Genomic DNA, 102,767 nt, shown 5'->3' on the forward strand with positions numbered 1-102,767 from the left:
ATAGCGGTAACGGATTCAGCGGAATATGTCTCGGGTGTTATCAGCGGTAATGTGCTGGAAACAGACGGAAGCGGAGATGTCGGCGATACCGGCGATACAATAACGGTCACCCAGGTCGTGGCGAGTTCGGTCGCCGGAGCACAGCCGGTAGTCATGGTGGATGGCGGGATCGTCATTAATGGTGCCTACGGACAGCTGACTATCCATGCTGACGGCAGTTACTCGTATAAAGCGACGGGAGATGCTGATTCCATCGGCCAGACGGAGGTGTTTACCTACACGATCACGGATGCAGACGGAGATACGGCAACAGCAACGCTGACGATCAATGTTGTGGCGGCGGATGAAGGTGGTGGTTCGGACAGCGATGCGGATTCTGACAGCGATTCTGACTCTGACAGCGACTCGGATTCTGACAGCGATTCGGATTCTGACAGCGACTCGGATTCTGACAGCGACTCCGACTCTGACAGCGACTCGGATTCTGACAGTGACTCCGACTCTGACAGCGATTCGGACTCTGACAGTGACTCCGACTCGGACAGCGATTCGGATTCTGACAGCGACTCGGACTCTGACAGCGATTCGGACTCTGACAGCGATTCGGATTCTGACAGCGACTCGGACTCTGACAGCGATTCTGACTCTGACAGCGACTCGGACTCTGACAGCGACTCGGACTCTGACAGCGACTCTGATTCTGACAGCGACTCTGATATTGAGTTGATAGCAAATAATGATGTGCACACGACCTTGGTTACGGCCGACTACGACAATCTGAATGAGTCTGGTGTGGTTACGCAATTGGTTGGGTTGTCATTACTGAATACGGTTAACGTATCTCTGCTAAGTGGTAATACTTTCGACTTTACTGTGGCTGCGGGTACTACAGAAAATGTCACCTTGGGTATTTCGGGATCGTCGCCTGTATCGGCAGCAGGGCTGGTATCCTTGCTGGCACTCCTGGCCAGCGGTAGCTCTTTGACCGCAGATCTGTTGGTGGTTAATACCGCAACTGGTGAGGTCGCTGCGGTTGCGCAAAATGCCGTAACCCTGACGTCGACTCTTCTGGGTGTGAACTACAGTGGCAGCGTAGCGTTTGAAGATTTGCCATCCGGGAACTACACGGTGGTACTCTCATCGCCGACAACGACCAGTACGTTGGCTTCGGTTCTCAATCTGCTGGCCTCGTTGAATGTTGCGACAGCCGTAGATGTATCGATCACTGACTCCGTAGGATTTGCTGCGGGAGCGGTCAGCGGTAATGTGCTGGAAACCACGACGTCTGGTGATGTAGCGGATACTGGCGAAGGTATTGCGGTCAGCCAGGTGGTAGCGACTTCGGTAGCTGGATCCGCGCCGGTGGTGGTGACAGAAGCGGGCATTACTATCAATGGGGCGTATGGTCAGTTAACAATCCATTCCGATGGTAGCTACAGTTACCAAAGCTCGGGAAGTGCAGGGGATATGGGTAAGACAGACATATTCACCTACACAATCATCGATAGCCATGGTGCGACAGCGACAGCCACGCTCAGCGTCTCAACTGAAGCGTCTCCTTCTGTTGCTGTGAGTGATGAGGTCTCGTTAGATGTTGCGACGGTATACAGTGCGTCGGTAGCGCAAAGTTATAATGCTGCAGCGCTGTCGACGGCGACACCGGTAGCGGTGGGCGCTGCAGCGACTGTCCCTGTCAGCAAGACAATGAACTTTACCGTCAGTGCTGATCATGTGCTGGATAACGCGAAAATTGGTCTGAACTTTACTGGAGATCCAAATGCGACTCTGGGCGGGTTGACGATGAATGTCGTGAGTACATTGTCGCTCTACCATCTGGTCGATAATGGTGATGGTACAACCACGAGTGTCCTGGTATGGAGTGGTTCGGATGTGAAAGCGTTGTCTGCCATTCTTGGGGCAAATGATACTGACTCCATGGCTTTCACCCTGAGCAACGTTGATCTGGCGGCAGGAAATTATCAACTGACCGTGCTGACCAATGTGACCTCAACAACGGCAGCTACATTCAGCCTTACCGGAGACGTTTCGGGGACATTAATCAACACCGCAACTCATTACACCGTAGCGGGGAGCGTTAGCGGGAACATTCAGAGTGGCTTGAATTCAGCCGGAAGTGAAGATATTCATGGGCCACTGTACTCGTCCTTTAGCGTCTCGGGTCATACTCTTTCCGGCGGTGCTGAATCCTGGACCTTCCATAGTAATGGCAGCATTACAACCAGTAGCGGAGGGAGTGTAAGTGGAACTGCCGTCACAATTTACGGTGATTATGGCACCCTGGTAATGGCAAATGATGGTTCTTATACCTACAGTCTGAAAGCAGGCTTGGATGTGTCGACAATCACTGAGAAAGAAATCTTCTCGTACTCGGTGAATGACGCGAACAATGTTTCGTCAAACGCGACATTGACGATTGATCTGCATCCGCAAATCAACGGCAGTATCAATAGTGAAGACATTCATAGTACTGCTTACGACGATACCTTCACGATGAACATCGGAGCCGATACGTTGGTTTACAACCTGCTGGCTGATGACAATACCGGAGGTAATGGTAGCGATACCTGGAAGGATTTCTCGGTCGCGCAAGGAGATCATATTGATGTTTCTGCTCTGTTGGTGGGTTGGGATGGCTCAAGCGACACGTTAGGGAATTATATCTCCCTGTCGTATACAGCAGGGGGAGATACGATTGTATCAATCGACCGGGATGGTTCGGCTAGCGCAGATCATCAACAAGCGACGCTGATTACTCTGCAAGGGGTGCATATCAATACACTTGATGAGTTGATTGATACCAACAATTCACATTAATTAACATGATGCTGGTAGCACAGGGATGTGCTGCCTGAATGACACTATTAGAGAAGAGGGTATTCCAGAAGCCAACCCGGAGATGACAGGGATTGTTAAATAAAAATAAGGATGCGGAAATCATCATATCCGTTTTTTCAGTGTGCTTTCTGAAGGGTGAATTTGATGCGTCTGTTTAAACAAAAAAGGATGATCAGAATCTGCGGGTCTACCGCGATTTTTCTCTTTTCCTGTCCTGCATTTCTGGTTAATGCAGAAAGCTCGTATTTTATGCCGAATGATATTAGCAGTCAGCGTTTAACCGATAACCAACAGATAGCAGGCTATAGCGACGATGTAATTAATAACCAGAGTAGAATATCGGGCCCGCTCGATATTAAGACAGCGGTTAAAAATGCCGTCAATTGGCACCCATCTATTACTCAGGAGGTAAGTAAATTACAAGAACAGGCGCAAAAAGTGGATGTAGCGAAAGCAAAATATTACCCTCAGGTTAGTGCGGGTATGAATAATGGGTACAGTAATACCTATGACGATGCTGGGTATACGCCTTCATTAGTCGTATCGGTATCACAAATGTTGTATGACTTTGGCAAAGTGTCCAGTTCTGTCAGAGCAGCAGATTCAGGCGTCGCGCAACAACAGGCCACGGTTATGCTCAGTATTGATCAGGTCGCTCATGATACCGCCGGAGCGGTGGTACAGGTGCAGGGCTATCAAAAACTGGTAGACATTGCGAAATTACAGGTCGATTCGTTGAAAAAGATTGGGGACCTTATTCGTCAACGAAATGATGCCGGGGCGTCTTCTTTGTCAGATGTCGTGCAAACGGATACGCGTATTGAAGGTGCGCAGTCGACGCTGCTGCAATACCAGGCCGCTCTTCAACGTTGGAAAGCAACGTTGGCAACTTACATCGGTATCGGCAGTATTGCGACCGTGACGGATGATGTGCCGTCGGGGATGGATGCCGCATGCGCAGTAACAAAAATAGATTATCGCTCTGTGCCCGCGGTACTGGCGGCACTGGCTCAAGCGGGGCAGGCGCAGGCGCAGGTAGATAATGCTAACGCACAAATGCTACCAACCATCTCCCTGGAACCTGAAGTTACGCACTATCTTAATGATAATTATGTAAATAGTGCGGTACTTAACAAAACGCAATACTCTGCCTGGGTTCGGGTAGAAATGCCGATTTATCAGGGGGGCGCAATGACGGCTTCTCGTGATGCTGCCCAGCAAACTCTGGCGGCTGCAAATGCGGCGATAAAAACAGCGCAGTTGGATGCCAGCCAAAAACTGAATGCTTCCCGCGATGAGGCGGTCAATCTGGCGCAATCTTTGGGAATTCAGCGTCGTCAACAACTGCTGGGCGAGCAAACCCGGGAATTATATCAGGCTCAATATCTGGAACTGGGGTCGCGCCCGTTACTGGATTTACTCAACGTCGATCAGGAGATTTATCAGGCACGATTTAGCCAGGTTCTGACTGAATCTCAGTTACGTTCCCTTGAACTGGATTGCCTGTTCAGTACCGGTAAGATGCGTACCGTGTTCGCGTTAGAAAATCACAATATCCAGGGCGTGGAGATCCGCCCATGACGATCCAGAATGAACGAGAAGAGATCCCACATTTACTCGATTGGACGAATGCCATCGCTTTTATCGCCAATCATTACCGGCAAAGTTTTTCGCCCGGCACTTTGCATGCTGCTGCGGAATGGACGACCCAAAAAAAACTCCCCGCCGCGTTGAGGTATCTTGCTCGTCATGCCGGGCTGAACTGCCAGTTTTTATCGTCAACCGATCAGCGTATGTCGGCCTGGCGCTTGCCCTTAGTTATTCAACTTAGGGACGGTCAAATTGGTGTGATCGAAAGTTTTGACATGAACAACGCGGTCGGGGTGCGCTTTATCAAAGAGATATCTTTGCTTAGCCATTGTCCCCTGGAAAACCTGCTACCCGAGATTGAACATACGGTTGCTTTTCGTCCCGCTGCACCGGAAAAGGACATCCGTACAGAAAGCTATTTGACTCGCTTTCAGCCAGACTGGCTACGTAAAATTATCCTGAAAGATCTTCGTCCCTACATGCATGTGATGTTGGCATCCTTGGTGATTAATATCTTAGCGTTGGCAGGAATCCTTTTCTCGATGCAAGTTTATGATCGGGTTATTCCGGCACAATCCTTCCCAACATTATATGTGCTGTTCAGTGGAGTCGTCGTCGCGGCGGTATTTAGTTTCATTTTGAAGATAACCCGTGGTCATGTAACAGATTTACTGGGTAAGCGTAGCGATATACGCGTTTCGGACCGGGTGTTTGGTCACGCACTTCGTCTTAAAAACGCGGCAATACCACGTTCTACCGGGAGTTTTATCTCTCAAATTCGTGAGCTGGAACAGGTCCGCGAAATGATGACCTCCACCGTGATGACGATTATCTCTGATTTGCCATTTTTTATTTTGTTCCAGCTAGTGCTTTTTATTGTTTCACCATGGCTAAGTTGGATTGCCCCTGTTGCAACGATCATCATGATTCTCCCTGGGCTGTTGTTACAGCGAAAACTCTCTGCTTTAGCCAATAAAAACCAACATGAAAATACATTACGTAATGCGATTTTGGTTGAAAGTATCCAGGGTTTACAGGATATCAAAATGATGCAGGCGGAAAGCCGTTTTTTGCATCAGTGGAATAGTTATATCGCGATTACTGCAGAATCCGGAGTAAAAACACGCAAGCTAACGCATGGGTTAGTCAGTTGGGGAATGTCGGTACAAAATCTATTGTATGCCACAGTGGTGGTGATTGGCGCGCCGTTAGTGATTAGTGGAGATATCACGACCGGGGCGATGGTTGCTGCGTCAATGCTTTCTACCCGGATGGTTGCGCCAATGACGGCTCTGTGCGGTGTCCTTGCCCGCTGGCAGCAGGTGAAAGCGGCAAAAGCCAGCCTGGATAATCTGATGGCACTCCCCGTCGAAGGGGGGCAGGACGAGCCCAGAATTCATCGTGCCGTTCTTAACGGCAGTTATGAGTTTCGTCAGGCTGAATTTCGTTATGGACCCAATGATGGTGCTATTCCCTTACGCATTCATCAACTGTCAATTAAAGCTGGGGAGAAGATCGCTATTCTGGGTCGCATTGGTGCCGGAAAATCTACCCTGTTGCAGGCCATGATGGGAAATGTGGAACTGACCAGCGGTGAACTACGTCTGGACGATTTGAGCCTGCCGCAAATCGATCTGGCGGATATACGGCGTAATGCGAGTCTGCTTACCCAGGAGGCGCGATTATTTCATGGAACGCTGCGAGAAAATCTGACCCTTGGGCACCCAACAGCAACGGATGATGAAATCGTTTCGGTCCTGACGCTATGTGGAGCGCTGGACTTCGTTCGCAAGCTTCCCCTTGGGTTGGAGCACATTATTATGGAGGGCGGGGGAGGCCTGTCCGGGGGGCAGCGGCAATCGTTGTTGTTGGCGAGAACGCTGCTACGCGATCCTAATATCATCCTCCTTGATGAACCCACTTCGTTCTTTGATGAGCGCACAGAAAAAGCATTTGTTGAACAACTAGCGAAATGGGCCGGCGAAAGAACGATGGTTATCGCCACGCACAAAGCGGCCGTTCTAAACATTGTTGATAGGATCCTGGTCATCCAGGATGGACAGTTGGTGCTCGATAAGCCAAAAACGACCGTCTTTGAACAAGAAAAAGCGCGTGGTCAGGTGGTGAATATATGAATAAACCTGGCGAAGATGTTTTGCATCTTATGAAAGATGCCGATCCTGTCTTGCTGATGCAAGATAGTGAAGAGGATGAGGTGCAGATAGTCAAATCGCGCCGTCTGATTATTATGCTGGCAATTATGCTACTTATCAGCAGTATCTGGGCATGGTTTGCCGTCCTGGACGAAGTCTCTACCGGAAACGGAAAAGTTATCCCTGGTTCTCGTGAACAGGTAATACAGACGCTGGATGGCGGTATTCTGACGGAGCTGAACGTGCAGGAAGGAAGCAAGGTGACGGCAGGGCAAATCGTCGCCCGCCTGGATCCCACTCGCAGTGAGTCTAACGTTGGGGAAAGTCAGGCGAAATATCGGGCTTCATTAGCGGCAAGTATTCGTCTGACGGCTGAGGTCAATAATCAGCCTTTGGTCTTTCCTGACACCCTCAAACCCTGGCCTGCATTATTGGCTGAGGAGACTCGTCTCTATCATAGTCGTCGAGAACAGCTGACAAAATCATCTCGACAGCTTGAAGAGTCACTGGCGTTGGTCAACAGCGAGCTGGCTATCACCGAAAGGTTAGCTAAAACGGGGGCGGCAAGTAATGTTGAGGTTCTCCGTTTGCGTCAGCAAGCGGCTGATATTGGACTGAAAAAGATCGATCTCAATACCCGCTACTATGTCGATGCCCGTGAGCAACTTTCAAAAGCGAATGCGGATGTTGCCAGCCTTGCCGAAGTGATCAAAGGGCGTGCCGATTCGGTAACTCGCTTAACCGTACGTTCGCCAGTCCAGGGTATCGTCAAAAATATTAAGGTCAATACTATCGGTGGGGTTATTGCGCCAAACGGTGAATTGATGGAAATCGTTCCTGTCGATGGTCGTCTACTTATTGAAGCGCGTATTTCACCGCGTGATATTGCCTTCATTCATCCCGATCAGCCAGCGTTAGTAAAAATTACCGCTTACGACTATGCGATCTATGGTGCACTCGATGGGGTGGTAGAGACAATATCCCCGGACACCACCCAGGATGAAGCAAAACCTGATGTTTACTACTATCGTGTATTTATCAGGACTGACCATGATTATCTGGAGAATAAAAAGGGGAAACGTTTTTCAATCGGCCCGGGGATGATTGCAACGGTTGATATTAAAACGGGTCAAAAAACGGTAATGGATTATATGGTTAAACCATTTAACCGTGCGAAAGAAGCACTTAGGGAAAGATAAAATATTGGCAAACGTTAGTATGCCGTGTTTCGTCATACCGACCTTGATACCGAACAAGCATTCAAGGGTGGAAAGAACTGGTATTAATGTTTTTTAAAATTTTCAACGCATTTTAAGGCAAATGGAGATTTGAGATGGCATTAAGTGATTTGTTACAACAAGCCTGTTTCGAGGCGAGAAATTTAAAGTCTGCCGGACTGCCTTCTGATTATCCTGCGTGGGTTATCTTTTTTAGCGTCAGCGACAGTAAAGCGCGCGCGCATATTCATGTGGCAACGGGAAAGAGTTTCGACCTGGCATGGCTGGCTGGCGCGCGAGCCCTGCAGGAATGGCGTAAAAAGCAGGATAATGAGCCGCAATGGCTACGTATCGATCTGGTTGATAGCGTTGAAAAACTATCCTGGCAGACGATAAATGAAAAATTTATTATCACTAAACGAAATTATTTTCGCTTCGGCCTCTCTTTTGATCCACAGTTCACATGCTCAATGCTTGAACAAGAAATTGCGGCGAATGCATTACTTTATGATGGTGATAACGGTGTCGTTGCACCCAATGACGTTAATCTGGAAAACTACGGTCAGCGTCGTTTTAATCATTCCCTCTCCTGGCCCACCGAACCACAGCAGCCTCTTTGGCGCTTTAAAACCCGAGCGGTGTTTTGTGATCGCTCCGGGGCTCGGATTATTGAGCATGCCGGGCGTAATTCTGGATATCGTGCGATTAGTGAAAACTGGCAGGATGAATGTCTGGCAGACGTTATTAAGAAAGGAACTGACTATTTAGCGCGTCAGGTTAAGAAAGACGGCTTGTATCACTATGGCTGGTTTCCTTGTTTCGATCGGCCTGTGCGTTCATATAATGCGCTGCGTCACGCGAGTTCTACCTACGCGCTTATTGAAGGCTGGGAAGTCACTCGGCAGCCCACGGTTCGCCAATCGATAGACCGGGCGATTAATCTGCTGGTAACGCGCCTGATAGAAACCCGCACTTTGCCTGATGGGCAACAGGCGGCGTTTTTATGTGATGTTGATGATGAAATTAAACTTGGTGGTAACGCCGTAAGTATTCTCGCGTTGGTGAAATACACTGAAGTAACGGGAGATCGGCAATATCTGGAATTGATGAGGCAACTGGCTGTGGGGATCGCTTATATGCAGGATCCTAACAATGGCACCTTTGTCCATGTCCTGCATAGTAAAGATCTCGCTATTAAAACGAAATTCCGCATCATCTACTATGATGGTGAAGCGGCTTTTGCATTAATGCGCCTGTACAGTCTGACAAAAGAACCACAATGGCTTGAGATGGTGGAGAAAGCCTTTACTTATTTCATTAAAAATAAACACTGGCAGCACCATGATCATTGGTTGAGCTACTGTGTTAATGAATTAACCCGGTTCCGGCCGGAAGAAAAATACTTTCAGTTTGGCTTGAACAACGTTCGCGATCATCTGGATTTTGTTCTCCTCCGTGTGACGACCTATCCAACTTTACTGGAATTAATGATGGCGGCGTCTGAGATGGTTGCCCGATTGGACGGGTCGCCTGAGCATCGACATTTGCTAAATGATTTTGACATAGAAAAGTTTTATCAGGCGCTGGTACACCGAGCCCGTTACCTATTAAACGGCTTTTTCTGGCCTGAACTGGCGATGTTCTTTAAAAACCCGGGCCGGATAGTCAATAGCTTTTTCATTCGTCACCATAGTTACCGTGTGCGTATCGATGATGTCGAGCACTATCTCTCGGGTTACATTGCTTATCAGAAATACCACCTGGCGGCAAAAAAAATATCGACTGAAAAGGCAGTGAAACAGCCTGCGCGCAATGGTACTCCGGTTTTTTTACTGGAAAACTTACGTGATGTCGGAAATGGGATTGAAGTTGCTGCTGTACAGCGGGCAAAACTGTTTAGCGAAAGTTTACGCATCATACCATGGATTATCACATCATCATGGAATCGGGAACTGGCAAGTACCGTAGAAAAATTACGATTACGTGGAGCTTTGCCGAAAGATGTACCCGTTTATAACATCTACTATTGGTTGAAAGACTGCCTGCACGCGAAAATAATCACCTCGCTGGCTCCGCTCAGCGGCGATATTGCACTGAGACAGACAATAGAACCCGGTCCGAATGTCCCAATTGGTAAACACAATTATCTGGTTCGTCCAGGCGGGGGGATTGTTGAGGACTACATTGATAGTGATGGAAATATTGTTTTACGTAAGTTTTATGATGAGAAGAAAGCAAATCTGCAATTAAGTCATATAGAACTAGCACTCGGTGCTGGAGAGATAAAACGCTTCACCCAGGAGGAAGCATTTTTCTCCTGGATGCTGGAGACGATGCTAAAAGATTGTGGCTCATGGCATTTTATTGTAGATAAAAATAAAGCATGGAAAAATTTTGTGAGTTCCCGACCTGCGGAAAGAATGAACTGTTCCGTGAGCGCAATTGTTCATTCCCATCACAAACTACTTAACGGAATGACGAAGGGTTCGTATCGACATATCCTTGAGCAACCCGAACTCGTCGACAAACTGATTATTTTAACCCAGGAGCAGTGGCAGGATTTGCGTGAGGAGGGCTTCCCTGAATTACGGATGGCAGTGATTCCAAATCATATGGATGAAAGTAAAATACCAGCCAACCTGCAGAAGGTACCTTCGGAGACGGTTCTCTATCTGGCCCGTTATTCTGAAGAGAAGCAGCATGCATTGCTGCTACGTGCTTTTCGCAACGTCATTGCTGCAATACCTTCTGCTCAGCTGCATACCTACGGAGTGGGCCCTCTGAGAAGGAGCTTAACCACCAAGGTTAAAGAGTGGGGTCTTGAAAATTCGATAAAAATCAATGATTTTACTTCTGATGTGGCTGCTGCCCACAAGGCCGCCTGCTGCACTGTGCTGTGCTCTACCCAGGAGGGGCAGTCAATTTCTGCTGTAGAAGCGATGGCTTATGGCACTCCATTAATCAGCTTTGCCATAAAATATGGGCCACGCGATATTTTGCAGGATATGCAAGCTGGCATTCTGGTGCCATCCGGTGATGAGGGGGCACTGTCGGAAGCCTTAATAAAAGTTATCTCAGATAAGACTTTGCAACAAAAGATGCACAGAGCCGCGATTCATAATGCACAGCGCTTCTACGGTGCAGCTATTGCAAAACAGTGGGATATCTGGCTACAGAATTGCGAACAATTGATTGTCCCTGCGTCTGGAAAAGTAACAGGGCTGGAGCAGCTAAAGAAGTTAAATTTGGTGGTTAACGTTGAATAGTTAGTCTCTCACCTCTGCTGGATTACAGCAGAGGTGAGAGACCGTTCGGAGCAAATACTGATGAGACTTGCGAAATGGCCTAAAGGGGGTACTCCACCAGGAATCTATATATTAATGTTGTTACTATCCACTCCTGCTTATGCCAATGACATGCTACAAGTATCAGGTTGTGTGAAGGGATCATTGTTGTTGGAGCGTAGACTGGAAAAAGAGTTTGTTGCAGATGACTTTCATATTTTTTATAGCATGGATAGTAAGGATGCACTAATTTATCTACGCCATAGTAATGGCGACGGCGTTCCCGATACTATCAAAGATATCGCTGTTCAGTTGCAAGCCGCAAAATATCTCTACTCTTCAGTGTTAGGTCTTCAATTCCCTTTACAACAAAAAATATTTTCCCGGGCCCGACAGATAAATGTTTATTTACTTACGTTGCCGAAGGGCAATGGACTGGCTTTCGATCGTGTAGCAAGCGAGACCATGAGCGATGGCAAACAGATTCCTTGTGGTTTAAAAATAGTGCTTAATGCAGCCTTAAAACCCGCGCAAAATATTACTCCTGCACATGAGCTTTTTCATTTATATCAGTATGGCTATGCAGTATTTAAACAGCAATGGTATCTCGAAGGAATGGCCCGCTGGATGGAGGATGTGTTTAAACCCGGTGAGAAAAGAACAAAAAAACTGACTGTCCTGCCTACGTGCGAAAGTCAATACTCTCGTGGTTATGGCGCCGCAAACTATTGGGCAAGCTATGCTCAGTCCGCTTTTAATCCGAAGTGGATAGGGGAGATGCAGCAGAAGTATCATTATCAGGACGGCAGCCCTGTATTCAAAATCAACATGCTACCCGGCGGAGGAATGATGCGGCCATTTTTTCATCAGTTGTCCCTCACTAGCGTTAAGGTTTCACAAAAGGTGAATCTGGCTAATACCCGGTGGCCGGAAAAATCTCAGCGGGCCCCACAATTTAATTCGGTCATTTGCCAGGCACTGCAGGGGACAGATAGTGAAACGAAGTAAATAAAAACCCCGCCACGGCGGGGTTTTTTCATGTTAGCGACATCTTAGTTACGTAGCCGCGGCGCCTGCAGCTGCTGGCGAATTGTTCTGGCCAGTTCGTCCATGGACGGCTGCTCCGGATGTTCATCGCTGGTTTCGCTGCTCAACTGCGCTTCCGCAAGATAAGTGTGGATCGGCTGTCCGTCCTCATCTTCCATCACCACATGATACCAGGGAGATGCGCGCAGTTCGTCATTGGCGGCAATTTCGTCCTCTTCAGGCTCGGAGAGCGAGTATTGTGGATCGATATCAACCACCACGCCAAGATAGCCCAATAGCGTATGGCGGACCTGTTGCCCGATACCGAATTTGCTGGCAATCATAAGCACCTCCTGGGAAACGTCATTACCTGCTATATGCGGGCAAGGTTTCACTTTTCAAGTTACATGACGCGACAGGCAAACCCTTTCAGATACAGCCCTTCCGGGTAGGTTGCAATCACCGGGTGATCGGCAGCCTGACGGAACTGTTCTATAAATTGTACATCACGTCCGGCGTCAATTGCGGCATCGGCGATGATTTTCTGAAATAAATCGGTCGCCATCAAACCGGAACAGGAGAAGGTCAGCAGAATGCCGCCGGGATTCAACAGTTGAATCGCCAACATGTTGATATCTTTATAGCCACGGCAGGCGCCCATCAGCTGGTTTTTGTTCTCGACGAACTTTGGCGGGTCCATGACAATCACGTCAAACTTCTCACCCTGATCGCGATATTTACGCAGCAGTTTAAATACGTCGTCGCGGACAAATTCGGCTTTGGCAAGGTCCAGTTTGTTGAGCTCAACGTTTTGCTTCGCAACGTCCAGTGCCTCCTGGGAGGTGTCAACGCTAATCACTTGACGGCAGCCGCCCATCAGCGCGGAGACGGCGAAACCGCCGGTATAAGAGAAGCAGTTCAGCACGCGTTTATCGGCGACGTAGCGACGGGTTGCCAGTCGGCTGTCGCGTTGATCGAGGTAGTAGCCGGTTTTGTGGCCGCCCTGAATATCGACCAGCAGCTGCATGCCGTGCTCGGTGATCGGCAGTAACGCAGGTGGCAGATCACCGGTAACCAGGCCCTGTGCCAGTTCCAGACCTTCTTTTTTACGCACCGCGACATCGCTACGATCGTAAATCGAGCAGTCCGGGAACAGGGTCTGCAGTGCGCTAACGATGGCGGCGCGCTGATATTCGGCACCGGCACTTAACAGCTGCAGGACGAAAAAGTTACCGAAACGGTCAATTGTGACGCCCGGCAGTCCGTCAGACTCGCCGGCGATCAGGCGGTAGCTGTCGAGGCCGTCGCGGGCGGCCAGCCATTCGCGCCAGGTTTGCGCTTGCTGCAGGCGACGTTCGAAAAAGGCGGTATCAATCGTTTCCTGACGATCGAAACTCCAGACGCGCGCGCGAATCTGCGATGACGGCGACCAGGCGCCACGGGCCAGCCATTTTCCCTGCGAGTCGACGATGTCGATGGTTTCGCCGGAACGGGCTTTACCTTCCATACGGGCAATGGCGCCGGAGAACACCCAGGGATGGCGACGCAGCAGGGATTTTTCGCGTCCTTTGGATAACACTAAGCGGGGGAAAATGGAATCTGTCATGGGGCTACCTTTAAGCAACGGGAATGTCGGCACCGAAAAATGGCGCGTAGGTTAGCACAAGTGGCTGGCGCAAGCATCTTTCCAGCGGGGCGACAGCTGAGCGTTTCGGCACAAAATGCAGACGCTTCGGCACAATAAAAAACCGCGGTCGATCTTACAGTGTTTCCTCACCCAATGGAGGACAATACGATGAAAACAAGATCCCGGCTCGCAGCAATGTTGATAGTGGCTATTAGTACCAGCGCAGCGGCAGCCTCATTTCGCGTCACCAGCAGCGATATGCGGGAGGGCGATGGCCTGGCGGTAACGCAGTTGTTTCAGGGCTTTGGCTGTTCTGGTGGCAATATTTCGCCTCAACTGGCCTGGGAAAATGCGCCATCAGGCACCCGCAGTTTCGCGATAACCGCCTACGACCCGGATGCGCCAAGCGGCAGCGGCTGGTGGCACTGGACGGTGGTGAATATCCCCGCGACGGTTTCCCACCTGTCTGCTGGTGCCGGAGATAAAAATAACGCTAAACTGCCTGCTGGTGCGGTGCAGGGACGAAATGACTTTGGTTACGCCGGGTTTGGCGGCGCTTGTCCTCCGGCTGGTGATAAACCTCACCGTTACCGTTTTACGGTGTGGGCACTGGATACGCCAGCGTTACCCATTGATGCACAGGCCAGCGGCGCGTTAGTCGGGTTTATGGTTCGCAGCCATGTTATTGCCAGCGCGCAGCTGACGGCAATGTCGGGGCGCTAAACGACAGACAGCAGGATACAGAGAGTCCAGATGCGCAATATTCACTTTCAGCATAATGCATTGTCGGCGGCGGAAATTACCTCCCGTCGGCTCTATAAACTGCACCGCGTCAGGCTGTTCTCGCCGGCGCTGTGTCGGGTGAATCGTGGGAGCAAGATCATCGTGCAGGGCGCCAGCCAGATGCTGGCGACACCGCAGCAGCTGATCATCCTGCCCGCTGACATCGAGCTCGAAGTGATTAATCAGCCGGAGAATGGCTTATTTTGTTCCGATTTGCTCTCTTTGACGCCTGAGCTGTTGGCCGATTTTAAAGCGCGATATCTGAATGAGCCGCCGCCTGGTCGACTAACTTCCCTGTGCGCGCCGGTCACGCCGGAACTATCGTTTATGTGGCAGAACGTCCTGCAGGCGGTTCGCGGCGGATTATCGACGGAGCTGCAACATCACCAGGCGATGGGGGTGCTGCTGGCGTTGCAGCAGGCGGGGTACGCCGGGCCGTTACTGCATGAGCGGCAACAGGATCTGACGGGTCAGGTGCGGCAAATTATTATGCTGTCACCGGCGGACGAGTGGAGCGTGCCTCGGGTGGCGAAGATGCTGTTTCTCGGCGAATCGACGTTACGCCGCCGTTTACAACTGGAGTCGCAAAGCTTTCGCCTGATTGTTGAGGAGGTGCGTATGGCTTTCGCATTAGGCCAGCTGCAATCGACCTCGCTGCCCATCGGCGAGATCGCTCGCAACAGCGGCTATCAGTCCGGTTCTCGTTTTACCGCACGCTTTCGTCAGCATTACGGCCTGTTGCCGAAGCATGTGCGTTAGCAAAAGTTTGCTATTCTCAGCATCAAGGGTAGCCACAAAAGGAGAGTAATCATGGCGACAATCTGCACCATGGCGTGGGTCTATGGTTCCGTTCAGGGCGTGGGGTTTCGCTACTCGACGCAGCGGGAAGCGCTACGCTTAGGGCTGACGGGTTACGCGCGTAATCTTGACGATGGCAGTGTGGAAGTGCTGGCCTGCGGCGAAGAGGAGCAGGTGGCGGCGTTAATTACGTGGCTACAGGCGGGCGGACCGCGTAGTGCGCGGGTTGACAGGGTGAATACGGAACCTCATCAACCCACCAGAGAATGGCAAAAGTTTGCCATTCTGTATTAGATGCATTTCACCGGTTTAGGCAGGCCGGCAACTTTAGTCGCCTGTTTGGCCGGGCCTTTCGGGAACAGACGGTAGAGATAGCGGCTGTTGCCTTTCTCTTCGCCAAACTTATTGGCCATCGCCTTCACCAGCATGCGGATAGCGGGTGAGGTGTTGAATTCCAGATAAAAATCACGCACGAAGCGCACCACTTCCCAGTGTTCGACGGAGAGGGTAATGCCCTCTTTTTCTGCGATAACCACCGCCATTGCCTCGTTCCACTGCGTGGTATCTTTCAGATAGCCTTCGCTATCGGTCTCTATTTCATTGCCTTCAAAGATAAACATAATTCTTCACATACCGTTCAGACTGGCGGCAGTTTAGCAAAAAATAAGGCCCCGCATAAGCAGGGCCTGTGAACTACGGTAGGAGAGGTTAGTCTCTGCTTGCGAAGCCAAGGATGCTCAGCAGGCTGATGAAGATGTTGTACAGCGACACGTAAAGGCTCACGGTAGCGCGGATATAGTTGGTCTCGCCGCCGCGGATGATGTTGCTGGTTTCAAACAGGATTGCGCCTGAAGAAATCAGGATAAACACCGCGCTGATTGCCAGGTGCAGAGCCGGCAACTGCAGGAAGATGTTCGCCACCATCCCGATAAGCACCACCACCACGCCAGCCATCAGCATACCGCCGAGGAAGGACATGTCTTTACGCGTGGTCAGCACGTAGGCCGAGCAGCAGAAGAACACCAGTGCGGTACCGCCCAGCGCCAGGCCGATCAGATCGCCCATGCCCGCGGACAAATAGGCATTCAGCATCGGGCCAAGGATATATCCCAGGAAGCCGGTAAAGGCGAACGCCGCCAGAATCCCGGTCGGTTTGTTGGCCAGTTTATAGGTCAGGAACATCAGACCATACATCCCGACCAGCGTCAGAATCAGCCCCGGAGAGGGCAACATCAGTACCGTACTGGCCGTCGCTGTGATAGCGGAAAATGCCAGTGTCAGACTGAGGAGGAAATAGGTGTTCCGCAGAACTTTGTGCGTGCTGAGCAGCGATGAACGGTCACGCGACGACGTAATTATACGATCCATGAGTCACTCTCTTATGACAGATGTAATTAATAACGAAGCATAAAAAAACCACGCCAGAAGCCATAGTGCTTTTACCCATCTTTACTTTGCCTCACAGCGCAATGTCATAGCATTTTATTCTAATAAATGATGCTAAGGCGGTGCGTTTGTGCGTTTGGCATCAGGAACCAGATCGGAATCTGATAGGTTACTGAAAAATATTGCGTTATTGCCATTCTGTGGCTAAGTGTGGAGAGGGTACAAACGAAGCGTAATAAAGGCAAGGGATATGAAATCACAAAAATACAATCACATCACACAAGCATTACTGGCTATCGGTTTACTCTGCTCGACGGCAACGGCTTTCGCCGCCCAGGTGCCACCGGGTACGGTGCTGGCAGAAAAGCAGGAGCTGGTCAGAAATAACGGCAGCGAACCGGCATCACTGGACCCGCATAAAGTCGAAAGCGATGTTGAGTTTAATATCATCAGCGATCTGTTTGAGGGGCTGGTCAGCGTCTCGCCGCAAGGTGAGATCCAGCCGCGGCTGGCGGAGAAGTGGGATAATAAAGATAACACCGTCTGGACCTTCCATTTACGCCCAGGCATCACCTGGTCGGACGGCACCGCCATCACCGCGCAGGACATTGTCTGGAGCTGGCAACGCCTGGTATCGCCGCTGACCGCGTCGCCGTACGCCAGCTATCCCGGCAATATGCACATCGTGAATGCGCAGGAGATTGCCGAGGGGAAAAAAGCGCCGGAAACGCTGGGCGTGAAAGCGATTGATGATGCCACTTTTGAAGTGACGTTGACGCAGCCGAACGCCGCGTTTCTGGCGATGCTGGCGCACCCTTCGCTGGTGCCGATTGATAAAGTGCTGGTGAACCGTTTTGGCGAGCAGTGGACCAAACCGCAGCATATGGTGACCAGCGGTCCTTATAAGCTGTCCGCGTGGGTGGTCAACGAGCGCATCGTCGCTGAGCGCAACCCGCGCTATTGGGATAACGCGCATACCGTTATCAACAAAGTGACCTATCTGCCGATTCATTCGGAAGCGGCCGACGTTAACCGTTATAAAGCCGGTGAAATCGACATTGTCTATACGGTGCCGATCAACCAGTTTGCCCAGCTTAAAAAAACCATGGGCGATCAGCTGGACGTATCACCGCAGCTGGCGACCTATTACTACGAGTTCAATACGACCAAAGCGCCGTTTAACGATCCGCGTGTGCGCCTGGCGCTGAATATGGCGCTGGATAAAGACATCATCGCGGAAAAAGTGCTGGGGCAGGGGCAGCGCCCGGCCTGGGTGATCAGCCAGCCTGATATTGGTGGCGTAAAACTGCAAAACCCGGATTACGGCAGCTGGCCGCGGGATAAACGGATTGCCGAGGCTAAAAAGCTGCTGAGTGAGGCCGGGTACAACGATTCGCATCCGCTGGTGTTTAATCTGCTGTACAACACGTCTGAATCGCACCAGCGGGTGGCGATTGCCGCCAGTTCGATGTGGAAGAAAAACCTCGGCGTGGAAGCGAAGCTGCAAAACCAGGAGTGGAAGACCATGCTCGATACCATGCACACGCATACTTTTGATGCGGTGCGCTACGCGTGGATTGCCGATTACGATGATGCGGCTACCTTCCTGAATAACTTCCGCACCGGCGACAGTGAAAATACCAGCCAGTACAGCAATCCTGCCTATGATGAAGCGTTGAAGAACGCCGCCAAAGCGCCGGATGTTGTCGCCCGTGGCAAGTACTATCAGCAGGCAGAGGATTTGCTTGGGAAAGATGTGCCCGCAATCCCGGTCTATCACTATGTCAGAACGCACCTGGTGAAGCCGTGGGTGGGCGGATTTACACCGGATAAGCTGGGGTACTACTTCACGAAAGATATGTATATCAAAAAACATTGACCGTAGCTGGCCCGATTGACGTCGTTTTTTTATGCAATGTGCCTATATTTCAGACGAATAACGCATTTTTGTTTGTTTTTGCGGCAGTTGAACAAAATCGGGCTTTACAGCCTACGCAGAGGTGTTTATAGTGCGCCCCATACCGGAAGCGTGGCCGAGCGGTTGAAGGCACCGGTCTTGAAAACCGGCGACCCGAAAGGGTTCTAGAGTTCGAATCTCTACGCTTCCGCCAAATATAAAACCCCAGGATAGTTAATATCCTGGGGTTTTTTCATTTCTGCCGTTCCCCGCATGCCATTGCTTTCGGCTAAGTGTCCCATTAGGCTATTTTATTTGCCATTTTGGCCCTGGGCAGTGCTCACCATCCTCACGTACTGCGCGTCCACACCTGTTTTGCGTCTTTGGTTCGCAGAGTGTTTTGCGCCATGATCCCGGTCAGCGCATGCGGCTGGTAGCACGCTTCCAGATACTGGATATCCTCGGGACTCAGCTGCAGATCAACCGCGTCTGTCGCGCCGTCAATGTGCTGTTTTCGGGTCGCACCGACGACCGGCGCAGTCACTTTTGTCAGCAGCCATGCGAGAGAAACCGCGGTCATCGAAACCTGATATCGTTCGGCAAGTTCCGCCACACGGTCAATGATTTTGCGATCCAGATCCGCCGTTGCGTCGTACTTCCCTTTGGCATAATCATCCTCAGCGGCTCGTAGGGTTTGAGTCTCAGCCTGACGCGCAAGACGACCACTGGCCAGCGCACTGTAGGGCGTCATCGCAATTCTGTCCTCAGCGCATAATCCGAAAAGCTCCCGCTCATCTTCACGCATAATCAGGTTGTAGTGGCTCTGTACGGCAACAAACGGGGTCAGTCCATGGCGTGCGGCAAGGGCGTTTGCTTTAGCCAACTGCCATGCATAGCAGTTGGATATACCGATGGCGCGGATCTTACCGGCGCTAATGGCCTCATGCAGCGCTTCAAGCACCTCAATAACCGGCGTGTTGTAATCCCAGATGTGATAGATATAAAGATCGATATAGTCCATGCCGAGATTGCGCAGGCTCTGATTAAGCGACTGCGCAATGGCCTGTTTACCGCTGACGCCGTTAGCAATCTGTTCGGACGTACGGGGCAGGAACTTAGTGGCGACCACCACGTCTTGACGTTTTGCCATGTCACGCAGCGCCTTGCCAACGTACCTCTCGCTGGAACCGTTCTGATAGGCAATGGCGGTATCGTAGAAATTGATGCCTCGCTCAAGACCATAGCGAATAATGTCGCGGCTTTCTGCTTCGCCCAACGTCCAGCGATGCTGGCCCGTCGACGGGTCGCCAAACCCCATGCACCCCATACAAATACGGGATACCGTTAAGTCACTTTTACCAAGCCGGGTATATTGCATTGTCATTTACTCCGTCTTATCAGTTTCAGGAATGAGCTTATGATTGCTGAAGCTGATGCAGGTTTTCCGCAACCATTGCGGGCACAAACTCCCGGATGTCATACGTCGCCAGGTCGGGGTAATAGGGATCCTCTTCCAGGATCGCCATCAGGGCACCGCGACTCTCCGTGTTGGCCATAATGACCCCGGATCTTTCGCGGTCGATATAAGGCCCGACGACCACAAATGCACCGGTCGAGAAATGATGCTGGAACCACTGCACATGCCCGGGGAATAATGAATTATGCTGTTCTGGCGAGAGCGCATCGCTGACCGTTATGGTGATGATAAACATTGTCTTGTTCTCCTTAACCAGCCACATTCGTGTCAGCAGATAAGGTGCTCAGCATGGCGACCAGGCGAGAGGCGTGGTCTTGAGCAAGGGCTTTCTGTTGGGCGATTTTAGCTGTATCCCTGTCGGCATAGCTGATACCGCAGGTATAAACCGGTTGTTGCCATTGCAGATTGCAAAGCCTGGCCGTGGTTTCGAACGGGACGAGGTAATCTTCGATGTTGTGTTCAAAGAAGCCATCTGCTGAATACAGTGCCTGTGGCGCGCCTGTGGTGAATGACAGGATCAGTTTTTTACCACCCAGTTTTGCCGTTGAACCATGGGCGAAACCATGAACAAAAACCTCGTCCAGCCAGCATTTCATGAGCCCAGGGAGCCCATACCAGGAAAAAGGGAACTGCCAGACAATCACATCTGCCTTCAGCAGGCTTTCCTGCTCCGCGCTGATGTTGATTTTGCCGTCAGGATATAACCCGTCCAGCCGGCGTATTTCAGCGTCAGGCAGGGCAGTCGCCACTTCGTCCAGAATGGTGGCATTCGCCACGGAGTGGTTCAGGTCTGGATGCCCGGAAACAATCAGGATATTTTTCATTTTCAATGTGTTAATTAGCCGTTGTTGATCTTGGATCCAGTATAGGGCGACGACATTGTTTTTTTTTAGAGCAGTAATGCCTTAATCACTTTTAGCCTGTAGCTAATAATTGACCGGCCATTGCTTGAGGATGATCCTATGAATAACGCCATTTATAATCAGATACGTATCTTTCAAAGCATTGCGCGTGAAGGCAGTATCTCGGCGGCGGCCAGGAAACTTGAAATTACTCCGCCATCGGTCAGCAATGCCCTCAAGCTTTTAGAACAGCACATCGGGCATCCTCTTTTCCTGCGCACTACCCGGCGCATTGAGCTGACAGAAACCGGACAACAGCTGCTGGAGCAAACCACAGCGGCGGTGGATTCGCTGGAAAAGTCGCTGGAAAGTATCCGCGATCAGAATCAGGAACCGTCGGGCCTGGTGCGGATTACGCTCTCGCGTTTCGCCTATCTGTTGATTTTAAAGCCCGCGATGGCTGCATTCTGCCGTGAATACCCAGGTATTCAGCTTGAGGTATCGGTCTACGATGGCACCGTGAACATCATCGACGACCGTTTTGATCTGGGGATTCGCTTTGGCGATATTCTGGAGGGCGGGGTGGTGGCGCGTCCTTTAATGAAACCGTTTCGTGAAGGACTGTATGCTTCGGCAGCCTATCTTGCCGAATATGGCATGCCTGTGGTGCCGGCCGATCTCCGCCAGCACCGGCTTATCGGCTATCGCTTCATCACCAATAACCGCATCCTCCCTCTGATCCTGAATGACAACGGAGAACAACTGACCGTTGAAATGCCCGGCCAGATTATCAGCAACGATATTGACGTCATGGCCGACGGTATCCGCAACGGGCTGGGGATTGGTCGCTTATTTGAACCTATTCACCGATTACAGCCAGACAGGGAGACGTTTCTTCCCGTTATGGAGCGTTACTGGAGAACGTATCCGCCGGTTTATCTCTATTACCCGAAAAGCGCGGGCAAAATGAAAAGAGTGAAGGCCCTCATTGAATTTCTAATCGCTCATACAGAAGATCCGAAAGAATGAGTGGCTCTCTCGTTTCTGGATAACGTTGTATCGACCCGTTGAGCTAACAGCCAGAAGCGGACATTGCTCACCCCCAGGAACACGATACAAAGCGCCCGCGCTAAATGGCACTAACGGGAAGATGTTACCCCACCGCCCCATGCTATATATCCCTCGCAGATACCGATCGCGGAAAGGGAGCAAACCATGCTGAAGGGTAAAAGAGCCGTTATCACTGGTGGGGGCGGGGGATTTGGTCAGGCGCTGTGCGTGTGGTTAGCGCGAGAAGGGGTCGAGGTGGATTTTTGCGCCCGGCGCGTTGCTGATATTGAAAAAACCTGCAGCATCATCACTGCTGAAGGTGGTCACGCAAAAGGGTATATCTGTGATTTAACCCAGCCGGAATCTATTTCTCAATTTGCTTCCCGGCTCTTACATTCAGAGCAGCCCATCGATATTTTGATCCTTAATGCTGCTCAGTGGTTGTCAGGGTCAATAGACCAACAACCGGACACTGAAATCATCAATACCATCAGTTCAGGCCTGACAGGTTCAATTTTACTCACCCAGGCATTGCTTCCAGGATTAAGGCGCTCAGACAGTGCTGATATCGTTTCAATTATATCGGTATGCGGTATCGCGAATTTCACAGACTCCATTGCCCATCCTGCTTTTTTTGCCAGCAAAAACGGGCTTAGCGGTTTTACAACGACGTTGTCGAAACAATTATCCAAAGAAAATATCCGGGTAACCGGCTTGTATCCACCGGACTTTGAACTGACCGGACTGGATGCGCTTGTTGATGAGCAATGCAGAATGGGGGAGCGTTTAATGAATGGCCGTTCTGTCTGGGAAACGATTCGTTTTGTGCTGACGCAACCTCGAAGCTGCCACATTGGTACGATCTACTTCCAGGGGCCAACGCGCGAAGATTTGCAATAACAGGGTCTGAATCTGGCGGTGTTCAACCGAACGCTCCCTGACTATTGCCGGGGGCTATTTAGTGCCAGAGGCGGAAATCAGCGACAGGTGAAAAAAGCCGCCACGGGCGGCTTGTTGAAAAGGATATCAGCGGGGCGGCTATTCAACCGTTGAGATTTCATATTCCCGGGCGATCGCGCGGGTTTCTTTTCCCCAGACTGAAGCCCTGGTTCTTGTCTGATGAGCGTCAAAGGTCGTCTGGTTGCTAAAAAGCTCTTCGACTTTCCAGATCAAAGGATCCACCGTTTCCGTAACCTCGAATGACACGCATCCGCTTTCTTCCTTTGTCAGTTTCTTGTGTTGCGGAAGGTACTGGCGCACAAGCTCCGCCTCGTCGGCATCTTTACACACTAAACGACCCGTCAGCTTAATCATTAGCATCCCTTTATTTATTCAGTTTGAATAGCAAACCTGCTCCGGCTGGCGTTGCATAATGATGTTGCCGTGACGAATGGAGGTCAGCACTTTAGCCTGGCGGCATACCGCATCATAATCATTTTCTGCATCAAGGATCAGCAGGTTCGCCGGACGCCCCTCGGCAATACCGTAGTTATCGCCCAGGCACAGTGCCCGGGCGCTGTTATCGGTAATAAGGTCGAGACAGCGCTGCAAATCTTCATACCCCAGCATATGGCAGATATGCAGCCCGGCATCCAGGATGCGCATAATGTTGCCGTTGCCCAGCGGGTACCACGGATCCTGAACGGAGTCCTGCGCAAAGCAAACGTTGATCCCGGCGCGATCCAGTTCCGCCACCCGCGTCACGCCGCGGCGTTTTGGCCAGGTATCGAAGCGCCCCTGCAGGTGAATGCTTTCGGTCGGGCAGGAGATAAAGTTGATGCCCGACGCCTTTAACAGTCGGAACAGCTTCGAGCAGTAGGCATTATCGTAGGAGCCCATGGCGCAGGTATGGCTGGCGGTAACCTGCGCGCCCATGCCGCGAACCCGGGCCTCTTCTGCCAGGACTTCCAGGAAGCGCGACTGCGGGTCGTCGATTTCATCGCAGTGGACATCCACCAGACAGCCGTGGCGCTGGGCCAGGTCCATCAGAAAGACCAGCGAGCTGACTCCCTTATCGCGGGTGTTTTCGTAATGTGGAATACCGCCCACCACGTCGGCGCCCATCTCAATGGCGCGGGTCATCAGCTCGCGCCCGCCGGGGAAGGATTCGATGCCCTCCTGCGGGAAAGCCACGATTTGCAGGTCGATAAGATGGGCCGCCTCTTTTTTCACCTGCAGCATCGCTTCAAGGGCCGTCAGAGACGGATCGGTGACATCAATATGTGTGCGCACGTGCTGCACGCCGTTATCGCGCAGCATGCCGATCGTCTTCAGCGCGCGCTGGCGCGTATCTTCCACCGTGACGCTCGCTTTACGCTGGCTCCAGCGGGTAATGCCCTCAAACAGCGTACCGCTCATATTCCACTCCGGCTCGCCCGCCGTCAGGGTGGCATCAAGATGAATATGCGGCTCGACAAACGGCGGGATAACCAGTTTTTGCTGGGCGTCGATATCGCAGGCGTTGGTCGCCTGGGCTGCGGTTTGCGCCACGATGCTCTTAATCACACCATCCTGTAAATCAAGTGTATACAGTGCTGCTTTATGGCGCAGGCGCGCGTTGATAATTTTCATGGTTGTTCCCGTAAATGGTTTTGCGACATACGCCAGATCGCTAAGGCGACAGAGGCGTTGAGATGAAATTGCGAATGACTGACCGGATAGCGGGTCAGTTTTTCAATGCGTTGGATGCGCTGATGCAACGTGTTGCGGTGAATACCCAAGCGCTCAGCGGCCCTGACCACGTTGCCGTTCTCCTGAAGCAGCGTTTCCAGCGTCTCCAGTAGTAGCCACGGGCTTTTGCGGTCAGGTTCGATCAGGCAGCCGAGGGTGTCATGCATAAAATCGCTCAGCAGTGTAGGATCGCTGACGGCGGAAAGCAGTTTGATAAAGCCCAGTTGCTGATAGTCACTGATACGCTGGGCCGGGCGCAGGTTATCGCTGAGATCCAGCGCCTGACGCGCCTGCGAGAGCGCGCGCTGGTATCCCTGTAGCTGCTGCACCGGCGCGGAAAGGCCGCACAGCAGCGACAGCCCGTCGTTGCCTTGCGCCAGCGCGAGCAGCCACTGTTCTAACCATTTTTTCTGCTGATAAAACTCACCTTCCTCATCCGGCAGCAGGAACAGAAACATATTGCTGCGCTCCACCAGCGGGAAAGGGTTGCCCTGTTGGTTGAGCTGCTGCTGCAATCTCTGACGCACAGTGCGGCGGGCCTGCTGTAGCCAGGCTTCGGCCTGCTCAGGTGGCGACTGACGAAACAGCCGCTGTATTCCCTCCAGGCGCAGCGCCGCGACCCGCAGCGGACGGGTAAAATCCAGCTGCTGGTGGAGCGCGCGCTGATGCAGGATTTGCAGGTCGGGATAATCGCCAGTGAGCAGCTGCATCAGAATATCGCGCTGTGATTGCAGGGCATTCTCGCTACGTACCAACGCGGTGCCGATGCGTTCCGTCACAATCACCATCTTCAGCAGATAGGGTTGCTCGATCAGCGGTATGCCGAGTTCGTCGGCGAGGGCGATCAGCCGCGGCGGGATCGCCTGAATATAGGCGTCGCCGGTGAGGATCACCATCCCGGCGATCCCGCGCTGCTTGCCCTCCATCAGCAAATGGATCAGGTTGTCCTCATCGCGGGGATGGTTGATCCCGGTGATAAACACCAGTTCCCCGCCCATAATCCACTCGGCGATATTTTCATTTTCCGCCACGTAGTACCAGCGAACCGCCAGCTGTAGCCCCTGTTTGCCTGCCCGCAGGCGCATGGCGGAAAGGCCGTCAAGGGCGAGGATTTCGCTGACCGTCAGGCTCATGGTTACTGCTCCGCAACGGAATCAGCGGCGGGCTGACGTTTGCTCAGACGCGTCAGGGCGATGTAGACCAGCGCAGAAACGGTAATGCCCACCAGCGGCGCAATCCACGGCGACAGATAAGCCACCACCGCGCCCACGGCGTAGGCGCCAAGCCCCAGCCAGTTAAAACGCGGCAAACGGGCGGTTTGCAGCAGAGGGTAACGGCCGCCGCGATAAAACCAATAGTCGGCGAGGATCACGCCGCCGATAGGCGGAATAATGCTGCCCAGTAGCACCAGGAAAGGGATCAGCATTTCGTACATACCGCCAATTGCCAGCAGAATACCGACGCCAGCGGCGGCGACGGTCAGCGTACGGCGGCGCTCGCTGCGCAGCAGGTGGCAGGCGGCGGCAGAAACGTTATAGATTGTCGGGCCCTGAATCGTCAGCAGGTTGAGGCACAGCATCACCACCGCGGCGACGGAAAGCCCCTGCAAAATCAGTACCTCGACGATATCGGCCTGCTGATAGACGATGGCGCACCAGGCCCCGGCGACAATCATCAGCCCGTTACCGACGAGGAAGCTGCTCATGCTGGCGATGATGGCGGTGCGGCTGGAATTAGCCAGCCGGGTCCAGTTCGTCGCCTGGGTGGCGCCGCTGGCGAAGGTGCCGAACACCATGGTGATGGCGGCCGACCAGGTCATGGTTTCGCTCGGTTCTATTTGGGTCATCGCCTGCCAGCCACCGGCGTGATGGGCGGCAAGGTACATCGACACCACCAGCAGAATAAACATCAGCGGCACCGAAATACGCGACAGCGCGTCCAGCCCCTTATAGCCCACCAGCGCGGTCACGCAGAACAGGATCCCGAACAGGATCATCAGCGGAATGGTCGCAACCTCGGGCAGGGCGAGGATTTTGACCAGCGAGATAGCGACCGTTGCCGTCCCCCAGGCGTACCAGCCCAGTTCGGCGAAGCCGAGAATAAAATCAGCGAGCTTGCTGCCGATTTCTCCGAAGCAAAAACGCCCCATTAGCACGGTATTCAGCCCGCTCCGAGCGGCAATCCAGCCGAGCGATGCGGCGTACAGGGCCAGCAGAAAGTTACCGATAACCGCAATCCACAGCAGGTTTACGATGGAAAAAGAGACGCCAAGCTTGCCGCCTGCGAACATCGTGCCGGTAAAAAAGGTGAAGCTGAACAGAACCATGGAGATCGAAAATACGCCCTTGCGTCCGGTCGCAGGCGCTTCGACGAGCGGAAAATCATTGCTGTTTGACATAGTGGAACCTCTGAGTGGCTATCCGAATGGCGATGCAGAGGGGTAGCAAGAGGTATGCCAATAAAATCGGGGCAGGGTTAACACAATGCGATGTGCACTATGCACATAAAAAACCATTAACCCGCAGGCGTTTGCCAGAATAGTGTGCACAGTGCAAAGTTTTGCACTGCCGTGGAGCAGTGCCGAAGGGTATTTTCAGGACGACGCGCTTTTTTCCGCAGCCGCCCGGTAATGCGCTTCCATCTCATCCAGCGCGGCCTGATTTTCCAGTCCCCACTGATACATCTGTTCAATCGGCTGGGCGAAGGTTTTGCCCAACTCGGTCAGCGCATATTCCACCTTTGGCGGCACCACCGGATACACATGGCGACTAATCAAGCCGCGCATCTCCAGCTCGCGCAGGGTCTGGATCAGCATCTTTTTTGAAATCCCCTGCAGGCTGCGCTGCAGTTCAGCGGTGCGGCAGCGATGATTCGGCCAGTGCCACAGCGCGTGCAGCACCATGGAGGACCACTTTAGTGAAAAAAGATCCATCAACCTGCGCGGGGCTGAATCGGCATAGAAATAGAGTTTCCCCTCGACGATAACCGGCATTTTTGCTCCTCTCTTTTTATGGTCACCAAATGGTAACTACTACCAATATGGAAACCTCATGTCTATAGTGTGCGGCCTTTTTACAGCCAGACCTGAGGTAAAGATGAAGATTCGTGGAATGATGGCCACCGCTGCCGACCAGCCGCTGCGGGTGGGGGAAATGTCCCTGCGCGACGTTCAGGATAACGATGTGCTGATCGATATTCTCTACTGCGGCGTGTGCCACTCCGATCTGCATATGGCGCGCAATGAATGGGGCGTCAGCCAGTACCCGCTGGTCCCGGGTCACGAGATTGTGGGTCGGGTTCGCCAGAGCGGCAAGGCGGCAACGCGCTTTACGCCGGGCCAGCTGGTGGGGGTGGGCGTCATGGTCGACTCCTGCGGTCAGTGCGCCTTTTGCCAGCAGCATGAAGAGCAATATTGCGACAGCGGCTTTACGCCGACCTATAACGGCACTGACCGCTATACCGGCGAGCTGACTTGCGGCGGCTATGCGCAGAATATCGTCGTTGACCAGCGCTTTGTGGTGAGCGTGCCGGAGAATCTTGACCCGGCCGGTGTCGCGCCGCTGCTGTGTGCCGGCGTTACCGTGTGGTCGCCGCTGCGCTACTTCGACGTCAAGCCGGGAGACCGGGTCGGGGTGATCGGTCTGGGCGGCCTGGGGCATATGGCGGTCAAGCTGGCCAGCGCGCTGGGGGCGGAGGTCACGCTGTTTACCACTTCGCCGGAAAAAGGCGAAGACGCGCGGCGTCTGGGGGCAAGCCGGGTGGTGATTTCCCGCGATAGCGCACAGATGGCGGCCTGTGCCACCAGCCTCGACATCATTCTTGATTGCGTCGCCGCCCCGCACGACCTGGACCCCTATCTGGCGGCCCTGAAAACCAACGGCCGACTGGTGCTGGTGGGGATCCCCGACAGTCCTCACCCCGCGCCGGATGTCACGCCGCTGGTGTTCCGTCGCCTTAGCATCAGCGGCACCTCCATCGGCAGCATCCAGGAGACCCAGCAGATGCTGGATTTCTGCGGCCAGCACAACATTACCGCTGATATCGAGATGATTCGCGGCGAGGAGGTTGAAGCGGCGTTCAGCCGGATGCTGAAAGGGGAGGTGAAATACCGCTTTGTGATTGATATGGCCGCCACGGCGCTCTAACCGCCACTGCGCCCGATTTCTGCGGGCGCATCCTGTTTCTTTCTTGCAGAACGATCCTCCACGTTACCGGCAGCCTATAGCGGGTAATGTTGGTGTCATGAAAACACCTGGTTGTATCGTTGTTGAAATTGCTAATTTCATATGCATTTCTGATATAACCATTATCAATGTCGGTCTTTCCTGAAATATTGTTCGCGCCAGCGAGCGGTGTTAGTATCGGGTGAATAGCCATTTAGACGGCTAAAGAACCTTTCGTCAGGCTATTTCATTGGCCATTCTGGACCTGGGCTGAGTTCACGCTCCGCACGTACTCCCTGTACGTTCCGGGTGTTGCGCGCTGACCGCGACCACACTGCCTGCAACATAACGCCTGGCCGTAAAGGTTCTCAAATCAACATCGCTAAACTAAGGAACTGCTATGTGGCAAGAAAGACTCGCGCAACTGGTCACCACCTGTCATTGGATCGGCGCGAAAGGCTGGGCACCGGCCACCGGCGGCAATATGTCGGTGCGTCAGGATGAGACCTGGTGCTGGCTCAGCGAGTCAGGACGCGATAAGGGCAGCCTGACGACGGAAGATTTCCTCCAGGTTGAGATCGCCAGCAATACCGCGCCTTCCGGGCGCAAACCTTCCGCGGAAACCGGTCTGCACACCCTGGTGTATCGCCTGTTCCCGGAGGCCAACGTGGTGCTGCACGTACATACCGTCAACGCCACCGTACTGTCGCGCATTGAAAAAAGCGGCACCCTGGCGCTGCAGGGCTATGAAATGCAAAAAACCCTCACCGGCCAGCACAGCCATCTCGATACCGTACCGGTGGCAATTTTCGATAACGACCAGGATATCGATGCCCTGGCGGCGCGCATTGAAGATTACGCCCAGACCAACCCGCTGCGTTACGGTTTCCTGCTGCGCGGCCACGGTTTGACCTGCTGGGGTAAAGATATTAATGAGGCCCGTCGCCAGCTGGAAGGGCTGGAGTTTTTGTTCGAGTGCGAGCTGATGCGCCGCCGCTACGAGCCGTGACCAGAGCCAGCACGATTAGGTTCTAAATCTCTCTCCACCAACGGGTCAGTCATGGATTTTTATCTCGGAATCGATATCGGCACCTCGCGCGTCAAAGCGGTGCTGTTTGATGAATATTTTCAGGCGTGCGCCAGCGCGGCGCAGAATACCGGCCCGCGGCTGTCGGCCAACGGGTACGCCGAACAGGACATGGCCCAACTGTGGCAATCGGTGGTGACGATCCTGCGTGACATAGCCCAGCACCCGGCGCTGCAAAACGGGCGTTTACGCGCGATTGGCCTGGCCGGGCAGGGCGAAGGCGTCTGGCTCAGCGACGCCGAAGGTGAACCGGTCGGGCCGGGAATGTTGTGGAGCGATACCCGCAGCCGCGAGCTGATGAGCGAACTGCTCAGTCGCCCTGGTTTTGACCGCCGTTTCTTCGACGATACCGGTACCCACCTGCAGCCCTGCAATACCAGCATGCAGCTGTGCTGGCTGAAACATCATCAGCCGGAGCGGCTGGCGGCGGCCCGTTATCTGTTTTTCGCTAAAGACTGGATCCGCTTTCGCCTCACCGGCGTCGCGGCGCTGGATCTCACCGACGCCAGCACCTCTTTGCTCAATCAGCAGAGCGGGACGTTATCCACGGTGGTGCTGAATGACATGGGTCTCGCGGATTTAGCGCATCTGTTCCCGCCGCTGCTGGCGCCGGATGCCCAGGCCGGTACGCTGCGTGAAGAGGTCGCCTTGCTGACCGGGCTTCCCGTTGCCACCCCGGTGGCGGCTGGCGCGCTTGACGTGTGCAGCGCGGCCCTCGGCTGCGGCGCGGTGAACGACGGTGATATCTACACCATTCTTGGCACCACCTGCTGCACCGGGATCGTCTGCCACGGTCGTCAGACGGTCAACGAGGGGACGCGTTACGTCACCCATACCGAAGCGGGCCGCTTCATTAATCTGTTTCCGATGCAGGCCGGGACGCCGAACATCGACTGGCTCCAGCAGCAGATTTCGCTAAACCCGGATTTACAGCAGCTGGAGCAGAGCATCGCCAGCGTTGAGCCGGGCAGCGGCGGGGTGTTCTGGCAGCCCTATCTTAACGGCGAACGCGCACCGTTCTTTAGCCCCGAGGCGCGGGCCGGTTATTTCGGTATCAGCCAGCACACCACCCGCGCAGAGCTACAGCGGGCGGTGTTTGAAGGGCTGGCATACGCCATCGTCGACTCGCTTCAGGGCTACCCGCAGGGCGGTGAACTGTATCTGACCGGCGGCGGCGCGGCTTCAGCCACCTGGCTGCAAATCATTGCCGACTGTACCGGCAGAACGGTGGTCTCCAGCACGTTCAACGAGCTGAGCGCGCGCGGTGCGGCGATTCTGGCAGCGCGCAGCGTCGATGCCCTGAGCCATTACCCGGCGCTGGAGCAGACCCGCTATCAGCCCAATCCGCAGGCGCATCACCGTTACGCCGCACTCTACCCGGTTTATCGCCTGCTGCGCGAGCAGATGCTCCCGGTCTGGCAGGCCCGCCACGAGGCGCTTCACGCTCTTTCTCAGGAATAACGCACATGAAAATTGTTTTTACCGCCGAACACGCCGGCGATCTCAGCGCATTTCAGCAACTCGGTGAACTGCGGGTGGAAGGCTGGGCGCTGGGCAAGCCGAAGCTAAGCGCTGGCCAGCTGATCGATCTGGCCCACGACGCCGACGTGCTGGTGACCAGCTATGATGATGTGACGGAGGAGGTGATAGCCGCCTGTCCGCGTCTGAAGGTCATCGCCTGCACCCGCGCCAATCCGGTGAATATTGATACCAAAGCCGCCCAGGCGCGCAATATCCGGGTGCTCTATACGCCGGGCCGCAACGCCGACGCCGCCGCAGAACTGACGCTGGGGCTGATGCTGAGCCTGGCGCGACACATTCCGCAATCCTACGCCGCGCTAAAGCGTGGTGAATTCACTAACGCCGAGAACGCCGCGCACTCTACCCAGAGCGGGCTGCGCCGCGATGTCGTGTGGGACGTCAGCCCGGAAAGCCCTTATGAAGTGTTTAAAGGCAGCGAACTGCGTAATAAAACCCTGGGGCTGATCGGCTACGGCAATATTGGCCGCCGGGTGGCGCGTATTGCCCGTGCCTTTGGCATGGCGGTGCTGGTGGTGGATCCGTTTGTCGCCGCCGAGGATATCAACGAGCCGGGATTACAGAAAACGACGCTTGAGGCGCTGTTCCGTGAGGCCGACATCGTCAGCCTGCATTTGAGCAGCGGCCCGCACAGCGATGGCCTGGTTAACGCGCCATTGCTCAAGAGCATGAAGCCGGGGGCGCTGCTGATTAACACCTCCCGCGCCGCGGTGGTAGATGAAGAGGCGTTGATTCAGGCGCTGCGCCACGGCCCGCTGGGCGGCGCGGGGCTGGATGTGTACCATCGGGAACCGCTGTGGCGCGACCATCCGTTTGTCACCGAGTTTGATAACGTGATTATCACCCCGCATATTGCCGGGGCGACGCGGGAGAGCATCGCGAAGCATACCGCGATGATTGCCGCCGACCTCCAGCGCTATGTTGCCGGGGAGCCGCTGCTTTATCAGTGGCGCTAAGCCGTTTCTGCCGCCGCGAGATGCGGCGGCGATGCTGCTATCAGCGGCGGTTTGCCGCCATAAACGCCTGAGTCTGTTCCCAGTCAACCACCCCCGCATCCGAACCCATCCCGGTCGCCACCAGCGCGGCGACGGCAGAAGCCACCTCACACGCCGCTTTGACGCTTAACCCACGGGCCAGCGCGGCAATAAAGCCGCCGCAGTAGCTGTCGCCGCAGCCGGTGGTGTCGACAGCATCGACTCTGAATGGCGCAATATGCTCAACCGCGCCATCGCGGGTCAGCAGCCAGGAGCCGTTCTCGCCATCTTTCAGAATGCAGGTCCCGACGCCAAGCCCGAAGAAGAAACGGGCGATCGCTTCCGGCTGCGTCTGCCCGGAGAGATACGCGGCTTCCTCAAGGGAAGGCATAAAGTAGTCCACCGAAGGCAGCAGCGGGCGCAGCAGATCCAGGGTGTGCTCATCGGGGGCAATGAGATCGAAGCTGGTGGTCACGCCGCGGGCTTTCGCCGCCTGCAGCAGAAGCGCGCTTTGCCCGTTGTCCATCGCCGCCAGCAGGCCGGTGCCGCCGTGGTGCAGGAAGCGACAATCAAGAATATCGGCGAACTGCTCTTCACTGACGAAAAGGGCATCGGAAGCCCCCCGGCAGTGCAGCGCCGGGCGCTCGCCATTGGGACGAATGGGCAGGATCGTCGCTGACGTTTCCTTCAGCGTCGTGCGCTGGATCAGCGAGCAGTCGATACCCAGCCGGGCATAGCTGGCGAGGATAAAATCGGCTTTTTCGTCTTCGCCCAGGCAGGCCACCGCAGCGGTACGGATCCCCAGCCTGGCCGCGTTAATATTGGCCCCGGCGGCGGTGCCGGCGGGGTTCAGGCGGATCTGTTCGATAAAGGCCACCCCGCCGCGCGGCGGGATGTCGCTAACCGGGCGTCCGGCGATATCAAGAATAGTCAGGCCGACAAAGACGGCGTCAAAAGTTGCCATACGTGCTCCACTTAACGATGCGTTTGACGCAGACGCGCCTGCCAGAAGGAGAGGGCCAGCGCCACCACCAGAATCACGCCCACCAGCGCATCTTTCACCAGGTAGTTCAGCCCCATCAGGTTCAGGCCGTTATCAATAATCGCGAGGAACAGCACGCCGCCGAGGGTGCCGGCGATGCTGACCCGGCCTAGCCGGTTAAAGGCGGTGCCGATAAATACCGCGGCGATAGCGTCCATCAGATAGGCCTGGCCAGCCAGCGGCGTAAACTGGCGCAGGTTGGCGGAGAGGATCACGCCGCCGACGGCGCACAGCGCGGAGGCCGCCACCAGCACCCACAGCATGGTCCGGCGGTCGCGGATCCCGGCGATACGCGCCGCTTCGCCGTTCTGGCCGATCGCGCGAACGTATTTGCCGAACAGCGTTCGTTCGGTAATCAGCCAGGTCGCCAGCCACAGCACCAGCACAATCACCACCGGCGTGGGAATACCGGCGATAGTGCCGACCGCCAGATCGTGATACTCCGGCGCCATCCGGCGATAAGAGATGGAGCCGCCGCCGTCGGTATAGATGCGCTCGGCGCTGCTGGCGATAAACCAGGTGCCGAGGGTGGCGAGGAACGGACGGATCTGGCAGATAAGGATCAGGAAGGCGTTCAGCAGGCCGATAATCACCCCGCCGAGCAGCGCGCAGCCCACAGCTGCTTGCCACGGCAGGTGCCAGGTTTTGAGCGCCACCAGCGCAAAGGCCGCGCCGAAATCCAGCGCCACGCCGACGGAGAGGTCAATCGCCCCGGCGCTGACGATAAGGGTCATCGCCATCGCCACAATCAACAGAATGGCGCTGCCCTGCAGCAGGTTGGCCCAGTTATCGAAGGTCAAAAATACCGGGTTGGCCCAGCCGAACAGGGCAATCGCCAGCAGGGTAATGACGCCGAATCCTGCCCGCGACAGCCACGCCAGCGGGCTGCTGGCGGTTTGCCCCGTTGATGGGGTCTTGAGCGTCAACTGGCTCATCAGTTGCCTCCTTTATGTCTGACCGCCGACGCCGCCAGCACCACGAGGATCAGGCCGCCTTTGATAGCCCCCATCCAGAAAATATTCACCCCCAGCAGACCCAGCCCGTTGGAGAGGGCGTTGACCAGCACCGCACCGAGCAGCGCGCCCCAGATGGTGACCACCCGACGGCGCGAGAACGCCGCGCCGATAAAGGTGGCGAGGACGGTTTCCAGCAGCAATGGCGTCGCCGTGCCGCTGGAGCTGCCGGAGCCCTGGCTGAGCAGCGGCATGATCGCCAGTCCAGCGGCGATCCCCGCCAGCAGCCAGACAATAATGGTCAAACGGCGCACGTTGAGTCCGCTCATCTGCGCCATATCGCGGTTGCCGCCAACCGCCTGTAAATGCTGGCCGAAGCGGGAGTGATGCAGCAGAAACTGGAACAGCGCGAAGACCGCCAGCAGATAGATCAGCGGCCACGGGATGCCGAACAGGTCGTTATCGCGAAAGGCCACCATCAGCGGGTCATTGACCGCGATACGTCGCTGGCCGGTCAGCAGGTCGGTCAGCCCGGTGAAGGCCACCGAGGTCGACAGGGTCGCCAGCAGCGGCGGCAGACCCGCCACCAGCACCAGCGTGGCGTTGACCGCGCCGCAGGCCAGACTGACGGCAATCAGCAGTAACAACAGCAGCAGGTAAGGGGTGTTCCACTCCGCCATGCCGAGGCTCAGCAGCGCCACGCCAAGCACCGCAATGGCGGGCAGCGACAGGTCAATCCCGCCGGAAACCACATCATCGCCGCCGACGGCTATCACGCACACCAGACCGAAGCAGAGGATCGCCAGCGGCACGCTCTGCACCAGCATCATGCTGATATTCTGCCAGCTTAAAAAGAAGGGCGACTGGAGGCTGAGCCACACCAGCAGCGCAAAAAAGAGAATCAGGGGGAATTTTTCGATAAGCGTCGTGAGGCCCGGAAGGGGGCGACGCTGGATGCCTGCACTCATACCTGTTGTTCCTGTCCACCGTTAATCGTCACCAGTAACGCGTCCAGCGTTAGTCCCTGGGTCGGGAGATTGGCTACCAGCTCGCCGCGCCACATCACCAGGATGCGGTCGCACAGGCCCAATAATTCTGGTGCGTCGCTGGAAGAGACCAGCACGCCGCGACCGCGGTCCGCCAGCTCGCGGGTGCGCTGATAAATATCGCTACGCGCGCCGATATCCACCCCGAGGGTGGGTTCATCGAGAATGAACAGCCGCGCGTCGGTGCCCAGCCAGCGGGCGAGAATCGCCTTTTGCTGGTTGCCGCCGCTCATCAAGCGCACCGGCAGTTCCGGGCGGCCTGGGCGGATGGAGAGCTGGTCAATCCAGCTGCGCGCTTTTTCCAGCGCTCGGCCGCGACGTTCCCAGCCGAAGGTGGCGGTGTCCGGCAGCGAGGCAAGATTAATATTATCGGCGGTGGAGAAGGGGAGGATCAGCCCCTGATGGCGGCGGTCGCGCGGGACCAGCGCCAGCCCGGCGCGGGTGGCCTGATACGGCGTGCGCAGCCGTTTCAGCTGGCCGTCGATGCTGATTGTGCCGTTGCGGGGGCGGCGCAGTCCGTAAAGGAGATCGACCAGCACGTCGCGCCCTGCGCCCAGCAGCCCGGCGACGCCGACAATCTCGCCTGGCTGAATATCAAAGGTAATATCGTTTAATTGCTGGCCGTCGCTAAGGTGGCGCACGGAGAGCACCGGGGCAGCAGCATCGACTTCCTGAGCGCTGCTCTGGCGCGGGGTATACAGCTGCTCAATATCGCGACCGACCATCATTTTTATCAGTGCGTCGGTATTTTGCAGCAGCTCCCGGTCAGGGTAACCGACGACCTCGCCGTTGCGCAGCACCGTGCCGCGATCGCACAGGGCAGCGATTTCGTTGAGATAGTGAGAAATATAGAGAATCGCGATCCCCTGTTCCCGCAGACGCAGGATCGCCGAGGAGACCAGGCTGGCCTCCTGCGCTTCCAGCGGGGCGGTGGGCTCATCGAACACCACCAGCTTTGCGGCGCCATCGATCAATGCCCGGGCTATCTGCACCAGCTTGCGTTCGGCGAGGCTGAGGTCGCGGATCAGGCGACGTGGGTTGATGTCCAGCTGCCAGCTGTCGCGGAAAAACGCGGCGGTGGCGGCATTCATGCGCCGCCGGTCCAGCGCGCCCCAGCGGGTGCGGTACTCCTGACCCAGAAACACCGATTCCGCGACGGTAAAGTGCGGGATCAGGTTCAGCTCCTGGTGAATCACGCGGATGCCCAGGGCTTCGATCGCCGCAGGATTGCCGAGCGGCAGAGGCGCGCCGTCGAGGGTGGCGTTGCCGCTATCGGCCTGGTACACACCGGCGAGGATCTTTATGAGCGTGGATTTTCCCGCGCCGTTCTCGCCGATCAGGCCGTGAATTTCACCGGGGTTCAGAAGCAGCGTGACCGCATTTAATGCAGTCACGTTGGCAAAGGTTTTGCTGATCTGGTTCATCGCCAGACCAGCGGCGGGATGGACCCCGCCGGAGGATTGAGTTATCACTGCAGTTCGCCATATCCCAGCTGTTTGTAGACCGCTTTCGCCTCCTGCGGACCTTTCACCGGAACCACCGGAATAAAGGTCTGCACCGGCAGCTTCTGTTTGTCGAAGTAGCGGGCGACGTTATCGGCGGAGGTCTGGCCAATCAGATGCGGCTGCTGGGCGACGTTGGCAACGAACGGGCTGCCCGGTTCGGCCATGATTTCCAGCGTTTCCGGGCCGGCATCAATGGCGGTGACCTTAACGTCTTTATCGCGCCCGGTCTCTTCCAGCGCCTGGACGATACCGATAGCCGGCTGATCCCAGCAGGCAACGTGGATGGCGTCGAGTTTACCTTTCGGGTACTGGCTCAGCAGTTCGAGGGTTTTCTTACGCGCATCTTCCGGCGAGTTGGCAAATTGTTCCGCCAGCTCTGGCTGAATAATATGAATGTCCGGGTAATCCTTAAGGACATATTTCCACTGGTCGTAACGAATGCCGCAAATACGCAGGGAACTGGAGAATGCGTTAAATACCGCAACGTTACCTTTGCCGCCTAACTCATCGGCCATATAACGACCAATGGTTGACCCAAGGGTGTAGTTATCGGAGGTGGTGTTATTGACGGAGTATTTTGATACATGGTCAACGGTAAATACCGGAATGCCCGCATCGCGCAGCGCTTTGAATTTCGGCTCAACGGCGCTATCGCCCAGAATGCTAATTACCGCATCGACTTTACGCGACAGTAAAATATCGTGGTTGTTGGCATGAACCTGGTTATCACGGCCGCCGTCGACGCCGATCACTTTGCCACCCAGTTTCTCGACTTCTTCGGTGGCGCCTTTATAGGCTTCACGATCCCAGAAGTGCTGGGTGCCGACAACGGCGACGCCGATGGTTTTTCCCTGAAGTGATAAGGCCTCTGCCGCCAGGGCGTTTACGGAGGCGAGCGAGAGCAGACCCAGCGCGATGGGCAATAATTTCATTTTCTGCGACATTCTTATTATGGTCCTGTGATGGAGGAGGCAGCGGAGCAGTAGCATGACAATAATCGCCACTCAACCTCAAATACAAAAAATATATAAGCTATATCAACAATGTTATATCGAAGAAATGTCTGAGGAAAACTTAAATTTGTCACCTGCAACCTGAAAATATTTCATGATGCGGATTAATCCATCTTTAATTTGTGGATTTAAATCGCTTGCATGCCTTATTAATTCAAATAAAAATTGCGCTTTAATTATAATTATTCTGTCGCTGTAATATATCGCACCCAGGAATAATACAGAGTTGTTCTGCGTGAATAATCCTTCCTGTGTAGCAGATTATAGGGTGATGCATGGGTTATTCCCATGATTATCACCATTTATTATGGCGATGGTTATCGGGCGAGAAAAGAAAACAGGCGCTATGAGAAAACAACACAATCTGACCGTGATGCACTGGGGAACCTGGCAGGTCGAGGCCCGCGACGGCAAAATTGACGCAGTGACCCCGGTGCCGTGGGATAAAAACCCCTCCCGCATCGGTCAGTCGCTCCCCGATGCGGTCACCAGCAAGACGCGAATTCGCCGTCCGGCGGTGCGTGCTGGCTACTTACAGCATGGCCCGGCGTCGCGCGAGGGGCGCGGCAAAGAGCCGTTTGTTGAAGTGAGCTGGGAGGTGGCGCTCGACCTGCTGGCCCGCGAGCTGAACTCGGTCAAAACGCGTTGCGGCAACGAGGCGATTTTCGGCGGCTCCTACGGTTGGGCCAGCGCCGGGCGTTTTCACCATGCCCAAAGCCAGCTGCACCGTTTTCTCAAATCCTTTGGCGGCTACACCGCCAGCACCAACACCTACAGCAGCGCGGCGGGCGAGCGTATTCTTCCGCATGTCCTCGGGCCGCTGAGCCCGCTGCACCGTCAGCATACCCATTTCTCCGAGCTGGCGCGGGAGTGCCAGCTGTTTGTGGCGATTGGCGGCCTGCCGCTGCGTAATTCGCAGGTCAGCGGCGGCGGCGCCAACGACCATATGCTGAAGTACTGGCTGGAGAAGATGCAGGAGCAGGGGACGCGCTTTGTGAATATCAGCCCGGTGCGCAATGACCTGAGCGCCGTCGAGAGCGCCGAGTGGCTTGCCGTGCGGCCGGGGACGGATACCGCGCTGCTGCTGGCGCTCTGTTACGTTCTGATTAACGAATCCCTGTACGACAGCGGTTTTGTCGCCAGCCACACGGTGGGTTTTGCACCGTATCGCGCCTACCTGATGGGGGAGAGCGACGGTGTGGCAAAAACACCGGCATGGGCGGCAGCGATCACCGGCATTGATGCGCAGCAGATTACCGCGCTGGCGCGTGAGATGGCCAGCCAGCGCACGATGGTGAATATTTCGTGGTCGATACAGCGCGCGCGCCAGGGCGAGCAGGCCTACTGGGCGACGGTGGCGCTCACCGCGCTGCTGGGGCAAATCGGTACCCCGGGCGGCGGGCTGGGGTTTGGCTATGCCTGTACCAATCTGGCGGGGGCGGCGCGTAAAGCGTTTTCCGGGCCGCGACTGCCTGCCGGCAAAAATGCGGTGAACAGCGTGATCCCGGTGGCGAGGCTTTCCGATATGCTGCTGCATCCGGGGGAAGCCTATGAGTTTGATGGCCAGCATCTGCGCTATCCCGATATTCGCCTGGTCTACTGGGCCGGCGGCAATGCGTTTCATCACCATCAGGATATCAACCGTCTGTGTGAAGCCTGGCGGCGGCCGGAAACGGTGGTGGTGCACGAGCAGTACTGGACCGCGCAGGCCAAGTTTTCCGATATCGTTCTGCCGGTCACCACCTCGCTGGAGCGGGAAGATATCGGCAGCGGCGGCCACGACGGGTTTATGATTGCCATGAGCGCGCAAATCCCGCCGGTGGGCGAAGCGCGCGATGATTACGCTATCTTCTGTGACCTGGCCGAACGGCTGGGCTGCGGCGAGAGTTTTAGCGAAGGGCGCGATGCCGGGCAGTGGCTGCGGCAGATCTACGAAGAGTCGCGTCCGCGAGCGCAGGAAGAGGGGATTGAGCTGCCGTCGTTTGAGGCGTTCTGGCAGCAAGGGGTACTGGAGTACAGCGCGCCGGAGAAGCCGCAGATATTCCTGGCGGACTTCCGGGCCGATCCGCAGCGTTATCCGCTTTCCACACCGTCCGGCAAGATCGAGCTGTTCTCCGAAACGATTGCCGGTTTTGGCTATCGTGAATGCCCCGGCCACCCGTGGTGGGACGAGCAGGAGGCTGCCTGGCAACGGCAGGAAGCGGCGCGCTGGCCGCTGCATCTGCTCTCCAGCCAGCCGCGCACCCGCCTGCATAGCCAGTACGATCACGGCAGCGTCAGCCGGGCAACCAAAATCCAGGGCCGCGAGCCGCTGTGGATGCACCCGCAGGATGCGCAGGCGCGGGAGATCGGCGAAGGCAGCGTGGTGAAGGTGTATAACGCGCGCGGCGCGATCCTGGCCGGCGTGCACCTGAGCGAACAGATTTTGCCGGGGGTGGTGCAGATGTCGACCGGCGCCTGGTACGATCCTCTGGACCCCAATGAAAAGGGGTCGCTGGATAAACATGGCAACCCTAACGTATTAACCGAAGATCGCGGCAGTTCTCGGCTGGGTCAGGGCTGTAGCGCGCAAAGCTGCTGGGTGGAGATTGAACCGTGGCGCGAGGCGCTGCCGCCGGTGACCGCCTTCGATCCGCCTGTGTTTGTCAGGCCGTAGAGGGGAAGGACTGAGCGCTGATGAGAGGATTGCTCGTCGGCGCTTCGTATGTGCCAGGAGCGGAGATTGCTGACAGCAAACTTTGTTAAACTACGGTCAGAAGTTCAGCATGGATATACCCTAAATAATTCGAGTTACCGAAAAGCCAAAGTTCATGAAACTTGAAATATGAGGGGTATAATGCTTTTACTCTCCCCATATGGAACCCTAACATGAATCGTTTAACTGAGATTGGTTTTATCAAAGCAGGATTCTGGCAAATTATAGATGGCAGCCTGAAGTATCATCTCGATGGCAGATTTACAGATGTTAAGAACAACCTATATGCATTTGTTTGTGATGGTGAAGTAAAGTACGTTGGTAAAACCACTCGTTTACTACGCAACAGGATGTACCATTATTCACGTCCTGGTTCTTCCCAATCTACGAATATTAAAAATAACGCTAACATCATTGATATGCTGTCTAACAATATTGCCGTTGATATCTTAGTACTTCCAGATTCAGGACTGATGCACTACGGACAGTTTCACTTGAATCTTGCTGCTGGTCTTGAGGATTCAATTATTAGCGTCATTCGTCCTGAATGGAATGGCATCCAGAGGCCAGTACTGAATAGTGATGAGGTAGTATCAACTGAATCTGAAATCATCACACATAGTAGTAATAAAAAATTCACTTTCAACATGACCGATACGTACTGGCATAGAGGGTTCTTCAATGTGCCAGTGGTGAGTTCTCAAAACTTTGGTAAAGATGGTGAGAACATCATGATTGTTCTTAGTGATGGTGTGTCTACCATCACTGCAATGATTAACCGAACAGCCAATCAGTCTGGTTCACCCCGCATCATGGGGGGCGTTGAGCTGAAACAGTATTTTCAACGCAATTACGCAATTGGTGATGTTGTCCCTTTCGAGTTGATCACGCAAAACATGATGAAACTATAGTTTCATTTTTTGATGGCGAAATACCGTAAAGACGATATTAATGTATGGAAACCACTTAGCGTCTTTTCATTGCTAATAAATAATAAACAGAGGTGCGGAAAATAATATGCAGAATAAATATACAAAAATGAACATCCTACACGCAGAACTTCTCTCCCCAAGGTACTTATCCCAGAAATCCTTAGACATTATTTTAAACGCCATATTTTCTGAAGCATAATAAGCAAAAGGGTAGGTGATAGCGCTGAATACGAGATACGCAACCGCATACGGCATAAAAGGGATATATGGTGGGAAAATGTGCCCGTCATACATATCACGAACGATAAAATAGATCAGATAGCCCTGGCCACACCACCCCCATAAACAATGTCGTAGATAGTATCTTAAAGTCATCCTTGAGGAACCCGCCATAGATTGCTTTGTTTTTGTACGATAGCAAGATTATCATACAACGGCACTTAAAGGATGGGGAAAAGCACCCCGAAAAGAAGCAAAGGAGTCAGTATAGCGTGCCGGTTGTTATTAACTGATGGCCTATCACGGCGGAAACGAAATCCAATAGAGAAGAAATTCCGGCGATCTCTGAACGGAGGCGATAAGCTCGATGCGTTGAAGACATTGCAATCACGTTCGTTATTAACACAACGCTTTTGAGAAACAGACGGCTTCTTCTCTGCCGACGTACGGACCATAATTCTCAATACGGACATAGCCATTTTTCTCGTAAAACTGTACCGCCCGCAGGTTGATATGCCGGGTTTCCAGCCTCAGCTCGCGATATCCCATTTCTGTGGCGGCGGCTTCGAGGTAAGTGAGCAAGGCGTTCCCCACGCCCGGCACACTACGGTCGGAAAACATTCTTTTCACCTCGGCTATATTTTGCGCGAATGGCCGGATAGCACCGCATCCTATCGCATCGCCATGCGCATTCTTTGCCAGTATCCATAACGCGTTATCATCATTCATGGCATCAATGGTGAAATGACTTTTGCCGTTATCGCCCGTAATCGTGGCCAGCTCTGCCGATAGCATTTCAATTAAGCGATGGGATTCTGAAGAAAAGGGATCTGATTTCTCTACAGTTATCATGGTTATATCCTACAAAAAGGTGATGTTCGGCATAAATAGCCCTGCGGTTTCATCAGCAGTCCCGGCAGCAAAAGTATCACTGGTCCAGGGCCGTCGGGTTGTGTCGTCGTCGGTGAGCACATTGCGCTCGGGAAGTACATCATCTGGGAACCTCAGCGCCCCTCCGTTATGCCAGCCAGCACGCCTTCAATTACGTTGATAATGCTCCTGACTCGCTGGGGAATGAAGCGGGCGTCGGGATAGACCGCGTAGAGGAAGCGATCGGGAAGCCGGTAGGCGGGGAGAACCGGAACCAGTCTGCCGGTCTGCAACGCTCTGGCGGCGAGGGGCCGCTGCATGCCGCCGATACCGATGCCGGACTCAATCGCCTGTAGCAGCGCATCGCTGGTGTTGGCCCGAAACACGGTATTCACTTTTACCTCGAGGGTTTCATCGCCCGACACTAACCGCAGCGGCGCCTCCCGTGCGATGCCGCTGAAGCGCACGTGTGGATGTACCGCCAGTTCGCTGACCGAATGAAGCGGTTGACAACCGGGGGCAGCATAAAGCGGGGTTTCAATCCGTGCCAGCGCCCGTGCCGCATGCGTTTGTGGAGGCTCATGGCTGAGCCGCAGCGCGACATCGACCCCTTCGGTGACCAGATCGGCGATGCGGTCATCCAGTGACAGCGTCAGGTGTAAGTCCGGGTGCATCTGCTGCAGCGTCAGCAGGTGCGGCAGCATGAGCTGGCCGAGGCCGCTGGGGAGCTGCAGGTGCACCGTGCCTTGCCATTGTGGGTCGGCAGGGTTCAGGCGTCTTTCTGCTTCCCGCATGGCGTCCAGCAGCAGGGTCATATCGCGGCGATAGATTTCCCCTTGCGCCGTCAGCGCCATCGCCCGGGTGGTTCGGTGCAGCAGGACCACGCCCAGTTCCTCCTCAAGCGCGGCGATTTGCTGACTGACGGCAGACTGCTTGATACCGCTCTGGCGGGCGGCGGCGGAGAAGGAGCCCGCTTCGGCAACGCGTAAGAAAGTGGCAATGGCGTTGAGCTTATTATTCATTTAATGATTCTGCTTATAAGTACCATCAGTTTCATGGGATATGTGTAGAAAAAATAATAGATCACACTGTGTCTGTCACCCTTTCTGGAGAGTCACCATGAATAAGATGCTGCCACAAAACGTCGCGCTGGTTGCCGGTGCCAGCGGAATTGTCGGACGACAGTTGGTCACCACGCTGCTGCGCAATCGGTGGCAGGTTATTGGCCTGAGCCGCCAGGCGTCCTCCCATCGCGATAATATTCCGTTGGTTAACGTCGATTTGCTGGATGCGCAGCATAGCGCGCAGATGCTGCAACCGCTGAAGAATGTCAGCCATATTTTTTACAGTGCCTGGGTGAACGCCGCCAACTGGACCGAGATGGTGGAACCGAACGTCACCATGCTGCGCAATCTGGTCAGCAATATAGAGAAAACCTCGCCGCTGCAGACGGTAAGCTTAATGCAGGGCTACAAAGTCTATGGCGCCCATCTGGGGCCGTTCAAAACGCCGGCGCGTGAAAGCGATCCCGGCGTCCCCGGCGCGGAATTTAACGCCGCCCAGCTCAGCTGGCTCAGCAAGTTTCAGCGGGGAAAAACCTGGCACTGGAATGCCATCAGGCCGGGTGTCGTGGGCAGCGTGGTGCCGGGCAATACCATGAATCTCGCGCTGAGCATCGCCCTGTACGCCTCGCTGTGTAAAGCGCAGGGGCTACCGCTGCGCTTTCCCGGATCGGAACACACCTGGCACAGCATGGTTGATTATACGGATGGAGGGTTGCTGGCCGAGGCGACGCTATGGGCGGCAACCGCGCAGAGCGCTGAGAATCAGGCCTTTAACGTCAATAACGGCGATCTGTGGCGCTGGAGCGAGCTGTGGCCGCTCATCGCCCGCTGGTTTGATCTTGAGTGTGCGCCGCCGGTCAGGCTGTCATTTCAGCAGTTGTTTCGCGACTACCGGGCAGAATGGCGCGAGCTTGCCGGGGAAGGGGGGCTGGTGGAAGCGGATATCCTGCGGCTGAGCGACGGGACCTTTGCTGATTTTGTCTTTGGCTGGCATTACGACATGTTCGGCGACGGCAGCAAGCTGCGTCGGGCGGGTTTCACCCGAATGCAGGCCACCGACGAAATGTTCTTTGAGCTGTTTGCGCAGCTGAGGGCCGCGCGGGTTATTCCTTGACGGCGGGTGCCGGCGTGGCCCGGGATTTACTCCCCAATGAGCTCATCATAAAGCGTACGCAGGCGAGTGCGCAGGTAGAGCACGGCCTTGTGTTTACGCGACAGCAGCGCCTGAACGCTGACGCCGGTTTCCTCCGCCAGCGCTTTAAAGCTGTAGCCTTCAAGCTCGGTTTTCTCGAACACCTCGCGTTGGGCTGCGGGCAGTTCCGACAGCGCCTGATCCAGTTCTGCCCAAATCATTTCGCTCAGCCGGGCCTCTTCCGGCGACTGTGGGACCCCAAACAGGGTCTCCGCCAGTTCGTCTTCGGGAAACGACTCATCGTCTTCGCCATCGGTAAACCAGGTCGACAGCGGGAGTTCACGTTTTTTCCGCGACCGGTCGGTCATCTCATTGCGCGCGGCGCGGAACAGCCAGGCGGCGACGTTCTCCACCGGCTGTTCCACTTTCATCAGCTGATACGTGACCTCCTGCAGGATATCGTCCGCATCATCGCGCACCGCCGTGCGGCCGCGAATAAATGCCGATAACTTAACTCTGCAGGCTACAAGGGCCGAGACCAGCGGGGAGTCTTTCGCTTTTTCAGCGCTCATACCGCTTACTCGGTACCCGCGGGTTTCTGCGGATTTGTCTCGTCCGACTGCGGCTGGGCAGTGGTTTTAGCGTCCTGAGACTCGCGCTGGCCGTCCCGTGGCCACTCTCCGTCGCGATGACGGGCGAAGCCGTGCCAGCGGTGCTCATGATGACAGCCGCCAGCGCGACGATGCTGCATAAACTGCTCGCGCTGTTCCGGGGTCATTTGCATCCAGCGTTCATGCATCCGCCGACGGGCGCCAAACATTCCCGGGCGCATGCCCAGTCCGCCAAATAAGATCCGGCACAGCACCAGCAGACCCAGCGCCTGCCAGAAACCAATACTCTTTACGCCAATCAGGGCGGGAAGCACCGCGTTCCACAGGGACATCACCAGTAACCCCAGCGCCACCACCAGCACCACGCCAATCACGATCGGCTTCGCCATACTGCGCCCGCCAAACCCGCGACCGTGTCCCCAACCCTGTCTACGCATATCAAAATCTCTCATGGCTTTCACTCCTCAGCGAATCACTAAAAATAGCTTCTGCTGAGGTAGACGAATGAGGCGCGGAAATATTGTCGGGAAAATAATATTTTTTCGCCTGCCCCATTGAGAACCGCCGCTGGCGGTTCCCCCATTTTAATAATGACGATAAATTTTGATATGTTAATCCTGACGGTAAAAGTCAATGGTTGAATTAACCACGGGCTTAATAATACCCTGGCGAATGGTGAAGTCACCAAATGCTTCATGACCTTCACGATTGTTCGCCCATAGGGTAATCAATGATTCCAGCTCTGCAATGATACTTTCTGTTTGTTCATTTTCGAGATAAAGCCGGGGGATTCTCGTTCCTTCGCGATTGCCACCGATGTACACGTCATAGCGGTCCAGGGCTCTTCCCACCAACCCTATTTCTGCAAGCATGGCTCTGCCGCAGCCATTTGGACATCCGGTTACCCTGAATATTATGGATTCTGAAGACAGTTGATTGTGTAGCAGGATTGCATCGAGCTTATCAATCATGCCTGGCAAGACACGCTCAGCTTCAGCCATTGCCAACGGACAGGTCGGATATGAGACGCAGGCCATAGACTGTTTGCGTTGTAGCGAAATGTTATTATCAATTAATCCGTACTGGCGTGCGAGCGCATCTATTTTCTCTTTATCCTCTGCGGATACTCCGGCAATGATAATATTTTGATTGGGCGTGAGTCTGAAATCGCCGTCATGAATCTGTGCAATAGCGGCGAGGCCTGATTTTAACGGCTTTTCCGGCGTGTCGATCAATCGTCCGCTGGGCACAAAAAGTGTCAGATGGAATTTATTATCCGTCCCATTTACCCAACCAATTCGATCGCCACGCTCGGTGAACTGGTATGGCCTTATTGTCTGAAACGTAAATCCGACTCGTCGTTCTACTTCTGTTTTGAATACATCTACACCGACCCGGTCGAGCGTATATTTTGTTTTGGCATTGCGACGATTTTTCCTGTCACCCCAATCACGTTGAGTAGAGACGATCGCCTCTGCAACAGATAATGTCTTTTCCAGCGGTATAAACCCTAACTCACTTGCAAGGCGAGGGTAGGTGCTTTTGTCGCCATGCGTCATGGCCAGGCCACCACCGACCAGGACATTAAATCCTTGCAATTCACCGTCGGCACCAATTGCGATAAAGTTCAGATCATTGGCATGCAGATCAACATCATTTTGTGGGGGAATGACAACGGCCGTTTTGAATTTTCTCGGCAGGTAACTATTACCAAGTATTGTTTCTTCTTCCGGGTGTTTCACTTTTTCGCCATCAAGCCAAACTTCGGCATAGGCATTGGTTTTCGGTAACAGGTGTTCAGATATTTTCTTTGCCCACTCATATGCTTGAATATGAATAGCGGACTCTACCGGATTCGAGGTACACAGTACGTTGCGGTTGACATCACCAGCAGTTGCTCGGGAATCGAGACCTAAATGATGGAGCAGTTTGTGCACGGGTTTGATGTTTTTTTTCAATACACCGTGAAGCTGCAAAGCCTGCCTGTTGGTAATTCGAATGCTGCCATATTGCGTGTGTTTTGAGGCAAAATCATCGATCCCGGACCACTGCTGCGGCGTAATAATCCCCCCAGGAAGGCGGACTCGCAACATCACGGTATGCAGAGGTTCAAGCATCTGCGCAACACGTTCTGAACGGATATCCCGATCGTCCTGCTGATACATGCCATGGAAACGGATTAATTGAAAATTATCGCCAATAAATCCACCGGTGATATCATTGGATAAATCTTCGGTTAATGTTCCTCTTAGTAACTGACTTTTCGATTTTAGACGCTCATTATCTGATAATTTATCATTGCTCATATTATTTATTCCTGGGGCGAAATTTCTTATTTGAAGTTGAAATTTAAGCGTTTAAAGGAAATGTTGATATGAACAGTTATTCGTTATTTGTTAATAGCAGTCAGATATGTCATTTAAATATATAAAATAACCAAATCGTATTGTGATGGGTTTGAAGAGTACGGTGCGCTATGTAGATATTCATTTTTATAGTGATAAAAACAGACTCTGAGATTTCCACATGGAATAGCGTAGTTTCACCCGAAAGGAAAAAGGGGGTAAGCATGCGCGGGTGGAGCAATAATTCTTTCTCATCAGTACCTACATGCTTCTGGCAGAAAATCCACCTGGATCCGATTCACATCCAGATACATCATTGCCTGTCCACAGGTCACACTCCGGGCTCCCGAACGGGGCATTTAACGCCCCGGCATGGCATAATAAACCCATACTGTACGGTGTAGTTATGTTTAAGCATCGCTTTAAAACCAGCTAAGGGTTCAACATGAAGGTACTGACGCAAGCGCGCCGCCAGGGGATCGTGGCCGCCGCCGCGGAGGTGTTTATGGAGATAGGCTACGAACGCGCTTCCATGGATGAAGTAGCCAGACGTGCCGGTGGCTCCAAGGCCACGCTCTATAAATACTTCGCTTCAAAAGAGGCGCTGTTTGAAACGGTCGTGCGCAACTGTAGCGCCCGCTTTCTTACCGAAGCGGCAAACGGGCTCGCTCAACCGGAAAACCAGCACTTATCTCTGGAACAGAAACTCATCCGCTTTGGTCAGGATATGCTGCGGGTAGTGACGTGCGATAATCAGGCCCTGCAAATCTATCGCGTCGTGCTGGGCGAAGCCGCGCATTCCGATATCGGTCAGCTGTTTCTGGAATCCGGCATCCGCCAAAGCATGGAGGCGCTGGCTCAGGAAATGAAAGCGGCAATGGAACGTGGTGAACTGGCGCCATCGGACCCGATGCTGCGCGCCATCCAGTTTACTTCACTGATCAAAGCGGAAAGCGAGATCCTGTTTTTCATGCGTCAGATGCCTGATTTCACGCAGGAAAAAGTCAATGATATGGTCATGAATGGCGTGAGGATGTTTCTTGATGGCGCCGTTAAAAAGCCGGCGTGACCGGCATATGCCGACCGGATTCGCGGCCGCGAACCCGGTTTACGCCCGCTAGCCCCGGCGACACGCGGCGCTGCCGGTTGCCATCCACTGGGCTGCGGTCTCTGCGGTCTGGGTTGCCAGGCGCTCAACCACGTCTTGCCAGGCGGCAAACATCTGTGCCGGATCGCCGGAGACGCTTTGCGAAAGGTGGCTTCGGCACACCAGCCGGCGATTCTCATTTCCTTGCGATGTCGATAAGCTCCAGTCAGCATCCAGACTGACGGCATTGCCGGGCCAGCTGTCAAAACGGCGAATCTGCAACAGCACCCGCACCACTGGTTTGCTGTCATCGCGCGCGAGCCCTGCCACATCCTCGGTGTTGAGCTGCTGCGTCATCGCGAGGGACAGCGCCGTCTGTAGCTCATCGCCCAACGGACTTAACCAGCGATCGTTGTCCAGAACCACCATGCGACTGTCGCTCTGGCGGACCACCACTTGTTGGCTATCCAGCTGGGCCGGAACCCCGACGGGCAGCAGCGCAATCACAAACCCTGGCGGGTCGACGACCCGGGAAACGGGATCAGGGCTGACCAGGGTGTGGTAACGCACCTGGGGAGATGAGCAGCCAGCCAGCGTGCAGATGATGCCGATCACCAGACACAAAACCGTTCTCATGGCTGCTCTCCTGCTTTACGTGAACGGGGTTCGTCCAGCGACGCGTCTGCCGCGCGGCCTTGCAATAACGACTCCGGGCGGCGGTCCAGCTGGTTTGTCAGGCCACGCACCGCCCGTAGCGTTCGGGTGGTTTCCTGTAAAGACTGCAACAGGTTAATCATCAGGGGTGAATCTTCCGCCAGCAGGTTGTGCACGTCTTGCGTCGTTCGCTGCGTTTGTTGCATCAGGTGGTTGGCGGCTGGCAGAGACTGGCTGTTTACCATGCGCAACGTTTTATTCAGTTCTAGCAGCGTGTTGTTCATGTTATTTCCGATTTGATCCAGCGGCATTTTGTTGATTTTTCTGGCGATATCGGTGAGCTGATCCTGCAGGATGGTCAGCCCGCCATTGACGGTCGGCAGTTCAACCGGGCGCTTTGTTGCGTCAAATTTCACTTTCGGCGCATCCGGTATGAAATCAAGTGAGATATAAAGTTGCCCCGTCAGCAGGCTGCTGGAGGTGGCCTGCGCCCGCAGTCCATGCGCGATCATTTCGCGGGTGAAAATGACCGTATTGAGGTCGGTGTCGCCCGTCGGTTCGGGGAGTTTTTCGAGCACGTGGCCCATCCGCGAGGGATAGACCTCAATATCCACGATGGTCGGAAAGCGGTATCCCTCGGGGTTATAGTCGAGCTCAACGGAGGCGACACGTCCAATCCGCACGCTGGAAAACTCAACCGGGGCGCCCACGTTCAGGCCATGCAAGGTGTGTTCAAAACGCAGCTGAAAACGCACCGGCGGCCCGTCCGCAGGCGCCATCGCGGTTTCTTCATCCGCTGCCAGTTTGTAACGGGTTTGCTTGTGGATCACGCCCTGGGTGGGGTTCTCCGGGCTGGAGAAGGCGATGCCCCCGGCCATAATGGCGGCAACGGTCTGGGTTTTAAGCTGAAAACCATCGCTGCCGACCGACAGATCCACGCCGCTGGCATTCCAGAATCGCGAATCGGCGGTGACCAGGCGGTCATAGGGGGCATCAATAAAGACGTTGAGATCGATCCCTTTGCCGTCTTTACGCAGTTGGTAAGAGGTTATCCGCCCGACCGGAATGCGGCGATAGTAAACCGGCGCGTTAATATCCAGCGAGCCAAGGTCGTCGGCTTCCAGCATAAACTGGCTGCCGGCCATGTCGTTGACGATAGCCGGCGGCGTTTCCATACCGGTGAACCGGTATCTGTTCTCCTCGGATTTCCCCCGGTCCGCGCCGATGTAAGCCCCTGACAACAGGGTATCAATGCCGCTCACGCCGCTTATTCCGACCCGTGGCCTCACCACCCAGAATCGGGTGTCGGCGCGCGCCAGATTCTGCGCGTTTCGGGCAAGAGTGACCCGCACCAGCACCTGGCTGTTATCGGGGCTGAGGGTTATCTCCTTAACGATGCCGACGGTGACATCTTTATATTTCACCGCGGTTTTACCGGCTTCGAGGCCGGCGGCGCTACGAAAGGCAATCACAACTTCAGGGCCGATGGTTAAGCGCGCCTGGATAACCATCGACATCGCGACAACAAACGCAATAACGGGGAGCAACCAGATCAGGGCATTGCGCCAGCGCCCGTAATAAAAAAGAGGGGTACCCGAAACAGGACGCTTCATTGCTTGTCTTCCCATAGCGTTTTTGGTTCAACACTCAGCGCACACAGCATGGTCAGGACGACCACCAGGGCGAAAAACAGGATCCCGATACGAGGTTCGGCTTCACTCAGCGGACGAAACCGCAGCAGGCAACACACCACGGCAACGACAACCACATCCAGCATTGACCAGCAACCAATCCACTCGGTCAGCCGGTACAGCCGGGTCCGTTCGCGTCTGGCCCAATAACTCTGGCGGGACGCGGAGATCAGCAGGACACCCAATGACAAAAATTTCAGACACGGCACCATGACGCTGGCAATAAAGATGATCGCCGCGATGCCCCATGAGCCGCTGTGCCAGAAGGCCACAATGCCGGAAAGGATGGTGCTTTCGCTGCCATGGCCGAGCAGCGTGGTGTACATCACCGGCAAAATATTGGCGGGCAGATACAGGATCACAGAGGTTAACAGCAGCGCCCAGCTGAGATGTCGGCGTCCAGGCTGGCGGTGGGGCAGCGTCGTCTGACAGCGCGGACATTTCCGGTCATCGCCGGACGCCGTGTCGTCAGCACACACCAGCCCGCAGAGCATGCAGCGACACAGTAGCATCTGGCGGGCAAAAGGGGCCTTATTGGTCATGGTTTTGCTCCTCGTACGACAGCAGATCCAACAGCGGATGCAGATCGTGACTGTTGATGAAGACCACCAGCACGCAGGAGAGGGCCAGCGCCCAACCGCCAGGGCCTATGGAGACATCCAGCAGTGACGACAGCTTGATCCCGGCAATCAGAAATCCCAGCATGCCAACTTCCACCATGCTCCAGGGATGCAGCCATTTGAGCACCCGCATGGTGCTGATAAACGCCGGTGCCGGACGGGCGAAATGGGCAAAGCTCAGCAGCCATGCCATTAGCATGACCTGTAAGAAGGGCGCGATCAGCAGCAGAAAAACGCTACCGATAGCCATCGCGGGAGAACTGTCGCCGGCAGTCAGTGCCCAGGCCACATTCCACAACGTGGCATCGTTCACCATCCCGTGAAACCCAACCGAGAGCACCGGAAAAAGCGCGGCGATCGCTAAAGCCACGGCCGCTGTTATCATCAGCGGCAGCAGATGGCCAGGCACACGCCGGTGACCACGCCATAGCACGGCGTGACAACGCTGGCAGAGGGCAATTTCGCCCGACACGCAGGGCAATGTCTGGTAGACACTATCGCAATGCGGGCAGATAGTCAGATGCGGGAATGTCTTCATAGCACCGGGTCGCCAGGAGATAACTGATAGGGAAAATGACAGCCGGTTTTGCCTGAGCGTTTCCAGCTGCATGTGTTGTCTGGGAGGCTACCTGAGCAACTCCGCCAGCTCTTCTGCGCCTTTTTCAATACCCACTTCAGCGGCGCTCAGGGAGCCGATGCTGGCAGAGACGTTCATGGCATTCGGATACTGCCGGGCGACGTACGCTTTCAACAGATCGTGGCTGTTGGCGTCATAAATTTCGACGGCATAATCCACCGAACCGCTCATCAGTCCCTGGCCTCCGCGTATCGATTGCACGATGTTGTAAGGCCCGCCCGCCAGATCGAATTTAGTAAAGGTACCCACCACCTGAGGCGTGGTGTCCGCGCCCGTCAGGGTCAACTTCAGCCGTAGGGTGTTGGCAGCAGGGGCGGAGACCTCTTTAAAGCGAGGGCTTAATGCTTTGCTGAACTGTTCCTGCATGTGGTTGGCGAGCAGCTGGCGATCGGCCTGCGCCATATCATCAAACTGCCCATCGTGGCCCTGATAAATTTTTACCGGGTCAATAATAATGCTGTCGTACTTGCGCCAGTCGACGAGAGGCGAATAACGATAGGGCATGCGATCGGCATTATCATCGGTATTCGCGGTCAGCTTTGACGATGAATCGATACCGCTGTAACGCACCGGTTCTTTTCCAGCACACCCCACCAACAGCAGCGGAACAGCGATAGCCGCCAGCCCACCGATTTGCCTTAACGTCTTCATGTGCAGATCCTTTCGTTGTGGTTAAGGGCCGCGTACCGGCAAGCCCGCAATAGACACCCTGATGTTCACTGTTATGTGAACTGTACGGTTTAGTTTTGATCGCATGCATAAGCGTGTCAACTTAATTGTTTGCTGAAACTATTCCGTCTGGAATGAACGCGGGGGAGGGCAATCGTGGGCGTTCAGGGTGAAGAGTCATCCGCAGAGGGGTTTACAGTAGACAGAACGTCAGCGGAATTAGCTAAAATGGACCACCTGCTGGCTATTTCAGTGAAAAGCACTTTCTTAAGCGTTAACATCAATGGATATTCCGCGATGCTCATTTCATCGCCGGTGACAGACAGGAAAGGATGCAAAACATGGCCTTTGAAGAGAAGAAACAAAAAGCGATTGCGTTGATGCAAGAGAAAAATATGTGGCGCAGCAACTATGCGCCGCCGCTATTGCGTCTGCTGTGGAATGCCGGATGGAAAATGCCGCCGCCGCCGTTTGCGCCGTTCTGGCTGAACATGGTTTTTTTTGCTGGCTGGTTTGGCCCGGTATGGGGACTTCTGATGTGGTTTAGCGACTGGCGAGATCAGGGGCATAGCGTGACTTATGCCCTGTACCTCAGCGCCTGTTCCGGGATGTTATTCGGCTTTTTTATGGCGCTATTCCACGCCTGGCGTAAACGCGCGAACAACCTGCCGGACTGGAAGCAGCTTTAGCGCGCCACCGCGGCTAAGGAATACCCTGAGTGGTCACAAATATGGCACGGAAAGCTTGTTTTACGCCGCATCCCCGCAGTAGATAGCTTCAAAATAATGACCATGTTTGTTATATTGTTGCTTATTGATTATTCACCTCTGCGGTGCCAAAAAGAACAAGATTCACCGCGACCCAGGAAGACAACATGTTAGATTACCGCTTCCCGACAGCTTTGCAGATGGTTCTTAGCGTAGCGATGGCGGAGGAGATGGGTGAACGTTCGACGAGTTCGATTCTGGCCTACGGCCTGGAAGCCAACCCGAGCTTAATCCGCAAACTCATGGTACCGCTGACCCGTGACGGAATTATTGTCTCCACGCTGGGCCGTAACGGTTCTATCCATCTTGGCCGCCCGGCAGAAAGCATCACCCTGCGTGATATCTACATCTCGGTTATCGAAGATAAAAAACTGTGGGCATCCCGGCCCGATGTGCCGGCACGTTGCGTGGTGAGCGCTAACGCCTGCTGGTATTTCAAATCTATTGCCGATGAAGCAGAGCAGGCCTCGCTGGATGTGCTGGCTCGTCATACCGTGGCCAGCGCGCTGGCCAAAGTCAAAAAGGGCGATACCAGCGGATGCGTCGCGGTGCCTGAACTGGATACCCGCGATAAAAAAGCCCGCTAGCGTGGCTTTAGCGTAAAAAAAACCGCCTTCAGCACATGCCTGAAGGCGGTTTTTTATTGCCTGCGGGATTTAACCCGGCAAAATCCCGGCCTCTGGTTTTCTACGCGCGACGAGCTTGCGCAGCGCGACGTAAAACACCGGGGTCAGGAACAGACCAAACAGCGTGACCCCAAGCATCCCGGAGAACACCGTAATCCCGGTCACGCCGCGCACTTCGGCTCCGGCGCCGTGGCCGAGGATCAGCGGAATGGTCCCGGCAATAAAGGCGATAGAGGTCATTACAATCGGGCGCAAACGCAGGCGACAGGCCTCCAGCGCCGACTCCATAATGCCTTTCCCCTGGATTTCCAGCTCACGCGCAAACTCAACGATCAGAATCGCGTTTTTACAGGCCAGCCCCATCAACACCACCAGCCCGACCTGCACGAAGACGTTATTATCGCCCCCGGTTAGCCACACGCCAAACAGGGCGGAGAGCAGGGTCATCGGCACGATGAGGATCACCGCCAGCGGCAGGGTCCAGCTCTCATACAGCGCCGCCAGCACCAGGAAGGCCAGCAGTACCGCCACCGGGAAGACAATCAGCGCGGTATTCCCCTGGGTCGCCTGCTGGAAACTCAGGTCGGTCCATTCAATATTCATCCCGTTTGGCAGCAGCTGTTTCGACATCTCGGCTACCTGCGTCATCGCCTGGGCTGATGAGAGCACGCGAGGGTCGGCATCGCCAATCAGGTCCGCCGCCGGATAGCCGTTATAACGGATCACCGGGTCCGGCCCGTAGGTGGTGCTGATATTGACCATACTGCCAATCGGCACCATTTCGCCCTGGCTATTGCGCGTGCGCAGATTCGCAATATCCTCCACGCTGTCGCGGAACGGCCCGTCGGCCTGCGCCATCACGCGCCAGGTGCGGCCAAACTGGTTAAAGTCGTTCACATAGGACGATCCCAGATAGGTTTGCAGCGTGCCGAACAGATCGGTCAGCGACACCCCCTGGGCTTTGGCCTTATCGCGATCGACCTGCACCTCCAGCTGCGGCACGTTGGCCTGATAGGTCGAAATCGGGAAATGCATTCCCGGCGTCTGCATGATCGCCCCGGACAGAGTATTTACCGCCGTTTGCAGGGTGCCGTAGCCTAATCCGCCGCGGTCCTGAATATACAGCGAGTAGCCGGACCCCTGGCCTAACCCGAGAATCGGCGGCGGCAGGATCGAGAAGCCGAAGCCCTGCTGGATCTGCGCGATTTTGGCGTTGATCTCGGCGTTAATCTCCGCCGCCGTATGCTTGCGCTGATCGAACGGTTTCAGGCCAAAAAATACCGTGCCGGTGTTCGGGGTGTTGGTGAACTGCAGCGCGTTCAGCCCGGGAAACGCCACCGCGTAATCCACGCCTTCGGTATTCATCCCGATTTCGCTCATCTGGCGGATCACCGCATCGGTACGCGACAGCGACGAGCCTTCCGGCATTTTGACACCGCCGATCAGGTAGAGCTTATCCTGGGTCGGAATAAACCCGCCGGGGACGGCTTTAAACATCACGCCGGCGGCGCACAGCAGCAGCACATACACGACAAACACCGCGCCACGACGTCCCAGAGTTTTACCCACCAGCGCCTGGTAGCCGTGCGAACTGCGCAGGAAGAAGCGGTTGAACGGGCGGAACAGCCAGCCGAGCAGACGGTCGATCAGCCGGGTAGGGAGGTCCTTCGGCGCCCCGTGCGGTTTCAGCAGCAGGGCGGCCAGCGCCGGGGAGAGCGTCAGCGAGTTAATGGCGGAGATCACCGTCGAAATGGCGATGGTCACCGCAAACTGCTTATAGAACTGCCCGGTAACGCCGGAGAGAAACGCCATCGGCACGAACACCGCGCACAGCACCAGCGCGATAGCGATAATCGGCCCGGAGACTTCACGCATCGCCTGGTGCGCCGCCTGCAGCGGGGCCAGCCCCTCTTCGATATTACGCTCGACGTTTTCCACCACCACAATCGCATCGTCCACCACGATCCCAATGGCGAGGACCAGGCCAAACAGGCTCAGGGTATTCAGCGAGAAGCCAAGCAGATAGAGCACGCTGAACGTCCCGACCACCGACACCGGTACCGCAATCAGCGGGATGATCGAGGCGCGCCAGGTCTGCAGGAACAGGATAACTACCAGCACCACCAGCACCACCGCTTCGAGCAGGGTTTGCACCACCGCGCGAATCGAGTCGCGGACAAATACCGTAGGGTCATACGGGGCGGCCCATTTCATATCTTCCGGGAAGCGCGTGGACAGCTCGTCCATTTTGGCGCGTACCGCATTAGATAAGTCGATGGCGTTGGCCCCCGGCGACTGGAAGATACCGATCCCGACCGCGTCTTTATTATTCAGCTGGGAGCGCAGGGCGTAGCTGCCCGATCCCATTTCGATGCGCGCGACATCGCGCAGACGCACCAGCGAACCGTCCTGGGCCGTTTTAAGAATAATGTTGCCGAACTCTTCTTCGGTATGCAGACGGCCCTGGGCGTTAATCGAGATCAGGAAATCGCTCTCTTTCGGCAGCGGTTCGGCGCCCAGTTGCCCGGCGGATACCTGAACGTTTTGTTCCTGCATCGCGGTGACCACGTCCGAGGCGGTCAGCCCGCGCGCCGCTACTTTATTGGGATCTAACCACACGCGCATGGCGTATTCGCCGGAGCCGAAAATCTGGATCTGCCCGACGCCCGGCAGGCGCGCCAGCTCATCTTTCACCTTCAGCGTGGCGTAGTTGCGCATATACAGCGAGTCGTACTTGCCGTTTGGCGAGAACAGATGGACCACCAGGGTCAACGTCGGCGACTGCTTCTGGGTGGTGATCCCCAGACGACGAACGTCTTCCGGCAGGCGCGCTTCGGCCTGCGAAACCCGGTTCTGCACCTGAACCTGCGCCTGGTCAGGGTCGGTACCCGGACGGAAGGTCACGGTGGTGACCAGCACGCCATCGGAGCCGGCGACGGATTTCATGTACATCATGTTTTCAACGCCGTTGATTGCTTCTTCCAGCGGCGTCGCCACGGTTTCGGCGATCACTTTCGGATTGGCGCCGGGGTATTCGGCGCGCACCTGCACGCTGGGCGGCACGACGTCAGGGTATTCACTGACCGGCAGCAGTGGAATCGCAATGAGCCCGGTAATAAAAATCAAAATCGACAGCACCGCGGCAAAAATCGGCCTGTCGATAAAAAAGCGGGAAAAGTCCATGCGTTGGATTCTCTGGTAAGGGATCAGTTAAGGGCAGGGCTGGTGGTCATTGCGACGGTTTTCGCGTCTACCGGCATGCCCGGCATAAACACTTTTTGTAAACCGTCGACGATGACTTTATCGCCCGGGTTCAGCCCCTGCTGGACGATGCGTAACCCGGCAGCCAGGCGGCCCGGCTTGATATCGCGGCGCTGTGCTTTGCCCTCTTTATCCACGATGTAAACGTATTTGCGGTCCTGATCGGTAAGCACCGCTTTGTCGTCTATCAGCGTGGCTTTGAATTCGGCGCTGCCCGGCAGACGCACGCGGGCAAATAATCCCGGCGTAAACAGCCGCTGGGCGTTATCCAACAGCGCGCGCATGCGGATCGTGCCGGTGCTCGGCGTTAACTGATTATCGAGAAAGTCGACTTTTCCCTGATGGGGGTAACCGTCCTCGCCAACCAGGCCAATCTCCACCGGCAGCGCCAGATGGTTACTGGCGGCACCCTGGCCGCTGCGGGCAAGGTTTTGATAGTGAAGATAGGTCGACTCGTCCACGTCAAAGTAGACGTAGACCGTCTTCTGCGAGACCACGGTGGTGAGTACGCTGGCGCTGTCGCCCGCCGTCACGAGGTTGCCGCTGGTGATCAGCGCCCGGCTGGCCCGGCCATCGATGGGGGCGGTCACCTTGGTAAAGTCCTGGTTCAGCTGGGCAGCATCTACCGCTGCCTGCGCGGCGCGAATATCGGCCTGGGCCTGGGTGGCGGCGGAACGGCGCTGTTCCCACTCTTCACGGGATACCACGTTGGTATTGATGAGTTTATCGGTGCGATTGGCCTCGCTGCGCGCCAGGCTGGCCTGGGTTTTGGCTCTGGCCAGCGTGGCCTGCGCCTGCTCCAGCGCGGCGCGATAGGTGCGGTCATCGATAGTGAACAGCACTTCGCCTTTTTTCACTTCCTGGCCGTCGGTGTAGTTCACTTTCTCGATGTAACCGGAGACGCGCGGGCGGAGCTGCACGCTCTCCACCGCTTCAATCCGCCCGTTAAAACTATCCCACTGGCTAATGGATTTCACCACCACGTCAGCGGCGCTGACCACAGGGGCCGCGGGGGCGGCGTTCTGCGCGACGCTGTTGTCGCAGCTGGCAAGCAGCAGTGCGATGAGTGCGCCCCCTGTTAAGCGCAGAGGAAAGTTAACCCAGTATTTTTGCAGGCTCATTATTTTTATTCCGGTGATTATTGCCGCCGGGCAAGACATAGCGAAGCACGCTACGCCACTTCCTGTGTCCGGTCGGCCTGAGGTCATTTGTGCCGTTCATCGCCACAAAACTGTAACAGTTACGAATACACTATCACGGCGATTGTAGGAAGGTGACAGACTAAGTGCAATAATAATTGTTTCACTTTAAGTGCTGTTTTTTTGCCGACGCTGTCAGGTTTGTCACACATCGGCAGACTGGGGATTTTAGTGCAACAATAAAACTTGCAATTAACACAAAAAACAGCCACTTTTAAATGCAATAAATAGAAATACTTTTATGCTGTGCACAAGGGGACCCAACATGAGCACCGGCACTTTTATGCATGATTTACTCGACTGGATTGATAACCACCTTGAAAGCCGCCTCGATATTGACACGGTCTCCAGGCGGGCAGGGTACTCAAAATGGCACCTGCAGCGGATCTTCAAAGCGCATACCGGCCACGCCATTGCCGAATACATCCGCGCCCGCAAGCTGCAAAAATCACTGGAGCGCTTAACCGACAGCGACGAGCCGATCCTGAACGTGGCCATCGCGCTGGGCTTTGATTCCCAGCAGTCCTTCAACCGCAGCTTCAAGCGCCAGTACGGCCAGGCCCCGGGCGTCTGGCGCCGTAATCTGGCCGCCGCCGCGACGAACCCGGCCTGCCAGCACCGCTGATATCCGTGCATTCAGGGGATCAAAAGCGCTCGGGGTGAAGGCCGTGCGCGCTTTCTGGAGGCATTGATCCGATCCTCGCCGGCGGCTTAGACCTGTGCAACTGCACCGTTAGCGTGCAGCCTCAGCATTGAATGTGTGCAGGGCGTTGCTTTGCGCCCGTTTTTTCATTCCTGCCCATCCTCATTTTTATTGTTGATTATCAAACTGTTATTTTTTTAACCGACCAATGTCCCTCATTGGCATGTTTCATGCTCTTATCATTCTGTTCAAGTTACTTGACTAACGTTCAAACAACTTTCAGAGAGCGAACCATGAAACCGACCCGTTTTTCCGTATCTGCCTGTGGGGCAATGTTGCTATCCGCCAGCCTGTTTTCGTCTGCCGCCTTTAGCGCCGATCTTCTGCAACGCGTGAAGGAGGCGAAAGTCATCACCGTGGCGACCGAAGCGCGATATGCCCCGTTTGAATATGTTGATAACGGCAAAATCGTCGGCTACGACGTGGACTTGATGAACCATATCCTCGAAAAGTCGCTGCCTGGGGTGAAGGTTAAACAGCTGGATCTGCCTTTCCAGGGCATTCTCCCGGGGCTGGATGCCGGGAAGTTCGATTTTGTCGTCACGGCGGTGACCGTGAACAAGCAGCGGATGGGGCATTTTGCCTTTACGGCCCCGATTGCGGAATCCACGGTTGCGCTGCTGAAACGGGCCGATGATAGCGCCATTAAGACCCCGGCAGACCTCAGCGGCAAAGTGATTGGCTCCCAGGCCGGTTCGGGCCAGCTCCAGGTATTGCAGTCCTTCGACAGCGCGCTGCGGGCGGAAGGTAAACCAGGCATTAAAGAGATCAAACAGTACGTCGCTTTCGATGAAGCCTACGCTGACCTGGCGTCTCATCGTCTGGACGGCGTCGCCCAGTCCCTCTCAAACCTTGGGCCGCTGATCAAAACGCGCCCTGGGGTCTTCGCCACCTTACCGGAGATGATCGGTCCACAGACCTACTTCGGCTGGGTAGGGCGCAAAGACGCGGATAGCGCCTCGCTGGTGAAAGTGATCAGCGACGGGATCGTCGAGGCCAACCGCGACGGCACGATGAAAGCGCTGCAACAAAAATGGTTCGGCTTCACCATGACCATTCCGGCAAGCGACATGCCTGCCCCGGCGCTGTGAGTCGTTGACGATGACGGATTTCATCACCAGCTTTGTCCGCTGGCTCCCGGTTCTGCTGGAGGGGGCATTAACGACGGCAACGCTGTGCCTGACGGCGATGGCGGCCGGATTTTTAGTGGGGACGGGCGTCTGGCGCCTGTCGATAAGTTCGTCACGGCTGTATCGCTGTGTGGCCCATGGCTGGGTCAGCCTGTTTCGCGGCACGCCGGTGCTGGCTCAGCTGTTGCTGTGCTTTTATCTGCCCTCCTGGTTCGGGCTGGATATTCCCGGTTTTGTGGCGGCGGCGCTTGCCCTGACGCTCAATACGGCTGCCTACCAGTCGCAGATCCTGAAAAGCGGCTTTGCCAGCCTGGCCCAAGGCCAGCTGGAGGCGGCGGCTATCTGCGGCCTCACGCCGGCGCAAATTCTATGGCGCATTCAGATACCGCAGGTGGTGCGCGCCACGTTGCCTTCATTGATCTCTGAACTGATTGATGTGGTGAAGGCCTCGGCGGTGGTGTCGGTGATTGCCTTGACTGACCTGATGCGCGTGGGGCAGCAGCTGGCTTCTTCGACCTACCAGCCGCTGCAGGTGTACCTCGCCGTCGCGCTGGTCTATCTGCTGCTTACCAGCTTGCTGGCCCTGCTCGGGCGTCAGGCGGAGCGTCACTGGCAGAGGGAACAACGATGAGTGAATTGATGCAGTATCTGCCCGAGTATCTACAGGCCCTCGGCGTCACGTTATGGCTGAGCCTGTGCGCCGCCTGCGGCGGCATGGTGGTCGGATTTATGATGCACAGCTTGTGCCGTCACCACGCGGTGGCCTTTCGTCTGTGGCGCACCTACGTCTGGGTCATTCGCGGCACGCCGTTCCTGGCGCAGCTGGCGGTTATCTATTTTGGACTGCCGTCGGTCGGCATCATGCTCAGCGCCGTCGAGGCGACGATCCTCTCGCTGATGCTCTATAGCGCAGCCTACTTTAGCGAAATCTTTCGGGCGGCGTGGAACAGCATCCCGTCCGGACAGCGGGAAGCGGCGCTGGCGAACAATATCTCTTCGTTCCGCTGCTTCTGGCATATCCAGACGCCGCAGGCCCTGCGCTTTGCCCTGCCGCTGCTCGGTAACCAGTTTATTTTGACCATCAAAGAGAGCGCGATCGCCTCGGTCATAACGGTTCCGGAATTGACCATGACCACGAGTCAGATTGTCGCCAATACCTATAGCTACGTTCTGCCTTACACCCTGCTGATTATCAGCTACTGGCTGCTGGCCCAGGGAGTAAGCCTGAGCGTCAAAACGCTAAGCCACGTCCTGAGAACCGGAGAATAACGTGAGCAATACATCCGCACCTGTACTTGAAATGCGACATGTAGGCAAGTCATTCGCCGACCATGTGGTTCTGCATGATTTCAATCTGAGCGTCCACCACGGGGAGATCGTCACGCTGATCGGACCCTCGGGGTCCGGGAAGACGACCGCCCTGCGCTGCATGAATTTTCTGGAAGCCTACGATCGCGGGGAGGTGCTGATCAAAGGGCAGCTCCTTGGCTATTCCGGCACCCAGCGAGGCCCGTCCTGCATTGACAGCGCCAGCCTGATTGCGGAAGTCCGTAAGCCGCTGGCCATGGTCTTTCAGCAGTTCAATCTCTGGCCGCATATGACGGTGCTGGAGAACGTCACCGCGCCGTTGGTACTGGGGAAAAAAATGCCCCGCCATGAGGCAAAGCAGGCAGCCCTGGCCGCGCTTGCCCGGGTGGGGATGGCGCAAAAAGCCGGCGACTGGCCGGTACGCCTGTCCGGCGGGCAGCAGCAGCGGGTCGGCATTGCCCGCGCGCTGGCGCTGAACCCGGAACTGCTGCTGCTGGATGAGCCCACCTCGGCGCTTGACCCGGAACGTGTCGAAGAGGTGCTCGACGTCATCCGCGACCTGGCCGGGCAGGGGATGACCATGGTGATGGTGACCCATGAAATGGCCTTCGCCGCCCATATCTCTTCGCGGCTGGTATTTATGGCCGACGGACAGATTATCGAAAGCGGGACGCCGCGGCAGATGTTCACCCGTCCCCAGAGCGAGCGGTTGCGTAGCTTCCTTGCGCCGCTGTTTCGCCGTCCCTTACAAACCGAAGAGCTGGAGAAATTAGCATGATGGAAGCCAGCTTACAGGTTGCTCAGCATCTCGATGACGCGTGGCTGCAACAGCAGCTGGCGGAGCTCGCCGGGTTTGGCAGACTGGCCAACGGCGGCGTGGATCGCCAGGCGCTGAGCGACGTGGAACTTGATGCGCGGGCCTGGCTTATCGGCCTCGCGCGTGAACTCGGCTGCGAGATCTACGGCGACGCGGCGGCAAACCTGTTTTTCCGCCGCCCCGGACGCAGGGCTTTACCACCGGTCGGCACCGGCAGCCATATCGATACCCAACCCTGCGGCGGCAACTACGATGGTTGCTACGGGGTGATCGCCGGGCTGGCATGCCTGAAAGCGCTCAATGACGCCCAGGTAGTCACCGAACGTTCGGTCGAGGTGGTTATCTGGACCAACGAAGAGGGAACCCGCTTCGCGCCCGGCGCGATGGGATCCAGTGCTTTTGTCGAACCCGCGCGGCTGGTCGGCTATCTGGCGGCTATTGGGGAAGATGGCGTGCCCTTTAACGAGGCGTTAGCGCGCCACCAGCAGCGTTTCCCGGAGATAGCGCCGCGGCCAGATCGTGAGCTGGCCTGCTTTGTCGAACTGCATATCGAACAGGGACCGGTTCTGGAGGCTCAGGATTTATCGCTGGCGGTGGTGCAGGGTATCCAGGGCGTGCGCTGGTATCAGGTGACCTGTCAGGGGGTATCGGCCCATGCGGGAACCACGCCGATGGGCCTGCGTCAGGATGCGATGAGCCTCGCACGGGAGCTGGTGAGCCACATTGAACGGACGATGGGCGATACCGACGATGCGCAGCTGCGCATGACCTTCGGCCGCTGGCAGGTCACTCCTAACGCCATCAACACCATTCCCTCGCAGGTGAGCTTTACCCTGGATTTCCGCCATCCCGCGGATGAGACCCTGCGCCGGCTCGATGCCCTGATGGCCGGGCTGACCAGCGAACGGGTGACCGTCGATACGCTGTTAGCCAAAGCGCCGGTGGCTTTTGACGCGTCAATGAATCAGGTGTTAACCAACGCCGCAAATGCGCTGGATACAGCCCATATGGCGCTGCTGTCCGGAGCCTTTCATGACGCGATGTATCTGGCGGAGCACTGTCCCACCAGCATGTTATTTGTCCCCAGCCATCAAGGCATTAGCCATAACCCGGCTGAATTTACCGAACCACGCTCGTTGGCCGCAGGCGCTCGTACATTAGCCTGCGCCCTGACCGAGCTTTCCGCTACTTTTGAAGGAGTTTAACCATGACCACGACGACCCATTATCCCGCTTGCTGTGACCACGACAATGGCGACGCCCTCGGCGTGAACCCGACGGCGACCACTCCGATCTCGCCGGATGGCGCGCCGGTGATTAACGAACTCTACACCATCCCACCGCGCTGCGGTCGTGCGGTGCTGCTGAAAAAAGGTCAGGTGATCCGCATCATCAACACCCCGGGGAGCCAGGTGTGCGATACCTGGTTTTTCAATCACGCCGATCTGAGCGAGTTTGCCTCGATGGAGCACACCCGTGCGTTCATCGACAAAATCATCCCCCAGCCGGGCGATGTGCTGGCAACCAACCACCGCCGGGCCATCGCCACGCTGCTGACCGATACCTCGCCGGGCGTGCATGACACGATGATCGCCGCCTGCGACCTCTACCGTTACAGTAATATGGGGATCACGGAGTACCACGATAGCTGCGCCGACAACCTGCGGATGGCGCTGCAGGCGATTGGGCTGCGCGCCCGCGAAGTGCCCCAGCCGCTGAACCTGTGGATGAATACGCCGGTCAATCCGGACTACACCATTTCCTGGTTGCCTACGGTCAGTAAAGCGGGTGATTATGTAGAGATTCGTGCTGAACTGGACTGCGTGGCGGTGATGTCCGCGTGCCCTCAGGATATCGTGCCGATCAACGGCTGTTCGCCACAAGAGGTCCAGTTCATCGTGATGGCGTGATGGATAATGTCCGGGCCCGCCGCAAGCGGGCCTGTTGCGGGATTGAATGAAACTCATACATGAAAAATACGACTGAACTGAAATCTTCGGGAACGCGTCTCGGCATGCGCTTGCGCCATGCCAGGCTGGTGCAGGAAATGACGCTTAAGCAGCTGGCGCAGAAGGTGGGGTGCTCGGAAAGTTTGCTGTCGAAGCTTGAGAATGAAGCGGCAAGTCCGTCGCTGGCGATGCTGCATCGGTTAGCCAAAGCGCTGGACACCAGCATTGCTGACCTGATGGCGGAGGACTGGGTGGCTGATGCGCCGATCCTGAAGCCCGAACAGCGCCAGCGTAAGCGCTTCCTGCAACGTAACAAAAAGGGCGGCATTGAGCTGGAGAACCTCACCTGGCACCACAAAGGCGGGCTGCTGCAGGGCAATATTCATATTATTGAGCCCGGCGTGGAGAGCGATGGCCTGATTGAACACCATGGCGAAGAAATGGGCTATGTGCTGGAAGGCGAAGTGGAGCTGCGGCTCGGCGACGACGTATGGCGCCTGACGCAGGGGGATTCCTTCTATTTTCCAAGCCAGGTTCCCCACGGGTACCGTAATGTGGGCAGCGTGGTGGCGAAAGTTCTGTGGGTAAACACCCCCGTCACCTTCTGATATGCCCCGGTTGTCATTCGAAGCACGCCACCCGCTCCCAACACTCGTCGCAGCTTTAGCGCGTCAGCCAGAACTCGCGTTGTAAGGCCAGAGTTTCTTCTTCGATCTCCGCCACCGGCCCGAGCAGCGAAATCGCTTTCTGCCCGTGGCTGAAGATCCAGGAGGCCGGAACGCTCATCGTCGGGTTTTCCTGATGGCTGCCGGTGCAGGCCAGCAGCTGTTCTTCACTCATGCCGTAAACCACTCTGCCAATATTGGCCCAGTAAATGGTACCCGCGCACATGCAGCAGGGCTCAACCGCCGTGTAGAGCGTGCATTGCCAGAGATACTCCGCCGGGTAGTTGCTGGCGGCGATGCGCGCCAGCGTCGACTCCGCATGGTTAACGGTATCAATGTTGCACTGGGTAAGCAGCACAGTGTGGCCATCCGGCGCCACCAGTACCGCGCCGAAAGGGTGTTTGCCGAGGGCAATTGCCCGGCGGCCCACCTCGTTGGAAAGTCTGAGAAACTGAATATCACCAGGGGTAATCAAAGTGCTGTCTCCGTGTCAGATGGGCGGCGATGAAGTAAGGCATTCAGCAGGACGGCGGTGAAGCCGCCGATAAAAATCCCGCTGTCCATAAACAGTTTTACCGAGGGCGGAAGGTGCTGGAACAGGGCCGGGAAGGCTACAGGCAGCACGCCGACCGCAATGGATACCGAGACGATCAGGACATTTTTCTCATCGTTAAAATCGACGGCTTTTAACTCCCGCACGCCGGCTGCCAGGGTCATCCCAAACATCAGTACCGCCACGCCGCCGAGCACCGGGCTGGGAATGATCGCCACGATGGCGCCGAGCTTGGGAAACAGACCCAGGGCCACCAGAATCAGCCCCGCGGCGATCAGGACGCTGCGGCTGGTGACCCTGGTCAGCATCAACAGACCGGCATTTTGAGAAAAGGCGTTGTAGGGGAAGCTGTTCAGGCACCCGCCGACCAGGGTCGATAGCCCGTCGGCGCGGATCGCGTCAGCCAGACGCCGGGAGGTGGTGGGTTGGCCAATCAGCTTATCGATCAGCAGAATATTGCCCGTGGTCTCGGTCATTACGATCAACATCGACAGGCACAGCACCACAATCGGCGCGAGCGAAAACTGCGGCATCCCAAAGGCGAACGGCAGGCTGAAGCCGACCCAGGAGGCCTGCGTCACGGCGTCGAAATGGCTTAAGCCGCACAGCCAGGCTCCCAGCGTGCCGATCAGCAGCCCGAACAGGATACTGAAGTTACGCATCACGCCGCGGGTATTGCAATAAAACAGCAGGGTCACGACGAGGGTGGCAAAGCCGAGCAGCAAATTACGCGGCTGGGCAAAATCGGGCGCATCCGGGATCCCGCCTCCCAACCAGATTGCCGCGGCCGGCATCAGTGAAATACCAATCAGCGCGATGACGCAGCCAATCACCAGCGGCGGGAAAAAGCGCACCAGGCGGCTAAATATCGGGGCCACCAGCAGCGTGAACAGGCCGCAGGCGATCACCGAACCGAAGATAGTGGCGATGCCGTACTGCTGCCCGATCATCAACATCGGCGCCAGCACGATAAAAGAACATCCCTGGATCAGCGGCAAGCGACTGCCGAAACGGCCAATCCCGATCGCCTGTAAAAGCGTGGCCAGCCCCGAAGTCAGCAGGCAGGCATTGATCAGGGTAATCGTTTCGCTACTGCTCAGCTTCAACACGGCCGCCAGAATCAGCGGGACGGTGACGGTGCCGGCATACATCACCAGGACGTGCTGGAGTCCAAGAGAGGCAATGCGTTTTACGCTAAGCGAGTGGGTGGTGCTGTGGTTTTCTAAAACGGTAGCCATGGTAATCCCCTGAAAATACGCGAAGGAAGAGGCCGCCACTATATGTGGGGAAACGTGATATAAGTTAGTCAGCTGTTTTCAGTTTTATTGAAATCTGGGGAGCAAAATGCGCTATTCATTGGAGCAACTTATGGTCTTCGAGCAGGTTGCCCGCTCCGGCTCGTTTTCTGCTGCCGCACGGGTACTGAAGCGATCGCAGTCGTCGGTGAATATGGCGATGAGCAATCTTGAAGACGAATTTAATGTCCGCTTATTCGAGCGCTCGCCGCGCCAGGTCACGCTGACCGGGGAGGGCGCGGTGCTACGCGAATACATCAAAACCGTGCTCGAACAGTGCAACGTGCTGGAGCAGCGGGTCGGTGCCTACAATGTGCAGACCGAAGCCAGCCTGACCCTGGCGATCGAAGTGCCTTACCCGACTATCGCCCCGGTTTTATATGAATTTGCTATGACTTTTCCTCAGGTTGATATCCATATCCGCGAGCCGCATCAGGGGGATGTGACGGGGCTGGTGAGCAGAGGCGAGGTGGACGCCGGGATCGTGATTTCCCGCAGAATTGACGGCGATCGGCTGCAGTTCGTCCAGTTAGGCAAGGTTATTATGGTGCACGTGGTCAGCGCCTCACACCCGCTGGCGAGCCAGGGCCCGGTCTCTTTCGCCGATCTGCATCGCTGGCGCCATATTACCTTTGGTCCCCAGCAACAGCACATTGCCACCACCGAATACCTCGGCAGCCCGATGCTGTGGCGCGTCGAAAGCTATAACGCGATGATCGCCGCCGCCAGCGCGGGACTCGGCTGGGCCTCCCTCCCGCGGTTGTTTGTCGAAAAAGAGCTTAACGAAGGCCAGCTGGTTGAGCTGCGACAGCAGGAGTATCCCCACACCGACTGGGTGGTCGGGGTCGATTTGCTGTGGTCGAAGCACCAACGGTTGGGAAAATCGCTGCACTGGCTACGGGATCGGCTTATCCAGCATAAAATCTTCGAGCAGGATAATAGCGGCAACCGCACCACGTTATAGCCCCGCGCGCGCTAACCCCAGCGACAGTCTCTGTCACATCGCATGTGCATCATTTTTGCTGTTTAGCCGTTTTTGTTGGCGGACAGCTGTCGGTGCCCTGCATGATGACTTTTTCATTTTGCGTGTCGGTTCCATAGATGCAAATTTTACCCTCATCGGTCTGGACTTCTTCCTTGAGTGGCAAAATAACGTCCTGAGCAATGGCATCGCATGACATCGCCGCAATGAAAGCGAGGGTTGGCACGGCTAACGTTCGTTTCATCGGTTTTCTCCTGAGGTCAATCTCATCTTGAGATCTTCTGCATAATCATCGTGTAAGGGGATATCTGCTTTTATGGTGGTGTGACGACTTCTGACCAGAACGTGTGACCACGCTCTGCAACAACAACGCCTTTCTCTTTCTGGTCTGGACTATAGCTATTACCCGATGCAACGGAAAGCGCTTTCCGTTTGTGGGGGGAGTAATTGTGATTAGGATCACCAGAAATCATCAATTGCCGACAATCTGATGTGGATGTTCTGGAGGGATGGCGGCAATCTCATCATTGGATACATCGTTTCCGTTGCCATCCGCTTTGTGCCATCTCTGGCCTCGTGAATATGCTATTTCGCTGCTATCCATAACCTCTTTAAGCATTTTTGTGTGACTTAAATCACTAAAAAATCCTTTTTTATCTCGGGTTTGTGATTTGATCCGGTAAATATGGAAAGCGCTTTCCGTTAAGGGATGTACATTTCCTTTTTTGATCCGTACATTTCCACTGCAACGTTAAGCAGTGCAAATAATAAACAAAGGGATCATATGAGAAAGCTAATTAAATCAATACCTCTGTCCTTGATCGCCGTAACGGTAATGAGCAGCTACGCCAGCGCAGATGATAAATACGACTTTCAGCTGCATGGTTACATGCGTTCCGGGATTCTGGCTAACAGCGACGGAAACCGTTCCAACTCTGTGGGGTTAATGCCGGATGGCAAATGGCGTCTTGGTAACGAAGAAGACACCAAAATTGAACTGATTCCGACGGTGACGCTGAAATCAGATACCGGCGCGGTGGCCCGTATTCAGGCCAACCTGACGCACCAGACCAAATGTACCGCCGACTGGAACTGTCGCGATGACGACGGGCATGACGTTCAGTTCCGTGAAGGGTTTGCTGAACTCAGCAACCTCGATTTTGCTCCGGATATCACCTTCTGGGCCGGTAAGCGCTACAGCAGCTCTAACACCTCCAGCCACCAGTTTGACTGGGAGTACATCCAGTACAACGGAACCGGCGGTGGTTTCGACAATATGGACCTCGGGTTCGCCCGTTTTGATGCCGGGGTTTATGCCTTCTCGCCAACGGATGAAACCGATGCCTATCCGGTTGATCAGGGCGACAAGGGTTACCCGGATGATTACTCCCTCAACCTGTGGTTCAAGAAAATTGGGGGCACCGGTCTGGACCTCGAATTTATCGGTCACCATATGAACCGCAACGAAAACCATCCGACGTCGGCAGAAAAGGGCTACGGCTTTACCGGGGTATACAACTTTGATGGTTTCTATGGCCTGACCGGCGGGTATTCCCGCATTGCCTTCCAGTACGGTAAAGGGCTTGCGGCGGCTGACTCGCTGGGTAAAAACGGCTGGGGCTGGGCGAACCTTGAAGATACCCAATCCTGGCGGGTGGTGCTCGATAACCTGGCGACGATGGGCGATCTGGAAATCTCCACCTTCGCGTTCTACCAGAAAGACAAGAATTACCGCTGGTGGACCAGCGATGAAAATGGCTGGGGGCGCTCCATGTGGGTCGCCGGGATTCGACCTTATCACCAGATCACCAGGAACTTCGCCATGCAGTACGAGCTGGGTTATGAGTATCTCGACGACAAAAACTACATGGGGGTTGATGGCAAAGGTAAGGGCGGGCTGACCAAAGTGACCATCGCGCCAACGCTGACCTTTGATTCCGGGTTCTGGGCCCGTCCGCAGCTGCGCTTCTTCGTCACTTATGCCAAGTGGGATAAGGGCGTATCTGATGCGCTTGATGGTAGCTACAACTGGAGCACCGGCAGCATCACCTCGGGCAGTTATACCCGCTCGGGTAGTTCTGACACCCTGAATTTTGGTATTCAGGCTGAAGTCTGGTTCTAAGGAGAAGAACGATGTTTATCCCCGTAAAAAAAATCCTGTTGGTTTCACTGCTGTCAGCGCTGGGATGCGCTGGCGCAATGGCGGCGGAACAGTCCCATTTTGAGCACTTCATCACCCGTGATGGGGCGCAACTGAAGGATGGCAATCACGTCTTCCGCTTTGCCGGGATCCATGCCCCGGAACTGCACCGCATCGAAGATGATGCACGCGGAACCTGTAAAGCCGACCCCCGAGGATGGGGGCAGTACTTCAAGTGGCCCACCGCTGAAGAGCAGGAAAACTGGATCAAGGCGATGGTGAAAACGGGCGCGAAGGCACAGCGGGTTTATGTGCTCTCCGTGCAGCAGGAAAATGACAAAGCCTGCGGTCGCGAAACGCATATCCTTGCGCCCGAAACGCCTGACGGCATGCCACGGCTGAACGAAACGGCGATGAAAGTGTACGACAACATGATCGCCGAAGCGGACAAGCAGGGCTTAAGGCTGATTCTGCCGTTTATCGACCACTGGTGGTGGTGGGGCGGGCGTGAACAGCTGGCGGCGTTTTACCATGAAAAACCAGAAGATTTTTACCGTACAGACAGCAAAACGTATCAAGCATATCAGGACATCATCCGTCAGGTGATCACGCGCGTTAACAGCATTACGGGCCGTCACTATTACGATGAAAAAGCCATTATGGCCTGGGAAACGGGTAACGAGCTGGAAGATACCAATGCGAGCTTCCTTAAAGAGACCGCAGCCTGGATCCGTAAATGGGCTCCGCATCAGCTGATTGTCGACGGGACCTATAAAAAGATTAATGATTTTTCCATCAACGATCCCAACGTCGACATTGTCAGTAACCACTATTACACCAACGCGGGCAACAACCATCCCGACCAGGTACGCAAAGATCTGGAGGCCATCGGCGGTAAAAAGGTTTACCTGGTTGGCGAGTTTGGTCTGCTGGACCACAACGAGCTGAACAACATCATGCAGTCTATCGTGCATACCGATGTTAACGGGGCGCAGGCGGCTGGCGGCTTTATCTGGGGGTTCCGCGGCCATCGTCATGACGGCGGGTTCTACTGGCACAAAGAGTATACCGGCCACTATAGCTACCATCTGCCGGGCTTCCCGGTAGAAGGCAAAGCTAACCAGGAAATGGAGGTGGTCAATCTGGTTCGCAATGCGTCCGCGCAGATGGCCGGCCTGAGCGCAGCGCCTGCGCTTCCCATTCCGGAAGCTCCGAAGCTGAGAGCGACGGATTCGCCTTTTGCCATCAACTGGATGGGGGCGCCGGTCGGTCGTTATTACGATATTGAACGAGCCACCAGCGCGAAAGGGCCGTGGAAGATCGTCGGCAAGGATGTCTCTGACGGCGTCAATGAGTGGGACCCGTCAAAAATGGCGCTCTTCCGTGATGATTACAGCAGCCTGCAATTAGGGAAAACCTACTACTACCGCGTCATTGCGAAGAACGAAAGCGGTGCATCAGCGCCTTCTAACGTCATCAGCGTTAAGCATACTCAGGAAAACCTGGCGCCGGTGGTGACGCTGGGCGCTGCCCTGACCACCACGCAGGATAAAGGGGTGCCGCTCGTTGCCACATGGCGTGATGACGAGCTCCCCGCGCGTCACGTCACGGTGGCGTGGAGTACCGGCGGCAACGACAAGGCACACGTGTGTGACAGCAGCAAAGCAGAAACCCGGGCCTGGTTCTCAGCCCCAGGCGAGTATGACCTGACCTTTACCGCCAACGATGGCCTGCTGAAAGCGAGTAAAACCGTGAAGGTGTCGGTCACCGAGCCTGCCGGCAAGCTGCCTGCCGATTATTGCAAATTCAGCGGCGAGGTGCTGGATGTTAAGCAGGGTGAACTAAACGTCGTGAAAAGCAGTGAAAACCAGCTGGCTATTGCTGACGATGGCTTCCTGGGTCCTTTTGCCAATGATGGCGATAAGGTGACGTGGAAGGTGAATGCCCCCTGGGAAGGCAAATATGTCCTGCATGTGAAGTTCAATGGGAAGTGGGGCGGTAAGAAAAACTCCTTCGTGGTTAACGATGGGTCGCCGATTGGTATTGAATTCCCGCAGACGGATGAAAAAGGCCAGCAGATCGTCGTGCCTGTCACCCTGAAGGCCGGTGAAAACGTGGTGAGCTTCGGTAAGTTTTCTGGCGACTGGGGCTATATGTTTATTCAATCTATTGCCGTGACCGCTGAGTAATGGCTTTGGCTGCGCCCATTGGGCGCAGCATTTTTTACAGGAGGGGTTATGACCCGGTACCCATTGCAAGATAACGCCCCGCTCTGGTTTTCAGAACGGGCATGCCGTTCTCACTTCACTCCCGATGTATTGATTAAGGTCACCCTATGACTCAGGTATTTTATCGTCTGCGTAATAACATCAAGAATTATGCCTGGGGCAGCCGGACCGCCCTGAACACGTTATTTCATGTGCCAAACCCTGACGATCAGCCACAGGCCGAGATGTGGATGGGAACGCATCCGGCGGGATGTTCCGAGGTGGAGTGTGGGCAAAGCGCCCGGTCGTTGCAGACCTTAATTGCAGAAGATTTGACCGCTATGCTGGGCGAACGCGCCGCCACGCGCTTCGGGCAGCTCCCGTTTTTGCTGAAGTTTCTTGCCGCCGACAGCGCGCTGTCTATTCAGGTACATCCCAATAAAATGCAGGCGGAAGAAGGGTTTTCCCGGCAGGGGAACCAACCGGGAGAGGCCTATAACGACGACAATCATAAGCCTGAGCTGGTGTATGCCCTGACGCCATTTATGGCCATGAATGGCTTTCGCCCGTATCAGGAGATTGTGAATCATTTCCTGCGGCTCAATGCGCCCGAGCTGACCGGCGCGCTGACCGAACTGCGCAGCAATATGACCGCCGACGGGCTGATGCCCTTTTTCCTCAGCCTGATGCAGTTGGATCCGGCGCAGCGCGAAAGCGTGCTGGCCCGCTTGTCCGCATGCATTGATAGCGGGGGACTCAGCCATCTGAACCCGTTTATTAGCCGGCTTCAGCGCGACTATCCGGGCGATATCGGCATCCTGGCGCCGCTGTTTTTGCACTGCATTACGCTTAACCCCGGTGAAGCGATGTTCCTGTGGGCCGGCACGTTGCACGCCTACGTGAGCGGCACCGCGGTTGAAGTGATGGCCTGCTCCGATAATGTGCTCCGGGCCGGGCTGACGCCAAAAAATATCAATCTGGCGGAGCTGGTAAAATGCACGGTATTTACGCAGACGCAGGCCGAGAGTCTTAAAATGTGCGCCGGGAACGTCGATGTGACGCATCGCTACCCGATCCCTGTGGAGGATTTTCAGTTCAGCGTTATCGACCGCTGTCAGCAGAAAATCATCCCCGTCACCAGCGCGCAAATACTGCTGGTATTACAAGGTTCGGCGACTCTGTGCCACCCTTGCGGTGAAACGCTTTCGCTCTCTGCCGGACAGTCCGCTTTTATCCCGTTTTCGGCGCAGGGATATCAACTGACTCAGGAGGGGAAATGCTGCCTCGTGAGTTATTAACGACGGCGTGAATCTGCCAGTATTTATTTTAGCCCTCAGCCTTCATTCTTAACTCTCCATCGTTATCCCTCATTCCGGGCAGGCTTGCCCGGCTTTGGCCACACTGCCGTAGGCGGTGCTGGCCTGTTTTTAATCGTGTTATATCAATAACCGCGAATAGCGATCGTGGCGGTGATTAATAATAGGCTGCATTTAATTAGCGTGGTAAATACCTTGAGCTTATAGGATTCGTCTTAAATAAATGCGGTGAAAAGCTTTTTTAGTGGGGATTATTAAGAAAATGTAATGATTCCTACGACCAGCGTCAAAAGATATTTAAAGCATTAAAATAAAAATAACAAAATAAGCGATGGAATATTATAAAGTTAATAACAAAAATGCGTCATCCACTTTAAGTGGATTTAAAACAATGAGTTAAAACAGAGCTTTCAGCCAGGTCTGACCTCTTTTCTTGTTTTGCTATGTCAAATAAGATGCGGTTGTCCAACACAGTCTGTTGAATAAATTTGCCGGGTTTGCAACGGCATCGGTCAGGTTAAAAATAAAATAAGACAGGGTTAAAAATGAAAAAGAGAGCAATCGCAGTGATGGGGGTGATGGTCAGTTCATTATTTCTTTCGGGGTGTGTCATCGCACCGGCGAAGGAGGGGCATCATCACCATCATGCCGACAAGATGATTACACGCGACGGGGTTTCTTTGCCGGATTGCGAAACCTTACCTGATGCCAGTCAGGCCGATAATGGCTCACGTTGTTGGTACCGTTGAAAGGGTCAGTAGATGAAAGCGAAATATATTATCGGTGTGGCGCTGGTCGCCGGTTCATTGTTTCAGCCGGTATTTGCGATCAGCGAAGCTTATCGCGCACAGCTGGAACGTTCAGGATGTACTCAAGTCAGTGAAGCGAACGGGACATGCCATGTCGGGCATGCCTCTCACCAGTATCAGGACGCGGATAACCATAAGCGCAACGCCAGACGCGAGGCCGCGGAGGATATTGCGCACGATCTCGATGCTAATATTGCCGGGATGTATCAGGGGCAGGCCGTAGATTTTATGCAAGAAGAAGGCTGGCATTCCATCAATGATGAACATACCCGTTGGAAAAAATCAGGCTTCACGGTGGCGTTTGATATGACCACCTCCGGGAGACTGGCCGGGGTTACGGTGCAATAAAAACGACACAGTCGTGAATGATGGCACAGGGATGTGATATCCCGACAGTGTATCTAACGTGAGTATTTATACCCGAACGATCACCAGTATATTGAGAAAATATCATGTCTGAGGAAGTGAAGATAAAAAGAACGCTTCTCGGGAAAATATTTCTATGGCTGTTTATTGCATTTTGTATCTGGTTTATCTATTTCACCCTGGATGAAGGGGTATTCCTTTTTAGTGAAATGAATAATGGTGTGTCAATTGAAATGTTTTCAACAGAGCTTTCTATCGTGCTAGTGATTACGGTGGTGCTATTTATTTTGGGGGCGGCGATCGGTTTTCTGGCGTGGCTGACGCGACCGACGGCAGATCAGGAATCCCGGGATCATTTCTGGTCGTGAACCATACTGGCGCTGTTTAAGGGGATGGCGCAGCGTGAATACAGGGCGCGGATCGATCCCGCGCCGTGATGATGAGGCGATACCATAACGATAATCCTGCTAACCCGGTTAGCAGGATGATTCGGGTTGGCGGCCCCGTCGCTTACTTCCTCAGCAGTCAGTCAGACCCCCGTGCAGCATTAAGAATTTTCTCGCCAATAGCATCAATATGTTACGTCTGTCTGGGAAATTGATAGCCGCAGCCTATATTGACCTGCCGACCTGATAAAACTACTGTATATATAATCAGTATTTATGTGGTGGGTTTATCATGAAGTTTTACACGCCAGCCGAGTTACACCAGATGGCTCCGCTCCCCTTATTCAGTGACGTTGTACAGTGCGGCTTTCCCAGCCCGGCGCAGGATTATGTCGAAAAACGCATCGACTTAAACGATCTGTTGATTAGCCACCCCAGCGCGACCTATTTCGTGAAAGCCGCCGGGGACAGCATGATCGACGGGGGCATCGGGGAGGGCGATCTGCTGATCGTCGACAGTTCACGCAAGGCCGCGCACGGTGACATTGTGATCGCCGCGGTCGACGGAGAGTTTACGGTCAAAAAGCTGCAATTGTGGCCGCTGGTACAGCTTAACCCGATGAACAGCGCCTATTCCCCGATCCTCGTTGGCAGCGAAGAGACCCTCAATGTCTTTGGCGTCGTCACCTACATCATTAAATCTGCAGGCTGAATATGTTTGCGCTCTGTGATGTTAACGCGTTTTATGCCAGTTGCGAGACGGCCTTCAGGCCGGACTTAAGCGGCCGACCGGTGGTGGTATTGTCAAATAACGATGGCTGCGTGATCGCCCGATCGGCCGAAGCGAAGCCGTTTGTGAAGATGGGCGAGCCGTACTTTAAACAAAAAGAGCAGCTTCGTCGGCACGGCGTGATCTGCTTTAGCAGCAATTACGAGCTCTACGCGGACATGTCGAATCGGGTCATGACGACGCTGGAAGAGCTGTCTCCGCGCTGTGAAATTTACAGCATCGATGAGGCTTTTTGCGATCTGACCGGGGTGCGCAACTGCCGCGATCTCAGTGACTTTGGCCGGGAAATTCGCGAAACGATAGGGCGCAGAACTCATCTCACCATCGGCGTCGGTATTGCCCAGACCAAAACTCTGGCCAAGCTGGCCAACCATGCAGCAAAACAGTGGCAGCAGCAAACGGGCGGCGTGGTGGATTTATCGAACCGGGAGCGGCAGAGAAAATTGATGGCTCGCCTGCCCGTCGGGGAAGTGTGGGGCGTCGGCCGCCGCATCAGCACAAAGCTCGAGACCATGGGCATAAAAACCGTCCTGCAGCTCGCGGATACCGATATTCGTTTTATCCGCAAACATTTCAACGTGATCCTGGAGCGGACGGTGAGAGAGCTGCGCGGCGAGCCTTGTCTGGCACTGGAAGAGTTTGTGCCGCTGAAACAGGAGATTATCTGCAGCCGATCGTTTGGCAGCTATATTACGGCGTATCCCGATATGCACCAGGCGATATGCAGCTACGCCGCGCGTGCCGCCGAGAAGCTGCGCGCCGAGCATCAGTACTGCCGGTTTATTTCGGTGTTTATCAAAACCAGCCCCTTTGCGCATAACAGCCCCTATTACAGCAACAGCGCGTCGGTGAAGCTGCTCACGCCGACGCAGGACAGCCGGGATATTATTGCGGCGGCCATCCGCTCGCTGGATGCGGTCTGGAAAGAGGGGCATCGCTACCAGAAAGCCGGGGTTATGCTGGGGGATTTTTACAGCCAGGGGATTGCCCAGCTCAATCTTTTCGACGACAACGCACCGCGCAAGAACAGCGAGAAACTAATGGCGGTGCTGGACGATCTGAATGCGAAGAACGGAAGAGGCGCGCTCTATTTTGCCGGGCAGGGGATACAGACCGGATGGCAGATGAAACGCGATATGCTTTCTCCGCGCTACACTACCCGCTACAGCGATCTGCTGCGGGTGCGCTGATAAGGCTGTGCTGTGATGGTGGTGGAGAGGGGGTGCGGTGTCTGAAGGCTCGTTATGTCGCCATCCGGCGCAGGACGCGCCCGGGATGGCGGCACAGAAACCATTAACGGTTTCTGTTTTTGAGCAGCTTGACGGTCTCTTCGATGTCAATCTCATCTTCCGAGAAGATAAGAGTCGTGCCCTGGAAGGTGGTGATCGCCAGCTTTTTCAGCGAGCGCATCTCCCCCGGTTTCGCGGCGGATTTCGGTCTGATATTGCCCATCAGCATCCCTACCGACAGCACCGCATTCTCTTTATCAACGGAGGCATCGGCCGGAACTTCTTCGCTGTACACGAGGTAAGATTTGATCGAGGTGATCTTCAGGCGCTCGCCGGCAATATAGAGATTTTTGCTCTCCGGGACGACCTTCACCGCATAAGCGGACAGGCCTTTATTATTGGTGGTGGGTTCAAAGGTCACCGCCGCATCTTTCTTAATCAGGTCAGGGTTGGCGACCTTAATCACATGAAAATAACGGTTATCACCGTTTTCATCTTTGATAAATCCAAAACCTTTATCTTTAAACCAGGTTGTGATCGTGCCATTCATCGCCATTATCGCCTACTTAATCGTTTATCTACTCAGTTTTTGCAGCGCGCAGTGTAAAGCACAATGCCTGCGCAGACCACGCCTTTGGCTTAAGTCTGGACGATAAATTTGTGCTGCGCGAGTGGCTAACGGCGAAGAGAGGTGCCGTCAGCCGTTGTATCGTGGATTTTGACCCGCCGGGCGCGATGCCAGGCAGCCCCATCCCGGCGTCAGACGGCGGATTAATCGCTGACCGTATGGGTCTTATGGGGATTAAAGGACAAATCGCAGAGAATCTCGCGGCTGGGGCGCTTCTCTAATGATTCCAGCACCAGCTCCGCCATGGATTTACCCACCAGCGCATAGGGGACGTCATAACCTTCCGGGCGCGGATCGAGGAACGCCGGAATATCGCTGCTAAAAACGGCCGCGCACAAAGGACGCCGGAAACCGGATGTGCCGGCATACAGGCTGGCCCCGACCGTTTGTAGATCCGATATACAGAGAATATAGTCGGGGGCATCGCTCCCCAGCGCCTGAAAATAGTGCATGGCTTCAAACCCGGACTTTTCGCTGATGTCACCCCAGAACACCAGGGCCGGATCGCTGGAGATATTCAGCCGGGTGGTCTCTTTGCGCCAGGCGTCATAAACAATTTTCCCCTGCATGCTGTCATTACCCAGCGTGACTAACCCCACCCGCGAATGTCCGTTCTGACAGGCGCGCAAAACCGTATCGGTGACCACCCGGTCAAAGTTAAAATCGACCGCGCTATAATTATCATGCTGTATTTCACTGCGCCCAAAAGTAATAAACGGAAAACCGGTGCTATTTAAGAATGCTATCCGCCGGTCATTTATTTGGGTCCCGGTTAATATTAATGCATCTGCTTTTTGACGGGTGATAGCGTTATTTATCCAGTCGAGTTCTTCTTCTTGCGTTGCGAATAAATGAATAAAGCTGTCTATTCCGGTAATATTCAGTTGATGCTGCATTTTTGCTGCAATGCGCATAAAGAAAGAGGCGGTATAAAAATTATCAGCATCGCCTGGCGGCAGCAGGAGCACGGTGGAATAAGATCTGCCGCTGCGCAGGTTACGTCCTGCGGCATTGGGATTGTAATCGTACTTTTTGGCAGCATGCCTGACCCGTTCCCGCGTTTTGGCGCTGACCTCGGGATGGTCATTCAGCGCGCGTGATACTGTGGCAATTGAAATCCCTAGAATTTTTGCCAACTCAGTGATGTTCATCTGCTCCCCTGCATGGACAGTTATGCTGAATATATTAACAAAATAATGTTAATTCACGAAATTATATCAGACCAGCTTCTTAAATTGAAACCTCTATGTTAGCCACATCAAAAAACGGATCGTAGATCACGGATCGGCAAAATTATTGTCATTTGATCTGTTCAAAATAAAACAACTCGTTATTTTTAATGAAAACCGTAAACGTTTACGGAATCATCGCGAAAAGGTACCCATATGCGTTATATCGACTCACTTAAAATTGAAGATAACAAACTCAAGTGGCACTACAACGGCATGGTGTTGAGCATTGTACCGTGGGGTGAAAACGGCTTTCGGGTATTATCAGGGTATGCCGGAGATATTGAAAATGCGGCGTTGTCGGCGTTACTTGACGTCGGTTCGCCGACGGCAACGTTTCTGGAGTCGGATAATGACATGACTATCACCAATGGCAATATCACGGCGCGTGTCGACATTCAGGGACGGCTTGAATTCAGAAACAGCACAGGGAAATTATTACTCAAGGAGATGTGGCGACAGCGCGACAACGGAGAGCATTTCTGGGGCGCGGGCAATGCCCATCCGGAAAATATCAGCGCCCTGAAGATCTCCGGTCGTGAGTTTAAACCGCTCTCCGGCAATGCCTCCCGGATCGCGGTATCGTTTGAATCCGATCCCGATGAGCATATCTGCGGGATGGGACAATATCAGCAGCCTTTCTTAAACCTGAAAGGGTGCTGTGTTGAGCTGGCACAGCGCAACTCTCAGGCCTCAGTCCCTTTTATGATCTCCAGCCTGGGCTACGGTTTTCTGTGGAATAACCCGGCGATTGGTGAAGCCAGTTTTGCCCGCAACGTCACCCGATGGACTTCTCAGGCGGCCACCTGCATCGACTACTGGATAACCGCTGGCCCGTCACCCGCGGATATCCTGCGCAGCTACACCCGCGTGACGGGGACGCCGCCGGAAATGCCGGAATATGCGCTGGGCTTATGGCAATCAAAACTGCGTTACCGCACGCAGGAAGAACTGCTCAATGTCGCGCGGGAATATCAGCGAAGAGGGATCCCGTTATCGGTTATTGTCGCGGATTTTTTCCACTGGCCGGTACAGGGCGACTGGAAATTTGACAGCCGCGAGTGGCCCGACCCGCAGGCCATGACCGAAGAGCTGAAGGCGATGGGGACCGAGCTGATGGTATCGGTCTGGCCGACGGTAGATTACCGCTCGGAAAATTATGCCGAAATGAACGAAAAAGGCTATCTGGTCAATACCCTGAAGGGGTTGAATATCAACTTTGATTTCCTCGGTAATTCACGTTTTATCGACGTGACGCATCCGGGAGCCAGAAAATTCATCTGGGAAAAATGCCGGGAAAATTATTTCCGTAAGGGTGTCCGCCTGTTCTGGCTCGACGAAGCGGAGCCAGAGTACGGCGTTTACGACTTCGATAATTTTCGCTACCACATCGGCAATACCCTCGAAAAAGGGAATATTTACCCGCTGCACTACACCCAGGCCTTCTATGACGGCCTGATCGAAGAAAACGAAGCTCATCCCGTTAGTCTGGTGCGCTGCGCCTGGGCGGGAAGCCAGCGCTACGGCGCGCTGGTGTGGTCAGGTGATATTCATTCGTCGTGGGAATCGATGCGCAACCAGCTTTGCGCCGGCCTGAGTATGGGCATGGCCGGGATCGCCTGGTGGACCACCGACATTGGCGGGTTCCATGGCGGAAATGTCGATGACCCGGATTTTCATGAGCTTCTCATTCGTTGGTTCCAGTGGGCGGTATTCAGCCCGGTCTTACGCATGCACGGGCATCGCGATCCGATCGCCGAGCCAGAAATCCCATATCGTGACGGCATTCCTCAATGCAACACCGGAGCTGGTAATGAACTCTGGAGCTTCGGTGAAAAAACCTGCGAAATCCTCACTCGTTTTAGTCAGTTACGCCTGGCATTGCAGCCATATATCAAAACCCTGATGCATCAGGCGCATCTCACGGGGGAGCCGCTTATGCGTCCGATGTTCTATCACTACAGCGCGCAGCCTCAGAGCTGGGAGTTGGACGATCAGTATCTGTTTGGTGCCGACATCCTGGTGGCGCCGGTGATGTCAGCAAAACAGCAACATCGCCGGGTGTGGCTCCCAGAAGGAGAGATGTGGATGGATATGAACACCAAAGAGGCCGTGGCGGGAGGCCGTTTTATCTCGGTGCCGACGCCGCTGAACAGTATTCCGGTGTTCATCAAAATGAACAGCCCGGTTCAGGAATGCCTTCACTCACTTGTCTGATCTTTGAGGTGCAATATGGCTCATATTACTGATAGTCCGACCGCCGATACGGTAACTCGTGGCGGGGTGTTATTGACCGCCCGTGAAAAAATCAGTTACGGGTTTGGCGACGCTGGTGGAACCATTATCACAGGGTTAATTTCGAATTTTTTGACCTTCTTCTACACCGATATTTTTGGTCTGACGCCAGCCATCGTCGGGACACTGTTTCTGGTCCTTCGCGTGATTGACGCCATTTCCGACCCGTTAATCGGGATGCTTGCAGACCGCAACCGTTCAGCAAAAGGGCAGTTCCGACCCTTTATTTTGTGGACGGCGATACCGCTTGGGCTGATTTTATTTTTAACCTTCACGGTGCCGGATATCGGCATGGGCTGGAAGATACTGTACGCCACTGTGACCTACTTTGGCCTGTCATTGATGTATTCGTTGAACAACGTGCCCTATTGCGCGCTGATTACCAAACTGACCACCAACCCGCAGGAGCTGATCTCCTGTCAGTCTTACCGGTTTGTCCTGTGCGGTATTGCCGGGTTTGCCGTTTCGGTTGGCCTGCCGATCATGGTGTCGTGGTTTGGTCAGGGCGATCAGGCGAAAGGGTATCAGCTGGGGGTAGGGGTACTGGCATTTGCCGCCATTGTGATGTTTTTGCTGTGCTACGGTGGGGTCAAGGAGCGAGTCAATAATCTGAGCGCCCATGCATTTAACCTCAAAGAGAGCCTGCGCAGTATCCGCAAAAATGACCAGCTAATACTGACATTTTTCATGTCCCTGCTGCTGATCAGTATCTTTAATACCAAAGGCGGCGCCGCACTCTATTTTATTACCTATGTACTGCACGGGAATGCGACCTATATCTCTCTGTTTTTTGGTCTGGCGACGCTGGGGGGCGTCACCGGCTCTGTCCTGGTGACCTGTTTTACGCGCCATTTCGAAATCCGCAGTATCTACTTCGCGGTAAACGTTGTGCTCGCGGTGGCGCATTTTTGCGTATGGTTTGTTCCCGCCGGTTATACCACGCTGTGGCTGGTGCTCGTGTTTATTTGCTGTGTGGTGCTGGGCTTTTTGCTGCCGATGCATTTCACGCTGGTGGCCTTCGCGGATAGCTACGGCGAGTGGAAATCAGGAACCCGCACCTCGGGGATGAGTTTTGCGTTTAACCTGTTTTTTGTGAAACTCGCCTGGGCCGTTGCCGGCGTTATTATCAGCGTTACGCTAAGCGTGATTGCCTATCAGGCGGGTCCAGAAAACCAGACACCACTTACCCTGGGCGGGATCACGCTGCTTTCCACCGTGATTCCGGGGATACTGCATCTGCTGCTGGCTGTGGTGGTCTATTTTTTCCGGATTGATAATGCCATGGAAGCCAAAATGCGCCGTGAAATAACCGCCAGAGTCTGATGCGGGGGACAAACCGCAAAGAAGGAAAAAATACGTTTTTTCCTTCTTTGCCAGCCATCACCTGTTACCACATCAAATCATCAGGAATTTTAAAATCAGCGTACGGATCGTCTTCGTCCTGCGCTTCCTGAGTCAGGTCGCTATTGAACACAATGCTGCTGGCGTCACGCTGGGCAATCTTATCGGCCACGCTGGCAGGGATAATCGCGTATACGTTATCGCCATTGGCGTCAGTGGTCAGGCGCGCGATAGCAAGCCGGCCATTGGTGAGCTGCGCCTGGGTCAGCTTGTCCACCGTCATCTGCTTGATTAAGTTACCGTCGGTGAAGTTAAACGTAATATTGCCCTTTGAAATGGTGATGCGGTTCATTTCAATAAGCTGTTTTACCTGCGCTTTATACTCTTTTGATAACGTCGCCTGCTTTTGTTGTTCACTCAGCAGCTTGTCGCGTTCCTGCTGCGACTGCTTATTTTCAGCGACCGCCGCACGGGCCTCACGGGCCTGAACGCGTGATTTCTTCGCCGTTCTCTGGACCTTAGCCGCCTTCTTACTGGTGACTAATCCCGCTTTGAGCATCTGTTCTTGTAAAGTAAGTTTTGTCATCGTCGTTTCTGAACCCGTTGAATAATGCAGGGGATTATACCTGCAATTTTGACGACTGTAACAGGTTCCAGCCCACGAACCTGCATGGTGGCTGCCTGCCAGGCCTGTCGATCGCGTCCATATCCCTGGAGGACAGGATGGTGCAAAATTGCGCATGCACAGCGATAATTGTTATCGCGATCATATTTTTCCATTTTGGCGAGCATAAATAAGAAGGCCTTAAGGTTATTTTAATCTTTCCTTTTTCTTATTTTGAAATAAAGCATTTTCAGATAATCAAATTATTAAGCGCGGTATATTTAACTGTTTTCTTTTTATGGGAATTGTTTTCATTATCATTCCCATTTCGCTGTGTTTTAATCCTTTTCGGCCAGGCTATCGGCGGCCATTTATTCAAACATACTAAGGATTAGCATATGAATTTTCGCCTGTCGTCCTACTGTTCCGTCGCGCTTGTCGCCTCATCGTTATACCTTGCCCCTCAGGCCATGGCGGCTGACAACGCTGAAGGCATCGTGGTGTATAACGCCCAGCATGAAAACCTGGTCAAGTCGTGGGTGGATGGTTTCACCAAAGAAACCGGCATCAAAGTGACCCTGCGTAACGGTGGCGACAGCGAGCTTGGGAATCAGCTGGTGCAGGAAGGGAGCGCGTCGCCAGCCGATGTTTTCCTGACGGAAAACTCCCCGTCGATGGTGCTGGTCGATAACGCGAAATTGTTTGCTCCACTTGATGCCGACACCTTAAAACAGGTCGCGCCAGAATATCGTCCTGCCCACGGCCGCTGGATTGGTATCGCGGCACGCAGTACCGTTTTTGTCTATAACCCGGAAAAAATCAGCGAGTCTCAGCTGCCTCATTCGCTGATGGATCTGGCGAAACCGGAATGGAAAGGGCGCTGGGCTGCATCCCCGTCAGGTGCCGACTTCCAGGCTATCGTCAGCGCGATGCTCGCGCTGAAAGGCGAGCAAGCCACGCTCGACTGGCTCAAAGCGATGAAAGCGAATTTCGTGGCCTATAAAGGCAACAGCACGGTCATGAAAGCCGTCAACGCCGGGCAGATTGATGGTGGCGTGATCTACCACTATTACCGCTTTGTCGATCAGGCAAAAACCGGTGAAAACAGCAAAAACACCAAGCTGTATTACTTCAAACATCAGGATCCGGGCGCCTTTGTCAGCATCTCCGGCGGTGGTGTCCTGGCGTCCAGTAAACATAAAGAGCAGGCGCAGGCCTTTATTAAATGGATCACCGGTAAGCAGGGTCAGGATGAGCTGAGAACCAACAACGCATTTGAATATGCCGTGGGCGTAAATGCCGCATCGAATCCGAAACTGACGCCGCTGAACGAACTGGATGCGCCGAAAGTTGAACCTTCTTCGCTGAACAGTAAAAAAGTTATCGACCTGATGACGCAAGCTGGCCTGCTGTGATCCCCCGGTGAAGTGAATACCTTATGTCTGGTCTGAGTCTTACACTCGGAAATAAAGTTCGACGCCTGCCTGAGCGCAGGCGTCCTGCGTTTCCGATGGTTGCATTAGCGATCCTGATTTCATTGTTGTCGCTCCTGCCGTTAGGTTTTGTTATCGCCGTGGGCATGGATACCGGCTGGGACACCATCAAGGCGCTGGTCTTTCGCCCGCGCGTGGGGGAGCTGCTCGGCAATACGCTGTGGCTGAGTGTCTTAACCGTCCCGACCTGCATTGCGCTTGGCGTCACGCTGGCCTGGCTGACCGAACGCACGACCCTGGCAGGGCGGCAGATATGGTCGGCGCTGGCGGTGGCTCCGCTGGCGATCCCGGCGTTTGTCCAGAGCTACGCCTGGATCAGCGCGGTGCCGTCACTGCATGGTCTTTCCTCCGGCGTGTTCCTCTCGGTGCTGGCCTACTACCCATTTATCTATATGCCGGTGGCGGCGGTGCTTCGCCGTCTGGACCCGACGCTGGAAGATGTCGCGGCCTCGCTGGGCACGCCGCCGTGGAAGGTCTTTTTCCGGGTGGTATTACCCCAGCTTAAACTGGCGATTTGCGGCGGCGCGCTGCTGGTGGCGCTGCATCTGCTGGCGGAATACGGCCTCTACGCAATGATCCGCTTCGATACCTTTACGACCGCGATTTATGACCAGTTCCAGTCCACCTTCAGCGGTCCGGCGGCGAATATGCTGGCCGGCGTGCTGGCGCTGTGCTGCCTGGCTTTTTTAATGCTGGAGAGTGCCGCCAGAGGAAAAGCGCGTTATGCCCGGATTGGCGCCGGGGCAGCGCGGGAGCAGAAACGCAAAAAACTGAACCTGGCGACCGCCGTTGCCGCCCAGGCGCTGCTGCTGGCACTGGTCCTGCTGGCGCTCGGCGTACCGCTGATCGTGCTGGGGCGCTGGCTGTGGCTGGGAGGCATGGCTAACTGGATGAACGCCGACCTGTGGTCTTCCTTCCGCCAGACGCTGATGCTCGGCGCCAGCGGGGCGCTCCTGACCACCGCCTGCGGGATCCCGATTGCCTGGCTGGGGATCCGCTATCCACGCCGGATATTTCGTCTGCTGGAAGGCTGCAATTACCTGACCAGCTCGCTACCCGGCATTGTCACCGCCCTGGCGCTGGTGACCATCACTATCCACTACGCGCGGCCGATCTATCAAACCGAAGTCACGCTGTTTCTGGCCTACCTGCTGATGTTCATGCCCCGGGCGCTGATTAACCTCCGTGCCGGGATCGCCCAGGCGCCGGTGGAGCTGGAAAATGTGGCGCGCAGCCTTGGAAGAAGTCCCGCCCGGGCGCTATGGAGCATCACGCTGCGTCTCGCCGCGCCGGGAGCGACGGCCGGGGCGGCGTTGGTATTCCTCGGGGTCAGTAACGAACTGACCGCCACGCTGCTGCTTTCCCCGCTGGGAACCCGCACGCTCTCCACCGGGTTTTGGGCGTTAACCAGCGAGATCGATTATGTCGCGGCGGCACCCTATGCCCTGCTGATGATTGCGATTTCGCTGCCGTTGACCGCTCTCCTTTATCACCAGTCGAAAAAAATGGCAGGTCTGTAACATGCTGGAATTAACCGCTGTCTCAAAATCTTTTGCCGATGCGCAAGTGCTGGATAACCTTTTCCTGACGGTGGCCGGCGGAAGCCGCACCGCCATCGTGGGCCCTTCGGGATCTGGAAAAACCACGCTACTGCGGATCCTGGCTGGGTTTGAAACACCTGATTCCGGGCGCATCGTGATGCAGGGGCGAACGCTCTCTGGCGACGGGGTCTTTGTTCCCGCTCATCAGCGCGGGATCGGGTTTGTGCCGCAGGAAGGGGCGCTGTTTCCTCATCTTAATGTCGCGGACAACATTGCCTGGGGACTGGACTGCAGCCGGCAGGAAAAACGCCGTCGGGTGGCGGCCCTGATGGAGATGGTGTCGTTGGACGCCCAGCTGGCAACCCACTGGCCGCATCACATCTCCGGCGGTCAGCAGCAGCGCGTTGCGTTGGCCCGGGCGCTGGCGCAGCAGCCATCGCTGATGTTGTTGGATGAACCTTTTTCCGCGCTGGATACCGGACTGCGCGCCACCACCCGTAAGGCGACGGCGGATTTACTCGCCGAGGCGGGCGTCGCCGCGATCCTGGTGACGCACGATCAGAATGAAGCCCTGTCGTTTGCCAGCCAGGTTGCGGTGATGCGCCAGGGGCGCTTTACCCAGGTTGGCAGCCCGTTTGAGGTCTATTCCCGGCCCGCCGATGAAGCCACCGCGCTGTTTCTCGGCGATGCGGTGATCCTGCCGGCGGCGCTTTACAACGGGCGGGCGCAGTGCGTCATTGGTGAACTGCGTACCGATAATGAGATGGCCAGAGGGGCGGGGCGAGTCATGCTACGTCCGGAACAGCTGGTGATGACGCCTTGCCAGATGAATGAAAGCGACATCCGCATTCTCGACGTCGATTTTTCCGGACAGCTGTCGATCCTGACGCTGGCGGTTGCGCAGCAGTCTGAGACGCTACAGTTGAAAACCGTCAGTCGTGCCGAATGGATACCGGGCTGCCGGGTACGAATCGAGGTCACCGGTAAAGGACGGGTATTCATAAACGAATAGCGTTAGGATTTTTCTTAGGTTAATTATTCTGCCGATGCTCATCGGGTAAATGATTGATATTGTTTTATGTCGCAATAGCGCCGAAAGGCGCTATTTATGAATTAAAAAGCGCGATTCTCATCCTGTGGCAGGGCGTCTGTGACAGGCGCCACCGCTTGAGTTCCCTGAGGGGATAGATTATCGTGAGGAACCGGCCATTCATTCGCCGCCCAGTCCGTCCGGACTGCTGAATATACCCTAAATAATTCGTCAGATAAGTGACCGGGGGAAACGGGAGTAGCCAACACCCAGGCAACTTGAAGTATGACGGGTATAACAACAAAACCAATAAGACAATACTCATTTGCCCTCATAACTGAGGGGCGTGATGCTATGACACACAATAAATAGTCTAATGGAACAGGCTCTACTGTAGAGGTTTATATGTGGACTGTAATTGGCATTTTTTTAGTCCTCGCGTTTATCGGTAATTTAATCAAGAAAAAAGAACCGCCAGCTACTAAATCAGGTAGCCGGACGGCAGAACCGATCGTTGATGTTGAAAAGAGAAAAGCCCATAGTCGCCAGCTTGAACGCGTCATACCGCCGGTCGCGCCGCCGTCACTGTTTGATAATCGCCCCCGGGAACCGCAGTCGTCACGCCCGTTAATCAGCGGCGTTAATCATGCCGCCCCCTGTATTACGATGACCGACGCGTTGAATATGATTATGCATATCAACGGCTTTAAAGAATATATGCTCACGCGCTATGCAATAACCGGCGATACCCATCTGGCGCCAGCCTATACCTCGGATCTGCATAATGAATTTATGCAGCAGGTGGCGAATAAACCATTTTATGCGATTCAGGCGTTTAACTGGGCGAGGGCGATTGATTTCAGCGGGGTGAAACGGCGGAATATTGCCGCGCTTTATCACTTTAGTCATCTGACGAATCTGAAAAATATATTTCAGTCAGGAATAATGACCCGACAGCAGCTTGATGAAGGGCAAAATAGTTTTCATTATAACGACGAATTACGGCTGGAAGGGATGCGCAATTCTATTTCCCTGTCGTTAGGTCAGGTGAATAAAAAAATGCTCTACAAATATTCCCAGGCGCTGCGGGATCATGACTGGGTTATCCTGAAAATCAAAAAAGAGTTAATTAGCGGACCAACCCAACCCTCTTTCGATCATCAGACATTGCTTAACCAAACCGTTTTTTGCCACAGTAATGCGGCTTCAAGCGGGGTGAGGTCGATAAGCGTGGAGCAGCGTCAGAAACATCAGGCCTTTCAGGCGATGTTTAGCAGCAACACTAATGAAGATTCTGGCGATCGGCCCTATGATATTCAGGCGGAAATTTTGTATTGTGGGGCGATCCCGGTGTGGTTTATTAGCGAGGTTATTTTCTACTCTGCTGAGAATGTTCCCTCATGGTTACGCGATTGTCCGGTGAAGATCGTGGTTGACCCTTCCCATTTTGCTTTTTAGGTGACTTTATGGCCGTGCGCCCCGTATTTATCCCGACCTCAACAGGGGCGGCTCTGGTGGAGATCGTCAATGTGGATTTCAGCTGGTCGCCAGGCCTTGCGGTCAGCCAAAAACAAAAGTCCATCGCCGCGCTGCATGAAGGCTATCGCGTGGACCACCCGGAGGCCAGAATCCTTGAGGTCTCCAGCAAATCGCCAGAGACGCTGGGCGTGCAGCTCAGCGCCTTTAACATGGGTGTCCAAAGCAACGGCGGGCAGTTTATCAGCGTCGAATCGCTGTTCCAGTCATCAAAAGTGTTTACCGATAACGGGCCGTTTCGCGAGCTGATGCGCCTGTCGCCGAAAGAGGCCAAGCGCGCGGAAGTGCTAAAAACATCGGGCCGGCTGGACCACTTTTCATTTCAGCCGAATGAAGCGCGCGAGGCTATCATCTGGCCGTTAGAGCCGAAAACTGCTTTTTACGACTGGCTGTATCTCAACGCGCTACAGCATTCCCCCTGCAAAGAACAGGTGCTGGACTACACGGCTTTTACCGATATCGAATTTAATCCCGAGAAGTCGGTGAACTGCCAGGCCTATTCCGTCGCGCTCTGGTGTGCGCTGCGTCAACGCAAGATGTTGGCCACCACGATCCCGGCGCGCGATGCGTTTATCGAACTGCTCGAACAGTTCACGATCTACAACACCAGCGACGGCGATCTGCGCAATATGCGTCTTTTCTAAGACCGGGAGAGATTATGGTAAGGCGACTACCCGCCGGCGACAGCAACCTGCCGGCACCGACCGCGACGGATACCTTTGCCGACATCCCCGATGAACGCAAACGGGCGATCCGTGACGAGGTGATGCAGGACTACTTTGAACGCATGGCGGCGGTGAAAAAACAGCTGGATGCCATGACCGTGGCGCAGCGCGAGATGTTCAACCGCAGCCTGGCGGAAAACCTGGCGTTAGTGGTGAAAGGAGATGCCGCCAATGAGTGAAAATAAAATTCTGGCCGCCGTGGCCGAATCACTTAAGCAGACGCACAACGCGGTCAATCAGGCTAACAATGCCCTCGGGGTCATCGCCCGGGAGTTTCTGTATCGCTCGATGCTGGAACGAGAACTGTCGTCCGAGCTGATTGCGATGGAAGCGGCCATGAAAGGGGTGCAGGAGAGCATTCGCCGTCAGCAGGAACTGGATGCGACCCTGGCGAAAATGGACCCCAAAAGCCGCATTGATTATAAAGCCCTCCTCGAAGAGAACCGGGCCAGAATCGAAGCGCTGCTGAATGATAAACTGCCCCGCAGGTGAGCTGCGCGATGAACCAAAAAAAAGCCAGCCAATTCCTGGCTGGCAAATACTCGGATATACCCGTCATAGTTCAAGCTGCATATGCGTTGGCTACACCCGCTCACCCCAGTCACTTACTTCAGTAAGCTCCTGGGGACTCACGGCTTTGCCGCCTTTATGCAACCTGAATTATTTAGGGTGCAGATACACATTTATGTTTGATGTTCAGCGTTGTGCCTGAACACCTTTCTGGATACTGCGGCACGCACGGCAATATCCAGAAAGCTGGTCAGTGTGGCGGCATTGCCGCCGTTATTCTTCGGGCAGCAGCTTTTTACAGTGGTAAATAAAGGCGCTGGAACGCTGAGTCAGTGCCTCAATCTCCCGCGGTTTCATGCCATTGCGTAAATAGGCAATGATCAATTCCCGGTCGGCCGCAACATGAGCCCGGCAGTTATAGCGCGAGGCCGCTTGCTGGTCTTTTTTCCGCTGCAATAAGGCGACGATCTCCTGCTGCTTTTGCCTGGCCTGGCGGGCGACCTCGTGGTCATCGCATCGCGCCATGTCGGCCCACAACGCCAGCGCGCGCCGTAATAATCCCTGTTCCTGCAGGCGCTGAGCCTGAACCTGCATCTCTTGTGCTCTACTTATCATCATGATGACACCGGCCTGTGTAGTGAGGGTTAATTTGTCATACAAATATGATGGTAACAGAATTAGAAATGAAATGAATAATTTTTATGTTAATCATGAATAGATGGAATGTTTTTGCAGGGCGTTGATTTTACGTGGGTTGATACGCAGGTCGGGCGCTGCCTGGCGCACATTCTGCGGTGTCATCAGGCAGCGGGGGAGCAGGGGCGGTAACGTCGGTTATAAATCAATCACTAAATTTGCCGAGCGGCTGCGGGAGCAGCACAGGGCGATATGCTGCGCGCTGGCGGATTTCTCCGCGTCTGACTGCACCGTATCGCGATGATCGGCCTGGCCCGCCACCACCGGCGTCAGGCAGGCGCCGCACAGGCCCATCTCGCACGAAAGCGGGACGGCCACGCCGTTGTCCTGCAATACCTGGGCGATAGTTTTATGGCCCGGCACTGGCCATGTTTCCCCGGAGGAGGCCAGAGTGATGGTGAAAGTATCGTCGCCGTCGGCTCCGGTGACGGGCGTTGGCGGCTGGAAGGCTTCGCTGTGGATCTGCGCCTCGGGCCAGTTTTTTTCCGTCGCACACTGGCGGGCGGCTGCCATAAAGCCCGCCGGGCCACAGAGATACAGATGGTGGTCGGCGTGGCCTTCGCCGAGGGTACAGCTGAGTCCGGTGCGCGGGCTGCCTCCCTCGTCTGAGCAGTGGATCGTGCAGCGTTCATCGCCGAAAGTCGCCATCATTTCCGTCGTAAATGCCGCATGATCGCGACTTTTCACAAAGTAATGCAGTGCAAAAGGGATACCCGCCGCGTGCAGATGCAGCGCCATGGTATACAGCGGGGTGATGCCAATCCCCGCCGCCAGCAGCGTCACCCGGCCCGCGGGCTGCAGGGCAAACAGGTTACGCGGCGGCGAGATCAGCAGCGTCTGGCCCGGACGCAGCGTCTCATGGATATAGCGCGACCCACCGCGAGAGGCGCGATCCTGCGCCACGCAGATCAGATAGCTGTCGCATACGCCATCGTTATGCGCACCGGTCAGCGAGTACTGGCGGATTATCCCGCAGGGCAGATGCACATCGATATGCGCCCCAGGCTGCCAGCCGGGAAGCGGCTGGCGGTTCTGCGCCACCAGCCTGATGGCGAGGCTTTTATCCCCCTGGCGCCACAGGCCATCCACCACCATCTTCAGGACGTCACTCATGATGCTCCTCCACTTACACCAGGAAAAACTCACCAAAGCCCATTTTCTTCAGGCCGCGGCGATAGGCGATGGAACTGCGATCGGCAGGAATATGCGCCTCCAGCGTCAGGTCCAGCGGCAGCCTTTCCGGGCGCTGGGTTTCGACCATCAGTCGGTCTTCCTCGAACACCCGCAGGTTGAAGGCATGGACATCGGCGACCGGCACGTGCAGGTCAAAATTGCGCGCAATCGGCGCAAACATCCGGGTTACCCGCGACGATACCGGCGAGGCGGCATTCATGATCACCAGCCGGGCATCGCCGGGGAAGTGGATCGTCAGGGTGGCGGTAAACGGCAGGTGCATTTCGAAATGGCGTAGCCACTGGAAGCCATCCGGTGCGCGAAACTCAGAGCTGGCCGGGTAGTTACCGACGGAACTCCAGTAATCGGCAATAAAGCCAAACGGCGTCTCCTGCGGGTTGTAGGTCGGCACCACCTGATTATCCGGGTCCGCAAAGGTGTCGGTGTGGATCCAGGCGAAGTGGGCGACGTCAAGAAACCCCTCGACCTGACGCCCGGCGAAGCCATTGACCTCAAAAGCCGGGCAGGTGATCTGCTGAAAGCCTTCGTCGTGCCAGTGGGGCATCGTCGGCAGCGGCATCGGGTTTTCCGGGTCGAAGGCCAGGCAGGTCCAGATAAGGCCGTAGCGCTCTTCCACCGCGTAGCTGGTGAGATGGAGCTTGGCCGGGATCGGCTGGTCGGGGCTGGAAGGAATGCGGTTGCAGCGCCCGTCTTCGCCAAAGCGCAGACCGTGGTAGGGGCAGACAATCCCTTCCTCATCATGGAAGCCGAGGGTCAGCGGCACGCCGCGGTGCGGACAGACGTCGCGAGCCACCACGACCTGGCCCTTGATGCGATAGATAACCAACTGTTCGTCCAGCAGGATGGCTTTTACCGGCGCGGCGCCAATATCCTCGGCGCGGGCCACCGGATGCCAGCAGCGGGCGAGGCGCAGCCAGTCTTGCGGGTCAAACGTGCAATGGGCGGGTGGGGTCGGCGTGGGTCTGTTCATGGTTGTCCTTCCTGCTCACAAAAATAGAATTGTTTAATTGTTGTGAGTTAATTGTTGTCATATTAGGGTGTTGACATCCATCAGCATTAATTCACTAATGCGTTGCAAAAAAGTGTACAGGTGAGGCATGAGTCCATTTTCGCGGTTTGCACTCTATTTTGCCGAGGTGGCCCGCAGCGGTAGCCTGCGGCGGGCGGCTGAAAAATTGCACATCTCGGCATCGGCGATTAATCGCCAGATCCTGCAGGCGGAGGAGGCCTTCGGCACCCCGTTATTTGAGCGCCTGCCGGAAGGGCTGCGGATGACCACCGCCGGCGAACTGCTGTATGACAACCTGCTGCGCTGGCAAAAAGAGTTTCGCCTGACCCGGCAAAAGTTTGATGAACTACAGGGGCTGAAGCGCGGCACCGTCAGCGTCGGCATGGTACAGGCGCTGGCCGAGGGGAGCTTTGCCGCGGCGCTGGCCGATATCATCAGCAACTGGGAGTGGCTGGAGCTGGTGCTGCAGGTGGCCGACAGCCATACGGTCAGCGAGAAGGTGCGCCAGGCCGACCTCGATTTTGGCCTGATTCTGGATCCGGAAGGGCAGGCGGGGCTCAGCGTTCTGGCGTTTGTTGAACTGGAGATGGGGGTTGTGATGCGCCCGGACCATCCGCTGGCCGGGGCGGAGGCGCTGTCGTTAGGCGAGCTCAGCCAGGAGCGCCATATCGTGCCCGGCGCGCCGCTGATCGTGCACGAACGCGTCGGGATGCTGTATCGCCACTACGATTTTATTCCGGCGAACGGCATCAGCTGTAACGACATCCGGTTGATCAAGTCGCTGGTGCTTAAAGGCAGCGGGGTGACGGTGCTGAGCCGGCTGGATGTGCTGGACGAGGTGAGAAACGGCCAGCTGACGTTTATTCCGCTGCGCAATAAGCTGCTGCGTCCCCTGACGCTGGCGCTGTGTTCGGCGCCATCGCGCCAGCTGTCGCGTCCGGCACAAATGGCGATTCAAAAATTGACGGCGGTGATGGAGGAGATGCAGAGCGTCTAGCCCAGCGGGCCGCCCTGAATGGTGTCGCACAGACCGTTGATGATCCGCTCGCCGGTCTCCTCTTTCAGCTCCTGATACCACGCCTGGGTCAGGGCCATATCTTTGCCGTGGGTGATATCGCAGCGTTTGCGTGCTTTCAGCACCAGGTCGCGCACCCGCTCGCAGCGCAGGGCTTCGTACTGCTGAAGCGCCACGGTAATATCCTGGTGCGTGCGGAACATGTCGCCAAGCACCACCGCGTCCTCCATCGCCGCGCAGCCGCCCTGACCAATATCCGGCGTGGTGCTGTGAGCGGCATCGCCGAGCAGCGCCACCTTGCCGTGCACCAGGCGGTCGAAAGGCTCAATATCATGGATTTCAATGCGGTTGGTGGTGTGCGGATCCAGCGCCGCAATCAGCCGCTGCACCGGCGGCGCCCAGCCGTCGAAGTAGCGGGAGAGATCGCCGCGCAGGGTGTCGCGATCTTCCGCCAGACCCAGCGGCAGCGGCACATCAAAGAAGAAATAGAAGCGGCCGTTTGCCACCGGCATCAACGACACGCGTTTGCCTTCGCCGACGAAGGTGGTCCACTGGTTGGCCGGGGCAATCTGCTCATCGATCGTCACCAGGCCATTCCAGTTCACATAGCCGGCATAGCGGCGCTCGGGGGTATAGCCCAGTACGTACGGACGCAGCGCCGAGTGGCTGCCATCGGCGGCAATAAGGAAATCGCCGTGGGCTGTGGTGCCGTCGGTAAACCAGACCGTCACCCCGCTGGCGTCTTCCTCAGCCCGGACAACCCGTTTCCCGAACTGCACGGCGTCGCGCCCCCAGAAGTCGAGCATCTCCCCTTGCAGTTCGCTGCGGGCGATCGGGCTGGGGCGACCGCCGGTGCGCTCCACCAGCGGCGCAAGGCTAAAGCGCGTCAGGGTTTCGCCGTCGCGACTGGCGTTATAGGCTAAATAGTGCATCGGACCGCCGTAGGTATCGATGATGCCCCCCATGCCCAGGCTTTGCATACACTTCACGCCGTTGGGCCAGATAGAGATCGCCGCCCCGACCGGTTTAATCTCTTTGACCGCTTCAAACACCTCGCACTCAATTCCCGCGTTCTTCAGCGCGACGGCCGCGCTCAGGCCGCCAATACCGGCGCCGATGACTAATGCTTTCATGCTCTTCTCCATTTATTGCGTCGTAAAGGAGGTGAGCAAATTGCGTACCAGCTTGACGAACCCGCGCGGGCGGGGGCAGAGAAGGGATTGACCCAGCCAGTGCACTTCGCTGGTGCGTTCTTGCGTGGCAATTGCCATTTTATGAATCAAAAATTTCTGATTGTCGCTGACGGTATCGAATGTTTCATTGTCAGCCACGGTTGCGCGAACGAATATTGCGCTATATTTATCGCTATGGTGTTGATAATTTGAATGTAATGCCGTGCAGGAAGCTGAGCGGCGGCGAGGGCGCGACTCTGGCCTGCTTTGTGCACTGTGCAGACGGCGTTTTAAACAATCCGCTGGAATGGTCATGTCCGATAATAATAATGACCGCTCGCTGTGGCGGCGGTTAAGGAGTCACGATGATTGCGCTTCACCATTTTAATCAACTTTCGCCGCAGGACGCCGGGAGCCTGCTGGCGCCCTGCGTCGCACTCGACGCCTGGGTGACGGCGCTGGTACAGGCCCGACCCTATGCCGATCTCCCGGCGCTGCTGGCGATGGCCGAACAGCAGGCCGCGCAGTGGGGGGAAGCGGAACTGGACCAGGCGCTGAGCGCCCATCCGCGCATCGGCGAGAAGCCTGCCGGGGAGCGCGCACATGCCGCGCTGTCCCGCCAGGAGCAGGCGGCGGTGAACGACAAGGACGCCACGCTGGCCGAGGCCTTGAAAGCCGGAAATGCCCGCTATGAAGCGCGCTTCGGTCGGGTCTTCCTGATCCGCGCGAAGGGCCGCAGCGGCGAGGCGATCCTGCAGGCGCTCACGCAGCGCCTGACCCACAGCGAGGCAGAGGAAGTGCAGGTTGCGCTGGCGCAGCTGCGTGAGATTACGCTCTTAAGACTGACGGGAGTCATCGGCGAATGAATACGTTAAGTACCCATATTCTGGATATTTCTACCGGACAACCGGCCCAAGGGGTGGCGGTGCATCTGATGCTCGGCGGGCAATCTATTGCCAGCGGGATAACCGACGAAAATGGCCGCATTGCGACGCTGGCCCCCGGCATGCTGGTGGCCGGGCGTTATCGGCTGGTGGCGGAAATCGGCGACTGGTTTACCCACAGCGGTCGGGAAACGTTGTATCTGCGGGCGCAGATTGACTTTGCGATTAGCGCCGGGTCGGACACGCATTTCCATTTACCGTTCGTGATTGCCCCGGGCGGTTGGTCCACCTACCGGGGAAGTTAAACCCGCGCGGCCCGGCAGCGCTGCCGGGCTGGCTATCTCCTTACGTCTCGCTGCGCCAGACGCACTCGCCATTGACCCAGGTCTGGCGAATATTGCGTTCATCGCCCAGCGTCATCAGCACGAACAGCCGTTCGTAAATATCCTGGCAGCGGGACATTCGCAGCCGCTGCAGCGGGGTCACCGTCAGGTCGATCGCCACAAAATCCGCCTCTTTGCCCGGCTGGAAGTTGCCAATCTTGTCGTCGAGACGCAGCGCCCGGGCGCCTCCCAGCGTCGCGTGGTAAAAGGCTTCACACGAACGCAGGCGATAGCTTTGCAGCTGCGCCACTTTGTAGGCCTCGCCCAGGGTACGCAGCATGCTGAAGGTGGTGCCGGCGCCCACGTCGCTGCCGATGCCGATACGCACCTTGTGCTGCCAGCTGGCGGGTAAGCGGAACAGGCCGCTGCCGAGAAACAGGTTGGAGGTCGGGCAAAAGGCCACCGCCGAGCCGGTGTCGTGCAGGCACTGCCACTCTTTTTCCGCCAGATGGATCCCGTGAGCAAAGACGCTGCGCTCACCGGTCAGGCCGTAGTGATGGTAGACGTCCAGATAGTGCTCGTGCTCCGGCCACAGGCTGTTCACCCATGCCACTTCCGTGAGGTTTTCGCTGAGGTGGGTATGCAGCCAGGTATCCGGGAACTCCTCGCGCAGCTGCTGAACCGCCGCCAGCAGCTCCGGGGTTGAGGTTGGCGCAAAGCGCGGGGTGATGGCGTAACCGAGGCGGCCGCGATGGTGCCAGCGCTGGATCAGCTCGCGGGTTTGCCGGTAGCTCTGCTCTGCCGTTTCGCTCAGATAATCTGGCGTATGGCGGTCCATCATCACTTTCCCGGCCAGCAGGCGCATATTCAGCCGCAGGGCTTCAGTAAACAGCGCATCGACCGATTCAGGATGCAGCGTACAAAACACCAGCGCGGTGGTGGTGCCGTGGCTCAGCAGCTGGTTGATAAAAAACTGCGCGATGTCGGCGGCGTACTCCTCGTCGCTGAACTGGCTCTCGACCGGGAAGGTGTAGGTGGTCAGCCACTCCAGCAGCTGTTCGCCAAACGCGCCAATCATCTCGGTTTGCGGGTAGTGCACGTGGGCATCGACAAAGCCGGGCAGCAGCAGCTGTCCGCGCAGGTCGAGGTAGCCTTTTTGCCCGTCGAGGTGAGCTTCCCCCTCCTGCCAGGGCAGCAGCGCCTGAATTTTGCCCTCGTGGATAAACAGGACACCGTCATCAAGGTAACGCCCATGGCGCGCGATATCGTCGGCGCTGTCGGCGGGGTGGGCGATGTCGAAAAAAGCGCCGCGCACGGCGGAGTGGTATTCAATCATAAAGACAACTTTTCCTTTATCCACAATAGAGGGGCAGGATTGTTGAGCAAAATCGATGCCAGTTTGCTGGTCAGGAAGCGCCGCGGCATACAGCCGCGGCAACGGCGGAGGGTTACTCTTTCTGGGCCAGCGGGCGAGAGGTCAGGTGTGAGGTCACATTTACGCGATCCTCGCGGGCAATCCAGCGATAAGCCGAACCGCTCAGCAGCACGCCGATAAACCAGCTGAAGTTGGCCACTTCATGCAGCGCCGGGATAAAGCTGATCACGAGGCCGATCGCCACGGACGGGAGCAGCGCGGCAATGGCTTTGGGGTTAAAGCCGTTGCGATACCAGTAGCGGCCACTCGGGGTCGCGTTGAACAGATCGTCGACGGAAACCTGCCCGCGTTTGATCAAATAGAAATCGACAATCAGGATGCCGAACAGCGGGCCAATAAACGCCCCTAAGACATCGAGGGTGTAGTGGATAAGCTCCGGCGAGTTGAACAGGTTCCACGGGGTCAGCAGAATCGAGCCGACCGCGGCGATCATCCCCCCGGTGCGGAAGCTGATTTTCTGCGGCGAGCAGTTGGAGAAATCGAACGCCGGGGAGACGAAGTTAGCGACAATATTGATGCCGATAGTGGCGGTAATCATCGTCAGCAGGCCAATGGCCACCGCCAGATCGTTGCCGACGCGGCTGACGGTTTCAATCGGGTCGGTGATCATGCGGCCAAACAGCGACTGGGTGCCGGAGACAATCACCACGGTGACGATCGAAAACAGCAGGAAGTTAAACGGCAGGCCCCAGCGGTTCCCGCGGCGGATCTCGCCCATGCTTTTGCCGTAGCGCGAGAAGTCGCCGAAGTTAAGCAGCGGACCGGAGAAGTAGGAGACCACCAGCGCGGTGGCGGTGATCATCTGCCAGGTCTGCTCCCCGGTGGTCAGCGATTTACTGGCGAGGGTAAAGGAGATCCCGTCAAAACCGGTCTTGTATACAATCCACCCCGCCAGCGCCAGCATCACCACGTAGACCGCCGGCCCGGCGATATCGATAAAGCGCTTGATGGCGCTCATCCCGTGCCAGAACACCATCGCCTGCAGTAGCCACATGGTGGCGAAACAGAGCCAGCCGAGGTGCGACAGGCCAAGGAAGGAGGCCTCGGTTAAGCTCGCCAGGCCAGGCCAGAATTTGAGCATGACCAGCATCAGCGCGTTGGCCGCCAGATAGGTCTGAATGCCGTACCAGGCGAAGGCGATCAGGCCGCGGATCACCGCCGGAATATTGGCGCCAAAGACGCCAAAGGCCTGGCGGCAGATCACCGCATAGGGCACGCCGGCCATCTGGCTTGGCTTAGCCACCAGGTTGGCGCACAGCTGCACAATGCAAATCCCTACCAGCAGGCACAGCAGCACCTGCCAGCTTGCCAGCCCGAGCGTAAAGAAGCTCGCCGCCACGACGTAGCCTCCCATGCTATGGACGTCCGACATCCAGAACGAAAATATGTTGTACCAGCTCCAGTTCTGGTCGCGGGTCGGCGCCAGATCCTCATTACAAAGCCGTGGACTGTAGCCGGCGGTGGAATCAGCGGCCGTATTCTGCTGGGTATGTTGACTGTTTGGCATGAAACCTGCTCCTGTGAATGAAACCCCTGATTAGGGTGTTGAGGATGCTGTTGCAGGATCCAGGCCAGAATAGTTAATTTTGTATACAAGAATTTTATTTCATGTATACGATTAGATATCGAAAGGTAAATTTGGAGCGGGTGAATGCGTAATGAACATCGTCAGCAGGCCGCGGCAGCGCTGCATGACAAGGACGAAACCATCTATCAGTCCCTGATGACCGCAATTGTGGAACATCAGCTACCGCCGGGCAGTAAATTGCCGGAAGAGGCGCTGGCGGAGGTCTTCGGCGTGAGCCGGACCGGGATCCGTAAAGTGCTGCAACGACTCGCTACTGTGCAAATGGTCACCATCACGCCCAAACGTGGTGCACAGGTCGCCAGTCCGACGGTCGAAGAGGCCCAGGCCATCTTCCGTACCCGCATGCTGCTGGAGGTCGCCAACCTGCCGGACGTGATCGCCCACTGCCAGCCGCCGCATCTGGCGGCGCTGGAGGCCATCACGTTGCAGGAGCAGCAGGCGCATGACGTCTACGACGGCCCGGCGGCAATCCGTTACTCCGCCGAGTTTCATATTCAGCTGCAGGCGATTTCCGGCAACCCGGTGCTCACCGAGATGGTGACTCGCCTGAGCCAGCGCTCTTCATTAGCGATCGCCACATGGGGAGCGCCATGGCGCCAGGGGTGTCGGTGCAACGATCACGAGCGGATCATTCAGTTGCTGCGAGAGAAGGCGTTGGCGCCCCTGAGCGACGCGCTAACGCACCATTTTGAACATATTGTCGCCAGCCTGTGCTTTGAGCGCGATGGCGAGTCGCTGCCGGATTTCGCCCGCCTCTTCGCCGGAAATAAGGAGCTGTCATGAGCGCTATGTGTATACAAGTGATTAACCCCAACACTAACGCCGGGATGACGGAAACCATCGCCCGCGCGGCCAGAGCCGTGGCGGCGCCGGGAACCGAAATCCTGGCGGTGTCGTCGCGGGAAGGGGTGCCGTCGATCGAAGGTCACTTTGATGAGGCCATTGCCGCCATCGGCGTGCTGGAACAGATTCAGGCCGGCCGCCAGCAGGGGGTTTCGGGGCACGTTATCGCCTGTTTCGGCGATCCGGGGCTGCTGGCGGCACGCGAACTGGCGCAGGGGCCGGTGATCGGCATTGCCGAAGCGGCGATGCATATGGCGACGCTGGTCGCCACGCGCTTTTCCATCGTCACCACGCTGCCGCGAACGCTGATTATTGCCCGTCACCTGCTGCATCAATATGGTTTTTACGACCGTTGTGCCGGACTGCACGCCATCGACCTGCCGGTCCTGGCGCTGGAGGACGGCAGCGGTCTGGCGCAGGAAAAAGTGCGCCAGCGCTGTATTCAGGCGCTACGGGAAGACGGCTGCGGCGCGATCGTGCTGGGCTGCGGCGGCATGGCGACGCTGGCCCAGGAACTGACGCACGAGCTGCAGGTTCCGGTGATCGACGGCGTCAGCGCGGCGGTGAAGATGGTGGAGTCGCTGGTGTCGTTGGGGCTGTCGACCAGCAAACGGGGCGACCTGGCGTTTCCGGAAGCCAAAACGCTGAGCGGGCCATTTCAGGTATTCAATTCGTTTTAACGGTAAGGGGTGGAGATGACGTTTTCCGATCAGCATTACCCGCGGGATCTGCGGGGTTACGCCGGGCAGCCGCCGCATGCGCAGTGGCCGGGACAGGCACGGATTGCGGTGCAGTTCGTGCTCAATTATGAGGAAGGAGCGGAGAACCATGTGCTGCATGGCGACGCCGGTTCCGAGCAGTTTCTCTCGGATATTATCGGGGCCGCCAGCTATCCCGATCGCCATATGTCGATGGACTCGCTGTACGAGTACGGTAGCCGCGCCGGGTTCTGGCGCATTCACCAGGAGTTCAGCCGTCGCGGGCTGCCGTTGACGGTGTTTGGCGTAGCAATGGCCCTCGCGCGTCACCCCGAGATCGTCGCCGCCATCAAAGCCGCCGATTATGACGTGGTGAGCCACGGCTGGCGCTGGATCCACTACCAGCATATGGATATCGATAGCGAACGCGAGCATCTGCACAAAGCGGTGCATGTGCTGACCGACCTGTTCGGCAAACCACCGACGGGCTGGTATACCGGGCGCGACAGTCCCAACACCCGTCAGCTGGTGGTGGAGCACGGCGGTTTTGCTTATGACAGCGACTATTACGGCGATGATTTGCCGTTCTGGAGCGAGGTGGCCTGCAGCGATGGTTCACGCAAGCCGCACCTGATCGTGCCCTATACCCTCGATGCCAACGATATGCGCTTCGCCACCGCCCAGGGGTTTAATACCGCCGAGCAGTTTTATACCTACCTGAAAGACAGTTTCGATGTGCTGTACGAAGAGGGGGAACAGGCGCCGAAGATGATGTCGGTGGGGATGCATTGCCGCCTGTTGGGCCGACCGGGACGCTTCCGGGCGCTGCAGCGTTTCCTCGATTACGTGCAGCAGCACGATCGGGTGTGGGTGTGCACCCGCCAGCAGATCGCCGATCACTGGCGCGACGTGCACCCGTACCAGCCATAGTCGACAGTTCCCGGGCTACAACATCGCCGTGTAGCCCGGTCAGCGCAGCGCCACCGGGAGCCGTGCCAGCCGATACATTTTCCCGGAGGCGGCGCGTGGCGCCTGTCCGGGCTACGGGGCGACAACATCGGCGTGTAGCCCGGTCAGCGTAGCGCCACCGGGAGCCGTGCCAGCCGATGCGTCTTCCCGGAGGCGGCGCGTGGCGCCTGTCCGGGCTACGGGGCGACAGCATCGCGGCATGTAGCCCGGTCAGCGCAGCGCCACCGGGAACCGTGCCAGCCGACGCATCTTCCCGGAGGCGGCGCATAGCGCCTGTCCGGGCTACGGGGCGACAACATCGCGGCGGG

At 55.6% G+C, this 102,767-nt stretch carries 93 protein-coding genes, 1 tRNA gene and 2 pseudogenes; 55 read left to right on the forward strand and 41 right to left on the reverse strand.

What is annotated here, in order from left to right:
- The 6 genes from EDF82_RS25590 to EDF82_RS00315 all read left to right on the forward strand — a co-directional run.
- Positions 1-2,835, forward strand: a 2,835-nt coding sequence (locus EDF82_RS25590) for a type I secretion C-terminal target domain-containing protein (RefSeq protein WP_123753642.1), incomplete at its 5' end; no start/stop codon positions are given.
- A 165-nt stretch (positions 2,836-3,000) separates the two neighbouring features.
- Complete coding sequence (locus EDF82_RS00295) at positions 3,001-4,437, forward strand: TolC family outer membrane protein (RefSeq protein WP_123753643.1); 1,437 nt, start codon at positions 3,001-3,003, stop codon at positions 4,435-4,437.
- A complete protein-coding gene (locus EDF82_RS00300; RefSeq protein ID WP_123753644.1) occupies positions 4,434-6,581 on the forward strand; it encodes a type I secretion system permease/ATPase in 2,148 nt (715 codons plus the stop codon). Before EDF82_RS00295 ends, EDF82_RS00300 begins: the two co-directional genes overlap by 4 nt.
- A complete protein-coding gene (locus EDF82_RS00305) occupies positions 6,578-7,798 on the forward strand; it encodes an HlyD family efflux transporter periplasmic adaptor subunit (RefSeq protein WP_123753645.1) in 1,221 nt (406 codons plus the stop codon). The genes EDF82_RS00300 and EDF82_RS00305 overlap by 4 nt, the downstream gene beginning before the upstream one ends.
- Positions 7,799-7,932: 134 nt before the next feature.
- Positions 7,933-11,082 carry a glycosyltransferase gene (locus EDF82_RS00310; protein WP_123753646.1) on the forward strand — a complete coding sequence of 1,050 codons (3,150 nt, stop codon included), beginning with the start codon at positions 7,933-7,935 and terminating at the stop codon, positions 11,080-11,082.
- 150 nt (positions 11,083-11,232) lie between these two features.
- A complete protein-coding gene (locus tag EDF82_RS00315; RefSeq protein ID WP_123755430.1) occupies positions 11,233-12,108 on the forward strand; it encodes a peptidase in 876 nt (291 codons plus the stop codon).
- Positions 12,109-12,152: 44 nt separating this feature from the next.
- Here the strand turns inward: EDF82_RS00315 and hspQ are convergent, their stop codons facing one another.
- On the reverse strand, positions 12,153-12,470 hold the full coding sequence (gene hspQ, locus EDF82_RS00320; protein WP_123753647.1) for a heat shock protein HspQ: 318 nt from the start codon (positions 12,468-12,470) through the stop codon (positions 12,153-12,155).
- 59 nt (positions 12,471-12,529) lie between these two features.
- The gene (rlmI, locus tag EDF82_RS00325; RefSeq protein ID WP_123753648.1) at positions 12,530-13,732 is read right to left on the reverse strand and encodes a 23S rRNA (cytosine(1962)-C(5))-methyltransferase RlmI; all 1,203 of its coding nucleotides are present in this window, start codon (positions 13,730-13,732) and stop codon (positions 12,530-12,532) included.
- A gap of 189 nt (positions 13,733-13,921) precedes the next feature.
- Here rlmI and EDF82_RS00330 point away from each other — a divergent pair, with 189 nt between their 5' ends.
- From EDF82_RS00330 to yccX, 3 genes are read left to right on the forward strand one after another with little or no spacing between them, the layout of a single operon-like run.
- Entirely contained in the window at positions 13,922-14,476 is a 555-nt protein-coding gene (locus EDF82_RS00330; RefSeq protein ID WP_123753649.1) for a kinase inhibitor, read from the forward strand.
- 30 nt (positions 14,477-14,506) lie between these two features.
- Positions 14,507-15,295, forward strand: a complete 789-nt coding sequence (locus EDF82_RS00335) for a helix-turn-helix transcriptional regulator (RefSeq protein WP_123753650.1) — start codon at positions 14,507-14,509, stop codon at positions 15,293-15,295.
- Between the two features lie 51 nt (positions 15,296-15,346).
- The gene (gene yccX, locus EDF82_RS00340; RefSeq protein WP_123753651.1) at positions 15,347-15,628 is read left to right on the forward strand and encodes an acylphosphatase; all 282 of its coding nucleotides are present in this window, start codon (positions 15,347-15,349) and stop codon (positions 15,626-15,628) included.
- Here the strand turns inward: yccX and tusE are convergent.
- The gene (gene tusE / locus EDF82_RS00345) at positions 15,625-15,954 is read right to left on the reverse strand and encodes a sulfurtransferase TusE (protein ID WP_123753652.1); all 330 of its coding nucleotides are present in this window, start codon (positions 15,952-15,954) and stop codon (positions 15,625-15,627) included. The genes yccX and tusE overlap by 4 nt on opposite strands.
- 88 nt (positions 15,955-16,042) lie before the next feature.
- Positions 16,043-16,702, reverse strand: a complete 660-nt coding sequence (yccA, locus tag EDF82_RS00350) for an FtsH protease modulator YccA (RefSeq protein ID WP_123753653.1) — start codon at positions 16,700-16,702, stop codon at positions 16,043-16,045.
- A 268-nt stretch (positions 16,703-16,970) separates the two neighbouring features.
- On the opposite strand from yccA, the gene EDF82_RS00355 reads away from it, so the two are divergent.
- Positions 16,971-18,599 carry an ABC transporter substrate-binding protein gene (locus EDF82_RS00355; protein ID WP_123753654.1) on the forward strand — a complete coding sequence of 543 codons (1,629 nt, stop codon included), beginning with the start codon at positions 16,971-16,973 and terminating at the stop codon, positions 18,597-18,599.
- 144 nt (positions 18,600-18,743) lie between these two features.
- A tRNA-Ser gene (locus EDF82_RS00360) sits at positions 18,744-18,831 on the forward strand.
- Positions 18,832-18,966: 135 nt separating this feature from the next.
- Here the strand turns inward: EDF82_RS00360 and EDF82_RS00365 are convergent.
- The 3 genes from EDF82_RS00365 to EDF82_RS00375 are packed head-to-tail and all read right to left on the reverse strand — an operon-like array spanning position 18,967 to position 20,918.
- On the reverse strand, positions 18,967-19,995 hold the full coding sequence (locus EDF82_RS00365; RefSeq protein ID WP_123753655.1) for an aldo/keto reductase: 1,029 nt from the start codon (positions 19,993-19,995) through the stop codon (positions 18,967-18,969).
- 37 nt (positions 19,996-20,032) lie between these two features.
- Complete coding sequence (locus tag EDF82_RS00370) at positions 20,033-20,329, reverse strand: YciI family protein (RefSeq protein ID WP_123753656.1); 297 nt, start codon at positions 20,327-20,329, stop codon at positions 20,033-20,035.
- Between the two features lie 13 nt (positions 20,330-20,342).
- Entirely contained in the window at positions 20,343-20,918 is a 576-nt protein-coding gene (locus tag EDF82_RS00375; protein WP_123753657.1) for an NAD(P)H-dependent oxidoreductase, read from the reverse strand.
- Positions 20,919-21,056: 138 nt separating this feature from the next.
- Between EDF82_RS00375 and EDF82_RS00380 the strand changes: the two genes are divergently transcribed.
- On the forward strand, positions 21,057-21,965 hold the full coding sequence (locus EDF82_RS00380) for a LysR family transcriptional regulator (protein ID WP_123753658.1): 909 nt from the start codon (positions 21,057-21,059) through the stop codon (positions 21,963-21,965).
- 186 nt (positions 21,966-22,151) lie between these two features.
- Positions 22,152-22,886, forward strand: coding sequence for an SDR family oxidoreductase (locus EDF82_RS00385; RefSeq protein WP_123753659.1), 735 nt, complete (start codon positions 22,152-22,154; stop codon positions 22,884-22,886).
- Positions 22,887-23,024: 138 nt separating this feature from the next.
- Here EDF82_RS00385 and EDF82_RS00390 read toward each other — a convergent pair whose 3' ends face one another.
- From EDF82_RS00390 to EDF82_RS00410, 5 genes are all read right to left on the reverse strand, one after another.
- Positions 23,025-23,300 carry a putative quinol monooxygenase gene (locus EDF82_RS00390; RefSeq protein ID WP_123753660.1) on the reverse strand — a complete coding sequence of 92 codons (276 nt, stop codon included), beginning with the start codon at positions 23,298-23,300 and terminating at the stop codon, positions 23,025-23,027.
- Positions 23,301-23,318: 18 nt separating this feature from the next.
- On the reverse strand, positions 23,319-24,557 hold the full coding sequence (gene codA, locus EDF82_RS00395) for a cytosine deaminase (protein ID WP_123753661.1): 1,239 nt from the start codon (positions 24,555-24,557) through the stop codon (positions 23,319-23,321).
- Positions 24,554-25,789 carry a PucR family transcriptional regulator ligand-binding domain-containing protein gene (locus EDF82_RS00400; protein WP_123753662.1) on the reverse strand — a complete coding sequence of 412 codons (1,236 nt, stop codon included), beginning with the start codon at positions 25,787-25,789 and terminating at the stop codon, positions 24,554-24,556. Before EDF82_RS00400 ends, codA begins: the two co-directional genes overlap by 4 nt.
- Positions 25,790-25,791: 2 nt before the next feature.
- On the reverse strand, positions 25,792-27,054 hold the full coding sequence (gene codB, locus EDF82_RS00405; RefSeq protein ID WP_123753663.1) for a cytosine permease: 1,263 nt from the start codon (positions 27,052-27,054) through the stop codon (positions 25,792-25,794).
- A gap of 195 nt (positions 27,055-27,249) precedes the next feature.
- Positions 27,250-27,648 (reverse strand): helix-turn-helix domain-containing protein, encoded by a 399-nt coding sequence (locus tag EDF82_RS00410; protein ID WP_123753664.1) that lies wholly within the window; start codon positions 27,646-27,648, stop codon positions 27,250-27,252.
- Positions 27,649-27,751: 103 nt separating this feature from the next.
- Between EDF82_RS00410 and EDF82_RS00415 the strand changes: the two genes are divergently transcribed.
- The 4 genes from EDF82_RS00415 to EDF82_RS00430 all read left to right on the forward strand — a co-directional run bounded on the left by EDF82_RS00415 (position 27,752) and on the right by EDF82_RS00430 (position 32,401).
- A complete protein-coding gene (locus EDF82_RS00415) occupies positions 27,752-28,801 on the forward strand; it encodes an NAD(P)-dependent alcohol dehydrogenase (protein ID WP_123753665.1) in 1,050 nt (349 codons plus the stop codon).
- Positions 28,802-29,219: 418 nt separating this feature from the next.
- Positions 29,220-29,828, forward strand: coding sequence for a methylthioribulose 1-phosphate dehydratase (locus tag EDF82_RS00420; RefSeq protein ID WP_123753666.1), 609 nt, complete (start codon positions 29,220-29,222; stop codon positions 29,826-29,828).
- 51 nt (positions 29,829-29,879) lie between these two features.
- Entirely contained in the window at positions 29,880-31,367 is a 1,488-nt protein-coding gene (locus EDF82_RS00425; RefSeq protein WP_123753667.1) for an FGGY-family carbohydrate kinase, read from the forward strand.
- Positions 31,368-31,372: 5 nt separating this feature from the next.
- Entirely contained in the window at positions 31,373-32,401 is a 1,029-nt protein-coding gene (locus EDF82_RS00430; RefSeq protein WP_123753668.1) for a 2-hydroxyacid dehydrogenase, read from the forward strand.
- 40 nt (positions 32,402-32,441) lie between these two features.
- Here the strand turns inward: EDF82_RS00430 and EDF82_RS00435 are convergent, their stop codons facing one another.
- Genes EDF82_RS00435 through EDF82_RS00455 form a run of 5 tightly spaced genes read right to left on the reverse strand, consistent with a single transcriptional unit; the run spans position 32,442 to position 37,909 of the window.
- Entirely contained in the window at positions 32,442-33,383 is a 942-nt protein-coding gene (locus tag EDF82_RS00435; protein WP_123753669.1) for a carbohydrate kinase family protein, read from the reverse strand.
- 11 nt (positions 33,384-33,394) lie between these two features.
- Positions 33,395-34,396 (reverse strand): ABC transporter permease, encoded by a 1,002-nt coding sequence (locus tag EDF82_RS00440; RefSeq protein WP_123753670.1) that lies wholly within the window; start codon positions 34,394-34,396, stop codon positions 33,395-33,397.
- Positions 34,396-35,382, reverse strand: a complete 987-nt coding sequence (locus EDF82_RS00445) for an ABC transporter permease (RefSeq protein WP_123753671.1) — start codon at positions 35,380-35,382, stop codon at positions 34,396-34,398. Before EDF82_RS00445 ends, EDF82_RS00440 begins: the two co-directional genes overlap by 1 nt.
- The gene (locus EDF82_RS00450; RefSeq protein ID WP_154143589.1) at positions 35,379-36,884 is read right to left on the reverse strand and encodes a sugar ABC transporter ATP-binding protein; all 1,506 of its coding nucleotides are present in this window, start codon (positions 36,882-36,884) and stop codon (positions 35,379-35,381) included. Before EDF82_RS00450 ends, EDF82_RS00445 begins: the two co-directional genes overlap by 4 nt.
- 44 nt (positions 36,885-36,928) lie before the next feature.
- On the reverse strand, positions 36,929-37,909 hold the full coding sequence (locus tag EDF82_RS00455) for a sugar ABC transporter substrate-binding protein (RefSeq protein WP_123753673.1): 981 nt from the start codon (positions 37,907-37,909) through the stop codon (positions 36,929-36,931).
- 415 nt (positions 37,910-38,324) lie between these two features.
- On the opposite strand from EDF82_RS00455, the gene EDF82_RS00460 reads away from it, so the two are divergent.
- Together EDF82_RS00460 and EDF82_RS00465 are read left to right on the forward strand one after the other, a co-directional pair.
- Positions 38,325-40,634 (forward strand): molybdopterin-dependent oxidoreductase, encoded by a 2,310-nt coding sequence (locus tag EDF82_RS00460; RefSeq protein WP_123753674.1) that lies wholly within the window; start codon positions 38,325-38,327, stop codon positions 40,632-40,634.
- A 212-nt stretch (positions 40,635-40,846) separates the two neighbouring features.
- Positions 40,847-41,584, forward strand: coding sequence for a GIY-YIG nuclease family protein (locus EDF82_RS00465; RefSeq protein ID WP_123753675.1), 738 nt, complete (start codon positions 40,847-40,849; stop codon positions 41,582-41,584).
- A 639-nt stretch (positions 41,585-42,223) separates the two neighbouring features.
- Here the strand turns inward: EDF82_RS00465 and EDF82_RS00475 are convergent.
- Both EDF82_RS00475 and EDF82_RS00480 read right to left on the reverse strand, forming a co-directional pair.
- The gene (locus EDF82_RS00475) at positions 42,224-42,676 is read right to left on the reverse strand and encodes a GNAT family N-acetyltransferase (RefSeq protein WP_123753677.1); all 453 of its coding nucleotides are present in this window, start codon (positions 42,674-42,676) and stop codon (positions 42,224-42,226) included.
- Positions 42,677-42,828: 152 nt separating this feature from the next.
- A complete protein-coding gene (locus tag EDF82_RS00480; protein ID WP_123753678.1) occupies positions 42,829-43,716 on the reverse strand; it encodes a LysR family transcriptional regulator in 888 nt (295 codons plus the stop codon).
- Positions 43,717-43,813: 97 nt separating this feature from the next.
- Here EDF82_RS00480 and EDF82_RS00485 point away from each other — a divergent pair, with 97 nt between their 5' ends.
- The gene (locus EDF82_RS00485) at positions 43,814-44,872 is read left to right on the forward strand and encodes an SDR family oxidoreductase (protein ID WP_123753679.1); all 1,059 of its coding nucleotides are present in this window, start codon (positions 43,814-43,816) and stop codon (positions 44,870-44,872) included.
- A 26-nt stretch (positions 44,873-44,898) separates the two neighbouring features.
- Here the strand turns inward: EDF82_RS00485 and EDF82_RS00490 are convergent, their stop codons facing one another.
- The 3 genes from EDF82_RS00490 to cysI all read right to left on the reverse strand — a co-directional run bounded on the left by EDF82_RS00490 (position 44,899) and on the right by cysI (position 47,807).
- Positions 44,899-45,462, reverse strand: coding sequence for an RNA polymerase sigma factor (locus EDF82_RS00490; RefSeq protein WP_123753680.1), 564 nt, complete (start codon positions 45,460-45,462; stop codon positions 44,899-44,901).
- Positions 45,463-45,467: 5 nt separating this feature from the next.
- Entirely contained in the window at positions 45,468-45,953 is a 486-nt protein-coding gene (locus EDF82_RS00495; protein ID WP_227540083.1) for a hypothetical protein, read from the reverse strand.
- A gap of 159 nt (positions 45,954-46,112) precedes the next feature.
- Positions 46,113-47,807 carry an assimilatory sulfite reductase (NADPH) hemoprotein subunit gene (gene cysI, locus EDF82_RS00500; protein ID WP_123753681.1) on the reverse strand — a complete coding sequence of 565 codons (1,695 nt, stop codon included), beginning with the start codon at positions 47,805-47,807 and terminating at the stop codon, positions 46,113-46,115.
- Between the two features lie 484 nt (positions 47,808-48,291).
- Here cysI and EDF82_RS00505 point away from each other — a divergent pair, with 484 nt between their 5' ends.
- Positions 48,292-48,915, forward strand: coding sequence for a TetR/AcrR family transcriptional regulator (locus EDF82_RS00505; protein WP_123753682.1), 624 nt, complete (start codon positions 48,292-48,294; stop codon positions 48,913-48,915).
- 48 nt (positions 48,916-48,963) lie between these two features.
- Here EDF82_RS00505 and EDF82_RS00510 read toward each other — a convergent pair whose 3' ends face one another.
- From EDF82_RS00510 to EDF82_RS00530, 5 genes are all read right to left on the reverse strand, one after another.
- Entirely contained in the window at positions 48,964-49,569 is a 606-nt protein-coding gene (locus EDF82_RS00510) for a membrane integrity-associated transporter subunit PqiC (RefSeq protein WP_123753683.1), read from the reverse strand.
- Positions 49,566-51,200 (reverse strand): intermembrane transport protein PqiB, encoded by a 1,635-nt coding sequence (locus tag EDF82_RS00515; protein WP_123753684.1) that lies wholly within the window; start codon positions 51,198-51,200, stop codon positions 49,566-49,568. Before EDF82_RS00515 ends, EDF82_RS00510 begins: the two co-directional genes overlap by 4 nt.
- On the reverse strand, positions 51,197-51,820 hold the full coding sequence (locus EDF82_RS00520; protein ID WP_123753685.1) for a paraquat-inducible protein A: 624 nt from the start codon (positions 51,818-51,820) through the stop codon (positions 51,197-51,199). Before EDF82_RS00520 ends, EDF82_RS00515 begins: the two co-directional genes overlap by 4 nt.
- Positions 51,810-52,436: a paraquat-inducible protein A gene (locus tag EDF82_RS00525; protein WP_123753686.1), complete on the reverse strand. Its 627-nt coding sequence runs from the start codon at positions 52,434-52,436 to the stop codon at positions 51,810-51,812. Before EDF82_RS00525 ends, EDF82_RS00520 begins: the two co-directional genes overlap by 11 nt.
- Positions 52,437-52,523: 87 nt before the next feature.
- Complete coding sequence (locus tag EDF82_RS00530; protein WP_123753687.1) at positions 52,524-53,186, reverse strand: DUF3313 domain-containing protein; 663 nt, start codon at positions 53,184-53,186, stop codon at positions 52,524-52,526.
- 359 nt (positions 53,187-53,545) lie between these two features.
- Here EDF82_RS00530 and EDF82_RS00535 point away from each other — a divergent pair, with 359 nt between their 5' ends.
- Together EDF82_RS00535 and EDF82_RS00540 are read left to right on the forward strand one after the other, a co-directional pair.
- Positions 53,546-53,893 carry a DUF6404 family protein gene (locus EDF82_RS00535; protein WP_123755431.1) on the forward strand — a complete coding sequence of 116 codons (348 nt, stop codon included), beginning with the start codon at positions 53,546-53,548 and terminating at the stop codon, positions 53,891-53,893.
- A gap of 185 nt (positions 53,894-54,078) precedes the next feature.
- Positions 54,079-54,558, forward strand: a complete 480-nt coding sequence (locus EDF82_RS00540; protein WP_123753688.1) for an Rrf2 family transcriptional regulator — start codon at positions 54,079-54,081, stop codon at positions 54,556-54,558.
- A gap of 69 nt (positions 54,559-54,627) precedes the next feature.
- On the opposite strand, the gene oqxB is transcribed toward EDF82_RS00540, so the two are convergent.
- A complete protein-coding gene (gene oqxB / locus EDF82_RS00545; RefSeq protein ID WP_123753689.1) occupies positions 54,628-57,780 on the reverse strand; it encodes a multidrug efflux RND transporter permease subunit OqxB in 3,153 nt (1,050 codons plus the stop codon).
- 23 nt (positions 57,781-57,803) lie between these two features.
- Positions 57,804-58,979, reverse strand: a complete 1,176-nt coding sequence (locus tag EDF82_RS00550) for an efflux RND transporter periplasmic adaptor subunit (RefSeq protein WP_123753690.1) — start codon at positions 58,977-58,979, stop codon at positions 57,804-57,806.
- A 343-nt stretch (positions 58,980-59,322) separates the two neighbouring features.
- Between EDF82_RS00550 and EDF82_RS00555 the strand changes: the two genes are divergently transcribed.
- The 8 genes from EDF82_RS00555 (at position 59,323) to EDF82_RS00590 (ending at position 65,571) form a co-directional block, all read left to right on the forward strand.
- On the forward strand, positions 59,323-59,682 hold the full coding sequence (locus EDF82_RS00555; RefSeq protein WP_123753691.1) for a helix-turn-helix domain-containing protein: 360 nt from the start codon (positions 59,323-59,325) through the stop codon (positions 59,680-59,682).
- A gap of 350 nt (positions 59,683-60,032) precedes the next feature.
- Positions 60,033-60,851: a transporter substrate-binding domain-containing protein gene (locus tag EDF82_RS00560; RefSeq protein ID WP_174508622.1), complete on the forward strand. Its 819-nt coding sequence runs from the start codon at positions 60,033-60,035 to the stop codon at positions 60,849-60,851.
- 10 nt (positions 60,852-60,861) lie between these two features.
- Entirely contained in the window at positions 60,862-61,521 is a 660-nt protein-coding gene (locus EDF82_RS00565; RefSeq protein ID WP_123753693.1) for an amino acid ABC transporter permease, read from the forward strand.
- Positions 61,518-62,159, forward strand: coding sequence for an amino acid ABC transporter permease (locus EDF82_RS00570; protein ID WP_123753694.1), 642 nt, complete (start codon positions 61,518-61,520; stop codon positions 62,157-62,159). Before EDF82_RS00565 ends, EDF82_RS00570 begins: the two co-directional genes overlap by 4 nt.
- A 31-nt stretch (positions 62,160-62,190) precedes the next feature.
- A complete protein-coding gene (locus tag EDF82_RS00575; RefSeq protein WP_123753695.1) occupies positions 62,191-62,976 on the forward strand; it encodes an amino acid ABC transporter ATP-binding protein in 786 nt (261 codons plus the stop codon).
- On the forward strand, positions 62,973-64,220 hold the full coding sequence (locus EDF82_RS00580) for a M20 family metallo-hydrolase (RefSeq protein ID WP_123753696.1): 1,248 nt from the start codon (positions 62,973-62,975) through the stop codon (positions 64,218-64,220). The genes EDF82_RS00575 and EDF82_RS00580 overlap by 4 nt, the downstream gene beginning before the upstream one ends.
- Before the next feature lie 2 nt (positions 64,221-64,222).
- Positions 64,223-64,924 (forward strand): DUF1989 domain-containing protein, encoded by a 702-nt coding sequence (locus EDF82_RS00585; RefSeq protein WP_174508563.1) that lies wholly within the window; start codon positions 64,223-64,225, stop codon positions 64,922-64,924.
- A gap of 59 nt (positions 64,925-64,983) precedes the next feature.
- Entirely contained in the window at positions 64,984-65,571 is a 588-nt protein-coding gene (locus EDF82_RS00590) for a cupin domain-containing protein (RefSeq protein WP_123753697.1), read from the forward strand.
- A 55-nt stretch (positions 65,572-65,626) separates the two neighbouring features.
- On the opposite strand, the gene EDF82_RS00595 is transcribed toward EDF82_RS00590, so the two are convergent.
- Complete coding sequence (locus EDF82_RS00595; protein ID WP_123753698.1) at positions 65,627-66,103, reverse strand: nucleoside deaminase; 477 nt, start codon at positions 66,101-66,103, stop codon at positions 65,627-65,629.
- Entirely contained in the window at positions 66,100-67,419 is a 1,320-nt protein-coding gene (locus tag EDF82_RS00600) for a nucleobase:cation symporter-2 family protein (protein ID WP_123753699.1), read from the reverse strand. The genes EDF82_RS00595 and EDF82_RS00600 overlap by 4 nt, the downstream gene beginning before the upstream one ends.
- 106 nt (positions 67,420-67,525) lie before the next feature.
- Between EDF82_RS00600 and EDF82_RS00605 the strand changes: the two genes are divergently transcribed.
- Positions 67,526-68,440, forward strand: a complete 915-nt coding sequence (locus EDF82_RS00605) for a LysR family transcriptional regulator (protein ID WP_123753700.1) — start codon at positions 67,526-67,528, stop codon at positions 68,438-68,440.
- A 49-nt stretch (positions 68,441-68,489) separates the two neighbouring features.
- Here EDF82_RS00605 and EDF82_RS00610 read toward each other — a convergent pair whose 3' ends face one another.
- Positions 68,490-68,702, reverse strand: a complete 213-nt coding sequence (locus EDF82_RS00610; RefSeq protein WP_123753701.1) for a hypothetical protein — start codon at positions 68,700-68,702, stop codon at positions 68,490-68,492.
- 540 nt (positions 68,703-69,242) lie between these two features.
- Between EDF82_RS00610 and EDF82_RS00615 the strand changes: the two genes are divergently transcribed.
- From EDF82_RS00615 to EDF82_RS00650, 8 genes are all read left to right on the forward strand, one after another.
- Complete coding sequence (locus EDF82_RS00615; RefSeq protein ID WP_123753702.1) at positions 69,243-70,580, forward strand: carbohydrate porin; 1,338 nt, start codon at positions 69,243-69,245, stop codon at positions 70,578-70,580.
- An 11-nt stretch (positions 70,581-70,591) separates the two neighbouring features.
- Positions 70,592-72,787, forward strand: a complete 2,196-nt coding sequence (locus EDF82_RS00620; RefSeq protein WP_123753703.1) for a CBM35 domain-containing protein — start codon at positions 70,592-70,594, stop codon at positions 72,785-72,787.
- 146 nt (positions 72,788-72,933) lie between these two features.
- A complete protein-coding gene (manA, locus tag EDF82_RS00625) occupies positions 72,934-74,103 on the forward strand; it encodes a mannose-6-phosphate isomerase, class I (RefSeq protein ID WP_123753704.1) in 1,170 nt (389 codons plus the stop codon).
- A 563-nt stretch (positions 74,104-74,666) separates the two neighbouring features.
- Positions 74,667-74,870 carry a hypothetical protein gene (locus tag EDF82_RS00630; protein WP_123753705.1) on the forward strand — a complete coding sequence of 68 codons (204 nt, stop codon included), beginning with the start codon at positions 74,667-74,669 and terminating at the stop codon, positions 74,868-74,870.
- Positions 74,871-74,882: 12 nt separating this feature from the next.
- Complete coding sequence (locus EDF82_RS00635; RefSeq protein ID WP_123753706.1) at positions 74,883-75,278, forward strand: hypothetical protein; 396 nt, start codon at positions 74,883-74,885, stop codon at positions 75,276-75,278.
- Positions 75,279-75,382: 104 nt separating this feature from the next.
- Positions 75,383-75,664, forward strand: a complete 282-nt coding sequence (locus EDF82_RS00640; protein WP_123753707.1) for a hypothetical protein — start codon at positions 75,383-75,385, stop codon at positions 75,662-75,664.
- A gap of 310 nt (positions 75,665-75,974) precedes the next feature.
- On the forward strand, positions 75,975-76,394 hold the full coding sequence (locus tag EDF82_RS00645; RefSeq protein WP_123753708.1) for a translesion error-prone DNA polymerase V autoproteolytic subunit: 420 nt from the start codon (positions 75,975-75,977) through the stop codon (positions 76,392-76,394).
- 2 nt (positions 76,395-76,396) lie between these two features.
- Entirely contained in the window at positions 76,397-77,662 is a 1,266-nt protein-coding gene (locus EDF82_RS00650; RefSeq protein WP_123753709.1) for a Y-family DNA polymerase, read from the forward strand.
- Between the two features lie 103 nt (positions 77,663-77,765).
- Here the strand turns inward: EDF82_RS00650 and EDF82_RS00655 are convergent, their stop codons facing one another.
- Positions 77,766-78,257 (reverse strand): cold-shock protein, encoded by a 492-nt coding sequence (locus tag EDF82_RS00655; protein ID WP_123753710.1) that lies wholly within the window; start codon positions 78,255-78,257, stop codon positions 77,766-77,768.
- 215 nt (positions 78,258-78,472) lie between these two features.
- Positions 78,473-79,480, reverse strand: coding sequence for a LacI family DNA-binding transcriptional regulator (locus EDF82_RS00660; RefSeq protein WP_123753711.1), 1,008 nt, complete (start codon positions 79,478-79,480; stop codon positions 78,473-78,475).
- A 234-nt stretch (positions 79,481-79,714) separates the two neighbouring features.
- Here EDF82_RS00660 and EDF82_RS00665 point away from each other — a divergent pair, with 234 nt between their 5' ends.
- Entirely contained in the window at positions 79,715-81,775 is a 2,061-nt protein-coding gene (locus EDF82_RS00665) for a TIM-barrel domain-containing protein (protein ID WP_123753712.1), read from the forward strand.
- Between the two features lie 24 nt (positions 81,776-81,799).
- On the forward strand, positions 81,800-83,176 hold the full coding sequence (locus EDF82_RS00670) for an MFS transporter (protein ID WP_227540115.1): 1,377 nt from the start codon (positions 81,800-81,802) through the stop codon (positions 83,174-83,176).
- 64 nt (positions 83,177-83,240) lie between these two features.
- Here the strand turns inward: EDF82_RS00670 and EDF82_RS00675 are convergent, their stop codons facing one another.
- Positions 83,241-83,780 (reverse strand): DUF2058 domain-containing protein, encoded by a 540-nt coding sequence (locus EDF82_RS00675; RefSeq protein WP_123753714.1) that lies wholly within the window; start codon positions 83,778-83,780, stop codon positions 83,241-83,243.
- Between the two features lie 416 nt (positions 83,781-84,196).
- Between EDF82_RS00675 and EDF82_RS00680 the strand changes: the two genes are divergently transcribed.
- The 7 genes from EDF82_RS00680 (at position 84,197) to EDF82_RS00710 (ending at position 90,615) form a co-directional block, all read left to right on the forward strand.
- Positions 84,197-85,213, forward strand: a complete 1,017-nt coding sequence (locus EDF82_RS00680) for an iron ABC transporter substrate-binding protein (protein ID WP_123753715.1) — start codon at positions 84,197-84,199, stop codon at positions 85,211-85,213.
- 23 nt (positions 85,214-85,236) lie between these two features.
- A complete protein-coding gene (locus EDF82_RS00685) occupies positions 85,237-86,811 on the forward strand; it encodes an iron ABC transporter permease (protein ID WP_187042925.1) in 1,575 nt (524 codons plus the stop codon).
- 1 nt (position 86,812) lies between these two features.
- Positions 86,813-87,844 carry an ABC transporter ATP-binding protein gene (locus EDF82_RS00690; RefSeq protein ID WP_123753717.1) on the forward strand — a complete coding sequence of 344 codons (1,032 nt, stop codon included), beginning with the start codon at positions 86,813-86,815 and terminating at the stop codon, positions 87,842-87,844.
- Positions 87,845-88,267: 423 nt separating this feature from the next.
- Positions 88,268-89,320 (forward strand): DarT ssDNA thymidine ADP-ribosyltransferase family protein, encoded by a 1,053-nt coding sequence (locus EDF82_RS00695; protein WP_123753718.1) that lies wholly within the window; start codon positions 88,268-88,270, stop codon positions 89,318-89,320.
- Positions 89,321-89,328: 8 nt separating this feature from the next.
- Positions 89,329-90,042, forward strand: a complete 714-nt coding sequence (locus tag EDF82_RS00700; protein WP_123753719.1) for a hypothetical protein — start codon at positions 89,329-89,331, stop codon at positions 90,040-90,042.
- A 14-nt stretch (positions 90,043-90,056) separates the two neighbouring features.
- On the forward strand, positions 90,057-90,302 hold the full coding sequence (locus EDF82_RS00705) for a hypothetical protein (protein WP_123753720.1): 246 nt from the start codon (positions 90,057-90,059) through the stop codon (positions 90,300-90,302).
- Positions 90,295-90,615 (forward strand): hypothetical protein, encoded by a 321-nt coding sequence (locus tag EDF82_RS00710; protein WP_123753721.1) that lies wholly within the window; start codon positions 90,295-90,297, stop codon positions 90,613-90,615. Before EDF82_RS00705 ends, EDF82_RS00710 begins: the two co-directional genes overlap by 8 nt.
- A 291-nt stretch (positions 90,616-90,906) precedes the next feature.
- Here the strand turns inward: EDF82_RS00710 and EDF82_RS00715 are convergent, their stop codons facing one another.
- From EDF82_RS00715 to hpxD, 3 genes are all read right to left on the reverse strand, one after another.
- On the reverse strand, positions 90,907-91,251 hold the full coding sequence (locus tag EDF82_RS00715) for a hypothetical protein (RefSeq protein WP_227540084.1): 345 nt from the start codon (positions 91,249-91,251) through the stop codon (positions 90,907-90,909).
- A gap of 216 nt (positions 91,252-91,467) precedes the next feature.
- Complete coding sequence (locus EDF82_RS00720; protein ID WP_123753722.1) at positions 91,468-92,442, reverse strand: PDR/VanB family oxidoreductase; 975 nt, start codon at positions 92,440-92,442, stop codon at positions 91,468-91,470.
- Between the two features lie 13 nt (positions 92,443-92,455).
- Entirely contained in the window at positions 92,456-93,493 is a 1,038-nt protein-coding gene (gene hpxD, locus EDF82_RS00725) for a molybdenum cofactor-independent xanthine hydroxylase subunit HpxD (protein WP_123753723.1), read from the reverse strand.
- Between the two features lie 127 nt (positions 93,494-93,620).
- Here hpxD and hpxR point away from each other — a divergent pair.
- Positions 93,621-94,569: pseudogene (hpxR, locus tag EDF82_RS00730) on the forward strand (LysR family hpxDE operon transcriptional regulator HpxR).
- Between the two features lie 25 nt (positions 94,570-94,594).
- Here the strand turns inward: hpxR and hpxO are convergent.
- Positions 94,595-95,692 (reverse strand): annotated as a pseudogene (gene hpxO, locus EDF82_RS00735) (FAD-dependent urate hydroxylase HpxO); the annotation flags it as partial.
- 392 nt (positions 95,693-96,084) lie between these two features.
- Between hpxO and uraD the strand changes: the two are divergent.
- Positions 96,085-96,585: a 2-oxo-4-hydroxy-4-carboxy-5-ureidoimidazoline decarboxylase gene (gene uraD / locus EDF82_RS00745; protein ID WP_123753727.1), complete on the forward strand. Its 501-nt coding sequence runs from the start codon at positions 96,085-96,087 to the stop codon at positions 96,583-96,585.
- Positions 96,582-96,908 carry a hydroxyisourate hydrolase gene (gene uraH, locus EDF82_RS00750; protein WP_123753728.1) on the forward strand — a complete coding sequence of 109 codons (327 nt, stop codon included), beginning with the start codon at positions 96,582-96,584 and terminating at the stop codon, positions 96,906-96,908. Before uraD ends, uraH begins: the two co-directional genes overlap by 4 nt.
- A gap of 40 nt (positions 96,909-96,948) precedes the next feature.
- Here the strand turns inward: uraH and guaD are convergent, their stop codons facing one another.
- Positions 96,949-98,262 carry a guanine deaminase gene (gene guaD / locus EDF82_RS00755; protein WP_123753729.1) on the reverse strand — a complete coding sequence of 438 codons (1,314 nt, stop codon included), beginning with the start codon at positions 98,260-98,262 and terminating at the stop codon, positions 96,949-96,951.
- 112 nt (positions 98,263-98,374) lie between these two features.
- Positions 98,375-99,868: an NCS1 family nucleobase:cation symporter-1 gene (locus EDF82_RS00760; RefSeq protein WP_123753730.1), complete on the reverse strand. Its 1,494-nt coding sequence runs from the start codon at positions 99,866-99,868 to the stop codon at positions 98,375-98,377.
- Between the two features lie 144 nt (positions 99,869-100,012).
- Here EDF82_RS00760 and EDF82_RS00765 point away from each other — a divergent pair, with 144 nt between their 5' ends.
- From EDF82_RS00765 to puuE, 3 genes are read left to right on the forward strand one after another with little or no spacing between them, the layout of a single operon-like run.
- Positions 100,013-100,732, forward strand: a complete 720-nt coding sequence (locus tag EDF82_RS00765) for a GntR family transcriptional regulator (RefSeq protein ID WP_123753731.1) — start codon at positions 100,013-100,015, stop codon at positions 100,730-100,732.
- Entirely contained in the window at positions 100,729-101,472 is a 744-nt protein-coding gene (gene hpxA, locus EDF82_RS00770) for an allantoin racemase (RefSeq protein WP_123753732.1), read from the forward strand. The genes EDF82_RS00765 and hpxA overlap by 4 nt, the downstream gene beginning before the upstream one ends.
- A 15-nt stretch (positions 101,473-101,487) precedes the next feature.
- Positions 101,488-102,420 carry an allantoinase PuuE gene (gene puuE / locus EDF82_RS00775; RefSeq protein WP_123753733.1) on the forward strand — a complete coding sequence of 311 codons (933 nt, stop codon included), beginning with the start codon at positions 101,488-101,490 and terminating at the stop codon, positions 102,418-102,420.
- Positions 102,421-102,767: the final 347 nt, after the last annotated feature.

It is taken from the genome of Klebsiella sp. BIGb0399 (assembly GCF_003752615.1).
Classification (GTDB): domain Bacteria; phylum Pseudomonadota; class Gammaproteobacteria; order Enterobacterales; family Enterobacteriaceae; genus Klebsiella; species Klebsiella lignicola.

What these genes read in the sequence shown, in the direction of transcription:
- EDF82_RS00295 (WP_123753643.1), top strand. Translation starts at nt 3,001, where the DNA reads ATGCGTCTGTTTAAACAAAAAAGGATGATCAGAATCTGCGGGTCTACC.
- EDF82_RS00300 (WP_123753644.1), top strand. Translation starts at nt 4,434, where the DNA reads ATGACGATCCAGAATGAACGAGAAGAGATCCCACATTTACTCGATTGG.
- EDF82_RS00305 (WP_123753645.1), top strand. Translation starts at nt 6,578, where the DNA reads ATGAATAAACCTGGCGAAGATGTTTTGCATCTTATGAAAGATGCCGAT.
- EDF82_RS00310 (WP_123753646.1), top strand. Translation starts at nt 7,933, where the DNA reads ATGGCATTAAGTGATTTGTTACAACAAGCCTGTTTCGAGGCGAGAAAT.
- EDF82_RS00315 (WP_123755430.1), top strand. Translation starts at nt 11,233, where the DNA reads ATGCTACAAGTATCAGGTTGTGTGAAGGGATCATTGTTGTTGGAGCGT.
- hspQ (WP_123753647.1), bottom strand. Translation starts at nt 12,470, where the DNA reads ATGATTGCCAGCAAATTCGGTATCGGGCAACAGGTCCGCCATACGCTA.
- rlmI (WP_123753648.1), bottom strand. Translation starts at nt 13,732, where the DNA reads ATGACAGATTCCATTTTCCCCCGCTTAGTGTTATCCAAAGGACGCGAA.
- EDF82_RS00330 (WP_123753649.1), top strand. Translation starts at nt 13,922, where the DNA reads ATGAAAACAAGATCCCGGCTCGCAGCAATGTTGATAGTGGCTATTAGT.
- EDF82_RS00335 (WP_123753650.1), top strand. Translation starts at nt 14,507, where the DNA reads ATGCGCAATATTCACTTTCAGCATAATGCATTGTCGGCGGCGGAAATT.
- yccX (WP_123753651.1), top strand. Translation starts at nt 15,347, where the DNA reads ATGGCGACAATCTGCACCATGGCGTGGGTCTATGGTTCCGTTCAGGGC.
- tusE (WP_123753652.1), bottom strand. Translation starts at nt 15,954, where the DNA reads ATGTTTATCTTTGAAGGCAATGAAATAGAGACCGATAGCGAAGGCTAT.
- yccA (WP_123753653.1), bottom strand. Translation starts at nt 16,702, where the DNA reads ATGGATCGTATAATTACGTCGTCGCGTGACCGTTCATCGCTGCTCAGC.
- EDF82_RS00355 (WP_123753654.1), top strand. Translation starts at nt 16,971, where the DNA reads ATGAAATCACAAAAATACAATCACATCACACAAGCATTACTGGCTATC.
- EDF82_RS00365 (WP_123753655.1), bottom strand. Translation starts at nt 19,995, where the DNA reads ATGCAATATACCCGGCTTGGTAAAAGTGACTTAACGGTATCCCGTATT.
- EDF82_RS00370 (WP_123753656.1), bottom strand. Translation starts at nt 20,329, where the DNA reads ATGTTTATCATCACCATAACGGTCAGCGATGCGCTCTCGCCAGAACAG.
- EDF82_RS00375 (WP_123753657.1), bottom strand. Translation starts at nt 20,918, where the DNA reads ATGAAAAATATCCTGATTGTTTCCGGGCATCCAGACCTGAACCACTCC.
- EDF82_RS00380 (WP_123753658.1), top strand. Translation starts at nt 21,057, where the DNA reads ATGAATAACGCCATTTATAATCAGATACGTATCTTTCAAAGCATTGCG.
- EDF82_RS00385 (WP_123753659.1), top strand. Translation starts at nt 22,152, where the DNA reads ATGCTGAAGGGTAAAAGAGCCGTTATCACTGGTGGGGGCGGGGGATTT.
- EDF82_RS00390 (WP_123753660.1), bottom strand. Translation starts at nt 23,300, where the DNA reads ATGATTAAGCTGACGGGTCGTTTAGTGTGTAAAGATGCCGACGAGGCG.
- codA (WP_123753661.1), bottom strand. Translation starts at nt 24,557, where the DNA reads ATGAAAATTATCAACGCGCGCCTGCGCCATAAAGCAGCACTGTATACA.
- EDF82_RS00400 (WP_123753662.1), bottom strand. Translation starts at nt 25,789, where the DNA reads ATGAGCCTGACGGTCAGCGAAATCCTCGCCCTTGACGGCCTTTCCGCC.
- codB (WP_123753663.1), bottom strand. Translation starts at nt 27,054, where the DNA reads ATGTCAAACAGCAATGATTTTCCGCTCGTCGAAGCGCCTGCGACCGGA.
- EDF82_RS00410 (WP_123753664.1), bottom strand. Translation starts at nt 27,648, where the DNA reads ATGCCGGTTATCGTCGAGGGGAAACTCTATTTCTATGCCGATTCAGCC.
- EDF82_RS00415 (WP_123753665.1), top strand. Translation starts at nt 27,752, where the DNA reads ATGAAGATTCGTGGAATGATGGCCACCGCTGCCGACCAGCCGCTGCGG.
- EDF82_RS00420 (WP_123753666.1), top strand. Translation starts at nt 29,220, where the DNA reads ATGTGGCAAGAAAGACTCGCGCAACTGGTCACCACCTGTCATTGGATC.
- EDF82_RS00425 (WP_123753667.1), top strand. Translation starts at nt 29,880, where the DNA reads ATGGATTTTTATCTCGGAATCGATATCGGCACCTCGCGCGTCAAAGCG.
- EDF82_RS00430 (WP_123753668.1), top strand. Translation starts at nt 31,373, where the DNA reads ATGAAAATTGTTTTTACCGCCGAACACGCCGGCGATCTCAGCGCATTT.
- EDF82_RS00435 (WP_123753669.1), bottom strand. Translation starts at nt 33,383, where the DNA reads ATGGCAACTTTTGACGCCGTCTTTGTCGGCCTGACTATTCTTGATATC.
- EDF82_RS00440 (WP_123753670.1), bottom strand. Translation starts at nt 34,396, where the DNA reads ATGAGCCAGTTGACGCTCAAGACCCCATCAACGGGGCAAACCGCCAGC.
- EDF82_RS00445 (WP_123753671.1), bottom strand. Translation starts at nt 35,382, where the DNA reads ATGAGTGCAGGCATCCAGCGTCGCCCCCTTCCGGGCCTCACGACGCTT.
- EDF82_RS00450 (WP_154143589.1), bottom strand. Translation starts at nt 36,884, where the DNA reads ATGAACCAGATCAGCAAAACCTTTGCCAACGTGACTGCATTAAATGCG.
- EDF82_RS00455 (WP_123753673.1), bottom strand. Translation starts at nt 37,909, where the DNA reads ATGTCGCAGAAAATGAAATTATTGCCCATCGCGCTGGGTCTGCTCTCG.
- EDF82_RS00460 (WP_123753674.1), top strand. Translation starts at nt 38,325, where the DNA reads ATGAGAAAACAACACAATCTGACCGTGATGCACTGGGGAACCTGGCAG.
- EDF82_RS00465 (WP_123753675.1), top strand. Translation starts at nt 40,847, where the DNA reads ATGAATCGTTTAACTGAGATTGGTTTTATCAAAGCAGGATTCTGGCAA.
- EDF82_RS00475 (WP_123753677.1), bottom strand. Translation starts at nt 42,676, where the DNA reads ATGATAACTGTAGAGAAATCAGATCCCTTTTCTTCAGAATCCCATCGC.
- EDF82_RS00480 (WP_123753678.1), bottom strand. Translation starts at nt 43,716, where the DNA reads ATGAATAATAAGCTCAACGCCATTGCCACTTTCTTACGCGTTGCCGAA.
- EDF82_RS00485 (WP_123753679.1), top strand. Translation starts at nt 43,814, where the DNA reads ATGAATAAGATGCTGCCACAAAACGTCGCGCTGGTTGCCGGTGCCAGC.
- EDF82_RS00490 (WP_123753680.1), bottom strand. Translation starts at nt 45,462, where the DNA reads ATGAGCGCTGAAAAAGCGAAAGACTCCCCGCTGGTCTCGGCCCTTGTA.
- EDF82_RS00495 (WP_227540083.1), bottom strand. Translation starts at nt 45,953, where the DNA reads ATGAGAGATTTTGATATGCGTAGACAGGGTTGGGGACACGGTCGCGGG.
- cysI (WP_123753681.1), bottom strand. Translation starts at nt 47,807, where the DNA reads ATGAGCAATGATAAATTATCAGATAATGAGCGTCTAAAATCGAAAAGT.
- EDF82_RS00505 (WP_123753682.1), top strand. Translation starts at nt 48,292, where the DNA reads ATGAAGGTACTGACGCAAGCGCGCCGCCAGGGGATCGTGGCCGCCGCC.
- EDF82_RS00510 (WP_123753683.1), bottom strand. Translation starts at nt 49,569, where the DNA reads ATGAGAACGGTTTTGTGTCTGGTGATCGGCATCATCTGCACGCTGGCT.
- EDF82_RS00515 (WP_123753684.1), bottom strand. Translation starts at nt 51,200, where the DNA reads ATGAAGCGTCCTGTTTCGGGTACCCCTCTTTTTTATTACGGGCGCTGG.
- EDF82_RS00520 (WP_123753685.1), bottom strand. Translation starts at nt 51,820, where the DNA reads ATGACCAATAAGGCCCCTTTTGCCCGCCAGATGCTACTGTGTCGCTGC.
- EDF82_RS00525 (WP_123753686.1), bottom strand. Translation starts at nt 52,436, where the DNA reads ATGAAGACATTCCCGCATCTGACTATCTGCCCGCATTGCGATAGTGTC.
- EDF82_RS00530 (WP_123753687.1), bottom strand. Translation starts at nt 53,186, where the DNA reads ATGAAGACGTTAAGGCAAATCGGTGGGCTGGCGGCTATCGCTGTTCCG.
- EDF82_RS00535 (WP_123755431.1), top strand. Translation starts at nt 53,546, where the DNA reads ATGGCCTTTGAAGAGAAGAAACAAAAAGCGATTGCGTTGATGCAAGAG.
- EDF82_RS00540 (WP_123753688.1), top strand. Translation starts at nt 54,079, where the DNA reads ATGTTAGATTACCGCTTCCCGACAGCTTTGCAGATGGTTCTTAGCGTA.
- oqxB (WP_123753689.1), bottom strand. Translation starts at nt 57,780, where the DNA reads ATGGACTTTTCCCGCTTTTTTATCGACAGGCCGATTTTTGCCGCGGTG.
- EDF82_RS00550 (WP_123753690.1), bottom strand. Translation starts at nt 58,979, where the DNA reads ATGAGCCTGCAAAAATACTGGGTTAACTTTCCTCTGCGCTTAACAGGG.
- EDF82_RS00555 (WP_123753691.1), top strand. Translation starts at nt 59,323, where the DNA reads ATGAGCACCGGCACTTTTATGCATGATTTACTCGACTGGATTGATAAC.
- EDF82_RS00560 (WP_174508622.1), top strand. Translation starts at nt 60,033, where the DNA reads ATGTTGCTATCCGCCAGCCTGTTTTCGTCTGCCGCCTTTAGCGCCGAT.
- EDF82_RS00565 (WP_123753693.1), top strand. Translation starts at nt 60,862, where the DNA reads ATGACGGATTTCATCACCAGCTTTGTCCGCTGGCTCCCGGTTCTGCTG.
- EDF82_RS00570 (WP_123753694.1), top strand. Translation starts at nt 61,518, where the DNA reads ATGAGTGAATTGATGCAGTATCTGCCCGAGTATCTACAGGCCCTCGGC.
- EDF82_RS00575 (WP_123753695.1), top strand. Translation starts at nt 62,191, where the DNA reads ATGCGACATGTAGGCAAGTCATTCGCCGACCATGTGGTTCTGCATGAT.
- EDF82_RS00580 (WP_123753696.1), top strand. Translation starts at nt 62,973, where the DNA reads ATGATGGAAGCCAGCTTACAGGTTGCTCAGCATCTCGATGACGCGTGG.
- EDF82_RS00585 (WP_174508563.1), top strand. Translation starts at nt 64,223, where the DNA reads ATGACCACGACGACCCATTATCCCGCTTGCTGTGACCACGACAATGGC.
- EDF82_RS00590 (WP_123753697.1), top strand. Translation starts at nt 64,984, where the DNA reads ATGAAAAATACGACTGAACTGAAATCTTCGGGAACGCGTCTCGGCATG.
- EDF82_RS00600 (WP_123753699.1), bottom strand. Translation starts at nt 67,419, where the DNA reads ATGGCTACCGTTTTAGAAAACCACAGCACCACCCACTCGCTTAGCGTA.
- EDF82_RS00605 (WP_123753700.1), top strand. Translation starts at nt 67,526, where the DNA reads ATGCGCTATTCATTGGAGCAACTTATGGTCTTCGAGCAGGTTGCCCGC.
- EDF82_RS00610 (WP_123753701.1), bottom strand. Translation starts at nt 68,702, where the DNA reads ATGAAACGAACGTTAGCCGTGCCAACCCTCGCTTTCATTGCGGCGATG.
- EDF82_RS00615 (WP_123753702.1), top strand. Translation starts at nt 69,243, where the DNA reads ATGAGAAAGCTAATTAAATCAATACCTCTGTCCTTGATCGCCGTAACG.
- EDF82_RS00620 (WP_123753703.1), top strand. Translation starts at nt 70,592, where the DNA reads ATGTTTATCCCCGTAAAAAAAATCCTGTTGGTTTCACTGCTGTCAGCG.
- manA (WP_123753704.1), top strand. Translation starts at nt 72,934, where the DNA reads ATGACTCAGGTATTTTATCGTCTGCGTAATAACATCAAGAATTATGCC.
- EDF82_RS00630 (WP_123753705.1), top strand. Translation starts at nt 74,667, where the DNA reads ATGAAAAAGAGAGCAATCGCAGTGATGGGGGTGATGGTCAGTTCATTA.
- EDF82_RS00635 (WP_123753706.1), top strand. Translation starts at nt 74,883, where the DNA reads ATGAAAGCGAAATATATTATCGGTGTGGCGCTGGTCGCCGGTTCATTG.
- EDF82_RS00640 (WP_123753707.1), top strand. Translation starts at nt 75,383, where the DNA reads ATGTCTGAGGAAGTGAAGATAAAAAGAACGCTTCTCGGGAAAATATTT.
- EDF82_RS00645 (WP_123753708.1), top strand. Translation starts at nt 75,975, where the DNA reads ATGAAGTTTTACACGCCAGCCGAGTTACACCAGATGGCTCCGCTCCCC.
- EDF82_RS00650 (WP_123753709.1), top strand. Translation starts at nt 76,397, where the DNA reads ATGTTTGCGCTCTGTGATGTTAACGCGTTTTATGCCAGTTGCGAGACG.
- EDF82_RS00655 (WP_123753710.1), bottom strand. Translation starts at nt 78,257, where the DNA reads ATGGCGATGAATGGCACGATCACAACCTGGTTTAAAGATAAAGGTTTT.
- EDF82_RS00660 (WP_123753711.1), bottom strand. Translation starts at nt 79,480, where the DNA reads ATGAACATCACTGAGTTGGCAAAAATTCTAGGGATTTCAATTGCCACA.
- EDF82_RS00665 (WP_123753712.1), top strand. Translation starts at nt 79,715, where the DNA reads ATGCGTTATATCGACTCACTTAAAATTGAAGATAACAAACTCAAGTGG.
- EDF82_RS00675 (WP_123753714.1), bottom strand. Translation starts at nt 83,780, where the DNA reads ATGACAAAACTTACTTTACAAGAACAGATGCTCAAAGCGGGATTAGTC.
- EDF82_RS00680 (WP_123753715.1), top strand. Translation starts at nt 84,197, where the DNA reads ATGAATTTTCGCCTGTCGTCCTACTGTTCCGTCGCGCTTGTCGCCTCA.
- EDF82_RS00685 (WP_187042925.1), top strand. Translation starts at nt 85,237, where the DNA reads ATGTCTGGTCTGAGTCTTACACTCGGAAATAAAGTTCGACGCCTGCCT.
- EDF82_RS00690 (WP_123753717.1), top strand. Translation starts at nt 86,813, where the DNA reads ATGCTGGAATTAACCGCTGTCTCAAAATCTTTTGCCGATGCGCAAGTG.
- EDF82_RS00695 (WP_123753718.1), top strand. Translation starts at nt 88,268, where the DNA reads ATGTGGACTGTAATTGGCATTTTTTTAGTCCTCGCGTTTATCGGTAAT.
- EDF82_RS00700 (WP_123753719.1), top strand. Translation starts at nt 89,329, where the DNA reads ATGGCCGTGCGCCCCGTATTTATCCCGACCTCAACAGGGGCGGCTCTG.
- EDF82_RS00705 (WP_123753720.1), top strand. Translation starts at nt 90,057, where the DNA reads ATGGTAAGGCGACTACCCGCCGGCGACAGCAACCTGCCGGCACCGACC.
- EDF82_RS00710 (WP_123753721.1), top strand. Translation starts at nt 90,295, where the DNA reads ATGAGTGAAAATAAAATTCTGGCCGCCGTGGCCGAATCACTTAAGCAG.
- EDF82_RS00715 (WP_227540084.1), bottom strand. Translation starts at nt 91,251, where the DNA reads ATGATGATAAGTAGAGCACAAGAGATGCAGGTTCAGGCTCAGCGCCTG.
- EDF82_RS00720 (WP_123753722.1), bottom strand. Translation starts at nt 92,442, where the DNA reads ATGAGTGACGTCCTGAAGATGGTGGTGGATGGCCTGTGGCGCCAGGGG.
- hpxD (WP_123753723.1), bottom strand. Translation starts at nt 93,493, where the DNA reads ATGAACAGACCCACGCCGACCCCACCCGCCCATTGCACGTTTGACCCG.
- uraD (WP_123753727.1), top strand. Translation starts at nt 96,085, where the DNA reads ATGATTGCGCTTCACCATTTTAATCAACTTTCGCCGCAGGACGCCGGG.
- uraH (WP_123753728.1), top strand. Translation starts at nt 96,582, where the DNA reads ATGAATACGTTAAGTACCCATATTCTGGATATTTCTACCGGACAACCG.
- guaD (WP_123753729.1), bottom strand. Translation starts at nt 98,262, where the DNA reads ATGATTGAATACCACTCCGCCGTGCGCGGCGCTTTTTTCGACATCGCC.
- EDF82_RS00760 (WP_123753730.1), bottom strand. Translation starts at nt 99,868, where the DNA reads ATGCCAAACAGTCAACATACCCAGCAGAATACGGCCGCTGATTCCACC.
- EDF82_RS00765 (WP_123753731.1), top strand. Translation starts at nt 100,013, where the DNA reads ATGCGTAATGAACATCGTCAGCAGGCCGCGGCAGCGCTGCATGACAAG.
- hpxA (WP_123753732.1), top strand. Translation starts at nt 100,729, where the DNA reads ATGAGCGCTATGTGTATACAAGTGATTAACCCCAACACTAACGCCGGG.
- puuE (WP_123753733.1), top strand. Translation starts at nt 101,488, where the DNA reads ATGACGTTTTCCGATCAGCATTACCCGCGGGATCTGCGGGGTTACGCC.